Source organism: Streptomyces sp. NPDC005141 (assembly GCF_053599975.1).
In genome coordinates this window covers 55,398-166,669 of record NZ_JBSFYW010000013.1, presented here as the reverse complement: position 1 = coordinate 166,669, position 111,272 = coordinate 55,398, and the positions used below count along the sequence as shown (strand labels likewise).

Below are 111,272 nucleotides of genomic sequence, written 5' to 3'. Positions count from 1 at the left end.
GGCCGCGACGTCGTCGAGGACGAGCGTGAGTGGTGGGTCGAGGCGACCGGAGGATGACCGTTCGGCCATGCGCCGGCCACGCTCGACCACGCTTGAGGCGAGAGCCGTGAGGAGCGGCATGGCGCCGGGGTTCGCCCTGGGGTCCTCGATGGCTTCGCCGACCACATAAAGCGTGCCCCCTTCGTTGACGAAGGAATCCAAGGCGAGGCTGTCATTTCGGTTCGGAGTGCAGGACTCGCGGATGTTGACCGTGCCGAAGGACAGAAGCGCACGCGCCGTCAGCTCCTGTGCGATGTCCCGGCGTTCGGGGTGCGAGATGAGGGCGGCCTCCAGCTCGCCGGCGGCGCCGGACGCGGCCTTGGGATGCGTCCGCAGGGCCCGTACGGCGTCCTGCACCTGGGAGCCCTGGGCCCAGCGGTGGACATGGCGGAAGGTTTTGCCCTCCACGGCGGCGGCGTGCAGATAGCTGCGCATGAGCGTTTCCGCGACATCGGCCATCGCCTGGTCCGCCTTGGCGGTGGGGCGGACCGGGGCGAGGAGCGCGGCAGCCCTGGCGGCCGCCGTCTCCTTGTCCTCGCAGCCTGCCGCGGGGGACCAGTGGAGCCGGGCCGGGGTGTCGCAGAGGTGGGCCGGGTCGTAGAGGAGGACGGGACCCAGTTTGGCGCGGGCGTCCTTGGTCTCCGACCAGGTGCGGGGGTCGGAGGTGATGACGAGGGCGGGGCCCTCGGCGTCGCGTACGGCCTGGGCCGCGGTGGGGTGGCGGGTCTCGGCGGGGGCGAGGACGACGGCGCGGGTGGACGTCCACGCGGGCTTGGGTTGGGCTGCTGCGGTGGGCTGGGCTGCCGTGGTGGGCCCGGGTGCCGGTGCTTCCGTGGGAGCGGCTTCCCAGCCGCCCGTACGGTCTCCCGTACGTTCGTGCGCCCACTCGCCCGCTCGCTCGCCCTCGGCTGCCGTGTAGGCGGCTTCCAGGGGCTTCGGGGGCTTCGACTGCCTCGCGGTCGGCCGCTGTTCCGTCCTGGCCGGCGGGACCAGCGGACCGGGGGCGTCCGCGGACGCGGCGGCCTGTGCCCGTCTTCGGGCCCGTCCCGCGCGCCAGCGTGCCGCCGTCCCCATCACGAACACCGTGAGGACCAGCAGCACCATCAACTGGCCGATGAACAGGCCCCAGAAGAGGCCGTAGCCGGACAGCTGCGCGGCGGGGGTGTCGGGCCAGGCGCCGGGGATGTCGTGCGGCGCGCCGATCAGGCGCCGCATGGCCAGCGGCGTACGGGCGAAGGTGATCGCGTCCGGCCAGGCGCCGCGGGAGAACCAGCCCGCGAGGCCTGTCGCCGTCCACACCATCAGTGTCATGCCGAGGAGGAAGCCCAGCACGCCGATCAGCAGGCCGTCGGGGATACCGCCCGCTGCCTCGCGCCGGGGGTCGTGCCGGTCTTCCTGTCTCATCTCAGGCCACCGTGGACTCGGAGGAGCCGTCGAGATCGCTGAGGTGCTGTTCCATGAAGGCCGCGGCCCGTTCCTCGGCCTCCAGTTCGGCGGCGCGCATCGCGTCGCCGGAGAGGAGGAAGTCGGCGGACGACTCCGTCATCGCCCGGTCGGTGAAGACCAGCGGGCGTTCGGTCTCGGTGATGAGGTGCTTGACCACCTGGACGTTGCCGTTGACGTCCCAGACCGCGATGCCGGGGGTCAGCGTCGGGATGATCTCGACCGCCCAGCGGGGCAGGCCGAGGACCCGGCCCGTAGACCGTGCCTCGTCCGCCTTCTGAGCGTAGATGGTCCGCGTCGACGCCATCTTCAGGATCGCGGCGGCCTCCTTGGCCGCCGCTCCGTCGACGACGTCCGACAGATGGTGGACCACCGCCACGAAGGACAGGCCGAGGCGCCGCCCGAACTTCAGGAGCCGCTGGAACAGCTGGGCCACGAAGGGGCTGTTGATGATGTGCCACGCCTCTTCCACCAGGAAGATGCGCTTCTTGCGGTCGGGCCGGATCCAGGTGTGCTCCAGCCACACACCCACGATCGCCATCAGGATCGGCATGGCGATGGAGTTCCGGTCGATGTGCGACAGGTCGAAGACGATGAGGGGGGCGTCCAGGTCGATGCCCACCGTCGTCGGGCCGTCGAACATGCCCCTCAGGTCACCGTCGACCAGCCGGTCCAGGACCAGCGCGACGTCCAGGCCCCACGCCCGTACGTCGTCTATGGCGACGTTCATCGCCTCGGCCGACTCCGGTTCGGGGTGGCGCAGTTGCTCCACGATGTCGGTGAGCACCGGCTGGCGCTCGACGATCGTCTCGTTGACGTAGGCGTGCGCGACCTTCAGGGCGAAGCCGGACCGCTCGTCGAGGCCATGACCCATCGCGACCTCGATGATGGTGCGCAGCAGCGCCAGCTGGCCCGTGGTCGTGATCGACGGGTCGAGCGGGTTGAGCCGGATTCCCATGTCCAGGGCGGCCGTCGGGTCGAGCCGGATGGGGGTTATCCCCAGCTCTTGCGCGATGAGGTTCCATTCGCCGACACCGTCCTCGCCCTGGGCGTCGAGGACGACGACCTGGCGGTCGCGGAAGCGCAACTGCCGCAGGACGTACGTCTTCTCCAGGGCCGACTTGCCGTTGCCGGACTCTCCGAGGACCAGCCAGTGCGGGGCCGGGAGCTGCTGCCCGTACAGCTGGAAGGGGTCGTAGATGTAGCCCTTGCCGGAGTACACCTCGCGGCCGATGATGACGCCCGAGTCGCCGAGGCCCGGTGCGGCGGTGGGCAGGTAGACCGCTTGTGCCTGGCCCGTGGACGTGCGGACGGGCAGGCGGGTCGTCTCGACCTTGCCGAAGAGGAACGACGTGAAGGCGTCCGTCGCGGTGGACAGCGGATCCCGCATCAGTGCATCAGCCCCTACCTGCGGATTCCGGTGGCGAACGGGAGGGTGTTGACGAAGGCCCGGTGGTGCTCACGGTCGCACCACTCCAGCTTCAGGTACGACTTGCCGGCCGAGGCGCGGATGGTGCGCTTGTCGCGTGCCAGGGCCTCGGGGTTGCGGGAGGAGACGGTGATGTAACCGACGAGGTTGACGCCCGCGGCGCCGCTCGCGAGGTCCTCGCCGCGCTGGTCGAGGCGGTTGTGCGAGGCGATGTCGCGCGGGTCGACGGTCCGGTTCATCTTGGCGGCGCGGCTCGCCTCGGCCTCGTCGTTCGTCTTCTCGGTCAGCATGCGTTCGATGGCGATCTCGGTGGGTTCGAGGTCCATGGTCACGGCGACCGTGCGGATGACGTCGGGGGTGTGGACGAGGAGCGGGGCGAGGAAGTTGACGCCCACGGGGGTCATCGGCCACTCCTTCACCCAGGCCGTGGCGTGGCACCAGGGCGCGCGGGTGGAGGACTCGCGGGTCTTCGCCTGGAGGTAGGTCGGCTCCATGGCGTCCAGCTCGGCCGGCCAGGCGTTGCGCTTGGTCATCGCCTGGATGTGGTCGATCGGGTGGTCGGGGTCGTACATCGAGTGCACGAGGGAGGCCAGCCGCCCCTGACCGAGCGGCTGGCGTACGCGGATGTCGGCTTCCTGGAGCCGGGAGCAGATGTCGGTCAGCTCGCGGGCCATGACGACGGCGAGTCCGGCGTCCCGGTCGAGCTTCCGCCCGCCCTGCGGCCGCGCCGCCCGTGCCATGGCCTGCGCCTCGGAGGCCAGTTCGCGGGAGTAGTGCATGCAGGCGACGAGATAGGCCCGGTGCTGCTCACTGCTCGTGGACACCATCGACTGGAGCTGGTCGTAGGACTGCTGGAGCCATCCGGGAGCCCGCTCGTCCCCGCGTACGGCGACGTCCTTGGCGTGGGCGTCCGGGTCGGCGGGGAGGGTGCGGGCGAGCATCTGGAGGCGGGTGACGAAGCCGTCGCCGTTCGCCACGTGCTTGAGCAGCGTGCCGAAGCGGTCGACGAGGGCCTCCTGGTCCTCGCTGTCGCGCAGACCGACACCCGGGCCCTCGATCTCGATCGCGGCCGTCACGGTCCGCCGGTCGGCGTGCAGAAGCACGGCGATCTCATCGGGTCCGAACGGGGCGGCGAGCCAGGAGATCCGCCCGATACCGGGCGGCGGCCCGATCTCGACCTCGTTCCCGTCGATCCGGGTGCCGGACTCCATCACCTGGCTGCGGTACGCCGTTCCCCGGCGCAGGCTCCGCTTGTAGCTGCGGTTGATCTCGAACCACTTGTAGAACGTGCGGCGCTTGTACGGGATGTACACCGCGGCGATCGCCAGCAGCGGGAAGCCCATCAGCAGCACGATCCGCAGGGACAGGACCGGGACGAGCAGGCCGCACATCATGCCCAGGAACGCGCCCCCGATGATCAGCGCGATCTCGCCGGACTCGCGGTTCCGGCCGACGATCGCGTTCGGCCGGGCGCGGCCGATCAGATATGTACGGCGGGGCGTGATCGGATGGGACAAATGGGACTCGGTCGTCAACGCCCTTCACCTCCCGTGCGGTTGGTACTGCTATTGCGGGTGTTGCTCGCGTGCGGGGTGTTGACCGGGCTGGTACGCGGTGGGGGTGCGGCGGAGGGGACAGATCCGCCGCCTCCGTTCGGCGTACGACTGCTGTGCGCGGCCACACCGCCGGACGCGGGGTTGGAGGGGCGGGCCTGGTTGTTGCCGCCTCCTCCACCGTTGTTGTCGGCGCGCGTGCTGTGGGTCTTGATGCCCTGCGCGACCAGGGTGGCCGGCGAGCTGATCACGGCGGCGGCCTTGCCTTCGGCGCCCTGCATGATGCGGTTGTTGCGGGAGCCGGCGATCTCGTCGCCGAAGCCCGGTACGAAGCGGTAGATCATCGCGCTGGCGAAGATGGCGAGCAGGATGATGGCGAGCCCGGAGACGACGGCGGAGAACGCGTCGGGTCCGCTGTCGGTGCTGAGGGCTCCGGCGAGGCCGAGCACTATCACGATGACCGGTTTCACCAGGATCACCGCGATCATGATGCCCGCCCAGCGGCGGACGTGGCCCCACAGGTTCTTGTCGACGAGGCCCGCGTAGACGACGGTGCCGAGGAGGGCGCCGACGTAGAGCAGGGCGGCCCGGATGACCAGCTCCAGCCAGAGGACTCCGGCGGCGAGGATCGAGACCAGGGAGACGACGATCAGCATGATGGGGCCGCCGCCGATGTCGTCGCCCTTGTTCAGCGCGCCGGAGAAGGTCCCGAAGAACGCGTCCGTCTGGTTGCCGGTCGTCTTGGCCAGCACCTCCGTCACGCTGTCCGTCGCCGACACCACCGTGTAGAGGATCAGCGGCGTGAACGCCGAGGCCAGCACGGTCAGCCAGAGGAAGCCGATCGCCTCGGAGAGGGCGGTGCTGAGGGGGACACCTCGCACGGCCCGCTTCGCCACGGCCAGCAGCCACAGCAGCAGGGTCAGGATCGAGGACGCCGCGAAGACGACGGCGTACTGCTGGAGGAACTTGGGGTTCGTGAAGTCGACGTTGGCGGTGTCGTTCACGGCGGCCGAGAGTTTTTCGACGGTCCAGGAGGCGGCGTCGGCACAGCCCTTGGCCAGGGAGGAGAGGGGGTCCAGCGTGGACCCGAGCCCGGGACTGTCACTCAGGCCTGATCGGCCGGATCCCTTGTCGCTCTCGCAGTACTTTTTGGCGGGGCCGCGGACGAGATCGCAGGCGTTGCTGCTGGGAGTAGGGCTGGGGGCCGCGACGGCCTTGGTGGCCATCACGACGGCAGCCGACTGCACCGCTGCCACCGTGGCGGCGAGCGAGAGGACACGGCGCTGCTTGTTAGCGGGCATACGTGAACCCTCCGTACTCCTCGACGGCCTTGGTCATGTCGTCCGCGGTGGAGGCCTTCTGGTCCCGTCCGACGGGAACGGGCCCGTCCTTCTGGGTGAAGTCGGTGACCTTCCAGTCCCCATTGACCCACTTCAGCTGGTAGGTCGTCGTGTACCAGCTCTCCGACACCGGGTTGGTGGACCCCTCGCCCGACAGGCCGAAGAGCGATGTGTACCAGAGCTCGACTTTGGCGCTGTTCGTGCTGGAGGCCGTGAGCTTGGTGCCGACGGGGACGATGCGCGAGATGAAGGTCTGACCGGCCGGCGCGGCACCGTCCTTGTCCAGACCGATGTTCGTCAGGAACTTCTCGCTCGAGTACGCCGCGTCCAGGTCGGGCTGCCGTGCGGCTGCCACGTCGGGCACGTACACGGCGTCGACGATCGCGTGCCGCTGTTCGGTGTTGAACATGCCGGTCGAGCCCAGCGCGACCCCGTAGTTGGTCGCCGCGCTCTGCGCGCCCTCGCCGGTGTGGGGGAAGCCCGAGGGGATGCCCGCGACCTTCGAGTCCACCGGGTGGTCGCCGGAGGCCGCCGTGGGAGAGGTCTTCGCCTTGTCGCCGCTGTCACCGCCCGAGGAGGGCGAGTCGTCGCCGCGGTTCGCGAAGGCGATCGCGGCGATGAGGAGGACGACCACGCCGACGACCGTGATCAGGCTCCGCGAGGAGGATCCGCGGCGACGCGCGCCGCCGTAGACGTCGCCCGGGCGGTCGGGGAGGCGGGTGCGGGTCTGGCCGGAGCCGCCGTACCCCCCGCCCTCGCCGCGCGAGGCTTCGCCGTACCCGGGTTCGTCACCGAGACTCATGCCGCGTACGCCCCCTCAACCTCTCGCTGAACCAAGTAGTACGACGGTAGCCGTGCTGGTTCCCGCGCGGGCGCGGTGTGGTGACTCGACATCAGGGAAACGCAACCTCAGCCGGTGGGCACGACGGACGGGTGGGTCGGAGTGGAGAGAATCCGGGCGCGCCCGGCCGGGAACTGACGGCCGGCCAGGTGCGGCGCGCCCGGCCGGGCTACACGGCCATGCCGTACACGATGGTGAAGAGCGTGCCGAGGGAGCCGATGATGAAGACTCCCGTGAGCCCGGCGATGATGAGCCCCTTGCCCTGTTCGGCGCTGAAGGTGTCGCGGAGGGCGGTCGCGCCGATGCGCTGTTTGGCCGCGCCCCAGATCGCGATGCCGAGGCAGAGCAGGATGGCGACCGCCATCACCACCTCGACCATCACCTTCGCTTCGTTGCCCAGGCTGCCGAAGGGACCCCAGTCCGGGGCGATTCCGCCGATGATGGTGTTGATGTCGCCCTTGTCGGCTGCGAAAAGCATGTAAGTCACCGCCCCTAGTGGGTAGTTCTGCACCCCCTGCCACTGCGCAGAGGTCGGGCCCATTCTCGCCGACAATGACGCCGTCGTATGTCGACTTGACGTCATTGGTTGGCGGGATTCGTACGAATTCCTTGTCACCGGCGTACGCGGGACCCTCGCGGGAGGCGTACGGCGGTATACGAAGAGTCGTATGGTCACTCTGTGTATCACGCCCGGTCACGCCGGGCAATGAAGTGGAAGCGAAACCTCGCGCGTGGTTCCGTCGTTGTCCCCTTCTACGGCTCACGTGAGGGACGCTTCGAACGGACACGGCCCCGCCGTACCGCTTCTGACGGTCCGTCGTGCCGGTGTTCCCCGGGTCGTCACGCCTGCGAGAGGTGGACGCGGTACGCCGAACCGGTGATCCAAAGGCTAACGCCCTCCTGGGTGCCCCGGGGTCCGCCCCCCTGGTGATATCGACGTGTGGCTGGACCGGTTCCGCTAGGCGTGGGAAGACCTTCGGAGGAGCAACCGTGATCGACGTGACCTACCAGATCAACGCCGTGCGCCGCACCGTGGGCACGCGTGAGTACAAGGCCGGCGAGGCGCGCGTGGTGACGCTGAGTCAGGTCTACGACGCGACGGTCGCGGACGTCTGGGACGCCTGCACCGGCGCCGAGCGCATCCCCCGCTGGTTCCTGCCCGTCTCCGGTGACCTGCGCCTCGGCGGGACCTACCAGCTGGAGGGCAACGCGGGCGGCACGATCGAGCGCTGCGCGCCGCCGGAGAGCTTCGCCGCGACCTGGGAGTACGGCGGCGAGGTCAGCTGGATCGAGGTGCGGGTGACCCCGGAGGGGGACCGCACCCGTTTCGAGCTCGACCACATCGCCCACGTGGGTGACGAGCGCTGGGAGCAGTTCGGGCCCGGCGCGGTCGGCGTCGGCTGGGACCTCGGCCTGATGGGTCTGGCCGGCCACCTCGGCTCCCCGGGGGGCTCCCTGGACCCGAAGGAGAGCATGGCCTGGCTGGCCTCCGACGACGGCCTCCGCTTCATCACGCTGAGCAGCGAGAGCTGGTACGAGGCGAACGTGGCGGCGGGCGAGCCGGAGGAGGCCGCGCGGGCCTCGGCGGACCGGACCACGGCGGCGTACACGGGGGCCGAATCGGCGTGAGGCCGCCCGCCCTCACCTCATGAGCGGCCCTCGGCCGGAGCGGGGGGCCGCTCGTCCTCCAGCCCCGCCACGAAGTGGTCGAACTCGCCCGCCTGGACGCCCAGGACGAACGCGTCCCACTTCCTGCGGGTGGTGGTGACCACGTTCTCCGGGGCGCCGGTCTCCCGGATGTAGACCGAGTCGTCCTCGCCGAACGCGAGCTCGATCCAGGGGCCCGGACCCGTCGCGTCCTCCGGGGCGGCACGCACCCAGTCGAGGTTCTGGGGGATGTCAGTCACGGTCCTGTTCCTCCTTGCGCTGCTTGAGGGTGCGGAGAAGGGAGCGGAAGGCCGCGGGAGCGGCGGTGAGTATCGCTCCGCTCGGGTCGCCGGATTCCGTGAGGTGGATCGCCCCGGTGGCGCGCTCTCCGGCCACGTGGACGCAAGCCTCTCCCTCGCCGCAGTACGAGGACTTCTGCCAGGTGGCGGTGGGCATGTCGGGTCCCTTCACAGATCCTGGGCGATGGCGTGGATGAACTCGCGCGACTCGTGGGGGCCGAGAGTGATGCCCGTCATGCGCTCCAGGAGTACGCGGTACTTGTCGAGCTGGGCCTCGGCGTCGAGCAGAGCGGAGCCGTGGGACTGGTCGAGGTGCACCGTGTCGAGCTGGGAGACCGCCCCATGGGCGTACAGGATCGACTGCCCGGACCCGGGGTAGGCGCCGGCGGTGAATGGGATGACCTGGACGGTGATGTCCGCGCGCTCGCTCATGTCGAGGATGTGCCGGAGCTGCTTCCTCGCGACGCCGGGGCCGCCGAACTGCATGCGCAGGGCGGCTTCGTGGATGACGGCCCGATACGGCGTGGGGGAGTCCTTGAAGAGGACGGTCTGACGCTTGATCCGGAAGGACAGCCGGTGTTCGACGTCGGGGGGTGAGAGCTCCGGTACGACCTGGCGGAAGACCTCGCGGGCGTGGTCGTGGATCTGGAGCAGGCCGGGGATGTGGGCGGTGATCCCGGCGGTCAGGCGGGTGGCGTGGTGCTCCATCTCGGCCAGGTCGATCAGACCGCCCGGCAGGATCTCGCGGTACTCCTCCCACCAGCCCCGTTTGCGGTCGGGTGTCATGGCGGCCAGCGCCTCGACGAGCGCCTTGTCCGAGCAGTCGTAGTGGCAGGCGATGGCGCGCAGGCGGTCGGGACTCACCCCGTGACGGCCGGCCTCGATGTTGCTGACCTGGTTCTGCTTGATGCCGAGGAGCAGTGAAGCCTGTGTGGACGTCAGGCCTGCCCGCTCGCGCAGCTTGCGTAGCTCGGATCCCAGCCGGATTTGGCGCCCGGTCGGGGTGCTTCTCATAGCCAACCTCTGTCCCTCGGCACCGCCGTGTCACCCACACGCATGAAAGCTGAAGCACTTCGACTATCTAGGGCTAAGAACTTACAACTCCACGCTACGTTCCTCTCAGGCGCCCCGCCCAGAAGCACCCCGCTCGACGGAGCGGCCGCGGTCACTGGGCAACGTAGCGACACGACACCACCCAACTCCCCTCCGTGATCGGAGACTTCCATGGCAACCGTATCCCCGCCCTGGTCCTACACCCTCCAACTCCCGCACGATCCCCGTTCCCCGGGCATCGCCCGCGTCACCCTGCGTGCCGTTCTCGCCGCTCACGGGCTCACCGAACTCGCGCCCACGGCAGAGCTGTTGGCCTCCGAGCTCCTCACGAACGCCCATCTGCACGCACCCGGCCCGTCCGCTCTCCGTGTCCTCTCGGCGGAACCGGACCGGCTGCGGGTCGCCGTGTGGGACTCGGACCCGACCGTCCCGTCCGGATTCCGGGAGGGCGCGCCCGCCGACCCGGCCCCGGAGGACGGCGAGCACGACCGGGGGCTGCACCTCGTCCGGGCCTGCGCCGACGCCTGGGGCGTCGCCGTGCTGCGCGAGCTGGGGGCGTCGCGGGGCGGGAAGCTGCTGTGGGCGGAGTGCCGCCGTACCGGGCGGGCGGCGGGAGGCTGAAGCGGTGCGTGGTGCCGCCGGGCGCCGGTGGCCGGGCGGGGCGGGCCCTCACAGGTGATACTCGGACTGGTCCGAGGGTTTTGCTCACCCGCTCGGGGCAAGGTGAGAGGCGATGAAGCGCATCCGCGTCACCCGTCCCCCCGGCGCCCGGCGGCCCGTGCTGCTCGCTGCGGCGGCCGTGCTGCTGGCCGCGACGTCCGCGTCCGTGGCGGCGGCCGACGACGGCCCGGGGCCGTTCGGCGTGACCGTCCAGGCCGCCGAGAACGGCCGGACCGCCCGCGTGGGCACCCTGTTCCACGGGAGCGCCGCGAGCGGCGGCAGCGGCGGGCATTTCTGCACCGCCTCCGTCGTGCACAGCGCGGGGCGGGATCTCGTCCTCACCGCCGCCCACTGCCTGGACGGGGGAGGAGCCGTCTCCTTCGCGCCCGGCTACCGGGACGGCAGCGCGCCGCACGGGTTCTGGGACGTCGAGGGGGTCTTCCTCCCCGAGGGGTGGACGGACGGCCAGGACGAGGACAGCGACATCGCCTTCGCCGTCCTCGGCACCCGCGACGGCAAGGAGGTCGAGGACGCCGTCGGAGGCGGGAACGCCTTCGCCGCGCACCGCGCCACCGGGGCCACCGCCGTCACCGTCACCGGGTATCCCAGCTTCACCGACACTCCCATCACGTGCACCGACAAGCCCGCCGCGTACAGCCGTACGCAGCAGCGCGTCGCATGTCCCGCCTTCGCCGGCGGGACCAGCGGCAGTCCGTGGGTGAACGGGGACGGGGCGGTCGTCGGAGTGATCGGCGGCCACGAGCAGGGCGGGGCCACCGACGACGTCTCGTACAGCGCCGTGTTCGGGACCGAGGCCGCGAACCTCTACCGCGAGGCCGGCCGGGCGGGTTAGGCCTGTCCGGCGGAACACATGCCGCCGTCCTTGTGCGCGACAGCCCTGTCGCGCGGGGGCCGCCTCTACACTGACGTCGGCGGACTCCTGTGCGGTGAGGGGCGGTTGACGGTGCGTAAGGCATGGATCGCGGCGACCCTTGCCATCGGAGCGGCGCTCAGCTTCGTGATGCTGCTCGTCGTCGGCGTCTACATGGTGGCCGGGAACCTCGCCAACGGGATCGGCGGCGGATCGGTCGGACTCGCCAAGGGAGCCGTACCCGCCGCGTACCAGCCGCTCGTTCAGAAGTGGGGCAACCTCTGCGGCGCGATCAACCCCGCGCTGCTCGCCGCCCAGCTGTATCAGGAGAGCGGATTCAATCCGAACGCGAGGAGTCCGGCGAAAGCGGAAGGGATAGCGCAATTCATTCCGGGGACCTGGGCCACGCACGGAGTCGACGGCGACGGGGACGGCGACCGCGACGTATGGGACCCGAATGACGCGATTCCATCGGCCGCCTCGTACGACTGCCAGCTCGCCTCCTATGTGAAGGACGCGCCGGGGAACGCCACCGAGAACATGCTCGCCGCCTACAACGCGGGTGCCTACGCGGTCATCAAGTACGGGGGCGTGCCGCCGTACAAGGAGACCCAGAACTATGTGAAGACGATCACCACGCTCTCGAAGAGCTTCGCCGCGCCGGTCACCCGCGTGGACCCCTCGAAGCAGGCCGCCGCGGCCATCACGTACGCGCAGAAGAAGCTCGGCACCCCCTATCTGTGGGGTGGCAACGGCACCGCTGACCAGGGTGGACGCTTCGACTGCTCGGGGCTCACCAAGGCCGCTTACGAGAGTGTCGGGGTCACTCTGCCGCGCGTCGCCAACGACCAGTACAACGCTGGGCCGCACCCGAAGCGGGAGGAGTTGCTGCCTGGGGATCTGGTCTTCTTCTCGGACGACCTCGCCAACTCCCGTGCCATCCGGCACGTGGGCATCTATGTGGGCGGCGGCTACATGATCGACGCCCCCAGGCCGGGTGCCGTCATCCGCTTCGATCCGGTCGACACACCCGACTACTTCGGGGCCACCCGGGTGACGGAGGATGGCGCGAAAGCATTGCCCACATCGGTCTGAACCCACCCCTGATCTGCGACGATGTATCTCTCTTCGATAACGTCTGCGTGATCATTCCGTGGAGTGTGGAACGTAGTGGAGGGGACTGTGCGTTCCTTTTGACGTAGAGAACTGATCTACAACCACGGGGGTGGATCGAGCGGCGCGCGAAAGGGCGTGTCCGCGGGAAAGACGACGAAGGGGCCGCAGCACCATGGCTGGACTCGCCGAATCCGGTTCGAACCCCGACGTCGAGCTGCTGTACAACATCAATGGCCTGGCCAAGGACGCGCCGCACTGGTTCGACCGGATCATGGAGTTCGTCGGCGAGTGGGGTCTCCTGCTCGCGATGGTCCTGCTGGTCGTGTGGTGCTGGTGGAGCGTCCGGCGGCGGGGCGACACCGACGCGGCCTCGTCCGTGGCCGGACTCGTCTGGGCACCGCTCGCGGCCGGTATCGCGCTCCTCGTGAACGTTCCGATACGGGGTTTCGTGGAGCGCCCGCGCCCCTTCGTCGATCATCAGGGCCTCGACGTCCTCGTGAGCGGCAAGACCGACTTCTCCTTCGTCAGCGACCACGCGACGCTCACCATGGCGATGGGCGTCGGACTCTTCGTCGCCAACCGGAAGTTCGGACTCGCGGGGATAGGGCTCGCGCTGCTCGAAGGGTTCTGCCGGGTCTACATGGGAGTGCACTACCCGACGGACGTCATCGGCGGCTTCGCGCTCGGCACGGCCGTCGTCCTGCTGCTGTCTCCGCTCGCCATGGCACTGCTGACCCCGGTCATGAAGGCCGTCGAGAAGGCCCCGCGCGCCGGCCGGCTGATCCGCGCGCGGGACGCCGTACCGGCTGGGCAGGAGACTCTGATCCCGGGGGCGCGGGCCGAGCCCTCCGAGGAACGGGACCTCGCCGCGTAGCGTTCGAGCCGCCCGCCTCACGGCAGCGGGCGGCTGTGGCGCATGTGTGTGGCCCCGGAGTGTGTGGCCCCCGTGTGCGGCTACGGAGCCTGCCCGCGGCTACAGCGCCTGGGGGAACGAGAAGAAGCGGTTCGGGTCGTAACGCCGCTTCAGGGCCGTGAGGCGCGTGGCCGCGTCGCCGTAGTACGCCTTGCGCCAGTCGGTCAGTGTCGCGTCCGTGTAGTTCTGGTAGGCCGCGCCCGAGGCGTGGCGGGCCATCGCGTTGTGGGCGTCGGTCAGCCAGGACTGGGCGGTGGTGCCGGAGGTCCCCGCCTGCCAGGAGGCGATGTACTGGGCGAGCATGCGCGAGCGGCGGTGCACGAACGCCGTGGACGTGGGGGCGACGCGGTTGACGGCGCCGCCGAGCGCGGTGAGCGCGATGCTGCCCGCGCCGCCGCGGACCGCGGATATCCGGCTCAGGAGCGTCTGTATGCCGGCCGCCGATATCGAGCGGTCGAAGAAGTCCGAGCGGGCGGCGTACGTCTCGCGGCCCAGGGCGCCCTGCGGGCTGCGGCCCGGCGTCGAGCCCGGCAGGTGGCACTGGGCGTCGGCGGAGAAGGACGAGCAGCCCGCGTACACCTCCATCGAGTCCTCGTACGAGCGCCTCTTGAGGGTGACGCTGCGTGCGGGGGAGCCGATCTTGTCGGCCAGCCGGTCCACGGCGTTCTGGAGTTCGCCGTAGGTGCCGAGGGAGAAGGCGGCCACGGAGACGGTGGGCGTGCCTCCGGCCGCGCTGGACAGATGGCAGGACGACCAGATCTCGTCCGGCTGGCTCGGACCCCACTCCTGCCAGGCCTTCACCACGGCGGCGGCCTTGGCCCACGGCCAGGTCATGTACGCGGTGACCCCCTGCGGCGCCGGGTGGGTCTTGAAGCGGAGCTCGGTGACGACGCCGAAGTTGCCGTTGCCGGCGCCGCGCAGGGCCCAGAACAGGTCCTTGTTCTCGCCGGCGTTCGCGGTGAGCTGCTTGCCGTCGGCGGTGATCAGCGTCGCCTGGGTGAGGCTGTCGCAGGTCAGTCCGTACGCCCGTGACACGACGCCGTGGCCGCCACCGAGGGTCAGGCCGGAGACGCCCACGGTGGGGCAGGAACCCGCGGGGATGGTGACGCCCTTCGCGGCCAGCGCGCGGTACACGTCGATCAGCTTGGAACCGGCGCCGACGACCGCTTCGTTCGCCGACGCCCGGATCTTGTTCAGCTTCGACACGTCGATGACCAGGCGGCCGTTGCCGGAGGACCAACCGGCGTACGAGTGCCCGCCGTTGCGGATCGACACCTTCACCCCGTGGGCGCGGGCGTAGTCCATGGTGGTGCGGATGTCGTCGGCGTGCGCGACATAGGCGACGGCGGCGGGCTTCAGGTTGTCGAAGCGCGTGTTGTACAGCTGGTGGGCGGCCGGCCAGCTGCGGTCGCCCGGGCGGACCAGGGCGCCGTCCAGCTGATGGGAGAGGGCGGTCCAGTTGGCGGCCGCGCGGTTGGCGGCGGTCGCCGTGCGGATGCCGGTGCTCTCGCCGCCCGTGCTCTCGGCCGTGCCGGAGGCGCCGCCGCCGCTGTCGCTGCCGTTGCAGGCGGACGTCGTCGCCGCCGCGAGGACGGCGGTGGCTCCGCCGATGAACGTACGCCGTTGCATGTGCGCCTCCCGTGGGTTCCGTGGAACGAGACGGGCCCCCGGGCCCTGGGGTTCCACGCGCATGTCGCAGAACCGCTACAGCACCTCGCATCCCAGCACGCGCGCTCCGGACAGGGAACGGCGGGGTGGGTGCAAGCGGGGTGTGGGGACGAACGGGGAGGGCTGGGGGAGGAACGGGGAGGGAGGAGGACGCGGGACGCGGAGTCCGGGGGGCGGGGCCCGCCGGGTGTCGCGGGGCGGACGGGACGACGCGGACAGGTCCGGGGGACGGGCCCGGGGGACAGGTCCTAGACGATCATGGTCGCGGTGTGGGCCGCTCCGTCCGTACGGGCCTGGCTTCTGGCGCGGCGAGCGGGGCCCTGCCAGCCGCAGTTGCAGCGGGCCAGGCAGAAGCGGCCCTGTTCGATCGTCGTCGTGAGGTGTTCGGGGGAAGCGTCCACGTGCTTCTGCTGCTCCACACCGACAACGTTACCCAAGGCAAGTGAACGGACTCCTCCCGCGTGACGAGCGCTCCCACCCGTCGTTAAGCGGAACGACAAGAAGGCCCGGGACGGACCGGCTGGGGGTCGGCGGACGATGGTGGCGCAGCAGCAGGGGCGGGCGGTCGTGGTCGCGCTCGCCGCGGCGGGGCTCGTGGCCTGTGGCACCGGATGCTCGGGCGGCGGGGCCGTCGCCGACGACGTCCGCAGCGGCCCCGGCACCGTCGAGACACTGCGTCGGGCCGCGGGCGTGCTCGAGCGCGCGGGCAGCGCGAAGGCCAGTACGTCGATGGAGATGGCCACCGGCGGGACCCGGGTCACGATCCGCGGGCAGGGCGTGTACGACTTCAGGAAGCAGACGGGGCGGCTGAAGGTGCTGCTGCCGCAGGACCCCGCTGGGGCGGCAGAGCACCGGCCGATCACCGAACTTCTCGCCCCGGGCGCTCTGTTCATGAAGAACCGGGGTGCCGGGGTGCCCGCCGACAAATGGGTCCGCGTGGCGACGGGCGGTCTCACGGACGGGAACCTGGTCACCGGCGGTGCCACCGACCCGTACGCCGCTGCCGAACTGCTGCGCGGCGCGCGGGCGGTGACCTACGTGGGGAGGACCGAGCTGGCCGGGGTCCCGGTACGGCACTACCGCGGGACCGCCGACCTGGACATCGCCGCGCGGGACGCCTCGCGGGGGCAGCGGCCGGCGCTGCGGGCGGCGGCGAAAGGGTTCGCCACCACCGAGGTTCCGTTCGACGCCTACCTCGACGAGCAGGGGCGGCTGCGGAAGGTCCGGCACCGGTTCAGCTTCGTCAACGGGCAGCAGAAGGGAACCGTCGCGGTCGCCTCGACGATCCTGCTGTACGACTTCGGTAGTCCCGCCGACGTACGGCTGCCGGATTCCGCGGACATCTTCGCCGGGAAGATCGCGGAGTAGTGGGTTCCGGGGAAATGGGCAAGAGCATCCGGAGTCGTAGCTTCACAGGAGGGCCGGAAATGGCCCTTCCGTGCCATGCGCGGTGCGTAGGCCGCTCCCTACTCTAGGAAGTCGGTGACGGCAGGAAGAGGTGATGCACGTGGCTCCGGTCGGCGGTACGGCAGTTCAGGACCACGTGGCCCTCGCCGAGATCGAGCTGTGCGGCGAACTGATCATCGCGGCCTCGACCGCCCACGAGGACCGGCTCAGCCTCGAGAGCATCGACGAGGTGCTGAAAGTGGCCGAAGAGCGTGCCCGTGAGCGGGGTGCGGCGGACTAGTCATCCCCGGTTTCCTTCCGGGGCCGGAGCTCCGTGCTGGCGTTCCACTCGCTCGGAAGGCGTGCGTCTTGCGCGTCGCACGTGTTGCACGCGTCGCGGGCGTCCCGTGCATCCCGGTACGTCCCGTTGTGTGCCTTACGGCCGATGCGTCACCGGCGTCAGACGTGTCGTATGCGTCATATGTGTCAGACATGCCGCATGCGTCATATGTGTCGGATACATCGCATGCGTCGTATCTCTCACTTCCCCCGCGGGCCACACCATTTCCCCCGCGACTCACGTCGCTTCCCCGCGACCCGTGCGTCTCTCACGTGCGGAGCAGGCGGCCGATCGCCTTCGTCGCTTCCTCGACCTTCGCGTCGACCTCGTCGCCGCCCTTGAGGGCCGCGTCCGCGACGCAGTGGCGCAGGTGCTCCTCCAGGAGCTGGAGGGCGAAGGACTGGAGGGCCTTCGTGGAGGCGGAGACCTGGGTGAGTATGTCGATGCAGTAGACGTCCTCGTCGACCATCCGCTGGAGGCCGCGGATCTGCCCCTCGATGCGGCGCAGCCGCTTCAGGTGCTCGTCCTTCTGCTGGTGGTAGCCGTGGATGCCGCGGTCGTGGTCGGTCACGATCTCCTGCGCGTCGCCGGAGGGCGCCGTCGCGCCGGCCTCGGTGGTCGTCATCGCGTCCTCCTGCTGGATCCGGTCGGCGATCATGTCTGAAACGCCTGATACATATACCCCTGGTGGGTATATGGTATCGAACTTTGCTGGGTAGGGAGCCCTTGCCCGGCGCCGGTACCGGACCCCGTGCTGATCACTGTGCCTGATGGGCGACACTGGGGGACGGCCCATTAGCCGTGGCCGGATGATGCGCCTAGCATCAGCCTGACCGAACCGAAGCACCCCGAGGACCCCAACGTGCGCTTTCGTCTGACCCCCAGGGAGACGAGCTTCTACGACATGTTCTCCGCATCCGCGGACAACATCGTCACGGGCTCGAAACTCCTCATGGAACTGCTCGCGGCGGACGCGTCCGCCCGGGCCGAGATCGCAGAGCGTATGCGGGCCGCGGAGCACGCCGGTGACGACGCGACACACGCGATCTTCCACCAGCTGAACTCCTCCTTCATCACGCCCTTCGACCGCGAGGACATCTACAACCTCGCCTCCTCCCTCGACGACATCATGGACTTCATGGAGGAGGCCGTCGACCTGGTCGTCCTCTACAACGTCGAGGACCTGCCCAAGGGCGTCGAGCAGCAGATCGAGGTGCTGGCGCGGGCCGCGGAGCTCACCGCCGAGGCCATGCCCAACCTGCGGACCATGGACAACCTCACCGAGTACTGGATCGAGGTCAACCGTCTGGAGAACCAGGCCGACCAGATCCACCGCAAGCTGCTCGCCATGCTCTTCAACGGCAAGTACGAGGCCATCGAGGTGCTGAAGCTCAAGCAGATCGTGGACGTGCTGGAGGAAGCGGCCGACGCGTTCGAGCACGTGGCGAACACGGTGGAGACCATCGCCGTCAAGGAGTCCTGACCCGTTCATGGACACCTTCGCTTTGATCGTGACCATTGGGGTCGCGCTCGGATTCACATACACGAACGGCTTCCACGACTCGGCGAACGCCATCGCCACCTCCGTCTCCACGCGTGCCCTGACGCCGCGGGCCGCGCTCGCCATGGCCGCGGTGATGAACCTCGCCGGCGCGTTCCTCGGCAGCGGGGTCGCCAAGACCGTCAGTGAGGGGCTGATCCAGACGCCCGAGGGCTCGAAGGGGATGGGCATCCTCTTCGCGGCGCTCGTCGGCGCGATCACCTGGAACCTGATCACCTGGTACTTCGGTCTGCCGTCCTCGTCCTCGCACGCCCTGTTCGGCGGCATGGTCGGCGCGGCGCTGGCCGGTGGCACGACCGTCTACTGGAACGGCCTGCTCGACAAGGTCATCATCCCGATGTTCCTCTCGCCGGTGATCGGCCTGCTCGTCGGCTATCTCGTGATGACCGCGATCATGTGGATGTTCCGGCGGTCCAACCCGCACAAGACCAAGCGCGGCTTCCGTATCGCGCAGACGGTGTCCGCCGCCGGCATGGCGCTCGGGCACGGCCTTCAGGACGCCCAGAAGACGATGGGCATCGTGGTGATGGCGCTGGTCATCGCCGGCGAACAGGGGCCGAACGACCCGATCCCGGTCTGGGTGAAGATCGTCTGCGCGGCGATGCTGTCGCTGGGGACGTACGCGGGTGGCTGGCGCATCATGCGGACGCTCGGACGGAAGATCATCGAGCTCGATCCGCCGCAGGGATTCGCCGCCGAGACGACCGGTGCGTCGATCATGTTCGCGTCGGCCTACCTCTTCAAGGCGCCGATCTCCACGACCCATGTCATCACCTCGGCGATCATGGGTGTCGGCGCGACGAAGCGGGTGAACGCCGTGCGGTGGGGTGTCGCCAAGAACATCGTCCTCGGCTGGTTCATCACCATGCCGGCGGCGGCGGTCGTCGCGGCGGCCAGCTTCTGGGTTGTGAACCTGGCGTTCCTGTAGGAGCGGGGGTCGCTCCTGCGGTGCCCAGACTTCACGGGGCCGGTCCTTCTGGGCCGGCCCTCGGTGTTTCTCGCCCCCTCCGCCCCTGCCCTTCCCGACCCTGGGGGCTGCGCCCCCGGACCCCGCTTCGGCCCGAACGGCCTCGTCCTCAAACGCCGGACGGGCTGGGTGATGCCGAGAGTGCGCCGGACCCGGATGGGTCGGGCCTGGATGGGTCGGGCCTGGATGGGGCGGACCGGATGGGCCGGACCCGTCTGAGGTGGACTGGATGGGCCGGACCCCGATGGGCCGGACCCCGATGGGCCGGACCCGGATGGGGTGGACAGAGCGATCACGCCGAAACTGCGGCCGTCGGGTGGGGCGGGGAGCCGGACGGTCGGCGGCAGGGGGTGAATAACGAGCGGGCCCGCCCCCGGGAGCCGGGGGCGGGCCCTTCTCGTCCTCGCGGTGGCACCGCCATGCAGCACCGCGAGGGGTTTTCGGGAGGTGGTCCGGTCAGCCGAAGCGACCCGAGATGTAGTCCTCCGTGGCCTGGACGGACGGGTTGGAGAAGATGCGCTCCGTGTCGTCTATCTCGATGAGGCGGCCGGGCTGGCCGACCGCGGACAGGTTGAAGAACGCGGTGCGGTCGGAGACGCGGGCGGCCTGCTGCATGTTGTGCGTCACGATGACGATCGTGAAGCGCTCCTTCAGTTCACCGATCAGGTCCTCGATGGCGAGGGTGGAGATCGGGTCCAGGGCCGAGCAGGGCTCGTCCATGAGGAGGACCTGCGGCTCCACCGCGATCGCCCGCGCGATGCACAGACGTTGCTGCTGACCGCCGGACAGGCCGGACCCGGGCTTGTTCAGCCGGTCCTTGACCTCGTTCCAGAGGTTCGCGCCCTTGAGGGACTTCTCGACGATGTCGCCGAGTTCGGACTTCTTGTAGGAGCCGTTGAGCTTGAGGCCCGCCGCCACGTTGTCGAAGATCGACATCGTGGGGAAGGGGTTGGGACGCTGGAAGACCATGCCGATGGTGCGGCGCACGGCGACGGGGTCGATGCCGCTCCCGTACAGGTCCTCGTCGTCCAGCAGCACCTTGCCCTCGACCCGCCCGCCGGGGGTGACCTCGTGCATCCGGTTCAGGGTGCGCAGGAAGGTCGACTTGCCGCAGCCGGAGGGGCCGATGAAGGCCGTGACCGAGCGGGGCTCGACCGTCATGGAGATGTCTTCGATCGCCTTGTGGGCGCTGTAGTAGGCGGTGAGGCCGCTTACGTCGATTCGCTTGGCCATGTCAATCACTGCTTCTTTCGCGAAGGTTCGGGTCGCTGATCGGCCGCGTCAGCGGCCCGTCTTGGGTGCCTTCCAGCGTGCGATGGCGCGCGCACCCATGTTGAGGATCATGACGAAGAGGATGAGCGCCAGTGCCGCCGCCCAGGCTCGGTCGGTGGCCACGTCGGTTCCCGCGCTGTACTGCCGGTAGATGTACAGCGGGAGCGAGGCCTGCGGGCCGTCGAACGGGTTGTTGTTGATGAAGTTCGTACCCCACACCAACAGCAGCACGGGAGCGGTCTCACCGGCGATACGCGCGACGGCGAGCATCACACCCGTCGTGATACCGCCGATGGACGTCGGCAGAACCACCTTGATGATGGTGCGCCACTTCGGGATACCGAGCGCGAGGGAGGCCTCGCGCAGCTCGTTCGGGACGAGCTTGAGCATCTCCTCGGTGGAGCGGACCACCACGGGCATCATCAGGATCGACAGGGCGAGCGCGCCGGCGAAACCGGAGTAGCCCATGTCGAGGATCAGGATCCAGAGGCTGAGAATAAACAGGCCGGCGACGATCGACGGGACGCCCGTCATGACGTCGACGAAGAAGGTGACCGCCTTGGCGAGCTTGCCGCGTCCGTACTCGACGAGGTAGATCGCGGTGAGGACACCGATCGGCACGGCGATCAGGGTCGCGATGCCCACCTGCTCCAGGGTGCCGAGGAGCGCGTGGTAGATACCGCCACCGGGCTCGTTGTCGGCGATCACACCCATGGAGTGGCTCAGGAAGTACATGTCGAAGGCCTTCACGCCGCGCTTGACGGTCTCCCAGATCAGGGAGGCCAGCGGGACGACGGCGATGATGAAGCAGGCCCACACCAGGTTGGTGGCGACGCGGTCCTTGGCCTGTCGGCGGCCCTCGACGCGCGCGGCGATGACGTACGTACCGAGGACGAAGAGGATCGCGGCGATCAGGCCCCACTGGACCTTGCTGTCCAGGCCGGCGGCCAGACCGATGCCGGCGGCCAAGGCGAGGGCGCCCGCGGCGATGGCCCAGGCGGACCACTTGGGGAGGCTGCCGCCGCGCAGGCTGCTTGCGTGCTTGCCGGTGACGGGTGCGTTGCTCATGCGTTGGCCCCCGAGTACTCCTTGCGGCGGTTGATGATGAAGCGCGCCGCGCCGTTGACCAGCAGGGTGATGACGAACAGGACGAGACCCGAGGCGATCAGGGCGTCCTGGCCGAACTCGTTGGCCTCGTTGAACTTGCTCGCGATGTTCTGCGCGAAGGTGCCGCCGCCCGGGTCGAGCAGGCTGGCGTTGATCTCGAAGGTCGGGGAGAGCACGGTGGCGACGGCCATCGTCTCGCCGAGCGCGCGGCCGAGGCCGAGCATCGAGGCGGAGATCACGCCGGAGCGGCCGAAGGGCAGCACCGACATGCGGATGACCTCCCAGCGCGTGGCGCCGAGGGCCAGCGCGGCTTCCTGATGCATCTGCGGTGCCTGCCGGAAGACCTCACGGCTGACGTTGGTGATGATCGGGAGGATCATGATCGCGAGCAGGATGCCGACGGTGAGCATCGAGCGGGGCGCTCCGCCCTGCCACTCGAAGATGCCGGTCCAGCCGAAGTAGTGGTCGAGCCAGCCGAACAGGCCTGTCATGTGCGGCACGAGGACGATGGCGCCCCAGAGGCCGTACACGATGGACGGGACGGCGGCGAGCAGGTCGATCACGTACGCGATGGGTCCGCCGAGCTTGCGCGGCGCGTAGTGCGTGATGAACAGGGCGATGCCGACCGCGACCGGGACCGCGAGGGCCATGGCGATGATCGCGGAGACCACCGTGCCGAAGGCCAGCACCGCGATGCCGAAGACCGGCGGTACGACGTTGGTGTTCCACTCGAACGTGGTGAGGAAGTTTCCCTCGTTCTTGCTGAGCGCGAGGGAGGCGCGGTAGGTGAGGAAGACCGCGATGGCGGCCATGATCACCAGGAGCAGGATGCCGGAACCGCGGGAGAGCGCGAGGAAGACGCGGTCGCCGGGACGGGTGGCGCCGCGGTCCTCACGCTTCTGCAAGGCATCGGAAGGCGGTGGGATCGGGGGAGGTGCTTCGGTGTTCTGTGTCGATATGTCCATCAGGAGTCTCCGGTCTGCGGAGCCGGATCGAGTGGCGGCTCCAGGCGGCGGTGCACCGGACGGTGCGGCCCGCCTCGGCGAGGCGGGCCGCACACTCGGGTCAGCTCAGGTTCGAGAGGGTGGAACGAACCTTGGTGATGATCTCGTCGGGGATCGGCGCGTACTGGGCGGCGGTCAGCTGCTTCTGGCCGTCCTCGCTCGCGATGTAGGTGAGGAAGGACTTGGTGGCGGCCAGGGTGTCGGCCTTGTTGCCCTTCTCGCAGACGATCTCGTAGGTGACCAGCGTGAGCGGGTAGGCGCCCTCGGCGGTCGGCTTGTAGTTCAGCTCCAGGGACAGGTCGTTGCCGACGCCGGCGACCTTGGCGGTGGAGATGGCCTTGGTGGCGTTCTCGACGGTGGCCTTGACCGGGGCGGGGGCGTCCGTCTTCAGGTCGACGGTCTTGATGCCGTCGGCGGCGTAGGAGAGCTCGAAGTACGAGATCGCGCCGGAGGTCTGCTTCACCTGCTGGGCGAGGCCGGAGGAGCCCTGCGCGGACTGGCCGCCCTTGGCCTGCCAGGCCTTGCCGCCGGAGTAGCTCCAGTCGGAGGGGGCGACGGCCTTCAGGTACTTGGTGAAGTTGTCCGTGGTGCCGGACTCGTCAGAGCGGTGGAACGCCTGGATCTTGGTGCTGGGGAGCTTCGCGTCGGGGTTCAGGGCCGCGATCGCCTTGTCGTCCCACGTCTTGATCTTGCCGTCGAAGATCTTGGCGATCGTGGAGGCGTCCAGGACGAGGTTGTCGACGCCGTCGACGTTGTAGCCGAGCGCGATGGGGCCGCCGACCATGGGCAGGTCGACCGCGGGGTTGCCGTCGCAGACCTTCTTGGCGGCCGTGACCTCTTCGGGCTTGAGGGGCGAGTCCGAACCGGCGAACGCGGTCTGACCCTGGGTGAACGCCGTGACACCGGCGCCCGAGCCCGTCGGGTTGTAGTTGATCTGAACGTCCTTGCAGGCGGCCGTGTACGCCTTCACCCAGGCGTCGATCGCGTTCTTCTGCGCGGAGGATCCGGAGGCCTGCAGCTGACCCTTGGCGTCATCACACTTGATGGCGCTGTTGTTGCTGGCCGGGGCCGAGCTGCCGCCACCGCTGTTGTTGCCGGTGTCGTCAGAGCCGCACGCCGTGAGGGCCAGGGCGCCGGAGACGGCGAGAGCACCGAGGGTGAGGGCCCGCCGGTTCATGCGCTGAAGCTTCACTTCGGGAGTTCCTTCCAGGAGCCGCCGTCTGGTGGCGGCGTGCGATGTCTGTGTAATGCGGTCTGTAGCGATGCGGCGGGAACGTCCAGGACGTCCCTCGCACCGTGTAAGGCCGAAATTAGGCAGATCAGGTGAAGGCGCCGATGGCCATAAGTGAACGGGGGGTGAACCCCTGACGGCGGTGCGGTGAGGTCACGGAACGCTTACGTCGAGGACACGGCCGTGTCCCGGCTCAGGGGGCCGGGAGGGAAACTCTAGGTAATCGAACGGGTTCGCCCGTGTTGCGCACGGCACATGCTTCCGGCATCCCTCATTCGCCTCACTTTTCCCTTGAGTACCGGCGAGGGGCGTGCTCACCACGATGAGTGAGCGTGGGCGGCGTCAGGCCAGACGCAGCGCGTTCAGCAGCGCGTCCACGAGGTCGCAGTCGCGGGGCTGGGAAAGGCGGTGGCGGGCGGAGGCGGGGGAGAGCCAGAGGACGCGGTCGACCTCGTCGTTCGGGGTGAAATGACCATCGGCCGCCTCTGCCGCCCAGTAGCGGACCTCCTTGGGCCGGCCGCCGACGACGTAGTGGAGGGTGGGCAGGACCGCCCCGGGGACGGCGCCGTAGCCCGTCTCCTCCTCGACCTCGCGGAGCGCGCCTGCGAGGGAGCCCTCACCGCGTTTCAGCTTCCCCTTCGGATGCGACCAGTCGTCGTACTTGGGCCGGTGGACGAGGCAGATCTCCAGCGCGGAGTCGACCGGGGAGCGGCGCCACAGGACGCAGCCCGCCGCTTGGATCGTGTCGTCGGCCATGGGGTCTCCCTCAAGGGGTGCGTACGGCTTCCTTCTGCCAGGCCTGCTGGAAGGCGAACCGCGCCGCCTCCACCTCGTGCCGCTGGTCGGCGTGCAGCACACCGAGCGCGTACGCCGTCGCCGGCGCGATGCGCGGGGTGCGGGCCGCCGACGCCGCGGCGGACGCCGCCTCCGCCGCGTCCCGGTGCCGGTTGAGCGCCTGGCCGGCACCGAGCAGGCGTACGTCGAGGGGGCACTCCCCGTGGTGCAGGACCTCACGGGCGTAGCGGTGCAGCCGCAGCAGCAGCCGGACCTGGTGCCAGGGCGCGTCCTGCGGCTGGGGAGCGGTGTCGGCGGAGAGGCCGTGCACGAGGGCCTCCGCGTTGTAGGGGTGGCCCGCGGTGACCAGCGGCAGCGCGGTGACGGCGTCGGTCAGCCGGTCCTGGGCCGCGGCGGCCAGCGGACGCAGGTCGGCCGAGTCCGCGGACGGGGTCAGCGGGACCTCGCTGGCGAGTACGGCGACGCTGTCGGCGACGGCGTGGAAGCGGGAGGAACCGAGCGCCTGGAGGGCCGCCGAGTGGGCGCGGGTCCGCGCGAGCGTCAGCTGGCGGTCGAGGAGCGCGCCGGCCTTCGCGGCGCCGACGGTCAGACTGCCCTTGGGGGCCGCGGCCGGGGCCCGTCCGGCCTGGGCGGGCAGCGCGGCCGTGCCCGACAGCCGGTTCAGCGCGCCGAGCAGCCGCTCCAGGCGTGCGGCATAGGCGTGTTCGCGCGCCAGCGTGCCCGACAGCCAGGCCAGTTCGGGCCGCATCCCTTCCGACCAGTCCGCGTCGAGCAGCGGCCGGAAGGTGTGCAGGCTGCCGCTGATGCGGCGGGCGGAGCGGCGCAGGGAACGCGCCGCGTCGCCGGACCCCCCGGCACCGCTCGCCGCGGCACCGGTCTCCCGGTGCTGGCGCAGTGAGCGGAGGAACTCCGTGGCCTGGGCCCGCAGATAACCCGCCAGGGCGTCACCGATGGGGGCACCTCCCTCGTCGAGGGGGGCCGGGGCTGCCCTGGGGACCGTCCCGGCCGCGGAGTTGGTGGGGGGATCAAGGTGCTGCTGTGCCACGCCGGCGCCTCCGGGCGTCTATGAGCATCTCCTGGACGTTCCGCAGGGGCTGGCCATCCGCGTCGGTCGCGTGTCGGGTCCACTCGCCGTCGGGGCCGAGGTGCCAGGAAGCCGTGGTGTCGGACATGCCGGTCTCCAGCAGCCGGTTGAGGGCTGCCCGGTGAGCCGGGTCGGTGACCCTGACCAGGGCCTCGATCCGCCGGTCGAGGTTGCGGTGCATCATGTCGGCGCTGCCGATCCACACCTCGGGTTCGCCGCCGTTGCCGAAGGTGAAGACCCGGGAGTGCTCCAGGAAGCGGCCGAGGACCGAACGGACCCGTATGTTGTCGGACAGGCCCGTGACGCCGGGGCGGACGGCGCAGATTCCGCGCACCCATATGTCGACCGGCACGCCGGCCTGCGACGCGCGGTACAGCGAGTCGATGAGTGCCTCGTCCACCATCGAGTTGACCTTGATACGGACGAAGGCGGGACGCCCGGCGTTGTGGTGCTGGACTTCCTTGTTGATCCGCGCGATCAGGCCGTCGCGCAGGGACTTGGGAGCGACGAGCAGACGGCGGTAGGTCTCGCGGCGCGAGTAGCCCGAGAGCCGGTTGAAGAGGTCGGAGAGGTCGGCGCCGACCTGCGGATCGGCGGTGAGCAGCCCCAGGTCCTCGTACAGCCGGGCGGTCTTCGGGTGGTAGTTGCCGGTGCCGACGTGGGAGTAGCGGCGCAGGGTGTCGCCCTCCTGCCGGACCACGAGCGACAGCTTGCAGTGGGTCTTAAGACCGACGAGGCCGTACACCACGTGGCAGCCGGACTCCTCGAGCTTCCTGGCCCACTTGATGTTGGCCTGCTCGTCGAAGCGGGCCTTGATCTCGACCAGGACGAGGACCTGCTTGCCGGACTCGGCCGCGTCTATCAGCGCGTCCACGATCGGCGAGTCGCCGGAGGTCCGGTAGAGCGTCTGCTTGATGGCGAGCACGTCCGGGTCGGCCGCGGCCTGCTCCAGGAACGCCTGCACGGAGGTGGAGAAGGAGTCGTAAGGGTGGTGCAGCAGGACGTCGCGCTCGCGCAGCGCGGCGAAGATGTCGGGCGGGGACGCCGACTCGACCTCCGCGAGATCGCGGTGGGTGCCCGCGATGAACTTGGGGTACTTCAGCTCGGGCCGGTCCAGGGCTCCTATGCCGAAGAGGCCGGTGAGGTCCAGGGGACCCGGCAGCGGGTACACCTCGGCCTCGGAGATCTTCAGTTCGCGTACGAGGAGATCGAGGACGTACCGGTCGATGGACTCCTCGACCTCCAGGCGCACCGGCGGACCGAAGCGGCGCCGCATGAGCTCCTTCTCCAGGGCCTGGAGAAGGTTCTCGGCGTCGTCCTCCTCGACCTCAAGGTCCTCGTTCCGGGTGAGCCGGAAGGTGTGGTGCTCAAGGACCTCCATGCCCGGAAAGAGCTCTTCCAGGTGGGCCGCGATCACGTCCTCGATGGGGACGTAGCGGTTCGGGGAGGCCTCCAGGAAGCGGGAGAGCAGCGGCGGGACCTTGACGCGTGCGAAGTGGCGGTGGCCGCTGACCGGGTTCCGTACGACGACGGCGAGGTTCAGGGACAGGCCCGAGATGTACGGGAAGGGGTGCGCGGGGTCGACCGCCAGCGGGGTCAGGACCGGGAAGATCTGGTGCCGGAAGAGTGTGAAAAGGCGGGCCTGTTCCTTCTCGGTCAGTTCGCTCCAGCGGACCAGGTGGACGCCCTCCTCCGCGAGCGCGGGGGCGACGTCCTCCTGGTAGCAGGCCGCGTGCCGGGCCATGAGTTCGCGCGAGCGGGCCCAGATCATCTCCAGTACCTCGCGGGGCTGGAGGCCCGACGCGGACTTGGTGGCGACACCGGTGGCGATACGGCGCTTCAGGCCGGCCACCCGGACCATGAAGAACTCGTCCAGGTTGCTGGCGAAGATCGCCAGGAAGTTGGCGCGCTCCAGAAGGGGTGTGTTCGGGTCCTCCGCGAGTTCCAGAACGCGCTCGTTGAACGCCAGCCAGCTGCGCTCACGGTCCAGGAACCGGCCTTGCGGCAGCATGATCCCGTCCTGCACCGTGTCCTCGTACTCGTCGAGGTCGGCGTCGAGGTCGGGCTCCAGGTCGGAGACGTTGGCCGCGACGGTGTGCGGACGATGCGCGGCGATGGAGCCGACGGAGGGCTGCGGGTGCTGCACGGGTGCCTGGGCGCTTGGCTGGTTCATGGACCCATTCTTCCGTGCCGAAGGCGAGACCGGCGCGTCGGAGAGGGCGGGTGCCAGCGCGGCGATGCGGAAATTCCCGTTCCGCATGACTGGCGTACGCTCACTCCCCGTCGACGGTGAGGACTCGTTCTCCGGCGGGGGAGAAGGCTCGGGCACGGCGGGCTGCATTCCCTGAGCGTCGCAAGGTCACCTGAATCGATGGTTACGAGGACATGACGTGCGGGCTATCGGGGGGCGGCTCCCGGACGTCTGCACGCCCGGGAACCGGGTACGCACCCACCCCCGTGAGGTGCGTACCCGCCGCGGCTGCCGCGGGTCACGGAGTGCGACGGCGCAACAGGGTGAAGGCGGCGGCGGTCGCGAGCCCGGCGACGGCCAGGAGCAGACCGCTCTCCACGAGCTGGAGGGGCCAGAAATGGGACTCCGGCTGATAGGTCGTCCAGAAATCGGTCAGCCCCGTCCGCTTCACACACCTCCCGAGGGCTGCGGCGCTGTCCGTTCCGACGCAGGCCATGTTGGTGCTCAGCCGCTCGCCGTCGCCGGTGACGGCACCGTGTTCGAGGACCAGGGCGCCGTGTGGGAACTGGAGTGCGGCCCGTCCGGTGGTCGTCTCGGCAGGCCACAGGCTCATCCGGAACCTGTCCAGCACCTCGTGCAGGACGTATGCCGCGGCGAGGGCGGCCGCGGCGGCGGGCAGGGCCCTGCGCAGGGCCAGGCCCGCGAGTGCCCCGAGGGCGAGGCCCGCGAGGGCGTACGCGACGGCCACCGGCCCGGAGGAGACGAAGACGTTCGTGATGAACCAGCCGCCGGACAGGTCTCCGTTCCCGGCACGGCGGGTCCAGTTGGCGAGCAGAGACGCCATTGTGGTGCCCGCCGTCAGCAGGACCGCGGGGACGGCGAGCCTGGCGGCGAGCCAGCGCGCCGGGGTGACGGACTGGGTCCACGCCAGCTGAGCGGTGCCGTTCTCCAGCTCGCGGCCGGTCAGCACGGCACCCGCCCAGACCGCGACCGCGTACATCAGATACGTGACACAGGCGGAGACCAGGGCCAGGCCATAGGCGTAGATCCTGTCCGCCGCGGTCTCCTCGACGAATCCGCAGTCCGTCAGGAAGTCCGACGCGTAGCAGTCGCCGGCGGCCGCGCGGGCGTCGCCACCGATGGCGTGCATCCAGATCAGGGCCGCCACGACGGTGAGCAGGGCGGCGCCCCAGACGTACAGGGCCGTGCGGTGCAGGCGCAGCACGGTCCAGGTCAGGCCGGACGGGCGGTACGGGCGGTACGGGGCCGGGCCGGACGGGCGTCGGCCGGTCAGGGTGCTCATGAGGTGGACGTCCTCCTCAGCACGCCGAAGGCGACGGCGACCAGGATCGCGGTGGCGGCCAGCAGGACACCGGCCTCCAGGAGCTGGCGGGGCCAGTAGTCGGGGGAGGGGAGGTACTCGCGGGTGAAGCCGACGACATCGTGCCGGGCGAGACAGGGGCGGCTCTCATAGCAGCCCGGGTCGCGGATCTCCGCGCCGGTGGAGGTGATCGCCCGGCTGCGGACGGACAGCTCGGGCTGCTGGTAACTGCCCTGGAAGGGCCAGGAGTTGGCGCGGAACGCGATGACTGCGGACTGTGCGAGACCGGCGACGGCGAGGGCGGGCAGGGTGCGGCGCAGCACGAGACCGGCGAGAGCGCCGACGGCCAGACCGAAGAGCGGTGCGGCAACGGTGCCCGGGCCGAGGGCGAAATACAGGGCGCGCGGTCCGATGCCGGCCAGCAGGAGGTTGCTGTGGGCGGACCACAGCATCCTGTAGAGCGCGACCAGCAGGCCCGTGCCCACGGTGATGAACAGCGCGGGCACCGCCAGTTTGGCGGCGAGCCAGCGGGCCGGGGTGACGGACTGGGTCCAGGCCAGCTGGGCGGTGCCGTTCTCCAGTTCGCGGGCGATCAGCGAGCCGCCCGCGAAGACGGCGACGGCGAACGAGGCGATGTTGAGCAGGGAGGCCGGGTCGTAGAAGAGGTCGTTGTAGGTGCTTGAGAAGGGAGAGCCCAGGGTTCCGGCGGACCAGGCGTCCTGTTGCACGCCCGCGTAGCCGAACGTGTCGAGAAGACGCTGCGTGTGGCCGGCTCCGGGGCCGTACAGCCACAGCATCAGGCCGGCGGTGAGGACCACGAAGGCGGTCCAGATCCACAGCGCGGTGCGGTGCAGCCGCAGGACCGTCCAGACCAGGCCGCGCGGCCTGGGCAGAGCGCGGCGTACGGGGGACGTGAGGGTGGTGGCGCTCATCGGGTCACCGCCGCGGGGGTCGCGGTCGTGCCGGGCGTGAGCAGCGCCGGGGCCGAGGGGCAGCGCAGATGGGCGAGGAGCAGCTCCTCCAGGGACGGTGGCCCGGACTCCCAGCGATCGTCCACCGGCCCGTCGTTGCGTATCAGGGCGGTGAGACCCCGGCCGGTGGCGCGGGACTCGACGACGAGGTGCGGTGCGAGGTCGGCGGGGGTGCCGCGTCCGGTCACCACGGTGTGCGCGAGGAGCAGGTCGTCCAGGCCACCGCCGAGCCGGATGCGTCCGCCGCCCAGGAGCAGCAGGTGATCGCAGGCGTCGGCGAGTTCGGCGACGATGTGCGAGGACATCAGCACCGTGGTCCCGCGCTCGGCGGCGTCCGCCATCAGGGTGCCCAGCAGTTCGTGGCGGGCCAGCGGGTCCAGGTCGGCCATCGGCTCGTCCAGCAGCATCAGGTCGGGCCGCTTGCCCAGCGCGAGGGCGAGTGCCACACGGGTCCGCTGGCCGCCGGACAGCCTCCTGACCCTGGTCCCGGGGTCGAGCGAGCCCTGTTCCACGATCGCCGCGGCGTGCGAGGCGTCCCAGCGGGCCGGATTGAGTTCGGCGCCCAGACGCAGGGTCTCGGCGATCGTGAGCTGGGGGTGCAACGGCTTGTTCTGGGAGAGGTAGGCGATCCTCTCGCGTGCCTCGGCCGGGCCGGTGCCCAGCACGGTGAGCGTGCCGGAGGTGGGCCGCAGCAGTCCGGCCGCCGCCGCCAGCAGCGTCGACTTGCCCGCGCCGTTGGGGCCCACCAGGGCGCTGACCCGCCCGGCCGGCAGGCGGAACGAGCAGTCGTCCAGCGCTGCTGCGGAGCGCCGGCCGTAGCGCACGGTGAGACCGTGCGCCTCGACGGCGACGGTGGATCGGGTGGTGCTGGTGGAACTCACTGGTCCCCCTTCGGGAATTGTGCGTCGAGTACGGAGCTGAACAGCGCTGCCACGTCCTCGCGGTCCAGGCCCGCGGTGCGGGCGCTCCGGGCCCAGGCCTCGAGCTCTTCGCGCAGGGGCGAGTCCGCCGGGGCGGCGCCGAGCGTTCTGCGGACGAAGGTGCCGAGGCCGCGCCTGGCCTCGACCAGGCCCTCGCGTTCCAGCTCGCGGTAGGCCTTCAGGACGGTGTTCGGATTGATGGCGGTGGCTTCCACGACCTCGCGGGCCGTGGGGAGCTTGTCGCCCGGTTCGAGGAGGCCGAGGCGCAGGGCCTGCTTCGTCTGCTGGACGATCTGGACGTAGGTGGCGACGCCGCTGCGCCGGTCGATGCGGTACGCGACCACTCGGACAACCACCCTTTCACTAATTGAGTAGTGAAAGGGTGGTGCAAGGGGGTGGCCGCCGTCAAGTCCGTGACGTCCGGACGGTGTTGCGCCGACGGTGGATCCGGTCGTCCACCAGGCATGAAGGGGCGTTCCGAAATTCTTGGCCGAGGAGTGAACCGATCGGCAGGGCTCGTCCGATGAGGGGGTGTGAGGGAAATGAGAAGCGACGGAGAGCTGCTGCGGGCCATCGCAGCGGACGGGGACCGTCGCGCCTTCGAAGAGCTGTACCGGCGGTACGCGCCATGGCTGACCGCGCGGCTGCGCGGCCGGTGCGCCGACGCCGGGATCGTCGACGACGTCGTCCAGGAGACCTTCCTCGCGGTCTGGCGCGGCACCGCCCGCTACCGCGAGGAGGGCGACCCGGCCGGCTGGCTCTGGCGCATCGGCTCGAGACGGCTCGTCGACTCGATGCGCGGTGACGGCGCGCGCGGCAGGCTCCGGAATGCGCTGGCCCGGCTCCGGCACCGCGACGAGGCCTCGGCCGAGGAGCGCGTGCTGGCAGGCGTCGAGCACGGCGACCTGGCGGGCGCGCTCACCAGACTCTCGCCCGAACTCCGGGCGGTTCTCCAGGCCACGGTGATCGACGGGCTCAGCACCCGGGAAGCGGCCGTCCTGCTCGGTATTCCGCCGGGCACGGTCAAGACGCGGGCACTGCGTGCGCGCAAGCAGTTGCGGGAGGCGTTGGCATGAGCGACGACCGTCGCGGAAGCGATGGCAGCGACACGAGCGGCGGCAGCCGCACGGCCTGGCATGTGCCGGAGGAGGACCTCCGGGCCTATACGCGAGGCGACCTGGCGCCGCCCCGCCTGTGGTCCGCCGACACCCACCTCGCCGCGTGCGCGCGGTGCCGCGGGGCGCTGGCCGCGTTCAGCGACCCGGCAGCCCTCGACGCCGGGTGGGAGCGGCTCGACGCCGAGCTGGACGCCCCGCGGCCGGGCCCGGTCGAGTGGCTGCTCGTCCGGCTCGGCGTCCCCGACCACACGGCGCGGCTGCTGGCCGCCGCCCCCGTCCTGCGCCGCTCCTGGCTGGGCGCGGTCGCCGCCGTCCTGGTCATGACCGTGGCCGCGGCCAACGCGATGCAGGCCCCGAGCACACCCACCCTCTTCCTGGCCCTCGCACCGTTGCTCCCGCTCGCCGGGGTCGCGCTGTCCTACGGTCCGGCGCTCGACCCGACCTACGAGATGGCGGTCGTCTCCCCCATGCACGGCTTCCGGCTCCTGATGATCCGCACGGTCGCGGTCCTCGTCGTGGGCCTGGGGCTCAACGGCCTCGCGACCCTCGCCCTCCCCGCCTACGGCCTGCACGCCCTCGCCTGGCTGCTGCCGGCCCTCGCCCTCACCGCGACCGGCCTCGCGCTCACCTCCCGGCTCGGCCCCGTTCTCGGCCCCTCCCTGGTCGGCGGCGGCTGGATCGCCCTGCTGGCCGTGGCCCGGGCGACCACGGAGTCCGACGCCACGCTCGCCCCGTTCACCGTGGCCGGGCAGGGCGTCGCCGGGGCCGTCGCGGCACTGGCCGCCGGACTCCTCTATCTGGCGCGGGACCGGTTCGACGCGTCGCGCCTCCCGCTCACCGACTTCACCGACAGGAATGCCGCATGATCCCCACCGTCTCCGCCTCCGGGCTGACCCTCCGCTTCGGAGGGACGCTCGCCCTCGACGACGTCTCCGTCCGCCTCGGTAAGGGAGTCACCGGACTCCTCGGGCCCAACGGCGCCGGAAAGACCACCCTGTTGCGGGTGCTCGCCACCGCCGTGCCCGCCGACCGGGGTTCCTTCACCGTCCTCGGACACGACCCGGGCACCACCGCCGGACGCATGGACGTGCGGCGCTCGCTGGGCTACCTGCCGCAGACCCCAGGGTTCCACCAGGACTTCTCGGCCTTCGAGTTCGTCGACTACGTGGCGATCCTCAAGGAGCTCACGAACCGCACCGCGCGGCATCGCGAGGTGCGCCGGGTGCTGGAGGCCGTCGCCCTCTCCGACGTGCGCGGCAAGCGCATCAAGAGACTGTCCGGCGGGATGCGCCAGCGGGTCGCGCTGGCCGCCGCGCTCGTCGGAGATCCGGGATTCCTCGTCCTCGACGAGCCGACCGTCGGCCTCGACCCCGAACAGCGCATGCGCTTCCGGGAGCTGATCGCCCAGGCGGGAGAAGGCCGCACCGTCCTGCTCTCCACCCACCAGACCGAGGACGTCGCGATGCTCTGCCACCGGGTGATCGTCATGGCCGCCGGCCGCATCCGCTTCGAGGGCACCCCCGCCGAGCTGACCGTACGAGCGGCCGGCCGGGTGTGGAGCAGCACGGAGCGCGATCCGGCAGCCAGGGCCGGATGGCGTACGGGCACGGGCGCCTTCCGCAATGTCGGCGACCCGCCCGAGGGCGCCGAACTACTCGAACCAACGCTGGAGGACGGCTACTTGCTCACTCTCGACGGCCAGCCCGCGGAGGTGGCGGCATGAGCGCCACCACGGGCACGATCGCGCAGGCGGCTTCCACGGGGGTGGAGCCGCCTGCGCGGGACCGGGAATCCCGGGCGGGCGCGATCCTGGCCCTCGCCCGCTTCGAAGCACGCGAACTGCTGCTCCAGATCCCGATCCTGGTCTTCCTCGCGCTGTACGTCGGCTACACCGGCTGGACACTGTTCAACGGCCGCGAGGACATGGACGAGTTCCCGGTCCTCCATGACGTCGACCGGTCCACCCAGGGAGCCCCCATACTCCTCGGCATCGCCCTGTTCGTCGGCGTCAACCGCGCGGTGCTGCGCTCCCGCCGGCAGTCCACCGACCGGCATTTCGACGTCCTGCCCATGGAGCCGTGGCGGCGTACGGTGGCGCACGCGCTGTCCGTGCTGCCGTTCGTCGCGATCACCGCACTGGTCGTCGGCTTCCAGTTCACCTGGTCGGCGCTGAAGCCGGGTGCCGTCGGCCACGGCTCACCCGCCGAACTGGCCGTGGGCCCCTTGGTGATCCTCCTGGCCGGGGTCCTCGGCGTCCTGCTCGCCCGGCTGATCCCGGTCGGGTTCATCGCACCGCCCTTCGTGATCGGCGCCTACGCCCTCACCATCATGGCCTCCGCGTCCACGCAGGGAACGCACTGGGTGCGCTGGCTCGGACCGGTCGTCTCCGACGAGGGCGCCGACCCCTTCCCCTCCGAGCTGCTGGGCCGCCCGGCCGCCTGGCACGCGCTCTATCTGACGGGCCTCGCGGTCCTCCTGCTGTGCCTCGCCGTGCTGGTGAGCGGTGGCGGGACACGCCTGGTCCAGTCGATGGCGGTGGTCGCCCTCGCGGCGACGGCCCTCGGCGTGGTGGGACAGTCCCCCGACGAGCCGGCCTCGCTGCTCGCGGCCCGCACCAAGGCGTCCGCGACCCCGGAGAAGGTGCAGACCTGCGTCCGGCACGGACGGTCCACGTACTGCGCGTACCCGGAGTGGACCGGCCGCATCGCCGACTGGGCGGAGGCCGTCGACCGCATCCAGTCCCGCGCGGGGGGTTCGGCCGGGGGCCGTCGGCTGACCGTGCGCCAGCTGATCGACGCCCGGTACGGCCTCCAGAGCGACGCCGCGGTACCCGCGTCCACGACGCCGGGCGCCGTGACGGTCGGCACGCGCTGGGGCGGCAATCGCCTTCCCGAGTTCGCCGTCGGCGTCGCCTCGGTCCTGGTCGCGGGCGACCAGGACAGCGCCGGTGAGATGTGTGACGCCCGCGTGGTGACCACCATGTGGCTGGCGCTCAGCACACAGCCGGACCCGATGAAGGCCCTCCGCAGCGTCCGGCTCGACGACACCATCGAGGGCTCCGCCATCGCGCTGACCCCCACGGAATCCGTCTCCATGTCGGCCCAGCAGACCACGGTGGTGCGCGAGTTGCTTCAGAAGCCGCACTACGGCGTCGCCGCCAAGGTGAAGGCCCACTGGACGGAGCTGACGTCCGGGAAGTCGTCCACGGTCCGGGTGGCCGAGCTGCTCGGAGTGCCGGTCGGAGGCAAGGGGACCGCGGCGGACAAGAGGAGCGGATCGTGCGAGGAGTAGCGGGGAGCACGGGGGAGAAGGGGGAGGACGCCGGCGTCGCCTCCGGAGCGAGGGCGGTCGCCAACCGGGCCCGGGACGGCGCCGGGGCCATGTCGCCCACCTTGCCCACGGGGTCCACATCGCCCACGGGGTCCGCGGGTTCTCTGAGTCCGGCAGGTCCGGCAGGTCCCGGAGGTCCGGCCGCAGGTTCCACAGGGCCCGCAGTGCCCACAGGTTCTACGGGTTTCACGGGTTCCACCGGTTCTGTGCCGCTCGGCGGGCGGTCGCCCGCGTACGTCGTGGCTCTCGCCCTTCTCCGCCCCGTGTGGCGGGGTCTGCCCCACAGGTCCCTGGCGACGGGAGCCGCCCTCGGGCTGCTGCTGGCCGGCGCTCCGCGGATGCTCTCCGGTCCGGCCGACCCGTGGCTCTGCCTCAACCTGCTGCGGGCCGCCGCGCTCGCCTTCGGGCTGGGCCTGGCGTTCCTGCTGGACGATCCGGCCCGGCACACCACGGCGGCGGTGCCGACCAGGCGTCCGGTGCGGACTGGACTGCGGGTGGGGCTCGTCGTGCCGTTCATGGCGGCGTGGTGGACAGCCGCGCTGTTCCTCATACCCGGCGAGGGCAGGCCCCCGGTGGGCGCGATCACCCTGGAGGCATCCGCCTTCGTCGTCCTCGCGCTGGCCGGCGCGCTCCTCGCCGTGCGGCACTCGGAAGCCACCGAACCGGGCATCGCGGTGTCCGCCGGACTCGTGGGCGTGTCCTTCGCCGCCGCCCTGCTGCTCCCCGACCGCTGGGCGCTCTTCGTGGCGACGTCCGACCCGGACTGGGGCGACGCGCACCGGCGCTGGGCGGGCGTGCTGGTCGTGGCGGCGCTGACGGGGGCGTGCTCCCTGACCGAACCCCTGCGGCGGCGCCGGACAACCCTCCTTGCCCACCGCTGACTTCGGCTCCCGGAGCGGCGCCCGCGCGGCGGGCGGTCAGGACTCCGTTCGGTACATCAGGTCCGTCTCGTGGGTGACGAAGCCGAGACGCTCGTAGACGGCGACCGCCGCCTTGTTGTCGGCGTCGACGTAGAGCATCGCGGTGGGCATCCCCTGGGCGGCGAGGTGGCGCAGTCCGATCGTGGTCAGCGCCTTGCCGAGGCCGCCGCCCTGGGAGCCGGGGCGCACACCGAGGACGTACACCTCGCCCAGCCCCTCCTCGGCGTGGACCTTGGTCCAGTGGAAGCCGACGAGTTCGTCGCCACGGAAGGCGAGGAAGAAGCCGGCCGGGTCGAACCACGGCTCGGCCGTCCGGTCGTCCAGGTCGCGCTGGGTGAGGGAGCCCTGCTCGGGGTGGTGGGCGAAGGCCGCGGCGTTCACGGCGAGCCAGGCGGCGTCGTCCCGTCCCGGCACGAAGGCCCGGACGATCACGCCTCCCGGCAGCTTCTGCCTGGGCAGGTCGAGGCCCTCCAACGGGCGGCGCATCTGGCGCAGTTCGCGGAAGAGGGTGAGGCCGAGGACCTGGGCGAGATGCCGGGCGGCGGAGTGCCCGCCGTGCGCCCACACCCGCAGCCGCTTCCCGGACTCGTGGAGCATGGCCGACCCGAGCGCCCGTCCGTGCCCGTGCCCCCGGTGCGCCGGGTGGACGACCAGTTCGGCGGCCGGGGCCTCGACCGGGTCGGTGTCCTCCAGCTGCGCGTAGCCGACCAGTTCGTCGCCGAGGGTCAGCAGCAGGTGCCGGACGCCCTCACGGCTCCCGCCCTTCAGCTGAAGCCGCCCCTGCTCGGACACCGCCTGCTGACCGTCGGTCCGGGCGGCCTCCGCGAGCAGCCGGAGCACGTCCTCGGCCTGATCCGGGGTGAGGACGGAGTAGGTCTCGATGGAGCGGGAGAGGGCGAAGGGTGCCGCGTCGTCGCTGGTCATGGATACGAGGGTACGGCTCGGTGGTGGGGGGACAAGGAGTTGGGCGGGGTGGACGTGGATCGTGGCGGAGAGGGAAAAGCGGGGAGGGTGGTGACGTGCTCGTCGGTCTCCGGTGAGGCGATGGCAATCAGTCCGTAACCCCGAACCCCCTTTTGCGCTACGCGCGTTGATTCTAAAGTGCGTGCAAAAGCCACGGCTGTCACTCGGCCCGCACGGTTCGCCCAGCACGCACCCACGTGCGGGCCGGGCAGATCGATCGCACGCACCATGTGCGGACCGGCCGTCGGCACAGTCCGCACCACCTGGGGGGCCCGCACACCACGCACCGCGTGCGGGGCCGGCAGTTCGCACAGTCCGTACCACCCGCGAGTCCCGTACAGCCCGTACCGCCCGCGAGTCCCGCACCACCCGCGGTCCCGCACAGCACGCACCATCCGCGGGGCCCGACAGCCCGCACCGCACGTACCACCCGCTCGGCTCGCGCACGTCGCACCGCTTTCGTATCTCACCGTTCTCCAGGGGGAACCATGCCGCCCACGTTCCGGCACAGACGCACGCATCGCCTCCTCGCGGCAGCCGCCGGCCTCGCCACCGTCGGTGCGCTGGCCGCGGCGATGCCCGCGAGCGCGCACCAGGACAAGGCGACCCCGCTGCACCACCACGGCAGCGGCCGCTACCAGGACGTCCAGCTGCTGTCCTTCAACGACCTGCACGGCAACCTGGAGCCGCCGACCGGTTCCTCCGGCCGGGTCACGGAGCTGGCGGCGGACGGTACGACGAAGACCATCGACGCCGGTGGCGTCGAGTACCTGGCCACGCATCTGCGCAACGCCCGCAAGGACAACAAGTACTCGATCACCGCGGCCGCCGGTGACATGGTCGGCGCCTCCCCGCTGATCTCCGGCCTCTTCCACGACGAGCCCACCATCGAGGCGCTCAACGGACTCGACCTCGATGTCACTTCGGTCGGCAACCACGAGTTCGACGAGGGCGCCAAGGAGCTGGCCCGGCTCCAGAAGGGCGGCTGCCACCCGACGGACGGCTGTTACGGCGGCGGCAAGAAGTTCGGCGGCGCCGACTTCCCCTACCTCGCGGCGAACGTCAACGACGAGAAGACCAAGAAGCCGATCCTCAAGCCCTACTGGGTGTGGAAGAAGAACGGCGTCAAGGTCGGCTTCATCGGCGTCACGCTGGAGGGCACGCCGAACATCGTCTCCGCCGAGGGCGTCAAGGGCCTGAAGTTCGGCGACGAGGTCGAGACGATCAACAAGTACGCCAAGGAGCTCCAGCGCCAGGGCGTGAAGTCGATCGTCGCGCTGATCCACGAGGGCGGGGCGCCCGCGTCGACGGCGTACAACTACGACTGCGACAGCCCGGGCGCCGGTGACGGCATCTCCGGGCCGATCGTCGACATCGCCAAGAACGTCACGCCGGCCGTGGACGCGCTGGTCACCGGCCACACCCACCAGGCGTACGCGTGCACCATCCCCGACCCGGCGGGCAAGCCCCGCATGGTCACCTCGGCCTCCTCATTCGGCCGGCTCTACACGGACACCACGCTGACGTACGACCGCCGGACCGGTGACATCGCCCGTACGGCGGTGAAGTCCGCGAACCATGTGGTCACCCGTGACGTCGCGAAGGCCGCCGACATGACGTCGCTCATCACCAAGTGGAAGACGCTCTCCGCGCCGGTCGCCTCGCGTCCCATCGGCTACATCGCGGGCGAGATCGGCAACGCGGGGACCGAGTCCCCGATGGGCGACCTGATCGCCGACGCGCAGCTCGCGTACGCCAAGTCGGTCGACGCCGAGGCCGACCTCGCGGTGATGAATCCGGGCGGCATCCGTGCCGGGCTCACGTACGCGGCGAGCGGCGGTGAGGGCGACGGGGTGGTGACCTTCGGCGAGGCGTACACGGTCCAGCCCTTCGCGAACACCGTCAACCTGGTCGACCTCACCGGCGCCCAGGTGATCACGGCACTCCAGCAGCAGGTCAGCGGCGCCAACGAGGCCGCTCCGAAGATCCTCCAGATCTCCAAGGGCCTCACCTACACGCTCGACCTGACCAAGACCGGCGCGGCGCGTGTCGTCGCCGACTCGGTCAAGCTCGACGGCACGGCGATCGATCCGGCCGCCACCTACCGCGTCGCGATGAACTCCTTCCTCGCGGGCGGCGGCGACGGCTTCGCCGAGCTCGGCAAGGGCACCAACGTCCGTGTCGGCGGCGACGACCTGGCGGCCCTGGAGACCTACCTGACGGCCAACTCCTCGGTCGCGACGCCGTACCCGGTCCCGGCGGCGAACCGGATCACGGTCGTCAAGTAGCCACTTCGGCGGATCGGGCCGCGGAAGCACCGCGGCCCGAGACGCTGGAGGGGAAGCGGATCGGGCCGCGAAGGTGACGCGGAACATGACCCGCGGAACATGACCCGCGGACCGTGAAGCAGACAGTGAAGTTGATCGTGAAGTTGATCGCATACGGGCGGTAGCGGTTGCGGGCAGGGGCGGTGCGCATGGTCGGATGAGACGATGCGTACCCCCCACCGCATGACAACGCATCCTTGTCCGAACCCGTACGAAGAACTGGGCGCCCTCGATGACGGAGGGCCGTTGGAGGAGTGCCTCCACGAGGACCGGCCGGCGGACGAGCCGTGGCGAGAGCCGGCGGAAGAACCGGACGACGGCTGGTCCCCGCCCAACCACCGCCGCGGCAGCAGGCGCCGCCGCAAACGCCTCGCCGGACTTCCGTTCGCGGTGAAGGCGACCGCACTCGTCCTGTCCCTCACCGCGTTCCTCGCTCTCGCCGACCGCTGGGCGCTGCTGTACGCCGAACACCGGGCGGCGGACCGGGTCAAGGACCAGCTGCATCTGACCGCCGCGCCCGAGGTCGAGATCGGGGGCTTCCCCTTCCTCACCCAGGTCGCCGGCGGCCGGCTGGACTCCGTGAAGGTGACCGTGCCCGACGTGGCCGCCGACCGGGTCTCCCTGGCGAAGGTGTCGGCCACGGCGACGGACGTACGGCTCGACGGCGACGGCCCGACCAGCGTGCGCGGCGCCCGTATCCCCCGGCTGCAGGGTGAGGTGCTGCTCTCCTTCGACGACCTGAACCGTGAACTGGGCGCGTCGCAGGTGACGTTCACCGGACACGGCCGCGACCGGGTGCGGGCGCGAGGCACCCTGCCCGTCGCCGGGCACGATCTGTCGCTCCGGGCCGACGCGCGCATCCGGCGTGACGGCGCCCGCGGCATCTCCACCCGCATCGGCGGAATGCGCCTGGACATCGGCGACTTGGCGACGTACCGCCCCGGCGTGCGCGCCTCGGAGGGCCTCCACCTCACCCGGGCCACGGCCGACCGGCTCGGCGAGGAGACCGCGAAGGCGCGGGCCCTCCTCTCCGTGCCGTCGATCGTCCGCCGGCTCGGTGTACCCGACGCGGCGGTGCGCGCGGCGCTGCGCGACGACACGAAGCTCGCATCCCTGACGGGAGCGCCCGCCTTCGTCCACCGGGCGATGCGGCTGAACCTTCTCGACGTGGCGGTGGCCCACCCGGAGCTCCTCCGGCGGCTGGGCTTCGACCCGACCCTGCTCAAGGGCCTGACCCGTCTCACCCGCCCCGTTCTCGCCGACCGGCTCTCGCTGGGATTCCGGCTGCCGCGCCCGGCGGACGGGGCGGTACGGCTGCGGGACGTTCGGGTGGAGCGGGACGGGATACGGGTCGAGGTGTCGGGCGAGGACCTGCGACTCGGGCACTGAACGGGCGACGGTGAGTTCAATTGCCCCGACAATTATCCTGGCAATTACCTCGGTAAATTCCAGGTGAGTTCGGTCATAAAATCTGTGTGAGTGGTGGATGGGTTCCGGAACTGGTCTGAGAATTCGTTTCAGTCGTAATTCATCGAGGTCTCAGCCGATTCGTTCATTTCCGGTTTCGAGGTCCCGTAGTGTTTTCCATGTCGAAAGCGAACAGCGCGAACGGCAAAGGGAATTCACCCGCACGGAAGAAGGAGAACCCATGAGCTTCCACAAGATCGTCCCGGTCAAGAAGCAGCACAAGGACGCTCCCAAGCGGGCCGCCAAGCCGGCGCCGAAGCCCGCCGCCAAGAAGGCCGCCGCCCCGAAGCGGCGCCCGGTGGGCCGTCAGGGCCGCTAGCAGCCACCACGAGGCGGGGCCCCGGAATTATCCGGTGCCCCGCCTCGGCCATGTCCGGATCACGGCACACGATTACGTGTCATGGTCCGGACGGAAAAGGGAGTTGAATCTGCATGCGGGAAGTCAGGGAGGCGTTCGCGCGCTTCTGGCCGCTGACACGCGGAGACCGTAAATGGCTGGTGCTGATCATCGGCTGCGTGATCGTGGCGGCACTCGCCGAGACCGCCTCGATCCTGCTCTTCGCGGAACTCACCGACCACGCCTTGAAGGCGGGGTCGCTGTCCGCGTTCTGGGGACCCGCCGGGGCCTGGCTCGGCGTCGCCGTACTCGGCGCGCTCGTCGGCTTCCTAGGCAACTCACTCGCCGTATGGACCGCGGAGAGATTCGTCCTGAGGCTGCGGGCGGGCGTCTTCCGGCACGTCCAGGATCTGCCGCCGCACTTCTTCCAGAAGCACCGCCGGGGCGACCTGGTCGAGCGGCTCACCGGAGATGTCGAGGCCATCGAGCAGATGGTCGTCTCGGGTGTGGTCGGCACGGTCTCCGCGGCCTTCTCCGCCGTCTTCTACGCCGCCGCGGCCCTCTGGCTGCGCTGGGACCTCGCCCTCGTCACCTTCGTCCTCGCCCCGCTCTTCCTCGTCGCGGCCCGCCGGTTCTCCGGGCGGATCAGGACCGCGGCCCGGGAGGAACGGGCCGCCGACGGCGCGATCACCTCCGTCGTCGAGGAATCGCTCGCCAACGTGGTGCTGACACAGGCGTACAACCGGCGCGGCGCCGAGGAGAAGCGGCTCGACCGCGAGGCGCGCGCCTGGATGCGGGCGTCCGTGCGCGGGGCACGGGCGAGCGAGATGTACGAGCAGTTCGTCGAGGTCGTCGAGACGTTCTGCGTGCTCGCCGTGATCGGACTCGGTGCCTGGGAGATCTCCCAAGGGCGCATGTCGCTCGGGCAGCTGCTCGCCTTCGCGGCCTTCCTCGGGTACCTGTATCCGCCGATCCGCAATCTGGGGCAGCTCGGGCTCACCCTCACCGCCGCGACGGCGGGCGCCGAACGGCTCCAGGAGATCCTGGACGCGGAGCCGGCGGTCACGGACCCCGCCGAACCCGTCCCCGCCTGGCCCGTACGCGGCTGGGTCGCCTTCCACGGCACGTCGTTCCGCTACCCGGGCGCCGAGCGCAACTCCCTGCACGGGGTGACCTTCACCGCGGGACCCGGCGAACTGGTCCTCGTCACCGGCCCGAGCGGCGCCGGGAAATCGACGCTGTCCAAGCTGCTGACCCGCTTCTACGACCCCACGGCGGGCGTGATCAGCCTGGACGGCGTGCCGCTGACCGACGTATCCCTTCCGTTCCTGCGCGAGAGCGTGGCGCTGCTGCCCCAGGAGACCCTGATCCTGCGCGGCACGATCCGCGAGAACATCGCCTGCGGACGACCGGGAGCCGCTCCCGCCGACATCGAGCGCGCCGCCGTCGACGCCGTCGCGCACGAGTTCATCAGCGCCCTGCCCGAGGGGTACGACACCGAGATCGCACCCGGCACGGCCACGCTCTCCGGAGGCCAGCTCCAGCGCATCGCCATCGCCCGCGCCATGCTGCGCGGCGCACCCGTCCTGGTCCTCGACGAGCCCACGGCCGGGCTCGACTCGGTGGCCGCGCGCAGGGTGGTGCAGCCGTTGCGCCGGCTGATGGCGGGCCGTACGACCATCATGATCACGCACGATCTGTCGCTGGCGCCCGACGCGGACCGGATCCTGGTCGTGGACGGCGGACGCCTGGTGGAGGCCGGCACCCAAGACGAACTGATGGCACACGACGGCATGTACGCGCGCCTGGCAGCACCGACACCGACACCGACACCCGTGAAGGCCCCGACTCCCATCCCTGCTTCGACTCCTGTACCGGCCTCGACCCTGACCTGACACGGCGGACGAACGAACCCCGTGAGACGAACGAGCCCCCACCCGGAGTCGGGTGGGGGCTCGTTCGTGGGAGTGGCTGCTACGGCATCTCGGGCGGAGCCGTCGAAGCCCCCGGAAGCCGTACGGTCGCGACCGTGCCGCCGCCGTCCGCGGAATGCAGCGACACCTCGCCGCCGGACTGCTGGACCGTGCGGGCCACGATGGACAGGCCGAGGCCCGAGCCGGGGAGGGCCCGCGCGTCGGGGGAACGCCAGAAGCGGTCGAAGACGTGCGGGAGTTCGTCGGTGGGGATGCCGGGGCCGTGGTCGCGCACGGTCAGCTCGCCGTCCTTCAGCCGGACGTCGACCGTGCCGCCTCCGGGGCTGAACTTCACCGCGTTGTCGAGGATGTTCACGATCGCCCGCTCCAGTGCGGAGGGCTCCGCCCGGACGTACCAGGGCTCCAGATCGGCCGTGATCGTCAGTTCCGGTCCGCGGAGCCGGGCCCTGCGCAGGGCCGCCTCCACGGTGTCCTGGAGTGCCACGACCTCCATGCGGTCGGCCGGGTTCCCCGCGTCCGACCGCGACAACGTCTGAAGGTCGCCGATCAACGCCGCGAGCTCGGTCATCTGCGCGGTCACCGAGGCGAGCAGCGCCTTGCGGTCTGCCGGGGGGATCGGGCGGCCGATCTCCTCGCTGCGGGTGAGGAGTTCGATGTTCGTACGGAGCGAGGTGAGCGGCGTCCGCAGTTCGTGCCCGGCGTCGGCGATGAGCTGCTGCTGCAACTCGCGGGAGCTGGCGAGGGAGGCGGTCATCGAGTTGAAGGAACGGGAGAGCCGGGCGATCTCGTCGTCGCTCTCCTCGTCCACGGGGATGCGGATGGTGAGGTCCTCGGTCCGGGCGACGTGCTCGACGGCGTCGGTCAGCTCGTCGACGGGCCGGAGACCGGCGCGGGCGACCCAGAGGCCCACGGCTCCGGCGCCGACCACTCCGATGCCGGAGACGAGAAGCAGGACCAGCGCCAGGTCGTTGAGCGTGGACTGGGTGCTCTTCAGAGAGACGGCGATCATGAGACCCACGTTGGGGCTGGGCTGCCCATCGGCCCTGGTGGTGGCCAGCGGCTGAAGCATCACGCGCACCGCGTTGCCGTCCTGGTCGGTGCCGTCCCGGAAGTAGGACTTGTTGAGCTCGCCGCTCTTGATCGCGGTCCTGTCGGACTGGGTGACCTTGACCTTGCCGATGGAGTTTTCGAGGACGCAGGCTGTTCCGTTTTCCTTGACCACCTGGAGGTAGTTGTTCCGGAAGGGGGGAACAGTGTTGTCCGGTTTCGCGGTGCAGTAGTTGAGAGCGCTGAGGATCGCGGGTCCCGGGGCTCTCATGCCCCTCTGCAGATCGTTGTCGACCTGCTCGTACAGCTTCCCCTGCACGATGAACCAGCAGGTGACCGAGACCGTCGCCACCCCGAACGCCACGGCCGCGGCCACCAGAAGAGAAAGCCGGGCCCGGATGGGCAGGGACCGGAACCGGCGGAGCACCTTTCTCACTCCGCGCCACCGGACCGCAGTACGTACCCCACGCCCCGCACCGTGTGGACCAGGCGCGGCTCGCCGCCCGCTTCCGTCTTGCGGCGCAGGTACATGACGTACACGTCGAGCGAGTTCGACGACGGCTCGAAGTCGAAGCCCCAGACGGCCTTCAGGATCTGCTCGCGGGTGAGGACCTGGCGCGGGTGGGCCAGGAACATCTCCAGCAGGGTGAATTCGGTGCGGGTGAGTTCCACCGGGCGTCCCGCACGGGTGACCTCGCGCGTCGACAGGTCCATGCGCAGGTCGCCGAAGGTCAGCGCGTCGTCCTCGGGGACGGCACCCGTCGACGCCGCGTACGAGCTGCGCCGCAGCAACGCCCGGATGCGGGCGAAGAGTTCGTCGAGCTCGAAGGGCTTGACGAGGTAGTCGTCCGCCCCGGCGTCCAGCCCCGTGACGCGGTCGCCGACCGTGTCACGGGCCGTCAGCATGAGGATCGGCGTGGTCGTGCCCGCGCCGCGCATCCGGCGTGCCGCCGTGAGGCCGTCCATGCGGGGCATCTGGATGTCGAGGACGACCAGGTCGGGCTGGTAGGCCGTCGCCTTCTCCAGGGCGTCCGCACCGTCGACCGCGACCTCGGTGTCGTACCCCTCGAAGGCGAGGCTGCGCTTGAGTGCGTCGCGCACGGCCGGCTCGTCGTCGACGATCAGGATGCGCTGGGTGTCACGGTCGCCTTCGGCGGAGCTCATGGGTGTGGGTTCCTCGAGTGGGATGGGTCGCGATCGGGTGCTTTCAGCCTCGCACGTTCCTGGCTGTCCCGGAATGGATCAGCTTCGTACGGTACGGCGGTGGGCGGCGGCCCGGTGTGTGGCGGGCCGGGAGACGGCGGGAGCCAGTTCCGGGGCCCGCCGCGCGGGCGCGTGCAGCTCGCGGGCGACCGCGAGGGCGAGGCGGAGTGCGGCCGGGTCGCCGTCCCTGTCGGAGGCGGAGTGCGCGACGTGCTGGATCATCATGGCGACCTCCGGGGTCAGCTGTCGGAACCGCCGGCCCGCAGCGCGGCCAGGTCGGACTTGACGGTGTTGATCGGGATGGCGAAGCCGAGGCCGACGCTGCCCGCGCTCGACGAGGACGAAGAGGAGTCCGAAGCGGCCGAGTACATCGCGGAGTTGATACCGACGATGTTGCCGTTCATGTCGATCAGGGCGCCGCCGGAGTTGCCCGGGTTGAGCGAGGCGTCGGTCTGCAGGGCCTTGTACGTCGTCGTGGAGGAGCCGGTGTCACCGTTGAACTCCCGGCCGCCGAACTCGAACGGCCACTGGCCGCTGCCGCCGCCCTGCTGTTGCTGCTGGCCCTGGCTCTCGTCGGTGGAGACGGTCACGTCACGGTCGAGCGCGGAGACGATTCCGCTGGTGACGGTGCCGGTCAGGCCCTCGGGGGAGCCGATCGCGACGACCTGGTCACCGACCTGGACGCCGTCGGAGTCGCCGAGTGTCGCGGTCTTCAGCCCGGACGGCACGTTCTCCAGCTTGATCAGCGCGAGGTCCTTCTTGCTGTCGGTGCCGACGACCTTCGCGGTGTACGACTTGCCGCTGTTCAGCCGCACCTTGATCTCGGAGGCGCCCGAGATGACGTGGTTGTTGGTGATGATCTCGCCGCCGGTCGTGATGATCACGCCCGAGCCGGTGGACGAGCCCGCGTTCGAGGTCGCGCTGATCTCGACGATGCTCGGGCTGACCGCCTTCGCGACGCCGGAGACCGTGCCCTTCTGGCTGGTGGGCACCACGCTGGTGCTGGTGCTGCTGGAGGCGACCGTGTCGTTGCCGGTCAGCTCCTGGAAGCCGTACGCGGTGCCGCCGCCGATCGCCGCCGCGACGATCGCGACGGCGGCGAGCAGGGCGAACGGGCCCTTGGCGCGCCGCTTGGCGGTGGCGGGGGCAGCGGGCTCCTGCCCGCCGGGGACCGTGGCGAACACCGCGGTGGACCGGGCGCCGTCGGGCTCGGGGTAGCCGGCGTACGGGCCGGCGCCGTGGCCGCCGTTCCCGCCGTCACCATGACCGGAGCCCGGCCACACGGTGGTGCCCGGCTCGACGTGGACCGGCGGGACCGGGGCGTATGCCGGCGGGGCGGGCCACTCGGGGTTCACGGGGGTGGAGGGGTGCGACTGCTGCTGGGGGTACGCGGACCCGTGGTCGTCGCCCTGGGGGTACTCGCCGCTGCGGCGGAAGCTCTCGGTCATGAAATGAGACTGTCCCCCGATCATGAGAGCTCCCTGAGTGGTCCCTGAGAAGCCCGACAGAACCTCGTATGCCCGATATAAAGGAGCTTCCTGTGAGCTTCCGGTGCGTTCGCGGCCGGCTCCGGGTGGTGCTCGTCGGCTGCTCCCTGTGGTGTTCGCGGCCCGCTCCCGTCGTGCTCGTGGCCGCCTCCCGGCACGTCGGAAACAGCGGGTTGCGCCCGGGTGATGTCACGGAAGGGCGGGGGCGAACACTTGCCCGACCGCTGTGGAGGCCGTGTGTTCAGGGGCGGGTGGTGCCTACGATCTCCGGGCCGGAGGGGGGCTCCGCGGTTACGCCCGATGTCGATGCAAGCGATTGCCGTCGTCGATCGGGCCGGTGCGTCGTATGCCCTTCTCGGGCCCCTGACGAAGACAGCACACGCACCCATCCCAGGAGTCCTGAGTGATACCTGCCCTGCGCGACCGCTGGAGACGCCCCGTCACGGCGTTGCCGGCGGCCGCTCTCGCGCTGGCGCTGACCTGCGCCGGCGCCCTCGCGGCGCAGCCCGCCACCGCCGCCGACAATCCGGCCGGACTGTCCGACGCGAGCGTCGCCCGGTCCGCGGCGGCGCCCGCGCCGACCGCCTCCGACAAGGAGCTGCGCCACCGTGTCGTCGAGGCCGCCAAGACCCAGGCGACCCCCGACACCGCGCCCAAGAAGACGCCGTTCATCATCGGCGGCGGCGAGACGACGATCTCGTCCGCGCCGTGGATGGTCCAGCTCTCCTACTACGACAGCACGGCCGGGGTCGGCTACTTCTGCGGCGGCACCCTCGTCGCCCCGAACAAGGTCCTGACGGCCGCGCACTGCGTCGCCGGTCTGGACTGGGTGGACAACGGCGCCGTCGTCGCCGGTGCCACCGGCCTGCTGGACGACACCAACGGCACCGTCGCGGGCGTCCACCGCCAGTGGAACCACCCGCACTACGACGCGACGACCATCCAGAACGACATCGCGGTCCTCACCCTGGACCGCCCGCTGGAACAGCAGTGGACGAAGCTGGTGGCCGCGGGCGACAGCGCCTCGTACAAGACCGGCAACTCCGCCACCGTCTACGGCTGGGGCCTGACCTCCGGTGCCGAGGACGCCGACCTGTCGGCGAACCTGCGCAAGGTCACCCTGCCGCTGGTCGCCGACTCCACCTGCAACACCGCGATGCGGTCGGTCCTCGGCGAGGACGACTTCGTCGAAGGCTCGATGTTCTGTGCGGGCACCCCGGCGACCGGCACCGACGAAGGCACCAAGAGCCCGTGCAACGGTGACTCCGGCGGTCCGGTGATCGTCGGCGGCAAGGTCGTCGGCATCGTCTCGTGGGGTGTCTCCGGCTGCACCGCGAAGGGCGCCTACCCGGTGTTCACCAAGGTTTCCTCGTACACCTGGGCCGCCCAGCCCCGCATCGACGACACGGACCTGACCTTCGACGGCCGGGCCGACCTGCTGGAGCGCACGCCCTCCGGCGGCCTGTTCGAGCAGGACAGCAAGGGCACCTCCCTCGCCGCCCGTGCCTACCAGGGCAACGGCTGGCAGAGCGCGAGCTGGATTCTTCAGGCCGACCTGGACCGGGACTTCTTCCAGGACCTGATCGTCCGCGACAAGGGTGACGGCAAGCTGTACCGCAGCTACCTCAACCACGGCTCGGGCGAGTTCGAGTGGATGCAGATCAGCTCGGTGTGGGGCGGCTACAAGTCCTACGCCATCCCCGGCGACCTGACCGGTGACTCCCGTCCCGACCTGGTCGCGGTGGACTCCGACGGTTCGGTCTACCTCTACCCGGGCAAGGGCACCGGCCAGTTCTACGGCCGGGTCAAGATCGTCGACAAGGCGTGGAAGAACGTCAGGATCTTCGGCCACGGCGACCTGTCCGGCGACGGCCGCGCCGACCTGCTGGTCCGCAACAGCTCCGGCGTCCTGTACCTCTACCGGGGTACGCAGGTCGAGAAGACCCCGTTCGCCGCACGCGTCCAGGCTCGTACGGGCTGGAACTTCACCTCGTACGTGGCCAACGGCGACATGACCGGCGACGGTATCGCCGACGTCCTCGCCCGCGACTCGGGCGGCACGCTCTGGCTCTACCCCGGCACCAACAAGGCCTCCAGCAGCCTCTTCGGCACCCGGAAGAGCCTCGGCACCGGCTTCAACCAGTACAACCTGCTCTTCTAGTTCCTGCCGTTCCCGCCGTTCCTGTCCTTCTTGTTCTTCCTGTTTCTTTCTGTTCTTTCTTCCCTCGGGAAACAGAGATCCCCGCGTCCCGTCAGGGGCGCGGGGATCTCCGCTGTCCGGCTGTCCGTATGCGTGGTTCGTGTGGCGTCGTCGGCCGGGGGCCTACGCGCAGCCGCAGGACTGGCGTACCACCAGCCGCGAGGGGAACAGCTTCAGCCGCTCGCGCCGGGAGCCGGCCACCCGCAGCCCGTCGTCCAGGACGAGGTCCACGGCCGCGCGGGCCATCGCGGAGCGGTCCGATGCGATCGTTGTCAGAGGAGGGTCGGTCAGGGCCGCTTCCTTGACGTCGTCGAACCCGGCGACGGCCAGTTGCTCCGGCACGTCGATGCGCAGTTCGCGCGCGGCACGCAGGACACCGATCGCCTGGTCGTCCGTGGAGCAGAAGATGGCCGGCGGCCGGTGCGGCCCGGCGAGCAGTTCCAGGCCGACCTTGTAGGCGTCGTACCGGTTGTACGGGGCCTCGAAGAGGCGTCCCTCGGTCGGTTTGCCGGCCTCCTGCATGGCGCGCCGCCAGCCCTCGACGTGGTCGGAGACGGGGTCGCCGACGGCGGGCGTCTCGGCCGTACCGCCGAGACAGGCCACGTACTCGTACCCGTGCTCCAGAAGGTGCCGGGTGGCGAGCTGGGCGCCCCCTATGTCGTCGGTGACGACGGCGACGTCGTCGATCGCCTCGGGGCGCTCGTGGAGGAGCACCACGCGGGCGTCCCAGGCGTCGATCTCGGCGGCCGCGTGGTCGTTCAGCGCGTGGCTGACGAGGATCAGTCCGGAGACCCGCATGCCGAGGAAGGCGCGCAGATAGTGCACCTCGCGCTCGGCGATGTAGTCGGAGTTGCCGACCAGGACCATTTTTCCGCGCTCGGCGGCGGCCTGTTCGACGGCGTGCGCCATCTCCCCGAAGAAAGGCTGGCGTGCGTCCGGCACGATCAGGCCTATGAGCTCCGTCTTCCGCGAGGCCATGGCCTGGGCGACCCGGTCGGGCCGGTACCCCAGCTCCTTGATCGCGGCGAGAACGCGCTCGCGCGTGGCCGGGGCGACCGGCCGGGGTCCGTTGTTGATGACATAGCTGACGACGGCGGTGGAAGTACCCGCCAGTCGCGCCACATCATCCCGAGTCACCTTGGCCACGCGCGGAGTCTACGCGGATGGACCTACCTCTGGGCAGGGCGTACGGCGGCTTCCTGCGGCTCAGCCGGGACCTCCGCCGGGGCGGCGGCGTCCAGGTGCGCCGTCTCGTCCGCATCATCCGGCTTTGGCTGGGCCGCCTTGGCCTTCGCCTCGTCCGCGGCGCGGTCCACCTTTTCAGGGGTAACGAATCGATAACCGACGTTCCGGACGGTTCCGATCAGCGACTCGTGCTCCGGTCCGAGCTTCGCGCGCAGTCGTCGTACGTGGACGTCGACCGTCCGCGTACCGCCGAAGTAGTCGTAGCCCCAGACCTCCTGCAGCAGCTGGGCGCGGGTGAAGACCCGGCCCGGGTGCTGCGCGAGGTACTTCAGGAGCTCGAACTCCTTGAAGGTCAGGTCGAGGACCCGGCCTTTGAGCTTGGCGCTGTACGTCGCCTCGTCCACGGAGAGGTCGCCGTTGCGGATCTCCATCGGGGAGTCGTCGTTGACGATCGCCTGGCGGCCCATCGCGAGCCGCAGGCGTGCCTCGACCTCGGCCGGACCGGCGGTGTCGAGAAGAACGTCGTCGATGCCCCAGTCGGCGGTGACGGCCGCGAGGCCGCCCTCCGTCACGACGAGGATGAGCGGACAGCCGGGGCCCGTGGAACGCAGCAGCTGACACAGGCTGCGGACCTGCGGGAGATCACGTCGTCCGTCGATCAGGATGACGTCGGCACCAGGGGTGTCGACGAGAGCTGGGCCTTCCGCCGGAGCCACGCGCACGTTGTGCAGCAGCAGGCCGAGAGCGGGAAGCACCTCCGTCGACGGCTGAAGGGCATTGGTCAGGAGCAAGAGAGAACTCATCGCGCCTCACCCACTTGGGTCGTCCTGCCTTCGTGCACGGTTCGCTCGCCCATAACGTCTGGTTCCTCCTCGGTCCCTGCGAGGACGTTTGCGGCACTGCTCTGTACGTGCGGCTCCCGCGCCCCTGGGATCCGCTGCGCGTCCGGAGCCCCGTACACCTGCGGTTTCCCGCTTCGTATACAACGCTTCCGAAAGCACAAAAGGACCCGGGGGCTACTCTGCCCGAGTCCTCATGCCCAGCAGAATAGCCCACATGAGCTCAGGTCCGGCAGGTCAAGTGACGCGATCTTTCAATAGTCCACGCCTTGAGACAGCGTCGCGCGTCCCTTCACGGAGGTTTCTGCGCACGGTCGACGGGGTGACGATCGACGCCGCCTACGACCCCGGAACGGGGTCGTCAGGTGACCTTGCGTTCATCGTGGCGCACGGATTCACCGGCGCTCTGGACCGCCCGCACGTGCGCCGCGCGGCCGGCGTCCTGGGCCGCCGTGCGGCGGTGGTCACCTTCTCCTTCCGTGGTCACGGCGGATCGGGCGGCCGTTCCACGGTCGGCGACCGCGAGATCCACGATCTGGCGGCCGCGATCGCCTGGGCGCGTGAACTCGGGCACACCCGGATCGTCACCGTCGGCTTCTCGATGGGCGGCTCGGTGGTGCTGCGGCACGCGGCGCTGTACGGGGGGAAGGGCCCGGGGCCCGGTCGTGAGCCGGTGCCCGGCCGGGAGCACGAGGGGCGCACGGAGGCGCGGACGGACGCGGTGGTTTCGGTGAGCGCACCGGCCCGCTGGTACTACCGCGGAACGGCGCCCATGCGGCGGGTGCACTGGCTGGTAACCCGTCCGGAGGGCCGGGTCGTGAGCCGTTTCGGCCTCGGGACCCGTATCCACCACCGTGACTGGGACCCGGTGCCGGAGTCCCCGGTCGAGTGCGTTCCGCACATCGCGCCGACCCCGCTGCTCATCGTCCACGGCGACCGGGACGGCTACTTCCCCGTCGACCACCCGCGGATGCTGGCGGAGGCCTCCGGCGGCCACGCCGACCTGTGGCTGGAGCACGGCATGGCGCACGCCGAGAACGCCGCCGCGGACGACCTGCTCACCCGTATCGGTGACTGGGCTCTCGCACACGCGGGCTAGCCTGACGGGGTCCGCGCGGACACGCGCGCGGACGTGACAGACACCGGATCGCTGATTGAGGGACGAGATGGCAAAGGGCACGGTGCGTTACTGGGCCGCCGCCAAGGCCGCGGCAGGCGTCGCCGAGGAGCCGTACGAGGCGGGCACGCTCGCCGAGGCACTCGACGCGGCCCGCGAACGACACCCCGGCGAACTCGTCCGCGTCCTGCGGCGATGCTCGTTCCTCATCGACGGTGATCCCGTGGGTACCCGAGGGCATGAGACGGTACGGCTGGCCGAGGGCGGCACGGTCGAGGTGCTCCCGCCGTTCGCAGGAGGGTGAGCGAGACGATGAGCAACCAGCCGTACGAGGGTCAGTACGAGGGGTACGACCCGTATCAGCAACCGCAGCAGCAGCCTCAGCAACAACAGTCGCAGAGGCAGTCTCAGCAGCAGCCCCAGCAGCAGCCCGAGTGGCAGCAGCACACCCAGCAATGGGAGGGGCGGACCTGGGAGACGCAGGCGCAGACGCCCGTCTCCGCGGCGGACACCGCCTATCTGCCCCCGCAGGGCTACCAGACGTACGACGAGCCCCAGGGGTACGGCGGCGCCACGGGAGAGCCCCTGCCGTCCGAGACCCCGGCGCGGCCGTGGACCCCGGAGCACGAGCAGGCCGCCCACGGGGCACCCGGCACCGTCGGCCCGGCCGATCCCTCGCGCCCCGGCGGGACGCTCCCCGAGAGCGCGAGCGAGGCCGCCGCGGCCTACGGTCCCGCGACCGTCACCGGCAACGCCAGGATCACCGACGCCCAGCGAGCCCGCGCCGAGGGACGGTCGCCGATCATCGAGCCGGGGATGCAGCCGGCCGCGCTGACGGCGGTGCTCGCGCTGCTGCTCTCGGGGGCGGCGGCGATCGGGGAGTACGCCCTCGTCGTCCCGCTCGTCCTGCTCCAGGCCGTCACCGCGGCGGGATGGTTCCGGCTGAACGGGATGTGGCCCGCCCGGCAGGGCATCGCGCTGGCGTTCGCCGGTGCGCTGACCGCGGACGTCGCGCTGCTCGTCGCGGGCCGGGAGAACGCGCCGGCCGCGATCCTCGGCACCCTCGGTGTGTGGGTGCTGCTGACCCTCGTGCTGCAACTGCGCAGTCACGCCGACCCGGACACCCGGATGTACGGCCTGATGGCGACCGTCGTCTCCGCGGCGCTGTCGATCATCGCGGCCGGGCATCTGGCGGCCGAGCCGGACGCCGTGACGGTGGGCGCCGCCGCGGTCGCCGCGGCGATCCTGGCCCGCGCGCTGCCGCTGCCCACGGCGGCCTCCGCGGTCGTCGCGCTGCTGGCCGCCGCGGGCGCCGGTATCGCGGTCGGCGGGATGACGGACCTGGGCACCCAGGGAGCCTTCCTGGGCCTCGGCGCGGGTGTGTGCGCGCTGATCGGGCACCGGGTGGCGAGCTACGACTACCCGTCCCGGTTCGTCCACTTCACCGCGGGCGTGGCGCTGCCCCTGGCCGCCGCCGCCCCGGCGGTCTACCTGCTGGGGCGCGCACTGGGCTGATCGGCCGTTCCGGCCGTTCGGATCCGGTCGTCCGGCCGCGCCGAATCGTCACAGCTGATCGACAACCACCATGAAGGGCCCCCGTTCCGGGGGCCCTTCGGGGTTAGGCTCACGCTCGGCGGCCACTCGGCTGTCCGGACGGGGCCGTCAAAGGTGGGGAACACCGAGCATGCGCGCACTGCGAATAACCCTGATTCTCTTCGTCATTCTCGGCGGTCTGTTCGTGCTCGCCGACCGGGTGGCGGTCGGGTTCGCGGAGGACGAGGCGGCGGACCGGATCAGGAGCACCGAGGGCCTCGCGGCCACCCCCGACGTGTCCATCGGGGGCTTCCCCTTCCTCACCCAGGTCGTCGGCGGCGAGCTCGACGACGTGAAGATCGGCATCAAGAACTACGAGGCGTCGACGGGCGGCACGGACTCCGCCGCCGGCACGATCCGCATCCACGACCTCAACGCCGAGATGCACGGCGTCGCCTTCAGCGGTGACTACAGCTCCGCCACCGCCAACAGCGCCACGGGCACCGCGTCGATCTCGTACGCCGAGCTGCTCAAGGCCGCCAAGTCCGAGCCCGCGCAGCTCGCGCCCGGCGTCACCGCCCAGGTCATCGGCCTCTCCGACGGCGGCGACGGCAAGATCAAGGTCACCGTCTCGGCGACGGTCCTCGGCACCAAGCTGCCCCAGCCGGTCTCGGTGCTCAGCTCCGTCGCGGTCTCCGGCGACACGGTGAAGGTGCACGCGGACTCCCTGCCCAAACTGGGTGTCCAGCTCGCCGAGGGCAAGATCCGCTCGATCACCGACTTCCAGCAGAAGATCGAGGAACTGCCCGGCGGCATCAAGCTCGACAAGGTCGAGGCGGCCCCGGACGGTGTCGAGATCTCGGTGAAGGGTTCGGACGTCAGGCTGGTCGGGTAGGAGGCCGTACCGGACCGGTCGGGCGGTCGGCGCTCCCGGGCCGGCGCTCCCGGGCCGGTGCGGTCGTCGGTCCTGCCGGACCGCGCTGGCATATGGCCCTGCCGAGCCTGATCCGGCAGATGGCCGGCCCCATCGGCGGCTCCACCGGGCGGCTCCGGTGGAAGCCCTCTCGGAGGGCGGCTGTCCGAAAGGCGAGACGACCCCGTCCGCACCGCAGATGCGCCGGCGATGTGACGACCGGTGCAGGCCCCGGAATCCGTGCGGGCCGGGCCCCGACGGCGTAGGCATACCACTATGCGGACGATCGCGTCTCAACATACGACACGCCGGTGACATGCCCGCCTGTCCGTCCCTACGATCGGACCCATGAAGCGACAGGCGGATCTCACGAAGCGGCGGGCAGTAGACCTGTGCCGCGTCGCCGCCATGCTCTGTCGCACCTTCTGAGCGGAAGCGTTCCCGCCTTCCGCGAGCCGGGCCCTCGGACTTCTCTTGTCGGGGCCACCATTGCGCCGCGCAGCCCTCACCGGCATGCATGACCGCGCACCCTCTCCATCGCACCACCCCGCCGCAACTGCCCCGGAGGAGAACGAGCATGAGCCGCAGCGACGTCCTGGTAGGCGCCGACTGGGTCCAGGATCACCTGGACGACCCGAACGTGGCCGTCGTCGAGGTCGACGAGGACACGTCGGCGTACGAGAAGAACCACATCAAGAACGCCATCCGGATCGACTGGACCAAGGACCTTCAGGACCCGGTCCGCCGTGACTTCATCGACCAGGAGGGCTTCGAGAAGCTCCTCTCGTCGAAGGGCATCGGCAACGACACGCTGGTCGTCCTCTACGGCGGCAACAACAACTGGTTCGCGTCCTACGCCTACTGGTACTTCAAGCTCTACGGCCACGAGAACGTGAAGCTGCTCGACGGCGGCCGCAAGAAGTGGGAGCTCGACTCCCGCGACCTGGTCGACGGCTCGCAGATCCCCGAGCGCGCCGCCACGGCGTACAGGGCCAAGGCCCAGGACACCTCCATCCGCGCCTTCCGTGACGACGTCGTCGCCGCGATCGGTGCGCAGAACCTGGTCGACGTCCGTTCGCCCGACGAGTTCAGCGGCAAGCTGCTCGCCCCGGCGCACCTGCCGCAGGAGCAGTCGCAGCGTCCGGGCCACGTCCCGAGCGCCCGCAACATCCCGTGGTCGAAGAACGCCAACGACGACGGCACCTTCAAGTCGGACGACGAGCTCAAGGAGCTCTACGCCGCCGAGCAGGTCGACCTCGCCAAGGACACGATCGCGTACTGCCGCATCGGTGAGCGTTCCGCGCTCACCTGGTTCGTGCTGCACGAGCTCCTCGGTGTCCAGAACGTCAAGAACTACGACGGCTCCTGGACCGAGTACGGCTCCCTCGTCGGTGTGCCGATCGAGCTCGGCGCCAACAAGTAACCCTCAAGGCCTGAAGGACGGAATCGAAATATGTGTGGAGCGAAGGCCGGCGGCCCCGACGCCTCGACGATCAAGCCCGGTGAGACCACGATCCAGGGTCAGGTGACCCGCGACGGCGAGCCGGTGACGGGCTACGTCCGACTCCTGGACTCGACCGGCGAGTTCACGGCGGAGGTTCCCACCTCCGCGACGGGCCAGTTCCGCTTCTACGCGGCCGAGGGCACGTGGACCGTCCGGGCCCTGGTCCCGGGTGGCACCGCCGACCGCACGGTCGTCGCCCAGACGGGCGGCCTCGCCGAGGTCGCGATCGCCGTCTGAACGGCAGACCGCCGTCCGTGACGGCAGTCGACTGAACGGCCGAAGGGCCGCACCCCCGGGGGTTGGACGCTTACCGGATCGGGGTGCGGCCCTTCGGCTTGCCCTCGCCTCGCCCGCCCCGCCCCTCAGGGGTCCGCCGACGCTGCGCCGGACGGGTTGTCCGGGCCTACGCTGGTGGTATGTACGCGCGCAGGCGTCACCTGTACTTCGCCATGATGGGGACGTGCATCGTGCTGTTCGTTCTCGCCTGGGCGGTCGTACGCCTGTGGTCGGTTCCCGTGGCCGTCGGCATGTGCGTGGTGGCCATGCTGATTCCGCCGGTGGCCGCGATGGTGGCCAACCGGCGGGGGCCCGAGGACAGATGGTGGGACGACCCGTCCGGCGACGCCAAGTCCGACGAGTGGTGGGACGAGCTCGACGGCAAGAAACGGCGGCAGCAGTGAGCCGGCGGCAGTGGTGAAACGGCGGTAGCGGTAGGAGCGGAAAGCGTCTATGTCGCGTACGAGGTTGTCCACGGTGGTGCTCGACGCGCCCGACGCCCATGAACTGGCCGACTTCTACGGGCGGCTGCTCGGATACGAGGTGCAGGCCCAGGAGCCCGACTGGGTGCTCATCGGCCCGCCGTTCGGCGGGATCGCGCTCGCCTTCGAGACCGAGCCGCTCTACACGCCGCCGGTCTGGCCCGCGGGGCCCGGCGACCAGCGCATGATGCTCCACCTCGACATCGAGGTCGACGACCTGGCCGAGGAGACCGCCCGCGCGGTCGAGCAGGGCGCCCGGCTCGCCGACCACCAGCCCCAGGAGGACGTACGGGTGCTGTTCGACCCGGCGGGCCACCCCTTCTGCCTCTGGGTGGACACACGCACGCGGCGCAGACGCGGGCCGTAGAAGCGCGGACGCGGCCCGTAGCGGCGCGGACGCCGTCAGTAGACCAGCGCCTGCGTCCCGTCCGTCATCGCCTCCTGCACGAACACCTGCGCACCAGCGATCCGTACGCCCTCCAGGACGTCCTTCTCCGTGATGTCGCGCCGGGCCGCGCACTGGGTGCACAGGGTGATGCGTCCGGCCGCGAGGATCGAGTCGATCAGATCGGGCAGCGGCGCCGCGTGCGGCAGCTCGAACTCCGCGGCGCGGCCCGGCAGCGCGAACCACGCGGATTCGCCGGTCAGCCAGAGGGAGACCTCGACGCCACTGGCCACGGCCACCGCCGCGACGGTGAACGCCTGTGAGCAGCGCTCCGGGGCATCGGCCCCCGCCGTCACCTTGATCACGAGCTTGTTCGCCATGGCCGCCATGGTATTCCGAATCGTGATCATCACCAGGGCAACCCCGTGTGTGGGCCATGGGTCTCCTGTGCGCGCGGATACGGAATCCGTGCTTCACGTTCGTGGGGGGACGTCTTGGTAGTACCCGAAGGACCCGAAACACCGGAAAGACCGAGCGTGCCCGAGGGTGCGCCGATTGTCGATCCCGGTACGACACCTCGTGAGCCGGCGCAGTCCGCACCGGCCGAGGAATCCCCGGCACCGGCACCGGCACCGGTCAAGGCTCCCGCCCCGGTCCCGGCGCCGAGCGCGGCATCCGGGAGCCTGGTGGAGCCCGTGGAGCCCGTGGAGCCCGTGGAGCCCGTGGAGCCCGCAGAGCCCGCAGAGCCCGTGGAGCCCGCAGAGCCCGTGGAGCCCGTGACGTCCGCGGAGCCCGTGACGTCCGAGGCGACGTCCGTACCGCGTGTGCGCCGCCGCGGCCGTACGGCCCTGCTCATCGCCACGGCCGCCGTGCTCGGTCTCGTCGCCGGCACTTGCACCGGATTCCTGATCCAGGCCGACCGCGAGCCCACCAAGCTGCCCTCGCTGTCGCAGCCGGTGGTGGCCCAGGCCAAGGGCGCAGGTCCCGAGCCGCTGTCCGCCGCCCAGGACCACCGGGTGAAGACGGACGGCGACCTGCGCAAGCTGCTGATCGACCGGCCGAAGGGCACGAAGGTGCCCGACTGGGCACCTGAACGGGACGGCTGGCTGGGCCTGGCCGCCTACGCGGGCTTGCTGAAGGACGCGGACCGTGAGTTCGGCGATCTGGTCAGGGCGGAGTTCCGCCGGGCGGTCGGGGTCAGCTGGACTACGGGCAGTACGTACAACACCCAGATCCGGCTGGTGCAGTACCGCCAGGAGGAGAACCGCAGCGCCGCGGGCCAGGCGGGCGGATGGGACGTGGAAGGCGCCCGCGGCTGGGCTGTCCCCGGTGCGAGCGATGGCATGGTCTACCTCTTCGAGCCGGAGAGGAAGGCCGGCTACCTGCCGTTCTACAAGGCGCAGGCGACGGCCTCGCGCGGTGACATCGCCATGGAGATCTGGATCTACGACTCCAAGCCGATCCCGAAGTCGAAGATCATGGACCTGGCCAAGCGGCAGTTGGAGCGGCTGTGAACGAGCGACCTGTGAACCCGCAGGACACGGAACCCGTCGCGGCGCCGGCCACTCCAGAGCCGCAGGCTCCGGAATCGGCCCCCGCTGAGCCGAACACCCCTGAGCCGAACACCGCTGAACCGGTCTTGCCCGAGTCGGCCGCACCGGAGGCGGTCGCCGCCGAAACCGCGCCGGTGAAGAAGCGCGTACGCCGCGGCCGTATCGCCGCCGTGGCCGGTGCCGTGCTCCTCGCCGGGGCCGTCGTCGCGGGCGGCGCCTACACCGTGGTGACCGTGCAGGACGCCGACCGTGACGCGGGCGCGCCGTCCTGGAAGTTCCCGAGGACCGCGAGCGACGACGGCAAGGCATCGAAGCCGGCGTCGTCGCTCGCCGCGATGCTCGTGCCGTACGACCCGCACCTGAGCCGCGGTCCGGACATCGCCAGGTTCGGCACCGATGCCGCACTCAACGGGGGCGCGGCCACGGCCTTGCGCAAGGAGTCGGTCCGCGATCTGCCGCGTTCCCAGCGGCGGCAGATCGAGAAGCAGATCGACAAGCAGCACACCAAGGGCATCGCCATGCGCAGCTACCTCTACGTCGGCTCCACGGCGGGCGGTGCCGGAACCTACACCGCCGAGATCGAGCTGGCCCAGATCGAGGACAGGAAGGCCGTGCGGAACATGTCGACGTTCCAGAACGGGTTCTTCGACGCCCTCGAGATTTTCCGCTCCGGACCGAGGATCGAGGGCCACAAGAACGCCAAGTGCTTCCTGCCGCCCAAGGACAAGGAGGAGGAGCTCGACATGATGATCTGCTCCGGTTACCAGGGCGACGTGCTGGTCAGCGCCATCGCCTACGCGGCCAAGCCGCTGAACACCAAGGGGGTCGCGCAGCTCTTCCGCGAGCAGCTCGACCGCATAGAGGAGCCGGGGGAGGCGGTATGACCGAGCAGACGACACCGGTCGAGGACGCGAAGCCCGTCGAGACGACGGAACCCGTCGGGTTGACGGCACCGGTCGAGGGGACGGCACCGGCCGAGCGGACCGAGCCGCAGGCCGCCGTACCGCAGCCGCAGGCCGCAGCCCCGTACCCGGGGCCTGCGGGCCCGGTGCCGCCGTTGCCTGCGGCGCCGCCTCTGGCCGTCGAGCCCGAGCCCGCCCCGGCCAAGGTGAGGAAGGACCGCCGGATTCTGCGCGCGGTCCTGCGCTGGACCGCCGCCACCGTGGTCTTCGCCGCGGTCGGCTCGTCCGCGGCGTACGGCATCACACGGATGGAGCGCACCGACGTGCCCGGTCTGGCGACGCAGGCCGACGGGCGCTGGGACTACCCGACGATCAGCAAGCCGCCGCTGCCGTCTGGCAGTCCCGGGCCGTTCGCCGAGTCGAACACGGCCGGGGCCCACTACGCCGATCTGCGCCGGCTCCTGCTCCCCGCCCCGAAGGGCGCCGAGGCGGACGCGGCGCTGCGCGGCGAGGACGGCTGGCTGGCGAGGAAGACCTTCCTGGCGCAGTACGCCGAGAAGGCGGACCGGGAGGCCATGGACCAGCTGCTGACCGACTACGGTCTGCGGCACGTCGCCGCGCGCGGCTGGACCGTCGCCGACGGCACCCGCACGCGGGTCTATCTGCTCCAGTTCGACACAGCCACCGCCGCCTACGAGATCGTGACCGACGAGCTGGCGAACTACGACTCACCGCGGCACGCGCTGCGGGGTGCCACCCTGACCGAGCGGGACGCGCTGTTCCCGGAGCGGGCCGCGGTCGACGAGGTCGTCCGGTACCCGTACACGGAGAGCAAGCCCTACGGCGCCGAGCAGGTCCGTGAGGCGTATCTGTTGGCCGGGGACACCGTCGCCGTCGTCGTGCAGTCCCGCAAGGGTCGGGCGCTCACGGTTCCCTTCCAGCAGACGGTGGTCCTGCAGAGCCAGCTCCTCGGCTGAGGCCGGACGCCCCGACAGGGTGTACCTGAAAGAGAGTGCCGGGCCCCAGCCGCGTAAGCTGGGGCCCGGCCTTGTGTACCTCCCCAGCCTCGGCTGCGCCCGGGCGGGGACCCCGTTCCGCTCATCGAGGAGCACCCCGTGGAGATCTTCTTCGAAACCCTGCTGGTCCTGGTCTGCGTCGGCGTGCTCGCCTTCGCCGGACTGGCCGTGAAGAAGCTGTACCAGGGCCAGCGCTGACCCCCATCAAGGAACTCTTCAGCTCATGATCGAGATCCCGTCGGACCTCCACAAGGACCTGGTCCCCCTTGTCTTCCTGCTCGGCGACTGGGCCGGAGTCGGTGTCCACGACTTCCCCGGCTCCGAGAAATGCAACTTCGGGCAGGAGGTCAGCTTCACCCACGACGGGCGGGACTTCCTGGAGTACCGCTCGCACAGCTGGGTGCTCGACGCGGACGGCGAGAAGGTCCGGCCGCTGGAGTCGGAGGCCGGTTTCTGGCGCATCGACTCCGACCGCAAGGTCGAGGTCGTGATGACCCGCGACGACGGCGTCGTCGAGATCTGGTACGGCGCGCTGGCCGACAAGAAGCCGCAGATCGACCTGGTCACCGACGCCGTGGCCCGCACGGCCGCGTCCGGTCCCTACAGCGGCGGCAAGCGCCTCTACGGCTATGTGAACAGCGACCTCATGTGGGTCGGTGAGAAGCAGACCCCCGAGGTCGAGCTGCGCCCCTACATGTCCGGACACCTGAAGAAGGTCGTCACCCCGGATGACGTCGAGCGCTGGGCCAAGGCCCTGCCCGACGACATGCCGGACGACGGGATCGCCTTCTTCAAGTAGGCCGCCGTGTAGTTCATCAGGTCGGCACCGGCGGGAATGGTCCTAGACTTCCAGTGTGGTGAGCACCGACTGGAAGAGCGACCTCAGGCAGCGCGGCTACCGGCTGACGCCGCAGCGCCAGCTTGTCCTCGAAGCAGTGGACACCCTGGAGCACGCGACCCCCGACGACATCCTCGTGGAAGTGAGGAAGACGGCGTCGGGGGTCAACATTTCCACCGTCTACCGGACCCTGGAGCTCCTGGAGGAGCTCGGGCTGGTCAGCCATGCCCATCTGGGGCACGGCGCGCCGACCTACCACCTGGCCGACCGGCACCATCACATCCACCTCGTCTGCCGCGACTGCACGAACGTCATAGAGGCCGATGTCTCGGTCGCCGCCGAGTTCACCGCGAAGCTCCGGGACACCTTCGGCTTCGAGACGGACATGAAGCACTTCGCCATCTTCGGACGCTGCAAGGACTGCGCGGCCCGGAAGAAGTGATCGAAGAGGCGATCGTGGGGGAAGCGATCGTGAAGAGGCGAGGAGAGGCGATCGGATCGGATGATCATGCGGTCGTCGTCCCAGAAATAAAATCGGCGACCCCGCGGTCGTAGTGTGTATGTCCATGAAGAGCTCCCTCCTGTCCCTGCCCGGCGCCGTTCCCGCCGAAGGCGTGGACGAAGGCGTCGCCGCGCACTACGGCGACCTGTTCCGTGAGCAGCGCGCCCTTGCCGACGGCATCGGCTTCGTGGACCTTTCGCACCGCGGAGTCGTCACCGTCACCGGCGGCGACCGGCTGGCCTGGCTGCACCTGCTGCTCACCCAGCACGTCACCGACCTCCCGGCGGGCCGCGCCACCGAGGCACTGATCCTCTCCGCGAACGGCCACATCGAGCACGCGCTGTACCTCGTGGACGACGGCACGACGGTGTGGATGCACACGGAACCCGACACCCAGGACGCGCTGATCGCCTACCTGGAGTCGATGAAGTTCTTCTACAGCGTCGAAGTCGCCGACCGCACCGCCGACTTCGCGGTCGTCGAGCTCCCGGCCGGTTCGATCGCCGAGGTCCCCGAGGGGGTCGTCGTGCGCGAGACGCCGTACGGCCGTGATCTCTTCCTCCCGCGTGCGGACCTGGACGCGTACGCTGCCAAGGCCGGCCCCGCGGCCGGACTCCTCGCCCACGAGGCCCTGCGCGTCGAGCAGCACCGGCCCCGCCTCGGCTTCGAGACCGACCACCGCACCATCCCGCACGAGCTGGGCTGGATCGGCACCGCGGTGCACCTCCAGAAGGGCTGCTACCGCGGCCAGGAGACGGTCGCCCGCGTCCAGAACCTGGGCAAGCCCCCGCGCCGCCTGGTCTTCCTCCACCTCGACGGCAGCGAGGTCCATCTGCCCCCGCACGGGACCGAGCTGCGCCTCGCGGACGATGACCCCGACGGCCGCAAGATCGGCTTCATCACGACATCCGTACGCCATCACGAGCTGGGCCCGATCGCCCTGGCGCTCGTGAAGCGCAACGTGCCGCTGGACGCCCCGCTGATGGCGGACTCGACGGCGGCGGCGCAGGAGGTCGTGGTCGAGCCGTAGGGCTCACCTCTCGGGGAGGCGCACATCCTCGGGAGGGCTCACCTCTCGGGGAGGGCCCACATCCTCGCGAGGGCTCACATCTCCAGGAGGACGGTGAACGGGCCGTCGTTCGTCAGGGAGACCCGCATCCGGGCGCCGAAGCGGCCCGTGGCCACCGTGGCGCCCAGAGCGCGGAGTTGGGCGACGACCTCGTCGACGAGGGGCTCGGCCACATCGCCGGGGGCGGCGGCGTTCCAGGTGGGGCGGCGGCCTTTGCGGGCGTCGCCGTACAGCGTGAACTGGCTGATGACGAGCAGCGGCGCGTCGATGTCGGAGCAGGACCGTTCGTCGGCCAGCATCCGAACGGACCAGAGTTTGCGCGCGAGTTGGGCCGCCTTCTCCTTGGTGTCCTCGTGCGTGACCCCGACCAGGACGCACAGTCCCTCGCCGTTGATCTCGCCGACCGTCTCGCCGTCCACGACGACGCTCGCGCCGTCCACCCTCTGCACCACCGCACGCATGCGGACCATGATGCCGTGTCACGGTGACGCCGCGCTCTGCGGGCCCTTCGCGTGATTTCCAGAGGTAACCAACCCGCCATCTGGGGCTGATCGGGTCACTCGGTCACATAGCGACCATCGGGGGTGGCACCATGCGGGGTGTTGCGGCGCACCCGTTGGGTGGGCCGCGCCGGTCGAGGGGACGGTAGAGGCACATGAGCACATCGAGGACCGGGCAGCAGCCCGGGGCCGTGTCATTGACCCGCATGAGTGAACGGGTGGGGAGGATGACGGCCCGGCCGCCGGTGCAGCGCACCGACAGCAACCCGCCGGCGGCCGATCCGGCCCGGCCCGGCACCGCCGTGCTCCGGCTGCCCGAACTGCGGACGCTGCGCCGCGACGCCCAGCGGGACGAGGCCGACCTCAGTTATGTCCGGCGGCTGCTCCAGGGTCGTATCGACATCCTGCGCGCGGAGCTCGCGCGCCGCGGGGAGCGGCGGGTGCCCGGCGCGGTCTCCGGACCCCGGTCGCTCGTGGACGGCGGGAAGCCGTCCGTCGTCGAGCGGCTCTCGGAGATCCTGACGGACGCGCCGGCCCGGCACCGCTCCTCGGCCCGCCATGTGACGGTGGGCACGCCGCGCGGCGAGGAGTACCGGGCACTGGCGGCCGACATGCTCGGCGAGGTGGAGCTCTCGGATCTGGACGCCCGGACGGACGAAGAGCTGGTCGCGGGAATGGGGCGCCTCGTCCGCTATGAGCAGCAGGTCTCCCGGCAGCGCCAGCAGCTTCAGCGCACGGCCGACGATTGCAGCGCCGAGATCGCCCGCAGGTACCGTGAAGGCGAAGCACAAGTAGACGACCTGCTCATGTGACGTGGCGGCCCCGGCGATCCCGGGGCCGAGGGTGCGCCGGATCCAGTAGGCGCGCGCCCGCTCCGCGCAGGCGGGGGTGCGGTCCGGGACACGACCCGGCCGACGCCTTCCGAGCGGGTCCCCGTTCCGGAAGGCCACCGCCGATGCCCGTCGCTCCCAGCACGCCCGAAGGCTCCCCCGCTCCCGACGACTCCTCCGACATACCCGGCATACCCGTCACGCCGGGTGCGCCCGGCACACCGAGCGCACCCGGTGCACCCGGCACGACGGGCGGCACGGGCAGGACGGGAACGCCAGGTGGGGCCGGTACACCCGCCGCACCCGCTGTACCCGGCGGGCTCCCGGTCCTCGCCGAGGTCGTGCGGTCCGGCTTCGTCGAGGGCCACCACCGCGGCAGCCTGGTCGTACTCGCCGCGGACGGGACGGTCGAGCTGGTGCTCGGCGACGTGACGGCGCCGGTCTTCCCCCGCTCGTCGAACAAGCCCATGCAGGCCGCGGGTGTCCTGCGCGCGGGCCTGGACCTGGCCGGGGAGCGCCTCGCCCTCGCCGCCGCGAGCCACTCCGGGGAGATCTTCCACCGCGACCTGGTCCAGAAGATGCTCGTCGAGCACGGTCTGACCGCCGAGCGGCTCCAGTGCCCGCCGGACCTGCCGCTGGACCCCGTCGAGGCCGAGACCTACCTCGCCTCCGGTGCCGTCCGCGACCGGGTCACCATGAACTGCTCCGGCAAGCACACGGCGATGCTCGCGGTGTGCTTGCAGCGCGGCTGGCCCACCGATTCGTACCTCGATCCCGGGCACCCCCTCCAGCAGCTGATCCACTCGGTGGTCGAGGAGGCCGCCGGGGAGAGGGTCGCCGCGGTCGGCACGGACGGCTGCGGGGCGCCCCTGATGGCCATCACCCTCACCGGCCTCGCCCGCGCCTTCCGCTCCTTCGTCCTCGCGGCCCCCGGCTCCGCCGAACGCCGCGTCGCCGACGCCATGCGCACCCACCCCGAGTACGTGGCCGGCACCCGGCGCCCCGACACCTGGCTGATGCGTGAGGTTCCGGGCGCCCTCTCCAAGATGGGTGCCGAAGCCGTCCAGGCGGTCGCCCTCCCCGACGGCCGTGCCCTCGCCTTCAAGATCGACGACGGCGGGGGCCGGGCACTGGGCCCGGTCCTGGCCCGCGCGCTGGGCCTGCTGGGTGTGGACGCGCCGGTGGTGACCAGGATCGGCAGCGCGCCGCTGCTGGGCGGTGGCCGCGAGGTGGGGGAGATCCGGGCGGCGTTCTGAGAGGGATGTCGAGCAGGAGAGAGGGCGCGGAAATCCCCGCGACACTCCTTCGGCGGACACCTAGCGTGGCCCCATGACCCCGCACGACGCCATCGACACGATCGATGTACGACCGATCACCGACCCCGACATCCCCGGCTGGCTGCGTGCGCTGAAGACGGGGTTCCTGCAGTCGCCGGCCGTCTCGGAGCAGGAGGCCGAGGCCCGGGCGTCGGCGCTCATCCTGCCGAGGACGCTGGGCGCGTTCGACGGGAACCGCTGTGTGGCGACGTTCAGGTCGTTCCCGCAGGAACTGACCGTGGTCGGCGGAGCGACCGTCCCGGCGGACGCGATCTCCAGCGTCACCGTCTCGCCCACGCACCGCCGCCGGGGCCTCCTCACCCGCATGATGGAGGCCGACCTGGCGGCGGCCAAGGAGCGGGGCGATGTCGTCGCGACGCTCATCGCCGCCGAGTACCCGATCTACGGCCGGTACGGCTTCGGCGCCGTCACCACGAACGCCGAGTGGACCATCGACGTACCGCGCACCGGTCTTGACCCCCGCTGGGCGGGTCCGGCCGACGGCGGCCGTATCGACCTCGTGGACGCCGAGGACGTCCGCAAGACAGGTCCCGACCTGCACGAACGGTTCCGGCGCGAACGGCCCGGCGCGGTCGGTCGGGACGACCGCTGGTGGCAGATCAACACCGGCCTGCTGAACCTCGGCGGCGACCCCTGGAAGGAACCGTTCTACGCCGCGTACCGCTCGGCGTCCGGTGAGGTCGAGGGTCTGGTCTCCTACGAGTCGGACGACAACTGGGGTGACGCCAACCAGCCCCAGAACACGGCGGAGGTGAACTGGCTGCTCGCGGTGACGCCGGCGGCCGAGCGCGCCCTGTGGTGGTACCTCTGCTCGATCGACTGGATCGCCCGGGTCAAGACCGGCCGACGCGCCCCCGACGACCTGCTGCCGCACTTCCTGCCGGACCCGCGCGCCGCCCGCATCACCACCCAGTCGGACTGGCTCTGGGTGCGGATCCTGGACGTCGTACGGGCTCTGGAGGCACGGACGTACGGTGCTGCCGGGACGCTCGTGCTGGAGGTGCTGGACGGGAGCGGGCCGGCCGGCGGCCGCTATCGGCTCCAGGCCGCCCCGGACGGTACGGCGACCTGCGCGCCGACCACCGAGGAGGCGCAACTGACCCTGTCCGTGGCGGACCTGGCGATGCTGTGGCTCGGTGACGAGTCCGCGGTACGGCTGGTGGCGCTGGACAGGGTCCGGGAACGGCAAGAGGGCGCCGCCTCCGTTGCCGACGCCCTGCTGCGGACGTCCAGGCGACCGTGGTGCCCGGACATCTTCTGAACTGCTGCTGCCGGTCGGGTGGTTCTCCTTCCACGCGGGTGCCGAGTTCTGATCCGTAGCGATTCAGTTGTGGTTGTGGTGGTGCGGTGGTGCGGACCGACCGGGCTCCCGGCTCCCCTCCGGAGGGGAGCCCGGTCGGCCGGACTGGCGGACGGTGGCGTCCGGTCAGCCGGACTGGGCGAGCAGCATCACGAGGATCACGGCCCCGATGCCGCTGATCATGGTGTTCCTGGCCTTGAGCCCGACGGACAGCGCGACGAACGCGATGATGCCCATCGGCCCGTACTCCCACTGGATGAGTTGCTCGAATCCGATGGCGAGGGCGGCGACGGCGAGGGCGACGAGCGGCATGACGGTCCCTCCTTCGGGACGGGGAGGCGGACCCCCGCTGAGGACCGTCCGCCTGGACCACCTGGCGTGCAGGCGGCACTTCGGCGGCCAACCCTCCGGAAGTTTGACCATGTTGTGCAAGTTGGCTACCAACTCATTCTTAGTTATCTCCGTGTTGGGGCGACTAATAACCACCTATCCGGCAACTGCCCAAAGATGGCGGGAAGTTGTAGTGTTCTGGTTGTGGAGCCGGAGCATGCCGCCGTCAACGGGCGGAACAGGTCACCACGGCCGCCGAGGTCACACCGTGAGGTGGCCGACGAGCTGCGCAGCCGGATCAGGTCCGGTCAGCTGCGGGCCGGCCAGCGCATGCCGACCCAGGCCAGACTGGCCGACGAGTTCGGCGTCGAGCGCGGCGCGGTGCGCCAGGCGCTGCGCATCCTGCAGTCGGAGCACCTGCTCGTCAATGTGTCCAAGGGGAGCCCGGCGACGGTCGCGGACCATCCGGAGAGGGCTCTGACCGGGCCCGGAGCCGCACCTTTGCCCACTACGGTGGCGCTCGGCCCGCGCATAGCGGCCGCCTTCGCCGCTCCTCGTGTGGCGATAGACGCACTCTGCCTCACGTCGATCTCGCTGACCCTCGCCATGGGCGAGCCCCTGCGGCAGATTCACGCCGGGCGAATAAAACCAGCCAGGGTGGATGTCCGTGTGCTGCTTCCGAGCAGTGACATCGAACTCGCCTTCCCGGCGCCGGTCGATGCGGGCTCCGACGGCCGGCTCCAGCGCAACTGGCTGGCCAACCGCAACGCCCAGGGGCAGGTCCTGCGGCACAATCTGCTGGCGCTGCGGGCCACGCACGGCATCGACGTGCGGGTCGCCTTCCGCGCGCTGCCCTTCACCCCGCCCGTGAAGCTGTACCTGCTCAACGAGGCGGAAGCGCTCTTCGCGTACTACACGCTCACGCGGCGGGGCGAGGAGATCGACCACGAATACCTGGAGATGTACGACGCCGAGGGCACGCAGTCGATGCTGTTCCCGTTCGGCCAGGGGGCGGGACTGCGGGACACCACGTTCGTGGAACAGTCCCACCTCTGGTTCAACGCGCTGTGGGAGACGATCAGTTCGGAACTGCTGTTCACGAACTGATGGCCGGCCCCGCGACCAGCAGGGCCAGTACGACGGCCCCGACGGAGCTGCACGTGGGGCTCTTCGCCTTGATCCCGATGGTGAGCAGCAGCAGCCCGACGATGCCCGCCGGTCCGTACTGCCATTGAACGAGTTGCTCGAAGCCGACGACGAAGACGGCGGAGAGGAGGGCGATGACGGGCATGGTGGTTCCTCCTGCTTCTGCAGTGACGTGCTCGGGGTGGTAGATGCCGCAGATGGTCGAGAGGAGGCAAAAGTTCCGCCATCTTGGCCAAGTTGGCAACCAACTGTGCCTATGTTGTCCCCACTTGGTGACCGTGCATAAACAACTTTCAAACAACTCCCCGTAGATGGGGGAGAGTTGTACCGTTTGGTCGTGACTCAGGAGAACGTTGTGGTGAGTGACAGCGACAGAAGGCTTTCGCCCCAGCAGGTCGCCGACGTCCTGCGGGAGCGCATCCGATCCGGCGACCTGAAGGCGGGCGACCGCCTGCCCACCCAGGCGGAGTTGGCCGACGAGTTCGGTGTCGAGCGCGGTGCGGTCCGGATGGCGCTGCGCGCGCTCCAGGAGGACGGCCTTCTCAGCAATGTCAGCAAGGGCAGTCCGCCGCGGATCGCCGACATCGCCCCCACCAGGGACGGACCGCAGCCGACGATGGTGGGCCTCGCGCCCCGTCTCGCCGAGGCGTTCTCCGTGCCGCACGTACGGATCGACGCGGCCTGCCTCACCGCGGAGACGCTGATGGTGGCGCTCGGTGAGCCGGTCCGCCAGATCCACGACGGCAGGATCCGCCCGGAGCGCATTGACGTCCGGATCCTGCTGCCCAGCCGGGAGATCAACCTGGCGTTCCCGATCTCCGTCGACGGCCGCAGCGACGACGACCCGGTCCACAGGCGCTGGCTGGAGCAGCGCAACGCCCAGGGGCAGGTCCTGCGTCACAATCTCCAGTCCCTGCGCTCGTCCCACGGCATCGACGTCCGCGTGACCTTCCGGGCGCTCCCGTTCACGCCGCCGGTGAAGCTCTACCTGCTCAACCAGGCGGAGGCGCTGATCGCCTACTACATGATCAGCAAGCGCGAGGAGACCGTGGACAGCGCACCCCTGGAGATGTACGACACCCTCGGCTCCGCGTCCCTCCTCTTCTCCTTCGAGAAGGGAACGAGCGGGCGGGACGACGCGTTCGTCGACGAATCCCAGAGGTGGTTCGACGCTCTGTGGGAAACCATCACCACGAACCTGAAACTCACCTGACGCACGTCGCGCCCCACACTCGGTGGCCACGACGGCGCCCGGAGACCGCTTGTGAACCAGGAGAACGTGGCAGTGAACGGCAGCCGGAAGACCACACCGCAGGAGATCGCCGACACCCTTCGGGAGCGCATGCACGAGGGCGTCCTCAAGGCGGGCGAACGGCTCTCGACCCAGGCCGAGCTCGCGGAGGAGTTCCAGGTCGAGAGGGGCACCGTCCGGCTGGCTCTGCAGATACTCAAGGACGCGGGACTGCTCGACAACGTCTCCAAGGGGAGCCCGCCGCGCGTGGCCGAACTGCCGCCGGACGAGCCTCAGCGGCCCAGGGCGACCGTCCTGAGCCTGAACGACCACCTGGTGCAGGCGTTCTCGTCCCCCGACGTGACGATCGACGCGGTCTGCTTCACGGCGGAGACGCTCATGCTGGGGCTGAACCACATGCGGGGCGTCATCGAACAGGGCACGGTGTGCCCCGAGTCGATCACCATGCGCTGTCTGCTGCCGGGTCCGCAGGTCGAACTGGCCTTTCCCGTCCCGGTGCCCCGGCCTGAGCGTACGGCCGCCGTCCAGCGGGAACTGACGGCGGCCGTCCAGAAGAAGCTGAGGAGACAGATCCAGAACCAGAGGACGGTCATGGAGCGGACGTTCTACGCCTGGCGCGAGGTCAGGCGCATCCGGGCGACCGTCTCCTTCGGCTGGCTCCCGACCACGCCGATGCAGAAGTGCTACGTGCTGAACGGTGAACAGGTGCTGCTCGGCGACTATGTGACGGCGAAGTACCCGCCCAGCGACGACCCCGACGGCTACGAGATCGAGGTCTACGACGTGCGGGGATTCAACACGCCCCTGTTCGCGTTCCGGCTCGAGGACGGTCCGCGGGACGCCGCGCTCGTCGAGGAGAAGCAGAAAGCGTTCAACGCCGTCTGGGCAACGTACGCCGACTGGCCGACACTCGCTTAGTGACTGCTGAGACTGGACAGACCGATTTGGTGACGAGTGAGATCGAGAATGTTCGGGAACTGGTCGCACAGACACGGTATGTCCTCTTCGATTTCGACGGCCCGATCTGCCAGTTGTTCGCCGGCCACTCGGCGGAGGTCATCGCCCGGGATCAGGTGAAGTGGTTGAAGGAGCGGGGCCTGTACGCGGTGCTCACCGAGGACGAGCGCAGCCGTCCGGACCCGCACGGCGTGCTGAGTACGGTGGCCCGACGGCATCCCGGCAGCGATCTGGTGGCGGAGCTCGAAGAACGCCTCACGCAGCAGGAGCTGAAGGCCGTACGCAACGCGATGCCGACGGCCTACGCGGATCCGCTGATCCGCACCTGGGTGGCGGTCGGGGCGAGGCTGGCCATAGCCACCAACAACTCGGCCCGGACGGTGACGTCGTACCTGAGCGGACGGGGCCTCATGCCCTGCTTCGCTCCGTACATCTACGGCCGTACGCAGGACCTGAGCCTGCTCAAGCCGCATCCGGCGACCCTGAAGCGCGCCTTGAACGCGATGGGCGCGTCGCCGGAGGCCTCGCTGATGATCGGCGACACCCCCTCCGATCACGCGGCGGCGGCCCGGGCCGGGGTGCCCTTCCTCGGCTACGCCCGCAACCCCGCCAAGGCGAGGGTGCTGCTGGAGGCCGGGGTGCCGCCGCAGAGCATCATGGGCTCGCTGGAGCCGTTGCTGCGTGCCGTGCGCGCTCATTCCTGAGCCGTCCGGTCCTATGCCTGAACCGTCAGCATGATCAGCACCAGTGCGCCCGCGTAGGCCAGTGTCGTGTTGAACGCTCTCAGTCCAATTGTCAGCAGAAGGAAGCCCAAAAGGCCGAGTGCGCCAAAGGCCCCCCGGAGCTCCTGCTCGATGACTATGAGCGTGACGCCTACGCCGATCTCCACCCACTCCGACTCTTTCATGGTCCCCCCAGACGAGCGTCAACCTGTCGACCAATTGGACTGGTTGCTCTAGGTTGACTGTTCCCGGTTGGGTTGATCCGTTAACCACCAGTCCAATAGGTGGGTATTCTTGACGGGAAGTGGTGTCATCGGTGCGGGAAGGCGGTAGGTTCAGCCTGTGACTGCATCAGATCCTGAGACCGGTCCGGAAGGCGATGAGAGCGGCGGCCGGCCGTTCCAGCGTGTGGAGACCGCCCTGCGGCTGCGGCTGGCGGACGGGACGTACCGCAAGGGCGACATGCTGCCGTCGCAGCGGACCCTCGCCCGCGACCTCAGGGTCTCGCGGGACACCGTCCAGAACGTGCTGAAGGCGCTGGCCGAGGAAGGGTGGATCACCTCCAGGCAGGGCAGCGGCAGCAGGGTCCTGAAGGTTCCGTCGGCGTCCACCCCTCAAGGGCGGCCACAGCTCTACAACTTCATGCACGACGCGTTCTGGCAGGCCGAGGTGTCCCTGGACGTCTCCGCGCTGACGGGCGAGTCGTTCGTCGGCCTCTTCGACCTGCAAGTAGGGCGTGTGGAGGCCGAGGAGATCGCTCCGCGCCGCGTACGCGTACGGATGATGCTGCCCTCGGAGGACACGGAGCTGCTCTACCCGCGTGCCTGGGATCCGAAGGACGGCCGGGTCCACCGGCGCTGGCGGAACAGGGCGCGGATGAACGTCGCCGACATGAGCGACTTCTGCGAGCGGCTCAAGGCCAAGGGGGTCGACGCCGCCCTGGAGGTCCACAGGGTCCCGTGGACCCCGCAGTTCAAGCTCTACATCGTCAATGACGCCGACGCGCTCGTCGGCTTCTACTCCCCGGTCAGGGGGCCGATCAGGCTCGAGGACGGGATGAGCATCGTCGACGCCGTGGACGTCAAGGGCGTGGGGGCGACCCTTCATCACCATCCGCGGCCCAAGGAGGAGAACGCCCGCCAGGGCTCGTACTTCGCCGACTGCCGGGACTGGTTCGACTCCAACTGGGACCGGCTCGCCAAGCAGCCGAAGTCTGGCCGAAACGAAGCTGGTTAGGGCCTGGTTCGTCGGCTTCGGGCAGGGAGGTGTCCAGATAGTGACACGCTGTGATGAGAATCACGCCACCCGCTACCCTGTGCGCTCATGGCGCCTCACCTGCCCCCTGGAGCACACCGCGCGCTGGTGCGCGCGCTCGCGGAGGTGCAGCGACGCCGTCCCGGCGGTGCCACCGTCACCGGTCACCACAACCGCAATCACATCGCGCCGCTGGGCCGGCCACTGGCCTATTTGCTGGGTGCGGAATCCGGACAGGTGCGGGCCAAGTTCCGTATGCCGTTCGAGACGGTGGAGGTCGTGCCGCGCCACTGGCGGCGCGAAGCGGATGTGCTGCGGGTGGTGAGCGAACGGCTGGGTGAAGTCCCGCGCTGCCTGGCGGACTTCGGCACCTGGTCCGTGCACCTGTATCTCGAGGGCAGCGCACTGGCCGATGTGGTCCCGAAGGGGCCGGTCGGGGCCGCGAGGCTCGAGGCGCTGGCGGACTTCTTCGCCCGGCTGGCCCATGTGCCGCGCGAGGCCCTCCCGGACCCCCCGGACGACTGGCCTGCGGACGGCGACAGCGCCGGCTTCCTGCGCCGACTGGCCCGGTTCACCGAGCAACGGGTGCATCTGCCGAACCGGCCGCGCTTCGGAGGGCTCTTCGAGGCGGTCGGAGTGCCCCGGAACGCCATGGACCGCTTCCTGCGGTCGGTACCGGACCTCACCCGACGCCCGTTCACCCTGCTCCACACGGATGTCCACCGGGCCAACGTGGTGCTGACGCAGGTCGAGGACGAGGAACGGGTCGCCGTCATCGACTGGGAACTTGCGCTGTTCGGGGACCCGCTGCACGACCTGGCCACCCACCTCGTGCGGATGGACTACGACGAGTCGGAGCGGGAGCTCATGACCGGCATGTGGGCCGATGCGATGCGGCGGGCGGGCCATCCGGAGAAGACCGCCGGACTGGACCGCGACCTGGGCCGCTACCTGGACTTCGAGCACGCCCAGTCGGTGTTCCCCGACATCATGCGCGCGGCCCTCGCCCTGCCGGCCCGGCCGCAGGACACCCACTTCGAGGCGGCCGCCGACGGGGTGTGCCGCACGCTGCGGCGCGCCTGGCGGCCACTCGCCCTCGGGGGCGAGCCGCTGGACGAGCGCGCCGCGGCACAGGCGTTGCGGCGGTGGCACACCGAGGACCGGGCCAAGGGCGCACCCGGCAAGCGGCTCCGGGACGAACCGAAGGACTCCACCCGCGGCGGCGGGCGGCCGCCGGCCGGGGAGGCGGACGAGTCCGCGGGCCGACGGCAGTTCTCCCGTGGGCGCGGTGCCGCGCGGATGGCGTTCCGCAGGCCGGCGGACGGAGCGGCGCGCCTCGACGCGCGCGAGTCGCCGGAACGGCCGGAACTGCCGGAACTGCTGGGAGGTCTGGAACGACATGGCTGTTGACGTCGACGAGATCGAGGACGTACGCGCCTTGCTCGCGACCGCGCGCGGGGTGCTCTTCGACTTCGACGGCCCCGTGTGCCGGCTCTTTCCCGACGACTCGTCGCTGCCCGTCGCGGACGAACTCAGGGAACTCGTGGCCCGCGAGGGCGCCCGGGGCCTTCTGACGGCGGGGGAGGCGAGGGACAAGGACCCGCACGCCGTCCTCCGGGCCGTGCACCGGGGCCGCCGCGAGCACGAGGGCCTGGTCGGGGTGCTGGAGGAGCGGGTCAGTGTCCGGGAGCTGGACGCGGCCGGGCGGGCCCGGCCCACCCCGAACGCGGCACGGCTCATCCGGACGCTGTCCGGAAGGGGACTCCGGCTCGCCGTGGTCACCAACAACTCGTCCCGGGCCGCCTCCTACTACCTCGAATCCCACGGGCTGCGGGGCTGCTTCGACGTGGTCCACGGCCGGACCCGCGACGTCCATCTGATGAAGCCGCACCCCGATGTCGTCCTCCGGGCCCTGCGCAGCCTGGGGCTGCGCGCCGAGGACGCGGTGATGATCGGGGACTCCCCGGCGGACGTGGGGGCGGCGGCGCGGGCCGGAGTGCGCTTCATCGGTTACGGGCGCAACGCCCGCAAGGAATCCGGATTGCGCGATGCCGGCGCCACGGTCGTGCTCAGCTCGTATGCTCTTCTCCTTGATGAGGCGTGAGAACGCGGCACCTGACACGACTGGACGCGCCCGCCGACGCGCTGCGGAAGTCGCCGGGGCGCAGCCCCTGCACGGGCCTCTGGCGGGCCACCACCACGAGACGTACGCCTTCCCGCTTCCCCAGGGCGCGGACAGGGGGGACGGGCCGAGCCGGTGGAAGCTCAGGGAACCGAGGGCGAACGTCATCTGGTTCGACCGGCGGGCATTCGTGGGGGAAGAGGAACTGCTCGCCGCGCTGGCGGGCCGTGTCCGGGGGATCCCGGACGTCACCCACGTCGGATCCGTGCCACTCCAGCGGTACATCGAGGGCGAGACCCTGGGCTCGCGCTTCCGGCACGGGACGGGGATACCCCCCGCCATGGTCGCCCAGCTCATCGCTTTGGCGGGGGAACTGGCCTCGATACGACCGGACTCCCTCCGCGTCCGGCGGTACCCCCGCGCGGAGGGCCGCATCGCGGACGGTGACAGCCACGGCTTCATCGACCGCCTGGTGCTGTTCGCCGAGGAGAACGTGTACGGGCGCAACGAGCACAGGTTCGGGACGCTCTTCCGGGATCTCGGCATCGACGGGAACGCGTTCCGGCGGCTGCGGGAGCGCCTCGGCGGGATCTCGGAGCGTCCGTTCCAGCTGCTCCACGGGGATCTGCACCGCGAGAACCTGATCATCGATCCCCAGGACAGGCTGTGGGCCATCGACTGGGAGCTGGCCGTCTTCGGCGATCCGCTGTACGACCTCGCCACGCACCTCTATCTCATGGGCTACCCTCCGCGCCAGGCCCGGCGGGTGGCCGAACGCTGGACGGCGGCGGTGGAGGGCGTGGCGGTCGGCGCCTCGCGTTGCTGGCGGTCGGATCTGTCCCGCATCATCGCGTTCAAGCGGGCGCAGTCCGTCTTCACGGATGTCATCAGGGCCGCGCTCAGCCTGGCGGACGGCGCCGCGCTGCGGGTGACTGTGCCGCGGCTGCGCAGGGTGCTGAAGGCGGGTGCCGAGCCGCTCGGCCTGGCCACGGTGCCGACGCCGTGGGAGACGGCGGTGGCGTTGACGCGATGGCGGCGGAGCTACGCTTCACGACCATGAGCAGCGGCACCGCGGGACTGCGCGAACGCAAGAGGCAGCGGATGTACCAGGCTGTCTCAGACACCGCCATCGCCCTCTTCCTCGAGAAGGGGTTCGACGCCGTGTCCGTCGCCGAGGTCGCGGCCGCCGCCGAGATCTCCAAGCCGACGCTCTTCCGGTACTTCGCGTCCAAGGAGGACCTGGTCCTGCACCGGTTCGCGGACCACGAGACGGAGGCCGCGCGGGTCGTCGAGGAAGGACGGGCCGCCGGGAGGTCCGCGATCGACGCGCTCCGCGACCACTTCCTGGACGGGCTGCGGCGCGACGATCCCGTCACCGGACTCAACGAACATCCCGCCGTCCTCGCCTTCCAGCGGCTGCTCTACGGGACGCCGTCGCTGGTGGCGCGGCTGTACGGGTACCTGGAGCGGTCCGAGGCCGCGCTCGCCGAGGCCCTCGCCGAGCCGTTGGGCGACCCGCTCGACGCACGGCTCGCCGCCGGACAGATCACCGCCGTGCGCCGCATCCTCGCCGAGGAGAACGTGCGACGGATCACGGCGGGGGAGCACGCGGCGGATGTGCGTCGGGACGCGGTGGCGGCGGCCGAGCGGGCCTTCGCGCAGGTGGCGGCGGGGTTTCCGGGGCTTGCCTGACAGAGGCGGGCGGACGGGTATGCGGGCCCGGACCTGATCTGCCCGGGTAAAAAATGTTACTCGGTAACGTTATTCCGCTACGCTGGATGGAATGACGCCACCCGACCCCTCCCCGGGGCATGCCCCCGACCCGCCGCTCGCCCGCTTCCTCTCCCGTGAGCGCGCCTTTCACGACACCTGCCGCGCCGCCCTCGCCGCGATGGTCGACGGCGCCGAGGAGCAGGTCGTCACCGGTGAGGACGTCTCCGCCTCCGGCGCCGACGCCGAGGTGCTCGGGTATGTGCTGCGCAGCCAGGCGAAGGAGTTGCGGGAACTTCCCCAAGGGCCCTTGTTCTTCGGCCGGTTGGACTTCGAGGACTCGCGAGCGGCGGCTGGCGACCATGCCGGGCAGTGCTATCACATCGGGCGGTTGCGGATCAGGGAACACCCCGCCGCCCCGCCCCTCGTCGTCGACTGGCGCGCCCCCGTCTCGCGCGCCTTCTACCAGGCGAGCGTCCGCGCCCCCCAGGGCGTCGCCGTCCGCCGCCGCTTCGGCTGGGCCCCCGGCAGCCGGGGTGACTCCGGCGACCTCACGGGCCTGGAGGACGAGCCCATCGGGGCGGAGCGGACGGGGGCGGAACGGATCCGGTCGGAGCCGCCCGGGGCCCCCGATGCCGGAGGCCCGGGCATCGGGAGCCGGAGCGTCGACGGCGAGGGCTGCGGCAAGACTTACGGCGAGGGGTCCGGGCTCGGCGAAAGCGGGGCTGCCGGGGCCCCGGCCGGCTACGGCGGTTCGATCCTCGCCGGGGAGATCGAGCGCCCCCGTGTCGGACCCATGCGGGACATCGCCGCCACCATCCAGCCCGAACAGGACGATCTGGTACGAGGTGATCTCGCGGCCTCGGTCTGTGTGCAGGGCGCCCCGGGCACCGGCAAGACGGCCGTCGGCCTGCACCGGGCCGCCTACCTCCTCTACACGCACCCGCAGCGCATCCGCCGCGGCGGACTGCTGATCCTCGGCCCCAACCGCACGTTCCTGTCGTACATCGCGGAAGTCCTGCCCGCCCTCGGGGAGACCGGTGTACGGCAGTCGACGATCGCGGAGGAGATCGCCGGCCACCCGGTGACCGGCGAGGACGGGGAACGTGCCGCGGTCGTCAAGCACGACGCCCGGATGGCGGAGGTGCTGCGCCGGGCGCTGTACGGGCACATCGGCGTACCGGCCGACTCCCTCGCCGTGCCGGACGGAACGTACCGCTGGCGCGTCCCCGTCGGCGTGCTGCGCCGCATCGTGGACGACGTACGCGCCGAGGAGCCGCCGTACGCCGTCGGGCGGGAGCGGGTGCGGACGCGGGTCGTGCGGTACGTGCGGGAGCGGGCCGAGCTGCGGGCCGGGCCGCAGACGAACGCCTGGGCGCAGCGGATCTCGCGGGCCCGGCCGGTCGGCGCGTACGTCGACACGGTGTGGCCCCGGGTGCGTCCCGAGGAACTGCTCACCCGGCTCCTCACCGACGCCGACGCGTTGGAGCGCGCGGCAGAGGGGATCCTCGACGCCGACGAGCGGAAGGCGGTCCTGTGGGTGAAGCCACCGCGTTCGTGGAAGTCCGCGCGGTGGTCGGCCGCCGATCTCGTCCTCCTCGACGAGATCGCCGGGCTCATCGAACACCCCGAGGGATACGGCCACTTGGTGATCGACGAAGCGCAGGATCTGTCGCCGATGGAGTGCCGGGCGATCGCGCGGCGGGCCTCTTTCGGTTCGCTGACCGTGCTCGGCGACCTGGCGCAGGGCACGACCCCCTGGGCGGCCCGGGAGTGGGACGACATCCTGGTCCATCTCGGTAAACCGGATGCCGACGTCATCCCCCTGACGACCGGATTCCGGGTGCCCGAGGTCATCGTCGAACTCGCCAACCGAGTGCTGGACCGCCTCGCGGTGGGCGTTCCTCCGGCGCGATCCCTCCGCAGGGACGGCGAGTTGACGATCCGGCCGACCTCCGACCCGTCGGCCGAGACCGTCGCGGCCGTGCGGGAGGCGCTCGGACACGAGGGGTCCATCGGAGTCATCACCGCCGACACGGACGTCGTACGGGTACGGGAGGCGCTCGGCGCCGCGGGGATCAGCGCGGCCGGAGCCGATGAACCGGGCGCCCGCGTCGCGGTGTTGCCGGCGAGTCTCGCCAAGGGGCTGGAGTACGACCATGTCGTGGCCGTGGAACCGGCCGCGATCGCGGAGGCGGAGTCCCGCGGGCTGCACCGGCTCTACGTCGTGCTGACCCGGGCGGTGTCGCGCCTGGACGTGATCCACACGCGGCCCCTGCCCTGGTGATGTCTGTCCTGTGCCCGCAGCCTCGGTGATCCCTGTCCTGGTGATCCCTGTCCTGATGACCCCGGCGGTTCACCAGGACAGGGGGCGGCCGTCGCGGAAGAAGCCTCCGGTGGGGCCGTCGTCCGGAAGGGTGGCCGCCCAGACGACGCTCGCGGCGCCCTCCTCGACGGGGCGGCCGCCCGGCCCGCCCATGTCGGTCGCGACCCAGCCCGGACAGACCGCGTTCACCAGAATCCCGTCGGAACGCAGTTCGGCGGCGAACATCCTGGTCAGGGCGTTGAGAGCCACCTTCGACGCCGAGTAGGCCGGGGTTCCGCCGCCCATGCCGGTGAGGGACGCGGCCTCGCTGGAGACGTTCACGACCCGCGGGTGCTCGCTCGCGCGCAGCAGCGAGAGCAGCGCCTGGGTCAGCCGCCAGGGCCCGTACAGATTGGTCTCGGCCGCCTGGCGTACGACGTCCAGGTCGGCCGTCGTGGCGCGCTGCCAGGTGTCGTACGTGATCGCCGCGTTGTTGATCAGCACGTCGAGGGCGTCGATGTCCCGGGCCGCCGCGGCGATGTCCGCCTCGGAGGTGACGTCGAGGCGGAGCGGGCGGACACCGGGCAGTCCGATGGCGTCGGCGGCGTCGGCGGCGGCCTCCGCGGAGCGGGCCGTCAGATACGCGGTGTGGCCCGCGGCGGCCAGCAGGCGGGCGACCTCACGGCCGATACCTCGGTTGGCGCCGGTGACGAGCGCGATCACGGGGTCGCTCCGGCAGGTTCCAGGAGTGGGATCAACTGCTCTTCCTCATACGTCAGATGGGCTTCGAGTTCGCTCGTGAGGCGGTCCACCTCGGAGAGTACGCGGCCGGGGTCCGCGTCCTCGGCAGCGACGACCCGGCGCAGCTCGTCGAGGAGTTCTGCGATCCGTCCGTGCTCGTGACGCAGCCGGTCGAGGACGGGCGCCGCTTCGGGACGGAGGCCGGCGAGCATCGGGAAGATGCCCAGCTCCTCGCCGGTGTGGTGGTTGTGGAGGCCCTGGCAGAGAGTGAGGCAGTTGACGCGGAGCTGGGCGCCCAGGGACGCCGCGCCCTGCGCCGTCACCTCCTCGCGGACCAGGGCGAGTTCGCGTCGGAAGGCGCCGTGGACGGCCTTCAGGGCTTCGGCCATGGAGTCGGCGTTGATGTCCGGCGGCCCGTCCTTGGGGAGCGCGCGCAGGGCGACGACGGGGATGACGCGGTCCGTCTTCGCCTGGTACTCCGCCCACCCCGGGTCGGCCTCCACCGCACGGGCGAAGGCGCGGTCGCGCTCGGTGCGTTCGAGCACGACGGCCTCCGCCTCGTACCTGAACACGCCGTCCTCGACGGTCACCCGCGGATGCGCGACGAGGTTGCGGAACCAGTCGGGATGCCGGGGCGCGCCACCGGCCGACGCGATGACGAGCACCCGCTCGCCGCCGTCGGGGTAGTAGCCGACGGGGGTCGTGTGCGGGGTTCCCGTCCGTGTCCCGAGGGTGGTCAGCAGAATCAGCCGCGCTCCCTCGAAATAACCGCCGACGCGCCCGCCATTGGCGCGGAATTCCTCGATGACTTGCTGGTTGAAGGGGTTGGGCATTCTCTTCCTTTTCCTGTTTTCGGGCAGGGTGGATTACCGCGGGGTGAATGCGGTCCGCGGTGCTCGGGCGTTCGGTGGATTGCGTGATCGCGTGCGCAGGCCGGTGCCCCGGACGAGGGGTACGCAAAGGGAGGCGCCTACGGGCGGCGGGGTTCGCGCGAGCTCGCAGGAGGCGCACACAGGCAGCGCACGCAGGGGGCACGCAGGGGGAGGCGTACGAGGAGAGAACTCGTACGGAGAAAGAAGAAGGGGGCGGCGCTCTGGCCCGCCCCGGCCTCACTCGGAGGCCGGGCACCCAATTCGCTCACGGCACAAGGCCGACCCGGCAGTCATGAACGTCACCGTAATGCCTCTCCGCCGCGCGAGGCAATACCGATTTCCGTAAGGACGGCCGAATCGGCGACGGTGACGGTGTTCCCGTGTTTCAGGCATGGAGAGCCGCGAAAGACAAAGGCAAGGAGGTCAGCCGCTCCTTGCCACTCTCAACGTATAGCGCACCGGGGGGCTTGCGGCAAGGTCCGGGTCGTGCCGCAGAATCGTCGACCTGGGCCGGAATCCACGGAAAGCAGTGATGCGTGAAGTACGTGTGCTGTTGTCACCGTTTGCGTCGCGCGAGGACGTCGAACCGCCGGTGGGACGCGCGGAGCGGGCCGGCCCCGACGCAACATCGTCATAGGGGGGTTCTCGTGATGGACGTGATCGTGGTCGGCGGCGGGCCGACCGGCTTGATGCTGGCGAGCGAGCTGCGGCTGCACGGTGTGCACGTGGTCGTTCTGGAGAAGCTGACCGAGCCGACCAGGGAGACCCGCGGGCGCGGCCTGCACGCGCGCAGCGTCGAGGTGATGGACCAGCGGGGGCTGCTGGACCGGTTCCTCGCGGTCAGTGAGAAGTTCCAGGTGGGCGGTCTTTTCGGCGGCATCATGAAGCCGTGGCCGGACCGGTTGGACACCGCGCACCCGTACGGCCTCTCCACTCTGCAGCCGGTCACCGAGCGGCTGCTCCACGAGCGTGCCGTCGAACTCGGCGCAGAGATCCGGCGCGGCTGCGAAGTGGTCGGGCTGAGCCATGACGGGGCCGGGGTGAGCGTCGAACTGGCGGACGGCACAGGGCTGCGCTCGCGTTACCTCGTCGGGTGCGACGGCGGCCGCAGCGTGGTGCGCAGGCTGCTCGGCGTCGGATTCCCCGGCGAACCCGCCACGGTCGAGACGCTGTTGGGCGACATGGAGATGACCGAGGATCCGGCGAAGGTCGAGGCCGTCGTCGCGGAAGTCCGCAGGACCCATCTGCGGTTCGGCGCGATCGCCAACGGGGACGGGACGTATCGCGTCATCGTGCCCGCCGACGGCGTGTCCGAGGACCGGTCGACCGCCCCGACCCTCGAAGAGTTCAGACAGCGGCTCCGGGCGGTCGCGGGGACCGACTTCGGAGTGCACTCCCCGCGCCGGCTGTCCCGGTTCGGCGACGCCACCCGGCAGGCCGAGCGCTACCGGGTGGACCGGGTGATGCTGGCCGGCGACGCGGCGCACATCCACCCGCCGACCGGCGGGCAGGGGCTCAACCTCGGCGTGCAGGACGCCTTCAACCTGGGCTGGAAGCTGGCCGCCGCGGTCGACGGCTGGGCGCCGGAGGATCTCCTCGACAGCTACCACGCCGAACGGCACCCGGTGGGCGCCCGCGTGCTGGACAACGCCCGCGCGCAGATCACGCTGCTGGGGACCGACGCGGGTGTGGTCGCGCTGCGGGAGCTGCTCTCGAAGCTGATGGACTTCGAAGAGGTGAACCGGTACGTGACCGGGATGATCACGGCGGTCGACGTGCGCTACGACGTCGGCCAGGAAGGCGACGCGACCGACGAGGGCGACGCGACCGGCGGCCACGCGCTGCTGGGCCGGCGGATGCGGGACGTACGGCTGAAGCAGGGCCGCCTGTACGAGCTGATGCACGACGGACGCGGACTGCTGCTCGACCGGACCGGCAGCCTCTCGGTGGCGGGGTGGGCGGACCGGGTCGACCACGTCGTCGACGGCAGCGAGGAACTGGACGTCCCCGCGGTCCTGCTGCGACCGGACGGCCATGTCGCCTGGGCCGGCGAGGACCAGCAGGACCTGCTCGGCCGGCTGCCCCGGTGGTTCGGCGCCGCCACCGGTCGAGCGAGCGTCCGTGGCCGTCCTGTGTCAGAGGGGTCCGGGCATCATGCGGGCTCGGCACCCGTGAAGTCGTACGCGCCCCAGTCGGCGAGCGAGCGATAGCCGAGGCGCTGGTAGAGGGCGTTGCTGGTGGGGTTGGACAGGTCCGCGAACAGCACGACCTCCCTGGCGCCCGCGGCCAGGGCGGCCCGGCTCACCTCCGCCGTCACGGCACCCGCGTAGCCGCGCCCGCGCAGCCGGGCCGGGGTGTAGACGATGTCCACCTGGATCTGGCCGCCGATCAACGGGTTCATGCCCGCGACGGAGACGGGAGTGCCGTCCGGGGTCTCCCACAATGTGTAGCGCTTGTCGGCGAAGCGGGATCCGGCCCAGGAGCCCGCGTCCAGGGAGACGACCTCCCCGACCGCCCTGGCGAACTCGCCGCACCAGAACATGACTTCCTCGAGGTCCTGCTCGCCCAGGACACGGGCCCGGCCCGCCGGTGGCGGCTCCGGCGGGGTGAGCGTGCCGAGTCGGTACAGACGGAGCCGTATGTCGCGGAGTTTCGGCGTCGCGCCGGTGTGCCGCTGCCAGGCCTCGGCGAAAGCGGTGGCGGTGCCGTGGTCCGCGCCGACGGAGGGAAGGGAGTGCCCGAGGGCGGCCAGGCGGGCGGCGAGGGTGTCGGCCTGCTCGGGCGTGAGCGGGGTGAGGCCCAGACCGCGGGACGGGAGGCGGTAGCAGGCGGCGTGGACCTCTCCCGCCCGGTTCAGCGTGCCGAAGAGGGGGGCTTCGGTGCCGAACGCGTCCACCCCGCGTGTTCGCAGTCTCGCGGTCCACGTCAGCGGCATGACGTGCAGACCGGGCCGTGAGCGCAGGAAGTCCCCGGCTCGGGTGAGGAAGTCGTCGACGTCTTCGGTGAAGTGCCAGCCGTCCGTTCGCATGCTTCATGATTTCCGATGCGCTCGCCGCGGGGAACAGGCCGGTGCGCTCACCTCGAACGCGGGACAGCGTCGCGGATCCGCTCGGAGGGCCGCGCGGAGTGGCGTGACACACTTTTGCAAGCAGGTGCTTGCAATAGTTAGCGAGGGTGCGGCAAGGTGGGGGCATGGCATCGCTCAACGTCGGCAATCTTGGTGAGTATCTGCGGGAACAGCGGCGCAACGCGCAGCTGTCGCTGCGGCAGCTCGCCGACGCCGCCGGGGTGTCCAATCCGTATCTGAGCCAGATCGAGCGCGGGCTGCGCAAGCCGAGCGCGGAGGTGCTCCAGCAGGTCGCCAAGGCGCTGCGGATCTCCGCCGAGACGCTGTACGTGCGGGCCGGCATTCTCGACGCCGAGCGGGACCGGGACGAGGTGGAGACGCGTGCCGTCATCCTCGCCGATCCCACGCTGAACGAGCGGCAGAAGCAGGTGCTGCTCCAGATCTACGAGTCCTTCCGCAAGGAGAACGGATTCGAGATCGCGCCGGCGGACGAGACCGCTCACGGCACCGACGTGCCCGGGACCGACGAAGGTCACGGCACCGACGTATCCGCGGCTCAGGACATACCGGGCGCCCAGCCTTCACAGGACACCGCCGTCCGCGGCCCCCGCACGGCCGACGGCAGCGATGCCGGTCCGCAGCAGACCGCGAGTTGACCGCATGCGGATCACCGAACCCTCAGCTGAAAGCGATTACGGGAGGACCATCGTCATGGCCATCACCGACGACATCCGCAAGGCCGCCACGGACCCGACCCCGCTCTACTTCCTGGCCGGCACCGCCGACCTGGCCGTACAGCAGGCGAAGAAGGTCCCCGGCATCGTGGAGCAGATCCGTGCCGAGGCTCCGGCGCGCATCGACACCGTGAAGAACATCGACCCGAACGCCGTCCAGGAGAAGGCCACCGCCCGCGCCAAGGAGGCGCAGGAGAGCCTGCAGACCAAGGTGACGGAACTCCTCAGCACCCTCGACACCGACCTGAAGAAGCTCGGTGAGTCCGCTCAGGACTTCGCCCTGCGCGGTGTCGGCGTCGCCGCCGAGTACGCCGTGAAGGCCCGGGAGACGTACGAGAAGGTCGCCGAGCACGGCGAGCAGACCGTACGGACCTGGCGCGGCGAGGCGGCCGAGGAGATCGAGGAGCTCGCCATCGCCGTCGAGCCGAACACCGAGACGGTCGAGGTCAAGGAAGAGGAGAAGCCGGCGGCCGCCGCCGAGTCCGCTTCCTCCAAGAAGGCCCCGGCGAAGAAGGCCCCGGTCCGCAAGCCGGTCGCCAAGAAGACGACTCCGCCCGCGAAGTAGGCGAGCGGCGGCAGGACAACTCCGCCTTACGCGGACGGGCCGGGCACTCTCGGAGTTCCCGGCCCGTTCTCCGGGTACGGTGGCCGTAGAGACGACTCGACCCGGGCGGTGGGCATTGTGCTGATGACAGCATTCGGCGGCCTGATGTGGCTGATCTTCACAGCCATGCTGGTGCTTGCCGTGGTGGCGCTGGTGATGGCCGCGGTCGCCCGCGACGACGCCTATCGCGCCGCCGACAAGCAGAACAAGATGTTCTGGCTGATCATCCTCGGCATCACGGTGGCTGTGAACCTCCTGGTGCCGATGCTCTTCCTGCAGATCGCGGGCCTGATCGCCACGATCGTCTTCTTCGTCGACGTCCGCCCCGCGCTGCGCCAGGTCTCCGGCGGCGGCCGCGGCCGCCGCGGCGGAAGCAGCAGCGACGGCCCGTACGGCCCGTACAACGGCGGCAGGTAACCCTCCCCGCCCAACACAAGCCGGCCCGACCCCACCAGACAGCAAGCGGGAGGGGACCGCGCCCAATCCCCACACAACCCGCAGCCGACGACGCGCGGGAGGGGCCGTGCCCAGCGGACAGCACACCAACGGGCCGGACACCCAATCCCCGTACAACCCGCAGTCGTCCGCGCACGGGAGGGGCATCACCCAAACCCCTGTGCACCCGCAGCCGTCCGCGCACGGGAGGGCCGCACCCAAACCCCTGTGCACCCGCAGCCGTCCGCGCACGGGAGGGCCGCACCCAAGCCCTTGCGCACCCGCGCCCGTCCACGCACGGGAGGGGCATCACCCAAACCCCTGTGCACCCGCAGCCGTCCGCGCACGGGAGGGCCGCACCCAAGCCCCTGCGCACCCGCGCCCGTCCACGCACGGGAGGGGCCGTGCCAGTACATCCCAATGTCCGTCGCTTACGTTCGGATCGAGCAGCGGTTCGCACAGGTAGCCCACGTCTGATCCAGCGGCGACGGACTGGGATGTACCGGCACGGCCCCGACCCACCCACCGGACCAGCACGCGAAGCCGGCGCGAGCGCACTGCATCCCGGAAACCGCAGAGGCCACTGCATCCCGGAAACCGCAGAGGCCACTGCATCCCGGAAACCGCAGAGGCCACTGCATCCCGGAAACCGCAGCGACCCCCGCCCGCCGAGCGAACCCCGCGACGCGGAGCCGACCGCTAAGGCGTCCTGTCCAGCAGCAGCACAGCCACGTCGTCCGCCAGCTCCCCACCGTTGAGTTCGCGCACCTCGTTCACCGCCGCACGCAGCAACTCCTCGCCCTGGAGCCCCTGGGCGAGCTGACGGCGGACCATCTCCACCATGCCGTCCTGGCCCAGGCGTTCCTTGCCCACGCCCGTGTGGCCCTCGATCAGGCCGTCGGTGTAGAGCATCAGGCTCCACGCGGCACCCAGTTCCACCTGCATGCGCGGCCAGCGGGCGTTCGGGAGCAGACCGAGCGCGGGCCCGTTGTTCTCGTACGGCAGCAGTTTCGCGGGCCGGCCCGGGCGGGCGATCAGCGGCGACGGGTGACCGGCGAGGCAGAGCCCGGCACGACGGCCGTCCGGCGCGATGTCCACGGTGCACAGCGTCGCGAAGATCTCGTCGCTCTCACGCTCGTGCTCCAGGACCTGCTGCAGCGTGGACAGGAGTTCGTCGCCGCACAGGCCCGCGAACGTCAGCGCGCGCCAGGCGATACGCAGTTCCACCCCGAGCGCCGCCTCGTCGGGCCCGTGCCCGCAGACATCGCCGATCATGGCGTGCACCGTGCCGTCGGCCGTGCGCACGGTGTCGTAGAAGTCGCCGCCGAGCAGCGCCCGGGAGCGGCCCGGACGGTAGCGCGCGGCGAACCGCAGCGGGGAGCCCTCCAGGAGCGGGGTCGGCAGCAGGCCGCGCTCCAGACGGGCGTTCTCCTGGGCGCGCAGCTTGGACTCGGTGAGTCGTCGCTCGGCCTTGTCGGAACGCTTCCGCTCCACCGCGTACCGGATCGCGCGGCTCAGCAGCCGGCTGTCCAGCTCGTCGCGGAAGAGATAGTCCTGGGCACCGACGCGCACCGCCTCCGCGCCGCGTTCGGCGTCGCCGGACGCGGTGAGCGCGAGGACGGCGTGCCCGGGCGCGAGCCGCAGCACGTGCTTGAGCGTCGCCAACTCGTCGGCGCCGTCCGCCGCCCGGCCCGGCGCGGGCAGCGCGAGGTCGAGCAGGATGCAGTGGACGTCGTCGGTGAGCAGCCGCTCGGCCTCGGTGAGGTTGCGGGCGGTACGGATCCGGATCGGTTTGCCGGCCGCGTCGAGCATTTCGGGCACGCCGAGCGAACCCGCCGGGTCGTCTTCGATGACCAGGAGAGTCAGATTGGTGGTGCTCGGGACCGGGGTCGTGGCACGAGGTTCCGGTGCTGCCCCGGCGTGGCCGCCGGTGGTGTCTCCGGATGGGCCGCCGGGTGAGAACACGGCTCGAGCCTGACCACTTTCCACGGCCGGGATCGCTCTCTGCCGCGGTACGGGTACGGGCATCGTCTGGGTTCCTTCCCTCCCCCCGAGGGCGTGGTGGGCGAAGGACCTCGACCCACCGACGGGGACCATAGCGTCCGCCGGTGCCGCAACGGAATGGCGTACGGCGCGGCGTCCCGCAAAGGGCCACCGTCATATGCCGCATCCCGTAACGCATTTGGACAGGACGCGGTTCTGTCAGGGATGACGAAGGTCACGTCCCCGAGGTTGCGAGCGCGGGGCAACCGTGCGGTGCGTCACGTGCGGTGCGTCACGCGTCCCGTGGTGCCGCCCGGTGTGTACAGGCCGGGGGAGCCTCGCAATCCCTCACCTGTACCTGTACCTGTACCTGTACCTGTACCTGTACCTGTACCTGTACCTGCACCCGTACCTCTACCTGCGCACAGGCCGGGAGCGGCAGCCCCACTCGTCCTCCGGGCCCGTCCTCGACAGCCGGCCGGGCCCGGTGTGTCCGCTCCGGGCGCCTTACGCGTCCGGCCGTACGACACCCAGGATCTGCATCGAACCCGCCCCCGTGATCGTCACCGTCCGTCCGGGCCGAGGAGCGTGCACGACCGCGCCGTCTCCTATGTACATCCCGACATGGCTGGCGTCGTCGAAGTAGATGATCAGGTCGCCGGGCCGCATGTCCTTGACGTCGACGTGCTTGAGCCGCTTCCACTGCTCCTGCGAGGTGCGGGGGATGGGGTGGCCGGCGGACGCCCAGGCCTGGGACGTGAGCCCCGAGCAGTCGAACGACTTCGGACCCTCCGCGCCCCACTCGTACGGCTTGCCGATCTGGTCGGTCGCGTACTTCACGGCCTTCTTGCCCTGTTCGGACGCCTCGCTCCTGATGTCCGCGAGGACGCCGGAGCTCAGCCAGACCGACTGCGCCTGGTACGCGGCCTCTTCCTCCAGCTTCGCCAGCCGCTCCTTCTCCTTCTGCTCCAGCTGGGACTCCAGCTTCTCGGCGTCGGAGATCCGCTGCTTGATCTTCTTCTTGGCCTCGGCCTTGGCCTTGCGGTTGTCCTCCAGCTTCCGCCACTGCGCTGAGGCGTCCTTCTCGTACTGCTCCAAGTCCTGCTGGGTGCGCGTCATCTCGCCCAGCAGCCCCTTGGTGGCGTGCTCGCCCTGCCGCACGCGCCCCGCGCCGTCGAGGAACTCCTGCGGGTCGTCGCTCAGCCACAGCCGCGCCCCGGGCGGCAGCCCGCCGCCCCGGTACTGCGCGCGGGCCGCGGCGCCCGCGCGGTCCTTCAGCTTGTCCAGCTTCGCCTGGCCCTTGACGATCTCCCGGGCCAGATCGACGATCTCGGCGGACTGCTTCTCGGCCTTCTCCTCGGCCGCGTTGTACGCGTCCGTGGCGACCGCCGCGTCGTGGTAGAGCTTTTCGAGCTTCTTGCGGACCGCTTCGAGGTCCTTGTTACTCACAGGCTTCGGGGTCGCCGCGGGAGTTCTGGTCGGCGCCGGTGTCGGGCTCGCGTAGGCCATCCCTGGTGTCGCCAGCACTACGCAGGCACATGCGCAGGCCAGGGCCATGGCCGCCGTGGTCAGACTCCGCTTGCCGGATCCCATTACTCCGCCCCCAACTGATTTACCGTCAGTAACTTACGGACGCCCCGGGGATCGTGCCATGTCGACGCGCAATGCGACAGAGTCGGGCATGAACTCCCTCCCCGGGCCCGCGGGCCGGGCATGAACTCCCTTCCCCCGGACCCGCTTCGGCATGACGATCTCGTCCCCCGGCCTGTGTGACGTGCGACTCACCGAGATCGTTCCCATCGGCGCGCACCGCCGGATCCCGGCTGCCCGACCCGGCCGGTTCCGGCACCCTTCGGGTCCGCAGCCCGGACAGATCGGGTCCACTGCCCGGGCATATCGGGTTCGTGGCACCCGGACAGTCCGAGTCCGCAGCCCCGGGCCGACCGGATCCGCCGCCCCCGCCGACCGCTGCCGTGGCCGGTCAGCTGCGCGGGGCCAACGCCTCCCAGCGCACCGTCACTTCGCCCTGGCGCCAGCGGGTGGTCCCGTCCGTGACCGGCCAGTCGGCCGTCAGGTCGCGGACCGTGCGTATCCAGCGCTGCCGGGCGCCGTACGCGGCGTACGGCGCGGCTGCCGCCCAGGCGCGGTCGAAGTCGCGCAGGAAGGCGTGCACGGGCTCGCCCGGGACATTGCGGTGGATGAGGGCCTTCGGCAGCCGTTCGGCCAGGCCGGACGGGCGGTCGAGCGAGCCGAGCCGGGTGGCGAAGGTGACCGTGCGCGGGCCTTCCGGGCCGAGGGCGACCCAGACGTGCCGGCGGCCGATCTCGTCGCAGGTCCCTTCGACGAGCAGTCCGCCCCGGGAGCCGTGGCCCGCCGGGGCGAGCCGCGCGCACAGCCGCTGCCAGACCTCGGCGACCTGCTCCTCGCCGTACTGGCGCAGCACGTTCGCCGCGCGGATCAGGTGCGGCCGGCCCGGCACCGGGACCTCGAAGCCGCCGTGCCGGAAGGTGAGGCCCTCGCGTTCGTACGGGCGGGCGGCGGCGACCCGGGCCGGTTCGATCTCGATGCCGAAGACGCGGGTGCGGGGTGCGGTGGTGCGCAGGCGGGTCAGCATCTCGACCGCGGTCCACGGCGCCGCGCCGTAGCCGAGGTCGATCGCCACCGGCTCCGGCGTCCTGCGGAGTTCGGCGCCGTGCACCGCCGCGATCCAGCGGTCCATGCGGCGCAGACGGTTGGGATTCGTCGTCCCGCGCGTCGCCGTACCCACGATGGGGGTGCTCCCGCTCGAGCGAAGCCGAGAGTGGGGGAGGGACGCTGCGCGGGTTGTCATGCGTACGAGAGTAGGCCGACCCGGCGAGTGCCGGGTGAGCCTGTGGACAACCCGCGGCCGGCCCCGATACCGCTGTGGAAAACCCGGCGGACAGGGAGGCAGACGCACCTTGGGGTCGAACGGTTGAGCGACCAGCGGTAATGATTCGGCAAAGAGGAAATGGAGCGGAGGGCTCCGGCGTTCCATCTCCTGGAGGGCGCGACACGTCCTCCGAAAGGCATGCCCGCAGCGAGGAGGAACGCCACGTGAGCCAGTACGTCAGCAGGCTCGGGCGGCGCTCTCCGGCGGCACCCTCACGGCTCAGGCTGCACCGCAGGCCCCGTCGCGTCGCGATGCTCTCCGTGCACACCTCGCCCCTGCACCAGCCCGGTACGGGCGATGCGGGCGGGATGAACGTGTACATCGTGGAACTGGCCCAGCGTCTCGCCGCGATCAACATCGAGGTCGAGATCTTCACGCGGGCGACCACCGCCGCGCTCCCGCCGACCGTCGAGCTGGCCCCGGGTGTCCTCGTCCGGCACGTCGACGCGGGCCCCTACGAAGGCCTCTGCAAGGAAGACCTGCCGGCCCAGCTCTGCGCGTTCACGCACGGCGTCATGCAGGCCTGGGCAGGTCACCGCCCCGGCTACTACGACCTCGTGCACTCGCACTACTGGCTCTCCGGCCACGTCGGCTGGCTGGCCGCCGAACGCTGGGGCACGCCCCTGGTGCACGCGATGCACACCATGGCCAAGGTCAAGAACGCGGCGCTGGCCGAGGGCGACACCCCCGAGCCCGCCGCCCGCGTGATCGGCGAGACCCAGATCGTGCGCGCCGCCGACCGTCTGATCGCGAACACCGCGGAGGAGGCCGACGAACTCGTACGCCACTACGAGGCCGAGGCCGGCAAGGTCGCCGTCGTCCACCCGGGCGTCAACCTCGACCGCTTCCGTCCCGCGGACGGCCGCGCCGCCGCCCGCGCCCGGCTCGGTCTCCCGCAGGACGCCCTGATCCCTCTCTTCGCGGGCCGCATACAGCCCTTGAAGGCCCCGGACGTGCTGCTGCGCGCGGTCGCCGTGCTGCTCGACGAGCGGCCGGAGCTGCGCCGCAGGATCGTCGTCCCCGTGGTGGGCGGTCCGAGCGGCAGCGGGCTCGCCAAGCCGGAGGGGCTCCAGAAGCTGGCCGCGCGGCTGGGCATCGCCGATGTCGTGCGGTTCCGGCCGCCCGTCGGGCAGGAACAGCTGGCGGATTGGTTCCGGGCCGCGTCCGTGCTGGTCATGCCCTCGTACAGCGAGTCGTTCGGACTGGTCGCCATCGAGGCGCAGGCGGCCGGTACGCCGGTGCTCGCGGCCGAGGTCGGCGGCCTTCCGGTGGCCGTCCGTCACCAGGAGACCGGCTTCCTCGTCCCCGGCCACCATCCCGCCGACTACGCGCGCGTGCTGCGCGATTTCGCCGACGACGAGACCCTCGCGGCCCGGATGGGTGCCGCCGCGGCGCGGCACGCGGAGCAGTTCGGCTGGGACACCGCGGCCGCGGCGACCGCGGATGTGTACACGGCGGCGACGCAGGACCACCGGCGCCGGGTGCGGGCACGTCACGCCTGACACGGGTCACGTACGCTCCCCTCATGGCTGACGCAGCGTCGATCATCGAGCAGGTCCTCACCGAGGCCGAGCTGGAATGGGAGAGCCCCGCGACGGGTTCGTACGCCGTGAAGCTGCCCGGCACCCGCAAGCTCTCGACGACCGTCTCGCTGATCGTCGGCCGCCACTCGCTGTCGCTGAACGCGTTCGTGATCCGCCACCCCGACGAGAACCACGAAGCGGTCCACCGCTGGCTCCTGGAGCGCAATCTCAAGCTCTACGGCGTCGCCTACGCGGTCGACCCCCTGGGGGACGTGTACCTGGTCGGCAAGCTTCCGCTGACCGCCGTCACCCCGGAGGAGGTGGACCGTCTCCTCGGCTCCGTCCTCGAAGCCGCCGACGGCTCCTTCAACACCCTCCTGGAACTCGGTTTCGCCTCGGCGATCCGCAAGGAGTACGCCTGGCGGGTGTCCCGCGGTGAGTCGACCCGCAATCTGGACGCGTTCACGCATCTGACTCAGCGTCCGGCCCGCTGACTCTCGCCCTCCACTCGTCAGGCATTGCGCGCCCCCTTCCGCGTCGAAGGTCCTCGTGGCATGCTCGCCGCCGACGCAAATCTGAACGTCGTTCACATCCATGAAGAATCATGGGAGTCGCACGGAAGGGCGGACGGGCATGACCAGCAGGCACGGATACGCGGAGATGACCAGACGGGCCCTGCTCGGCAGCGCCACGGCCGTGGCGGCCGTCGCCGTGACCGGCACGGCCCCGGGGACGGCCGCCGCATCGCCGGGGGCCACGGCGGCAGCGCCGCCACCCGCGCGGGGGACGGCCGTCGCGTCATCCGCGGGTGCGCCGGGCGCCCTCGCCCGGTCCGGTGAAGTCCCGCGCCTCTGGCGCGAGTTCACCCGCTCCCCGTTCACCCACCCGCAGATCCCGTACGTCGGAAGGTCCGGCTCGCACCGCGGAGCGGCGCGCCTGCCCCGCCGCCCCGTCGTGACCGACATCCGTGACCACGGTGCCGTCGCCTGCGACGGCAGCACGGACTGCGCTCCCGCGATCAACCGTGCCATCGCCGCTGCCGGAAGGGCCGGCGGTGGCACGGTCACCATCCCTCCCGGGACGTTCCGCATCGACGACCTGATCCGCATCGGTCACTCGAACGTGGTCCTCCGGGGCGCCGGCAGCGGCCGTACGACCCTGTACGCGACCAAGAACCTCACCGAACTGATCGGTGCCTACGGCTCCCGCTACGGCGGCGACAAGTCGTCCTGGTCCTGGGCCGGCGGCCTCATCTGGCTCGCCCCCACAGCCCGTTGGGACTCCCTCGTCGCGGCCGTCAGGGCCAAGGCGTGGCCCTTCGAGGGCTGGACCGGCAACACACGCGACGCCTGGCAGACCCTCACGACGGTCGAGCCCGCACGCCAGGGCTCCTTGACGGTGACCGTCGGGGACGCCTCGAGGCTGCGTGCCGGCACGCTCGTCCTGCTCCGCCTCGCCGACGACGCGGGTCACACTCTCCTCGAACACATGTCGGGCGGTGGACCCGGCCCCGAGGCGTACTTCTGGGACGACAAGACCAAGCTGACCTCGTACGTCCCCTACGAGTGGCCCGTCCGCGTCGCGCGCGTGCGCGGCCGCAGGGTGACCCTCGAACGCCCCCTGCCGCTCGACGTACGCCCTGAGTGGGACCCACGGCTGACCACGCACGTCGAGGAGTTGACGGGCTCGGGGGTGGAGGGGCTGACCCTGGAGGCGGTGGAGACACCGCAGTCCCCGCACCTCCTCGACAAGGGTTACAACGGCGTCGTCCTCCAGTGCGCCTACGACTGCTGGGTGGACGACGTCACGGTCCGCCACGTCGACAACGGATTCGGTCTCGTCGCCGCCTCCGCCTGCACCCTGCGCCGTACGAGGGTCGCGGGACGCGGTGCGCACCACCCGTACTTCTGCCGCGAGGGCTCGCACGACAACCTGATCGAGGACTTCACCATCGAGGAGCGCACGGTCCCCGCGCCCGCCGGAACCCAGCTGCACGGCATCAACGTCGAGGGCCTGTCCTCGTACAACGTCTGGTCGCGCGGCGACATGCGGATGGGTACCTTCGACTCCCACCGCGGCCTGCCCTTCGCGAACGTCCGCACCGACATCACCGTCGACAACGACGGCCGGCACGGCGGCGACGCCTCCGCCGGGCCCTTGTTCGGCGCGCGCTTCACCCACTGGAACATCAGGGTCACCAACGGCCGGGCCGGGCTGATGAAGATCGACGGCCTCGCCCCCTACAGCGCCACCGTCGGCGTCAACGAGGTCACCGAGTTCGACCAGATCGACGTACCCGACTTCACCGGGGACCTGCACTCCCGTCTGGAGCTGTACGGGACGACCGACGCCGTACGGCCGCGCAATCTGTACGAGGCCCAGCGCGACTTCTAGACCGGACAGCCCACGACGGCCCGTACGCCCCGGCTCGCTCACGACCGTGCGTACCGCCCCGGAGTCACCCCCACCAACCGCCTGAAATGGCGGGTGAGGTGGGACTGGTCGTAGAAGCCGGTCGTGGTGGCCACCTCGCCCGGTGGCCGCCCGTCGAGCAGCAGGCGGCGGGCGCGGTCCACCCGGCGGGACATCAGGTACTGGTGCGGGGCGATGCCGAACGCGCCGCTGAACGCCCGGACCAGGTGAGCGGGGTGGGCGTGGACGAGCCGTGCGGCCTCGTCGAGGGCGATCCCCTCGACGAGCCGTTCGTCGAGGAGTTGGCGCAACTTGTGGGCGAGCGGCCGGTCCGGGCGCGAGGGCTGCGGGGCCGAGCCGGGGCGCAGCCTGACGCGCAGCCGCTCGGCGATCAGCGTCAGCCTGCTGTCGGCCTCCAGTTCGTCCCCGGGGTGCGCGAGAGCCGTGTGCACCTGCCCGACCCGGTGCCGCAGCACGGGATCCACCAGATCGGGCCCGTCCACCGCCGGCCCGATGAGGTCGTCGGCCAGGCGCGAGCTGTCGAGGTAGAGGACCCGCTTACGGAAGCCGTGCTCGGTGGCCGGTGCGCCGTTGTGCGGAATGTGCGGCGGCAGCAGCGACACCGTGTCGTGCGGGGTGCCGTGCTCGTGCCGGTCGAGGTCGTACCGGACGGCGCCGTCGTCGACGATCAGCAACGTCCAGGCCTCGTGCACGTGCATCGGGTACGCGTACTCGGTGTAGTGCGCGTGGAAGACCTCGACGATGCCCGGGACGCTGGGGCGCCATGCGGACACCTCGCGCTGGGGGGCCATGCAAAGAACGTACAAGACGACGGCGTACGCCGGTCGGCAGTCTCGTCGTATGAGCAGCGTGAGCAGCAACAGTCCGTCCGGTGTGAGCGGCGTGAGCCCTTCGGACGACGCACCCGTCCGCTTCGACACCAAGATCGCCGTCGTCCTGCGCGACGATCTGGAGCCCTGGCAGCGGCTCAATGTGACGGCCTTCCTCGTCAGCGGCCTGGGGACGGTGGTCCCCGAGGTCGTCGGCGAGCCGTACGAGGATGCCGACGGGGTCTCCTACCTCCCGATGTTCCGGCAGCCCGTGCTGGTCTTCGAGGGGTCGAAGGAGACATTGACCGCCGCCCACGGCCGCGCGCTGTCCCGGGCGCTGCCGCGAGCGGTCTTCACGTCTGACCTGTTCACGACGGGCAACGACCGGGACAACCGCGCGGCCGTACGGGCCGTGCCGAGCGGCGACCTGGATCTGGCGGGAATCGCGGTGTACGGGCCCCCGAACGCGGTGGACAAGGTGGTGAAGGGGGCGCGGATGCATCCCTGAGGCGTGAGGGACGCGCTGAGGGGGCCGGGGCGTCAGGGTGCCGGGTGTCCCGGGTGTCTCGTGTATCCGAGGCGGGTGAACGGCCCGCGCCACCCCAGGTGCCCGGGCCGCCGGGGTGGCGTCAGACCGGTGTCTCGCCGGGTCGCCGGGGTGGCGTCAGGCCGGAGCGGCCTCCGCCTGGGGCGCCGTACCGGCCTCCACCACGGGGCTGATCCTGGTCGCGGCCGCCGGGGTGACCTCGACCGCGGAGTCCCGTACCACCGGCACCGGCACCGGCACCGGCACTGTCCCGGAGGGCTCCCGCACCGCGGGCTCCCGTCCGGGCTCCCGTCGGGGCTCCCGCACGGACTCCTGCGTCGGAAGCCGCCGCATGAGCAGCCCGTACCCGAGCCCCGCCGCCGTACCGACCACCGCGCACAGCCCCCAGAGCCAGGCCGCGCCGAAACGGTCGATGACGACGCCGGACATCACGGGCGCGACGAGCGAGGCCAGGGCCCAGGAGAGGGTGTACATCCCCTGGTAGCGGCCCCGGCCGTGGACGGGGGAGAGGCGGACGACGAGACCGGTCTGCGTCGGCGCGTTGACGATCTCCGCGAGGGTCCATACGCAGACGGTGAGTGTGAAGACCGCCACCGACCCGGCGAAGGCGGTGAGCCCGAACCCGTACCCGGCGAGCACCGACGAGATGACGAGGAGGCGCTTGGGGTCCCGGTGTTCGATGAAACGGGTGACCGGGATCTGGAGCGCGACGATCAGTACGCCGTTGACGGCGATCGCCGTGCCGTAGTCGGCCGGGGTGAAGCCGGCCGCGCCCATGGCGACGGGCAGTCCGACGGAGCCCTGCTGGAAGACGAGGGCGACGAGGAACGACAGCCCGACGACGCTCATGAACCGTCCGTCGCGGAGCACGGTCCCGAGACCGACCGCGGGTTCCGTCTCCTTGGCGACCTGCACGGGCTTGGACTCCGGGAGCTTCGCGAAGACGACGAGCGCGCAGGCGAGAGTCATGCCGGCCTCGATGAGGAAACCCGCGAGGTAGCTGAACTCGGCGATGAAGCCGGCGCCCATGGAGGAGACGGCGAAACCGAGGTTGACGGCCCAGTAGTTGAGGGAGAAGGCGCGGACGCGGTCCTCGGGCCGGACGATGTCGGCCATCATCGCCTGCACGGCGGGCCGGGAGGCGTTGCTGGCCATGCCGACCAGGAAGGCGACCGAGGCGATGGCCACCGGGTGGTGCATGAAGCCGAGCAGCGCGACCGAGCCGGCCGTCGACACCTGCGCGCCGAGCAGCGTGGGTCGCCGGCCGAACCGGTCGGTCATCACTCCGGCGGCGAGCGAGGAGATCACGCCACCGAGGCCGTGCAGGGACGCGACCAGACCCGCGTACGAGGCGGAGTACCCGCGGTCGAGGGTCAGGTACAGGGCCATGAAGGTGGCCACGAAGGCCCCGAGCCGGTTGACGAGTGTGCTGATCCACAGCCACCAGAACTCGCGGGGGAGTCCTGAGACGGTCTCCCGGACGGCACGTCTCAGGATGGCGTGTGGCATGGATCCCCCACGGATGTAAGCGGCTCGGGCGGTGATCACAACTTACGAGTGGGCTGCCTCGGAGAGCCACTCAATTAACAGATGCCGTCAACTGAAGGGCGTCGGAGGGGCGCGGGGCGGCGGGGCGGGGGTTCCCGTGTCCGACTGATGGCCTAGGGCGCGAGGGGTCGCGGGGTTCGATTACGCTCGGAGCCATGGCCGACGCACCGTACAAGCTGATCCTCCTCCGCCACGGCGAGAGCGAATGGAACGCGAAGAACCTGTTCACCGGTTGGGTGGACGTCAACCTCAACGAGAAGGGCGAGAAGGAGGCAGTACGCGGCGGTGAGCTGCTCAAGGACGCCGGCCTGCTGCCCGACGTGGTCCACACCTCGCTCCAGAAGCGCGCGATCCGCACCGCGCAGCTGGCCCTGGAGTCCGCGGACCGGCTCTGGATCCCGGTCCACCGCAGCTGGCGCCTGAACGAGCGTCACTACGGCGCCCTTCAGGGCAAGGACAAGGCCCAGACGCTCGCCGAGTTCGGCGAGGAGCAGTTCATGCTGTGGCGCCGCTCGTACGACACCCCGCCGCCGCCGCTCGACCGCGACGCCGAGTACTCCCAGTTCGACGACCCGCGCTACGCCGCGCTGCCGCCGGAGCTGCGCCCCCAGACGGAGTGCCTCAAGGACGTCGTCGTCCGCATGCTTCCGTACTGGTTCGACGGCATCGTCCCGGACCTGCTGACCGGCCGCACGGTCCTGGTCGCGGCCCACGGCAACAGCCTCCGCGCCCTGGTCAAGCACCTCGACGGCATCTCCGACGCCGACATCGCGGGCCTGAACATCCCCACCGGCATCCCCCTCTCCTACGAGCTGGACGCCGACTTCAAGCCCCTCAACCCGGGCGGCACCTACCTCGACCCGGACGCGGCCGCAGCCGCGATCGAGGCGGTCAAGAACCAGGGCAAGAAGAAGTAAGACGACACCAGCAAGCCCTCGACCTGCTATTTCTTGGCAGGGCGGGGGCTTTTTGGTGGGGCTGGGCCGCCCCCGGGCCGTCAGGCTAGATGAGACGGATGGCCACGCGGACGGACACTACGAACGCCATGAGCAGTGCTACGGCTGGATGGATCCCAGACGACAGGCTCAGCCACGCTCCACCGCTGCCGATGATGCCGAACGGCAGTTCTCGGGGGGTGAGGTCGATACGAAGGCTGCGTCGTGGCACCATTGACTTCTCCATGTGGTTCATGATTTCTCCAGCAGTGAGTAATGAGTGTGCCGATGGAAAGGAGAGGCTACCCCTGGCCGGGTGGCCTCTCCGCCTTATCGGTGGCAAGACTTTACTTGCCGATCTCCGGAACGACAAATTCCCCAGGAGAAATCGAAAACGCGCCTCGCTGTATGGGCAGTCGGGGTGAGGGTGAGGTGCGTTGAGTGTTGTAGTGCCGCCTTCACTAGTCCCTGTAGGCGCGTCGCGACCGGGTGACTCCAGTCGGAGTGAGGTCCTGCTGCGGCAGGGTCATAGATCTGCGTTGTGGCAGCTCAACCAGCACTAACGCTGCATCTGGTTCTGCATCTAATGCTGCATCTAGCTCTGCTTCTAGTTCAGCGTCTAATGCTGCATCTAATGCTGCTTCTGGTTCTGCATCTAATGCTGCATCTAGCTCTGCTTCTAGTTCAGCGTCTAATGCTGCATCTAATGCTGCTTCTGGTTCTGCATCTAATGCTGCATCTAGCTCTGCTTCTAGTTCAGCGTCTAATGCTGCATCTAGCTCTGCACCCAGTTCCGCATCTAGTGCTGTGGTGCGCACGTTGGTTGGTGGGGTGTTCGTGCACGTTCATCAAGCGTGGTAGATGGCAGATACGGCCTTGCGCGTGCGCTCCTGGCTGGACGGCATGAGGTGCGCGTATACGCGGAGCGTCAGACCCGGGTCCGAGTGGCCCAGGTACTCGGCCAGGGCCTTGACGTTCTCCCCGGCGTCCAGGAGCACCGACGCGTAGAAGTGCCGGAGCGCGTGCATGCCGTTCTCGCGGGACTCGGCGTGCGGCTGTCCACGCTCGGGGACCGGGATCACCCCGGCGCCGGCCAGTGCCCGCTTCCACGCCTCCTCGTTGAGTGACGTGCGCCAGACATGACCCCCGCGCGGTCCGGTGAAGATCAGCCACTTGGTCACCGGAGGACCATCCGCGACCTTCCACGGCAACGTGACCTCGACCGGCGGGAACTCCTTCATGTGCGCCCGGAGAGCGTCAGCGACCGGCCCAGGGAGCGGCACGTCCCGAAGCTTGCCGCCCTTCGGCGGTGCGAACACGGCCTTGCTGCGGCTCAGCTTCAGTTGCTGGACCACGTGAAGCGTGTCCGATTCGAAGTCGATCGCGTCGACGGCGACGCCAAGAATCTCGCCTTGGCGGAGCCCGCAGCCACCACCCAGGTCGACCATCGCTCGGAAGCGCTCGGGCATGGCGGCGCGAACAGCGAAGACCCGTTCCGGCGTCCACGGCTTGACGCGCTTGGTGTCGACAGTCGGCGGCCGGACCGAGCGAGCCGCACACGGATTGCGGGGGAGATGCCCGTCATCCACGGCGGCGCTCAACGCAGCGCGCAGGTTGGAGTAGATCGTCCGGGCGTACGAGCCCCGGACGCCGTTCTCCTGAAGCTGCTGAACCCAGTCGCGTATGTGGGCGGGTTGGAAGGACCCGAGGGGGCGCGTACCCAGGTACGGGAAGGCGTGCAGCCGAAGCTGCGACTCCATCGAGGCCTGCGTGTTCGGGTCAGCGCCCTGGGTTCCCACCCAGCGTTCGGCGTACTGCTGGAAGGTGATCCGACCCGCGCGCGGGTCGATGTACTGCCCGCGCGCCATGTCCGCCTCGATGTGGGCGAGCCATTGGTCGGCAAGCCGCTTCTGCCGGTCGGGAAAGCTCTTGGCCTTCTCTGTGCCGTCCGGGCCGACGTAGCGCGCACGGTAGCGAAGTCCGGAGCCGTAACGATCGCTCTTGACCTTGCGGACCTTGCCGTCCGGACCCGTTTCGCTCTTGTACCAGCGGTCTTGGATGTGTCCGGCCATCAGGCAACAGCCCCTTGCATCAGGGACTCGACCCACACCCGGACGTCATCGGGGTCGTAGCGCAGGTGCCGGCCGACCCGGAAGCCGCGAGGACCGGTGCGCTTCCGGCGCCACTGGTAGACCGTCTCGATCGGCACACCCAGAAGCTCGGCGACATCAAGAGGAGTGAGGCACCGCGCTGGAAGGGAGCGCGGCTCGTCGGGAACCCGCGCCACGGTAAGGCGCCGCTCAGCCATGGGCGGGTTCTCCTTCTGTTCCGGGGGCGGGTTCGAGGGATACGGCGAGCCATGCTTCGGCGGCGGACAGACCGGTTCCGGCGAAGACCCAGTGCGAGACGACGAGGGTCGTCGTGTCGGTGTCGCCCGCGGTGGCTGCTGCTTGTGCACGGCGCCATTCGGCGCGGGCGGTGCGGAGGGCGCCGAGGGTGGTGGAGTAGCGGCGGGACTTGGTGGAGAAGTGGCCGCGGAAGCCGAGCATGTGGGCCCAGGCCCGGAGTCGGAGATCTTCTAACTCCTTGCGCGCGCCGAACTTCCAGGCCGTTCGGATCAGCCGGCGGGCGTGGTCGCTGATGTCGAGTTGGGCGAGTTCGGCGAGGAACTTGAGCGGGCGGTCGAGAGCTCCCGTGGCGGTTTCGCCGCCCTTGGTGGCGTACTTGGCGATGTACGAGGCGACAGCCCGCTCGGTCAGTTCCTGGCCGCCGTCGAAGTCGGCGGAACGGATTATGCGGACGTCGAGCTGACGGCCGAAGGTGAAGGTGTGCGCGCGTCCGCTGATGACAGGGCCGTCCACGCGAACGTGGGCAGCAGCGGCGCCGATGGCGTCGGTGAGCAGTTCGGCGGTGGCCCAGGCCGGAGGCGGGGTGTCGCCGCCCTCCGGGCCGTCGATGCGGATGACAGCGTGGAAGTGGACGGCGCCGCGCTTCTGGTACTCGGCGACCTTGGCGAAGGAGACGCGGGCGTACTGGCGGAACGCGCGCTGTGAGAGTCCGGCGCGCTTGGCGACCTCGCGGCGCAGGTAGGTGGAGAAGCGCCGCCAGAGCGGACCGGCGTGCGCGTTCCAGAGGACAGCCGCCTCGTAGGGCTCCATCCCGTTTGCGCAGCGGCGTTTGCAGAACCCTCGAAGATCATGGCCCCAACGTCGTGCCTTACCGAGCAGGCCCACTGACGAGCGGAATATTCCGAAGCTTGTCGAGATTTGCTCAACGGAGTGTTCGAATAAGTGCGTAGTTCCCGCTGCGTGGCGCACGAAGGCCGTTCCTCGTACCGTGTATCTCTCGTGAACGTGGGGACGGGGGCGCGATGGATCCGATTTCGGTGGGGTTGCTGGCGGCACTGGCGGGCGGCGCTGGTGGTGAGGTGGGCCGACAGGCGTGGGTGAACTTGAGCACTCTGGTGCGGCGCCCGTTCCGCCGCGATCAAGGCAACGCGCAGGCTTCGGCAGTCGGTTCGGGGGAGGCGGAGCTGACTGGGCTGGCCCAGGCACCGGCCGATCCCGGCCGCGCACAGTCGCTGAGCACCGCCTTGGCGGTTCGGGCCGCCGTGGATGCCGACTTCCACACCGGGCTGCAGCTGTGGCACGAGCAAGCGAAGCTGGTACGGACCGTTGATGGCGATGTACACAACACGATCAGCGGCGGCACATTCCAAGGACCGGCCCTGCAAGGCAGGGACTTCTCTGGCATCTCCTTCACCACACCGGCGCCGCCGTCGACAGCTCCGGGGACTGGTACAGGCGCGCCGCCGGTGCAGGAATAGCCGGTGTCGAATGAGATCAGCGGGGGATGGTTTTTTCATGCGGTGATCCAGGGCCGTGACATCACCGTGCAGTTGCCCCCACAAATCCACCCGGCTCTGTCCGGTCTGCCGCAGGCATCCACCACCTTCACCGGCCGTGCCACACAGGTTGAGGAACTGCTCCAAGGGCTGGCGCCGGGCGCGGAACGGCAACAGGCGGTACTGGTGGCAGCCGTGGCGGGACTCGCTGGCATTGGCAAGACCGAGCTCGTCGTGCAGACCGCAGTCCAAGCCTTGAAAGAGCCGGACTGGTTTCCCGGCGGAGTGCTGTTCGTCGATATGTTCGGTTACGACGTTGAGCGCCGCCTGTCCCCGGAGCGCGCCCTTGGCAGCCTGCTCCGCGCCTTGGGCATGCCTGGCGAACACATCCCTGCGGACTTGCAGGACCGCGCGCGGCTCTACCGCAGTGTGCTGGCTGCCTTTGCCGAGCAGGGGCGGCGGATCCTGGTCATCATCGACAACGCTTCCAGCGACGAGCAGGCCAAGCCTCTGCTGCCCACCGACGGCGTCACGGCCGCTCTGCTGACCTCCCGCGACACCCTTGACGTCGGCGCCCGCCTGCACGATTTGGGCATTCTCAATCAGGCCGCGTCCATCGAGCTGCTGCGTCAGGTCCTCGACCAAACCCGGCCTGGCGATAGCCGGGTCAAGGACGCACCTGAAGCCGCTGCGGCCATTACCCGGCTTTGTGCAGGACTGCCGCTGGCCTTGAGGATCGCCGCTGCCCTGCTTGCCGACTTCTCCACCCGCCCTCTGGCCTCGTTAGCCCAGGCCCTTGAAGCAGAACACTCACGGCTCAACCGGCTGCGCCGCAAGGAACGGGCGGTGCGCGCCGCCTTCGATCTGTCGTACCAGCACCTCAGCCGCGATCACGCCCGCTTGTTCCGCCTACTGCCGCTCAACGCCGGCCCGGACGTTTCTACCGACACCGCCGCTCACCTGGCCGATGCCGACTTGCCGGAGGTCGAGGAACTCCTGGAAGACCTAGCCCGCGCCCACCTGATCGAACCCGGAGACCCCTGGGGCCGCTGGCGGATGCACGACCTGGTGCGCCTGTATGCCGACCAGCACGGACGCACGCACGCCAACGATGACCAGCGCGAAGCCGCGCGAGATCGTCTCCACCTCCACTATCGCACCACCGCTCGAGCCGCTAACGTCTGCCTGACCTTGCTGCCCGGCGCTCTCTCCCCCCGCTTTCCCGATCGCGCTGCCGCGTTGGCCTGGCTGGACGGTGAACATTCCAACCTCGTCGCCACCGCCACCGCTTCCCCGCCTCTTGGTCACCCGGAAACAACCACCACGCTTGCCTTCAGCCTCTCCGAGTACCTGTCCTACCGGCGCTTTTTCGATGACTGGATTAATGTCAGCGCCACAGCGTTGGCCATCTTCCGCGACCTCGATGACCGATACGGCGAAGGCCAGGCACTGAACAACCTCGGTGGCGCCCTGCAGGAGGTGCGGCGGTTCGACGAGGCCATCGACGCCTATACCCAGGCCGCCACCATCTTCCGCGATCTCGATGACCGGCACGCCGAAGGCAGGGCACTGAACAACCTCGGCAACGCCCTGCGTGGGCTGCGGCGGTTCGACGAGGCCATCGACGCCTACACTCAAGACTTGGCCATCTGTCGCGATCTTGATGACCGGCACGGCGAAGGCCAGACACTGAACAACCTCGGTGGCGCCCTGCAGGACCTGCGGCGGTTCGACGAGGCCATCGACGCCTATACCCAGGCCGCCACCGTCTTCCGCGATCTTGATGACCGGCATGCCGAAGGCAAGGCACTGAACAACCTCGGCAACGCCCTGCAGGACCTGCGGCGGTTCGACGAGGCCATCGACGCTCACAGCCAGGCCGTCACCGTCTTCCGCAATCTCGATGACCGGCACGCCGAAGGCCAGGCACTGAACAACCTCGGCAACGCCCTGCAGGACCTGCGGCGGTTCGACGAGGCCATCGACGCCCACAGCCAGGCCGCCACCGTCTTCCGCGATCTCGATGACCGGCACAGCGGAGGCAAGGCACTGAACAACTTCGGTGGCGCTCTGCGGGAGTTGCGGCGGTTCGACGAGGCCATCGACGCCTATACGCAGGCCGTCACCATCTTCCGCGATCTCGATGACCGGCACGGCGAAGGCCAGGTACTGAACAACCTCGGCAACGCTCTGTGGGAGTTGCGGCGGTTCGACGAGGCCATCGACGCTTATACCCAGGCCGCCACCATATGCCGCGACCTCGAGGACCGGCACGCCGAAGGGCAGGCACTGAACAACCTCGGTAGTGCCCTGCAGCAGGTGCGGCGGTTCGACGAGGCCATCGACGCCTATACCCAGGCCGCCACCGTCTTCCGCGACCTCGATGACCGGCACAGCGGAGGCAAAACACTGAACAACCTCGGTGGCGCTCTGCGGGACTTGCGGCGGTTCGACGAGGCCATCGACGCTCACAGCCAGGCCGTCACCGTCTTCCGCGATCTTGATGACCGGCATGCCGAAGGCAAGGCACTGAACAACCTCGGCAACGCCCTGCGCGACTTGCGGCGGTTCGACGAGGCCATCGACGCCTATACCCAGGCCGCCACCGTCTTCCGCGACCTCGATGACCGGCACAGCGGAGGCAAAACACTGAACAACCTCGGTGGCGCTCTGCGGGACTTGCGGCGGTTCGACGAGGCCATCGACGCTCACAGCCAGGCCGTCACCGTCTTCCGCAATCTCGATGACCGGCACGCCGAAGGCCAGGCACTGAACAACCTCGGCAACGCCCTGCGCGACCTGCGGCGGTTCGACGAGGCCATCGACGCCTATACGCAGGCCGCCACCATCTTCCGCGACCTCGATGATCACCGTAAAGAAGCCCAGGCTTCATGGTCCTCGGCGGTATCGCACAATGAGCGCTCTTTGAGGTCTGGTTAGCGGAACCATCACTCAAGGCAGGCCGGACGGCCATGTCGAGACACTTGGCAGCTACTTTCACGTGTCGGCCGTTGCGGCTTGCACTGATCGACGACACCGATAGCGTGGCCGAGGCCGGTGAGGGTGCAGCGAGACATACGCGCACCCACACGGTTGGCTGACCCGCCACGTGGCTGACTGTCGTCGGCTGAGGTTCAGACGGGGCGTGTCGAAGTGCCGGCCGTCAGTCGCGCGCGGCAAAACTGGGCCGTCTCTGGGCCGTCCGAGGTTGCTCAACAGCAGCCAATGACGACCAACGACGACGGCCAGGCGCACGAGCTCACCGCCCCTGAGCTGGGAAGCGGCAGGTCATCAAGATTTCCGGCAAAACCCAGGGCAAGAAGAAGTAGCCAGACACGATCAAGCCCCCTGCCTGCGGGTTCTTTGTTGGTAGGGGGCTTGATGCTGTGTCAGGGGTGGTTACTCGTGCGTGGTCCGCACCGAGTCCAGGTCCGGTTGCGGTGCCGTCGCTCCGGGCCTTGTCGGAGCTGTTGCGCCGGGGGCGTTCCCGGTGCGCGGGGCGGAGAGTGACTGCTTCTCTGCCGGGGTGACACCGTTGTAGTACGGGTGGTACGTCACGAGTGAGCTGCCCGCGCTGATGGCGGAGCCCGCGGCGGTCAGTTCGGACGACGAGATGGATCCCGTCCCGCCGAAGGCGATGACGGACTGGAGGCTCGCGGCCTGCTGGCGCAGGTAGGTCGCGTCCGTCTCCGTCAGGGTCGTGTCGTCGGCCCACAGGACCGGGCCGTACCAGAGCATGCCGGCGCTCGCGGAGACGCCGCCCCGCCAGCTGTCCGACCAGGCCAGTCCCACTTGGAACGGCGAGGACCACCAGAACCGGGCGAGCGCGACCGAGGTGCCGTCGTGGCCGCTGCCGGTGATGGGGTAGTACGTCCAGGTGTCGGGCCAGTTGGAGAAGTAGGTGTGCGTGAGCGCGTACTTCGCCGAGGCGCCGACCGGGATGATCATGGTCTCGTCGGGGTCGAGCGTGTTGAGGTACGCCTTCACGGACGACGTCAACGCATTGCCGTCGTTGAGGACGACCGTGCCCTTGCCTTTGTAGCCGAGCGCGCCCGCCGACGCGGAGGCCGCGAGCGCCGAGTGGTAGTCCGTGCCGGTGGCGACGAAGACGTACTCCGGGGCGCTGGTCACGGCCTTGGCGACCGCCACCGACGTGGAGTAGCGGGAGGTGCCCGCCAGTCGCTTCGGGGTGAAGCCGAGCGAGCTGACCTTGCTGGCGACGGAGCTGGAGAGGATGCCGGTGCCGCCGACCAGGTAGACCGTGGCGCCTGGCTTCAGCGTGCGCTTCAGCTCCGTCTGTACGGCGGACGACAGCGAGGTCTTCGACGTCATCAGGACGGGGGCCTGCTTCTGGCCGGCGAGCGCCTGCGCGGTCAGCGCGTAGGACGGGCTGTCCTCGCTGATGAGGACGGCCGCCTTGGCGTCGACCAGGCCGGGTTCGCTCTGGCCTGGCGTGTTCCAGGTCCAGCGGGACGCGGCCAGGTTGGTGCCCGGCGAGTCGGAGCCCCAGACGCGAGCGGTGCTCTGGCCGCGCAGCGGCTGCCAGGCGACGTCGACGGTGGACGAGGTGTGGGCTGGTGCCGGCATCGTGGAGAGCGAGTTGTCGGTGAGGTCCAGGATGCGGGTCGACGAGACGTCGTCGTCACCGGTGTTGAACGCGATCTTCGTACCGGTCGGTGCCCACTCCGGAGTGGTGGCGTATGCCTGGTCGGTGAGCCGCTGCTCTCCCGTGCCGTCCACGTTCATCACGAACAGCTCGCTGACACGGTCCACTTCGCGGACGAAGGCGACGCGCGTGCCGTCGGGCGAGATCGCGGGATGCGAGCCGCTGTCCGTCAGCTTGGTGAAACCGCCGGTGTTCGCGTCGTAGAGCCAGATCGCCGAACCGGTCGCGGTCCCGCAGCTTTCGCCGGTGCGGACGAAGGCGATGAGTGCGTTGACGGACGCGCTCGGCTGGCGGTCGCAGCCGTCCTCCGTGGTGGAGAACAGCGGCTGCGCGTAGCGAGAGCCGTCGGACGGGGCGTACCGGAGCCGGCCGGCGCCCGAGTAGACGATGGTGCCGCCGCCGCCCAGGAACGTCGGATCGGCGACTCCCCCCACGGAGTCGCTCCGCTCGAGGATCTTCACCAGGGTGGAGCCGGTGTACCGGCGGGTCTCGACCCGGCCGTCGCGGACGTACGCGATCCGGCTGCCGTCGGGCGACCACGCAGGCTGCGAGGCGTCCTCGGCGATGGTGGTGTAGGTGCTGCTGCCCGGCTTCACGAGCTGCAGGCTCTGCTCGGCTCCGTTGCGGAACGCCAGCAATCCGTCCGTCGCCTGCCACTTCACCGGACCGGCGGCCGCCGCGCCCGGCGCGACGGCCATACCCGCCGCCAGGGCGACGGTGGTGCCGAGTGCCGCGAGCACGCGGCGTCTGTGAATCTTCATGTGCCCCCACAAAAGTGATCAAAGGGCTGTCGTTCGCCTCCCCGACGCGGAACGGGAACCTCACGTTCCTTCACGACAGTTGCGTCACCGTAACTGCGGAAGTGGTCGGAGGGGAACAGGGGCCTCACAGGTGATCGCGGCCGGGACGGCGGCTCCGTGGTCGATGAATGTTCCGTCCCGACCGTTCCGGGCAGGCCTGGCCGTCCGTTCCCGAGGCGAGGTCCGGCAGGGCCGTGCGGAGCCACTCGGCGAGTACGGAGAAGTCGTCCTCCTTGAGGCCTTCGGCCGGGTCGACGCGGTGAAGCAGTGCGGGGCCATGGTGCTGCGCGGCGACCCAGAGCCGATCCACGGCGCCGATCTCGTCGTCGATCCAGACGAACGGCCGCCGGTCCGCCCACTCCACGAGGGTCCGGGTCTTCCAGTGCAGGCCGCGCGGGCCGTCGTCGGGAGAGTCCTCGGGCCACTCCACCACAGGCAGCCGGGGCAGCCCGATCCGCGGGCCGACGGACTCGTTCGCCTCGTCCATCCATGTCGAGGCCCACACCAGGTCGCACCCCAGCGCCAACAGGCGCGGACCCACGGACCGGTCGAGCCGTCCGAGCAGCGGGTTCCCCTGATCAGGGAACGCTTCGGAGCCCGGGTCAGGAATCCGTTCCCGACCGGGCGGCGGACCGAACGGGATGAGGGGGCCGTCGACATCGAGGAAGAGGAGCGGACGCTTCACCTGTGTTCCCTCGCTCCCGCGGCGCTCCACACCAGTAAGAAGTACTCCGTGATCGCGCTCCCCGCCCCTCTCCGGTCCGGAGAGTACGAGCCCTCTGCCGCCGTGTCGCCTCGATTCCGCCGCCGGGACGATCCGTGGAGGTGTCGGCAGCTGTCGAAGTTCGCCGGCACCCGCACCGCCAGCGGAGCGACCGCGTACGGCGACAGCGGCACGCTGCGCCAGACCCTCCGGGCGCTGACCCCGGGGGCCCGCCTGGGACGCCGACCCGCCGGATTCACTCCAGGTCCCGCCCCCGTTGCGGCGCGGCCGAGCCGTCGAGCGCGAAAGGCCCGTCGTGACGCGCGAAGGTCCCCGTCGTGATGCGCAGAAGGGCCCCGTCGTGATGACAGGGCCCTTCTGTACATACGTATGCGATCAGCCGCACTGGCAGGGATTGCCCGACTGGCAGCCGCAGCCGCAGCCGGAGCCGCAGCCGCAGGCGCCGAACAAAGGGAGACTCTTGATCTCGGCGGGCTGTCGGGTGGCGCGGTCCTGCGTCGGGTCGGGCGTGCTGGGGGATTCGGCCATGGGTCCCTCCTTCAGACACGGAAGCGTGCGGGGCACGCTGCGCCGCACAGTTCCTGTCGCTCATCTCATGCCCACCCGGGCGGGCGCATCAACGGCGCACTGAGGCGTCCCGCGCGCCCAGGAGGCGAATCCCACGCGGGGGCGGGCCGGGAACCGAGCCCGCCGCCGCCCCCACCGGAACAAGGAGAGGAGAGGAGGGGAGCGGCGGGGCCCGCCGCTCCCCGGAGAGCTATGCCCCCTCCGCCCCCGTGACCGGCTGGATGTCCTGCTGGAGATCGTCGGCGTGCTCGCCGGTGACCAGGTAGACCACGCGCTTGGCGACCGAGACTGCGTGGTCGGCGAAGCGCTCGTAGTAGCGGCCGAGCAGGGTGACGTCGACGGCGGTCTCGATGCCGTGCTGCCACTTGTCGTCCAGCAGGTGCTGGAAGAGCGTGCGGTGCAGCAGGTCCATCTCGTCGTCGTCCTGCTCCAGCTGCATCGCCAGGTCGACGTCCTTGGTGATGATGACCTCGGCGGCCTTGGCCATCAGGCGCTGGGCGAGCTGGCCCATCTCCAGGATCGTGGCGTGCAGGTCGTGCGGGACCGCGCGGTCGGGGAAGCGCAGCCGGGCCAGCTTGGCCACGTGCTGGGCCAGGTCGCCGGAGCGCTCCAGGTCCGCCGACATGCGGAGCGAGGTGACGACGATACGGAGATCCGTCGCCACCGGCTGCTGGCGGGCCAGCAGGGCTATCGCGCGGGCCTCCAGCTCGTGCTGAAGGTCGTCGACCTTCTGGTCGGCCGCGATCACGCTCTCGGCCAGCTTCAGGTCGGAGTCGAGTATGGCCGTCGTGGCGCGCCCGATCGCCGACCCGACGAGCCGGGCCATCTCGACGAGGCCGTCGCCGATCGAGTCAAGTTCCTCGTGATACGCGTCACGCATGTGGGTGTCCCTCTCCTACGTCAGCTTCGGGGTCCGGGGTCCGGGACCTGGCTGTTCCGGCCGCCGTACGGCCGCCGGACGGGACCCGTGAACCCCACGCTCCCACGTTCGGGCCCGTACGCGTCCGTTTCCGGCACCACAAATGAACCACTACTGGCTCCTGGGTGAACTCTGGGCGACGAGTGTTCGAGGTCGCACTCGGATGGCTGTGGCCAGGAGCGACGGCATGCCTAACCTGGGTGCATGGACGTGAACGCGGCGGTCGCCGCAGCGGCAGCGATCGCCGGAGTACTTACCGGTGTCATCGCCATGCTGGCGTTCCGCTGGAGCGAGCGCGACCAGAAACGCCCGACCCGCACTTCTCTGCACACGGACGCGGTGCTTCCACCGGGTGTCGACACCGTGCTGTCCGTGCTCAGGTCCTCGGCGGTCGTACTCGACGAAGCGGACGCCGTGGTCAAGGCGAGTTCGGCGGCGTATGCCCTCGGACTGGTGCGCGGCGGCAAACTGGCCGTCGAACCGATGCTCCACATGGCGCGTGACACCCGTCGTGACGGGGAGATACGCCAGGTGGAGCTGGACCTGCCGAGAAGAGGGACGGGGAGGGGCGAGGCCCTCGCCGTCTCCGCGCGTGTGGCGCCCCTCGGATCGCGGCTCGTCCTCCTTCTCGTGGAGGACCTGACGGAGGCGCGTCGCATCGAAGCCGTACGGCGCGACTTCGTCGCGAACGTGAGTCATGAGCTCAAGACTCCCGTCGGAGCGCTCTCCCTGCTCTCCGAGGCCGTCATGGACGCCTCGGACGACCCGGAAGCCGTCGAGCGTTTCGCCGGGCGCATGCAGATAGAGGCCACCCGGCTCACCAACCTCGTCCAGGAGCTCATCGACCTGTCAAGGGTGCAGAACGACGATCCCCTCGAGGACGCCGAGCCGGTCCGTGTCGACGAGCTGGTCGCCGAGGCGATCGACCGCTGCCGCCACCAGGCCGGCACCAAGCAGATCACCATGGCCGCCGGCGGTACCGCCGACCTGAGCCTGTGGGGGAACCGGGGTCAGCTGGCCGCCGCCCTCGGCAACCTCGTCGAGAACGCCGTCAACTACTCGCCCGCCCGAACCCGCGTCGGGATAGCCGCCCGCCGGGTGACGGCGCCCGGTGGGGAACACATCGAGATCGCCGTGACCGACCAGGGCATCGGCATCTCCGAGAAGGACAAGGAGCGCGTCTTCGAGCGCTTCTACCGCGTCGACCCGGCCCGCTCCCGCGCCACCGGCGGTACGGGCCTCGGGCTGGCCATCGTCAAGCACGTGGCCGCCTCGCACGGCGGGGAGGTCACGGTGTGGAGCTCCGAGGGTCAGGGCTCCACGTTCACCCTGCGGCTGCCGGAGGCGAGTGCGGCCCGCGCACGCGTGACCGATCA

General features: G+C 70.3%; 109 protein-coding genes and 1 pseudogene (2 of these 110 cut by a window edge). 59 read left to right on the top strand and 51 right to left on the bottom strand.

Annotation, left to right across the window (positions count from 1 at the left end; all coding sequences use genetic code 11):
• From ACWD68_RS13640 to ACWD68_RS13615, 6 genes are all read right to left on the bottom strand, one after another.
• On the bottom strand, window positions 1-1,443 hold the 5' portion of the coding sequence (locus tag ACWD68_RS13640; RefSeq protein ID WP_451806596.1) for a type IV secretory system conjugative DNA transfer family protein. 129 nt of this gene lie to the left of the window's left edge; only the first 1,443 of its 1,572 coding nucleotides appear in the window; the start codon lies at window positions 1,441-1,443; its stop codon lies off the left edge, out of view.
• 1 nt (window position 1,444) lies between these two features.
• On the bottom strand, window positions 1,445-2,872 hold the full coding sequence (locus ACWD68_RS13635) for an ATP-binding protein (RefSeq protein ID WP_451806595.1): 1,428 nt from the start codon (window positions 2,870-2,872) through the stop codon (window positions 1,445-1,447).
• Window positions 2,873-2,886: 14 nt separating this feature from the next.
• The gene (locus tag ACWD68_RS13630; protein WP_451806594.1) at window positions 2,887-4,446 is read right to left on the bottom strand and encodes an SCO6880 family protein; all 1,560 of its coding nucleotides are present in this window, start codon (window positions 4,444-4,446) and stop codon (window positions 2,887-2,889) included.
• On the bottom strand, window positions 4,443-5,765 hold the full coding sequence (locus ACWD68_RS13625) for a hypothetical protein (RefSeq protein ID WP_451806593.1): 1,323 nt from the start codon (window positions 5,763-5,765) through the stop codon (window positions 4,443-4,445). Before ACWD68_RS13625 ends, ACWD68_RS13630 begins: the two co-directional genes overlap by 4 nt.
• Window positions 5,755-6,606: a hypothetical protein gene (locus ACWD68_RS13620; RefSeq protein WP_451806592.1), complete on the bottom strand. Its 852-nt coding sequence runs from the start codon at window positions 6,604-6,606 to the stop codon at window positions 5,755-5,757. Before ACWD68_RS13620 ends, ACWD68_RS13625 begins: the two co-directional genes overlap by 11 nt.
• A 208-nt stretch (window positions 6,607-6,814) precedes the next feature.
• Window positions 6,815-7,123, bottom strand: coding sequence for a hypothetical protein (locus tag ACWD68_RS13615; RefSeq protein ID WP_037622434.1), 309 nt, complete (start codon window positions 7,121-7,123; stop codon window positions 6,815-6,817).
• Window positions 7,124-7,635: 512 nt separating this feature from the next.
• Here ACWD68_RS13615 and ACWD68_RS13610 point away from each other — a divergent pair.
• Window positions 7,636-8,274: an SRPBCC family protein gene (locus tag ACWD68_RS13610; protein WP_451806591.1), complete on the top strand. Its 639-nt coding sequence runs from the start codon at window positions 7,636-7,638 to the stop codon at window positions 8,272-8,274.
• Between the two features lie 17 nt (window positions 8,275-8,291).
• Here the strand turns inward: ACWD68_RS13610 and ACWD68_RS13605 are convergent, their stop codons facing one another.
• From ACWD68_RS13605 to ACWD68_RS13595, 3 genes are read right to left on the bottom strand one after another with little or no spacing between them, the layout of a single operon-like run.
• Window positions 8,292-8,552: a DUF397 domain-containing protein gene (locus tag ACWD68_RS13605; protein WP_451806590.1), complete on the bottom strand. Its 261-nt coding sequence runs from the start codon at window positions 8,550-8,552 to the stop codon at window positions 8,292-8,294.
• The gene (locus ACWD68_RS13600; RefSeq protein WP_451806589.1) at window positions 8,545-8,748 is read right to left on the bottom strand and encodes a DUF397 domain-containing protein; all 204 of its coding nucleotides are present in this window, start codon (window positions 8,746-8,748) and stop codon (window positions 8,545-8,547) included. Before ACWD68_RS13600 ends, ACWD68_RS13605 begins: the two co-directional genes overlap by 8 nt.
• An 11-nt stretch (window positions 8,749-8,759) precedes the next feature.
• Window positions 8,760-9,605, bottom strand: a complete 846-nt coding sequence (locus ACWD68_RS13595) for a helix-turn-helix domain-containing protein (RefSeq protein WP_451806588.1) — start codon at window positions 9,603-9,605, stop codon at window positions 8,760-8,762.
• Between the two features lie 210 nt (window positions 9,606-9,815).
• Between ACWD68_RS13595 and ACWD68_RS13590 the strand changes: the two genes are divergently transcribed.
• From ACWD68_RS13590 to ACWD68_RS13575, 4 genes are all read left to right on the top strand, one after another.
• The gene (locus tag ACWD68_RS13590) at window positions 9,816-10,265 is read left to right on the top strand and encodes an ATP-binding protein (RefSeq protein ID WP_451806587.1); all 450 of its coding nucleotides are present in this window, start codon (window positions 9,816-9,818) and stop codon (window positions 10,263-10,265) included.
• A 112-nt stretch (window positions 10,266-10,377) separates the two neighbouring features.
• Window positions 10,378-11,157 carry a trypsin-like serine peptidase gene (locus ACWD68_RS13585; RefSeq protein WP_451806586.1) on the top strand — a complete coding sequence of 260 codons (780 nt, stop codon included), beginning with the start codon at window positions 10,378-10,380 and terminating at the stop codon, window positions 11,155-11,157.
• Window positions 11,158-11,262: 105 nt separating this feature from the next.
• Complete coding sequence (locus tag ACWD68_RS13580) at window positions 11,263-12,270, top strand: C40 family peptidase (RefSeq protein WP_451806585.1); 1,008 nt, start codon at window positions 11,263-11,265, stop codon at window positions 12,268-12,270.
• A gap of 193 nt (window positions 12,271-12,463) precedes the next feature.
• Entirely contained in the window at window positions 12,464-13,165 is a 702-nt protein-coding gene (locus ACWD68_RS13575; RefSeq protein WP_451806584.1) for a phosphatase PAP2 family protein, read from the top strand.
• Window positions 13,166-13,264: 99 nt separating this feature from the next.
• Here ACWD68_RS13575 and ACWD68_RS13570 read toward each other — a convergent pair whose 3' ends face one another.
• A complete protein-coding gene (locus tag ACWD68_RS13570; RefSeq protein ID WP_451806583.1) occupies window positions 13,265-14,833 on the bottom strand; it encodes an FAD-binding oxidoreductase in 1,569 nt (522 codons plus the stop codon).
• A gap of 287 nt (window positions 14,834-15,120) precedes the next feature.
• The gene (locus tag ACWD68_RS13565; protein WP_451806582.1) at window positions 15,121-15,291 is read right to left on the bottom strand and encodes a hypothetical protein; all 171 of its coding nucleotides are present in this window, start codon (window positions 15,289-15,291) and stop codon (window positions 15,121-15,123) included.
• Between the two features lie 118 nt (window positions 15,292-15,409).
• Here ACWD68_RS13565 and ACWD68_RS13560 point away from each other — a divergent pair, with 118 nt between their 5' ends.
• On the top strand, window positions 15,410-16,240 hold the full coding sequence (locus tag ACWD68_RS13560) for a hypothetical protein (RefSeq protein ID WP_451806581.1): 831 nt from the start codon (window positions 15,410-15,412) through the stop codon (window positions 16,238-16,240).
• 133 nt (window positions 16,241-16,373) lie between these two features.
• A complete protein-coding gene (locus ACWD68_RS13555; RefSeq protein ID WP_451806580.1) occupies window positions 16,374-16,559 on the top strand; it encodes a hypothetical protein in 186 nt (61 codons plus the stop codon).
• Between the two features lie 307 nt (window positions 16,560-16,866).
• Here ACWD68_RS13555 and ACWD68_RS13550 read toward each other — a convergent pair whose 3' ends face one another.
• Complete coding sequence (locus ACWD68_RS13550) at window positions 16,867-17,223, bottom strand: metal-sensitive transcriptional regulator (protein ID WP_451806604.1); 357 nt, start codon at window positions 17,221-17,223, stop codon at window positions 16,867-16,869.
• A 237-nt stretch (window positions 17,224-17,460) separates the two neighbouring features.
• Between ACWD68_RS13550 and ACWD68_RS13545 the strand changes: the two genes are divergently transcribed.
• The gene (locus ACWD68_RS13545) at window positions 17,461-18,081 is read left to right on the top strand and encodes a DUF47 domain-containing protein (protein WP_451806579.1); all 621 of its coding nucleotides are present in this window, start codon (window positions 17,461-17,463) and stop codon (window positions 18,079-18,081) included.
• Window positions 18,082-18,088: 7 nt separating this feature from the next.
• The gene (locus ACWD68_RS13540) at window positions 18,089-19,087 is read left to right on the top strand and encodes an anion permease (RefSeq protein ID WP_451806578.1); all 999 of its coding nucleotides are present in this window, start codon (window positions 18,089-18,091) and stop codon (window positions 19,085-19,087) included.
• A 495-nt stretch (window positions 19,088-19,582) separates the two neighbouring features.
• On the opposite strand, the gene pstB is transcribed toward ACWD68_RS13540, so the two are convergent.
• From pstB to ACWD68_RS13485, 11 genes are all read right to left on the bottom strand, one after another.
• On the bottom strand, window positions 19,583-20,359 hold the full coding sequence (pstB, locus tag ACWD68_RS13535; protein WP_385698035.1) for a phosphate ABC transporter ATP-binding protein PstB: 777 nt from the start codon (window positions 20,357-20,359) through the stop codon (window positions 19,583-19,585).
• Window positions 20,360-20,407: 48 nt separating this feature from the next.
• Window positions 20,408-21,466 carry a phosphate ABC transporter permease PstA gene (gene pstA / locus ACWD68_RS13530; RefSeq protein ID WP_451806577.1) on the bottom strand — a complete coding sequence of 353 codons (1,059 nt, stop codon included), beginning with the start codon at window positions 21,464-21,466 and terminating at the stop codon, window positions 20,408-20,410.
• Window positions 21,463-22,470: a phosphate ABC transporter permease subunit PstC gene (gene pstC, locus ACWD68_RS13525; RefSeq protein ID WP_451806576.1), complete on the bottom strand. Its 1,008-nt coding sequence runs from the start codon at window positions 22,468-22,470 to the stop codon at window positions 21,463-21,465. The genes pstA and pstC overlap by 4 nt, the downstream gene beginning before the upstream one ends.
• A 100-nt stretch (window positions 22,471-22,570) precedes the next feature.
• Window positions 22,571-23,701: a phosphate ABC transporter substrate-binding protein PstS gene (gene pstS / locus ACWD68_RS13520; RefSeq protein WP_451806575.1), complete on the bottom strand. Its 1,131-nt coding sequence runs from the start codon at window positions 23,699-23,701 to the stop codon at window positions 22,571-22,573.
• A gap of 381 nt (window positions 23,702-24,082) precedes the next feature.
• A complete protein-coding gene (locus tag ACWD68_RS13515; protein ID WP_451806574.1) occupies window positions 24,083-24,496 on the bottom strand; it encodes an NUDIX hydrolase in 414 nt (137 codons plus the stop codon).
• 10 nt (window positions 24,497-24,506) lie between these two features.
• On the bottom strand, window positions 24,507-25,580 hold the full coding sequence (locus ACWD68_RS13510) for a CHAD domain-containing protein (RefSeq protein ID WP_451806573.1): 1,074 nt from the start codon (window positions 25,578-25,580) through the stop codon (window positions 24,507-24,509).
• Window positions 25,561-27,792 carry an RNA degradosome polyphosphate kinase gene (locus ACWD68_RS13505; protein ID WP_451806572.1) on the bottom strand — a complete coding sequence of 744 codons (2,232 nt, stop codon included), beginning with the start codon at window positions 27,790-27,792 and terminating at the stop codon, window positions 25,561-25,563. The genes ACWD68_RS13510 and ACWD68_RS13505 overlap by 20 nt, the downstream gene beginning before the upstream one ends.
• 316 nt (window positions 27,793-28,108) lie before the next feature.
• Window positions 28,109-29,113, bottom strand: a complete 1,005-nt coding sequence (locus ACWD68_RS13500; protein WP_451806571.1) for a hypothetical protein — start codon at window positions 29,111-29,113, stop codon at window positions 28,109-28,111.
• Window positions 29,110-30,063, bottom strand: coding sequence for a hypothetical protein (locus tag ACWD68_RS13495; RefSeq protein WP_451806570.1), 954 nt, complete (start codon window positions 30,061-30,063; stop codon window positions 29,110-29,112). Before ACWD68_RS13495 ends, ACWD68_RS13500 begins: the two co-directional genes overlap by 4 nt.
• Window positions 30,060-30,983: an ABC transporter ATP-binding protein gene (locus tag ACWD68_RS13490; protein ID WP_451806569.1), complete on the bottom strand. Its 924-nt coding sequence runs from the start codon at window positions 30,981-30,983 to the stop codon at window positions 30,060-30,062. Before ACWD68_RS13490 ends, ACWD68_RS13495 begins: the two co-directional genes overlap by 4 nt.
• A complete protein-coding gene (locus tag ACWD68_RS13485; protein WP_451806603.1) occupies window positions 30,980-31,366 on the bottom strand; it encodes a GntR family transcriptional regulator in 387 nt (128 codons plus the stop codon). Before ACWD68_RS13485 ends, ACWD68_RS13490 begins: the two co-directional genes overlap by 4 nt.
• Before the next feature lie 189 nt (window positions 31,367-31,555).
• On the opposite strand from ACWD68_RS13485, the gene ACWD68_RS13480 reads away from it, so the two are divergent.
• From ACWD68_RS13480 to ACWD68_RS13460, 5 genes are all read left to right on the top strand, one after another.
• On the top strand, window positions 31,556-32,098 hold the full coding sequence (locus ACWD68_RS13480; protein WP_451806568.1) for an RNA polymerase sigma factor: 543 nt from the start codon (window positions 31,556-31,558) through the stop codon (window positions 32,096-32,098).
• Entirely contained in the window at window positions 32,095-33,006 is a 912-nt protein-coding gene (locus tag ACWD68_RS13475; RefSeq protein ID WP_451806567.1) for a zf-HC2 domain-containing protein, read from the top strand. Before ACWD68_RS13480 ends, ACWD68_RS13475 begins: the two co-directional genes overlap by 4 nt.
• Window positions 33,003-33,863 carry an ABC transporter ATP-binding protein gene (locus tag ACWD68_RS13470; protein WP_451806566.1) on the top strand — a complete coding sequence of 287 codons (861 nt, stop codon included), beginning with the start codon at window positions 33,003-33,005 and terminating at the stop codon, window positions 33,861-33,863. Before ACWD68_RS13475 ends, ACWD68_RS13470 begins: the two co-directional genes overlap by 4 nt.
• Window positions 33,860-35,431, top strand: a complete 1,572-nt coding sequence (locus tag ACWD68_RS13465) for an ABC transporter permease (protein ID WP_451806565.1) — start codon at window positions 33,860-33,862, stop codon at window positions 35,429-35,431. The genes ACWD68_RS13470 and ACWD68_RS13465 overlap by 4 nt, the downstream gene beginning before the upstream one ends.
• 203 nt (window positions 35,432-35,634) lie before the next feature.
• Window positions 35,635-36,351, top strand: a complete 717-nt coding sequence (locus ACWD68_RS13460) for an ABC transporter (RefSeq protein ID WP_451806564.1) — start codon at window positions 35,635-35,637, stop codon at window positions 36,349-36,351.
• A 36-nt stretch (window positions 36,352-36,387) separates the two neighbouring features.
• Here ACWD68_RS13460 and mshD read toward each other — a convergent pair whose 3' ends face one another.
• The gene (mshD, locus tag ACWD68_RS13455; RefSeq protein WP_451806563.1) at window positions 36,388-37,314 is read right to left on the bottom strand and encodes a mycothiol synthase; all 927 of its coding nucleotides are present in this window, start codon (window positions 37,312-37,314) and stop codon (window positions 36,388-36,390) included.
• 527 nt (window positions 37,315-37,841) lie between these two features.
• Here mshD and ACWD68_RS13450 point away from each other — a divergent pair.
• The 4 genes from ACWD68_RS13450 (at window position 37,842) to ACWD68_RS13435 (ending at window position 43,379) form a co-directional block, all read left to right on the top strand.
• Window positions 37,842-39,641 carry a bifunctional metallophosphatase/5'-nucleotidase gene (locus ACWD68_RS13450; protein ID WP_451806562.1) on the top strand — a complete coding sequence of 600 codons (1,800 nt, stop codon included), beginning with the start codon at window positions 37,842-37,844 and terminating at the stop codon, window positions 39,639-39,641.
• A gap of 204 nt (window positions 39,642-39,845) precedes the next feature.
• Window positions 39,846-41,069, top strand: coding sequence for an LmeA family phospholipid-binding protein (locus ACWD68_RS13445; protein WP_451806561.1), 1,224 nt, complete (start codon window positions 39,846-39,848; stop codon window positions 41,067-41,069).
• A gap of 259 nt (window positions 41,070-41,328) precedes the next feature.
• On the top strand, window positions 41,329-41,466 hold the full coding sequence (locus ACWD68_RS13440; protein WP_266760200.1) for a hypothetical protein: 138 nt from the start codon (window positions 41,329-41,331) through the stop codon (window positions 41,464-41,466).
• A 113-nt stretch (window positions 41,467-41,579) separates the two neighbouring features.
• A complete protein-coding gene (locus ACWD68_RS13435; protein ID WP_451806560.1) occupies window positions 41,580-43,379 on the top strand; it encodes an ABC transporter transmembrane domain-containing protein in 1,800 nt (599 codons plus the stop codon).
• Window positions 43,380-43,458: 79 nt separating this feature from the next.
• Here the strand turns inward: ACWD68_RS13435 and ACWD68_RS13430 are convergent, their stop codons facing one another.
• The 4 genes from ACWD68_RS13430 to ACWD68_RS13415 all read right to left on the bottom strand — a co-directional run bounded on the left by ACWD68_RS13430 (window position 43,459) and on the right by ACWD68_RS13415 (window position 47,116).
• Complete coding sequence (locus ACWD68_RS13430) at window positions 43,459-44,901, bottom strand: HAMP domain-containing sensor histidine kinase (RefSeq protein ID WP_451806559.1); 1,443 nt, start codon at window positions 44,899-44,901, stop codon at window positions 43,459-43,461.
• On the bottom strand, window positions 44,898-45,629 hold the full coding sequence (locus tag ACWD68_RS13425) for a response regulator transcription factor (protein ID WP_451806558.1): 732 nt from the start codon (window positions 45,627-45,629) through the stop codon (window positions 44,898-44,900). Before ACWD68_RS13425 ends, ACWD68_RS13430 begins: the two co-directional genes overlap by 4 nt.
• Before the next feature lie 78 nt (window positions 45,630-45,707).
• Window positions 45,708-45,893 (bottom strand): hypothetical protein, encoded by a 186-nt coding sequence (locus ACWD68_RS13420; RefSeq protein ID WP_451806557.1) that lies wholly within the window; start codon window positions 45,891-45,893, stop codon window positions 45,708-45,710.
• A 14-nt stretch (window positions 45,894-45,907) separates the two neighbouring features.
• Window positions 45,908-47,116 (bottom strand): S1C family serine protease, encoded by a 1,209-nt coding sequence (locus tag ACWD68_RS13415; protein WP_451806556.1) that lies wholly within the window; start codon window positions 47,114-47,116, stop codon window positions 45,908-45,910.
• 442 nt (window positions 47,117-47,558) lie between these two features.
• On the opposite strand from ACWD68_RS13415, the gene ACWD68_RS13410 reads away from it, so the two are divergent.
• Window positions 47,559-49,316: a trypsin-like serine protease gene (locus ACWD68_RS13410; RefSeq protein ID WP_451806555.1), complete on the top strand. Its 1,758-nt coding sequence runs from the start codon at window positions 47,559-47,561 to the stop codon at window positions 49,314-49,316.
• Window positions 49,317-49,478: 162 nt separating this feature from the next.
• Here the strand turns inward: ACWD68_RS13410 and ACWD68_RS13405 are convergent, their stop codons facing one another.
• Window positions 49,479-50,501, bottom strand: coding sequence for a LacI family DNA-binding transcriptional regulator (locus ACWD68_RS13405; RefSeq protein WP_451806554.1), 1,023 nt, complete (start codon window positions 50,499-50,501; stop codon window positions 49,479-49,481).
• A gap of 23 nt (window positions 50,502-50,524) precedes the next feature.
• Complete coding sequence (locus ACWD68_RS13400) at window positions 50,525-51,343, bottom strand: winged helix-turn-helix transcriptional regulator (protein WP_451806553.1); 819 nt, start codon at window positions 51,341-51,343, stop codon at window positions 50,525-50,527.
• A gap of 253 nt (window positions 51,344-51,596) precedes the next feature.
• On the opposite strand from ACWD68_RS13400, the gene ACWD68_RS13395 reads away from it, so the two are divergent.
• The 9 genes from ACWD68_RS13395 (at window position 51,597) to ACWD68_RS13355 (ending at window position 57,571) form a co-directional block, all read left to right on the top strand.
• A complete protein-coding gene (locus tag ACWD68_RS13395) occupies window positions 51,597-52,478 on the top strand; it encodes an alpha/beta hydrolase family protein (RefSeq protein WP_451806552.1) in 882 nt (293 codons plus the stop codon).
• A 67-nt stretch (window positions 52,479-52,545) separates the two neighbouring features.
• Window positions 52,546-52,800: a MoaD/ThiS family protein gene (locus tag ACWD68_RS13390; protein ID WP_081218128.1), complete on the top strand. Its 255-nt coding sequence runs from the start codon at window positions 52,546-52,548 to the stop codon at window positions 52,798-52,800.
• Between the two features lie 8 nt (window positions 52,801-52,808).
• The gene (locus ACWD68_RS13385; protein WP_451806551.1) at window positions 52,809-54,011 is read left to right on the top strand and encodes a hypothetical protein; all 1,203 of its coding nucleotides are present in this window, start codon (window positions 52,809-52,811) and stop codon (window positions 54,009-54,011) included.
• A 169-nt stretch (window positions 54,012-54,180) separates the two neighbouring features.
• Window positions 54,181-54,924, top strand: a complete 744-nt coding sequence (locus ACWD68_RS13380) for an LmeA family phospholipid-binding protein (RefSeq protein ID WP_451806550.1) — start codon at window positions 54,181-54,183, stop codon at window positions 54,922-54,924.
• 366 nt (window positions 54,925-55,290) lie between these two features.
• A complete protein-coding gene (locus ACWD68_RS13375; protein WP_350310325.1) occupies window positions 55,291-55,371 on the top strand; it encodes a putative leader peptide in 81 nt (26 codons plus the stop codon).
• A gap of 148 nt (window positions 55,372-55,519) precedes the next feature.
• Entirely contained in the window at window positions 55,520-56,365 is an 846-nt protein-coding gene (locus ACWD68_RS13370) for a sulfurtransferase (RefSeq protein WP_451806549.1), read from the top strand.
• Between the two features lie 30 nt (window positions 56,366-56,395).
• Entirely contained in the window at window positions 56,396-56,683 is a 288-nt protein-coding gene (locus ACWD68_RS13365) for a DUF1416 domain-containing protein (protein ID WP_054232391.1), read from the top strand.
• A gap of 179 nt (window positions 56,684-56,862) precedes the next feature.
• A complete protein-coding gene (locus tag ACWD68_RS13360; protein ID WP_451806548.1) occupies window positions 56,863-57,126 on the top strand; it encodes a DUF3099 domain-containing protein in 264 nt (87 codons plus the stop codon).
• A gap of 49 nt (window positions 57,127-57,175) precedes the next feature.
• The gene (locus ACWD68_RS13355; protein ID WP_451806547.1) at window positions 57,176-57,571 is read left to right on the top strand and encodes a VOC family protein; all 396 of its coding nucleotides are present in this window, start codon (window positions 57,176-57,178) and stop codon (window positions 57,569-57,571) included.
• Window positions 57,572-57,606: 35 nt separating this feature from the next.
• Here the strand turns inward: ACWD68_RS13355 and ACWD68_RS13350 are convergent, their stop codons facing one another.
• A complete protein-coding gene (locus ACWD68_RS13350) occupies window positions 57,607-57,969 on the bottom strand; it encodes a DsrE family protein (RefSeq protein WP_451806546.1) in 363 nt (120 codons plus the stop codon).
• 315 nt (window positions 57,970-58,284) lie between these two features.
• Here ACWD68_RS13350 and ACWD68_RS13345 point away from each other — a divergent pair, with 315 nt between their 5' ends.
• The 6 genes from ACWD68_RS13345 (at window position 58,285) to ygfZ (ending at window position 63,430) form a co-directional block, all read left to right on the top strand.
• Window positions 58,285-59,103: a hypothetical protein gene (locus ACWD68_RS13345; RefSeq protein ID WP_451806545.1), complete on the top strand. Its 819-nt coding sequence runs from the start codon at window positions 58,285-58,287 to the stop codon at window positions 59,101-59,103.
• Window positions 59,100-60,026, top strand: a complete 927-nt coding sequence (locus tag ACWD68_RS13340) for a hypothetical protein (RefSeq protein ID WP_451806544.1) — start codon at window positions 59,100-59,102, stop codon at window positions 60,024-60,026. The genes ACWD68_RS13345 and ACWD68_RS13340 overlap by 4 nt, the downstream gene beginning before the upstream one ends.
• A complete protein-coding gene (locus ACWD68_RS13335) occupies window positions 60,023-61,021 on the top strand; it encodes a hypothetical protein (protein WP_451806543.1) in 999 nt (332 codons plus the stop codon). Before ACWD68_RS13340 ends, ACWD68_RS13335 begins: the two co-directional genes overlap by 4 nt.
• Window positions 61,022-61,283: 262 nt before the next feature.
• Complete coding sequence (locus ACWD68_RS13330; RefSeq protein ID WP_451806542.1) at window positions 61,284-61,859, top strand: FABP family protein; 576 nt, start codon at window positions 61,284-61,286, stop codon at window positions 61,857-61,859.
• Between the two features lie 55 nt (window positions 61,860-61,914).
• A complete protein-coding gene (locus ACWD68_RS13325; protein WP_266760165.1) occupies window positions 61,915-62,340 on the top strand; it encodes a Fur family transcriptional regulator in 426 nt (141 codons plus the stop codon).
• Window positions 62,341-62,464: 124 nt separating this feature from the next.
• On the top strand, window positions 62,465-63,430 hold the full coding sequence (gene ygfZ / locus ACWD68_RS13320; protein WP_451806541.1) for a CAF17-like 4Fe-4S cluster assembly/insertion protein YgfZ: 966 nt from the start codon (window positions 62,465-62,467) through the stop codon (window positions 63,428-63,430).
• A gap of 74 nt (window positions 63,431-63,504) precedes the next feature.
• Here the strand turns inward: ygfZ and dtd are convergent, their stop codons facing one another.
• Window positions 63,505-63,930, bottom strand: coding sequence for a D-aminoacyl-tRNA deacylase (gene dtd, locus ACWD68_RS13315; protein WP_451806540.1), 426 nt, complete (start codon window positions 63,928-63,930; stop codon window positions 63,505-63,507).
• A 194-nt stretch (window positions 63,931-64,124) separates the two neighbouring features.
• Here dtd and ACWD68_RS13310 point away from each other — a divergent pair, with 194 nt between their 5' ends.
• From ACWD68_RS13310 to ACWD68_RS13300, 3 genes are all read left to right on the top strand, one after another.
• Complete coding sequence (locus ACWD68_RS13310; protein ID WP_451806539.1) at window positions 64,125-64,781, top strand: RsiG family protein; 657 nt, start codon at window positions 64,125-64,127, stop codon at window positions 64,779-64,781.
• A 143-nt stretch (window positions 64,782-64,924) separates the two neighbouring features.
• Entirely contained in the window at window positions 64,925-66,055 is a 1,131-nt protein-coding gene (locus tag ACWD68_RS13305; protein ID WP_451806538.1) for an asparaginase, read from the top strand.
• 73 nt (window positions 66,056-66,128) lie between these two features.
• Window positions 66,129-67,397 (top strand): GNAT family N-acetyltransferase, encoded by a 1,269-nt coding sequence (locus tag ACWD68_RS13300; protein ID WP_451806537.1) that lies wholly within the window; start codon window positions 66,129-66,131, stop codon window positions 67,395-67,397.
• A 165-nt stretch (window positions 67,398-67,562) separates the two neighbouring features.
• On the opposite strand, the gene ACWD68_RS13295 is transcribed toward ACWD68_RS13300, so the two are convergent.
• Window positions 67,563-67,748, bottom strand: coding sequence for a hypothetical protein (locus tag ACWD68_RS13295; RefSeq protein ID WP_266760158.1), 186 nt, complete (start codon window positions 67,746-67,748; stop codon window positions 67,563-67,565).
• A 216-nt stretch (window positions 67,749-67,964) separates the two neighbouring features.
• Between ACWD68_RS13295 and ACWD68_RS13290 the strand changes: the two genes are divergently transcribed.
• On the top strand, window positions 67,965-68,873 hold the full coding sequence (locus tag ACWD68_RS13290; protein ID WP_451806602.1) for a winged helix-turn-helix domain-containing protein: 909 nt from the start codon (window positions 67,965-67,967) through the stop codon (window positions 68,871-68,873).
• Here ACWD68_RS13290 and ACWD68_RS13285 read toward each other — a convergent pair.
• Entirely contained in the window at window positions 68,863-69,057 is a 195-nt protein-coding gene (locus tag ACWD68_RS13285) for a hypothetical protein (RefSeq protein WP_451806536.1), read from the bottom strand. The genes ACWD68_RS13290 and ACWD68_RS13285 overlap by 11 nt on opposite strands.
• A 186-nt stretch (window positions 69,058-69,243) precedes the next feature.
• On the opposite strand from ACWD68_RS13285, the gene ACWD68_RS13280 reads away from it, so the two are divergent.
• From ACWD68_RS13280 to ACWD68_RS13270, 3 genes are all read left to right on the top strand, one after another.
• Window positions 69,244-70,125: a GntR family transcriptional regulator gene (locus ACWD68_RS13280; RefSeq protein ID WP_451806535.1), complete on the top strand. Its 882-nt coding sequence runs from the start codon at window positions 69,244-69,246 to the stop codon at window positions 70,123-70,125.
• A gap of 72 nt (window positions 70,126-70,197) precedes the next feature.
• Entirely contained in the window at window positions 70,198-71,082 is an 885-nt protein-coding gene (locus ACWD68_RS13275) for a FadR/GntR family transcriptional regulator (protein ID WP_451806534.1), read from the top strand.
• Window positions 71,082-71,825: an HAD family hydrolase gene (locus ACWD68_RS13270; RefSeq protein WP_451806533.1), complete on the top strand. Its 744-nt coding sequence runs from the start codon at window positions 71,082-71,084 to the stop codon at window positions 71,823-71,825. The genes ACWD68_RS13275 and ACWD68_RS13270 overlap by 1 nt, the downstream gene beginning before the upstream one ends.
• An 11-nt stretch (window positions 71,826-71,836) precedes the next feature.
• Here ACWD68_RS13270 and ACWD68_RS13265 read toward each other — a convergent pair whose 3' ends face one another.
• Window positions 71,837-72,010 carry a hypothetical protein gene (locus ACWD68_RS13265; protein ID WP_451806532.1) on the bottom strand — a complete coding sequence of 58 codons (174 nt, stop codon included), beginning with the start codon at window positions 72,008-72,010 and terminating at the stop codon, window positions 71,837-71,839.
• Window positions 72,011-72,185: 175 nt separating this feature from the next.
• Between ACWD68_RS13265 and ACWD68_RS13260 the strand changes: the two genes are divergently transcribed.
• From ACWD68_RS13260 to ACWD68_RS13235, 6 genes are all read left to right on the top strand, one after another.
• Window positions 72,186-73,079 carry a GntR family transcriptional regulator gene (locus ACWD68_RS13260; RefSeq protein WP_451806531.1) on the top strand — a complete coding sequence of 298 codons (894 nt, stop codon included), beginning with the start codon at window positions 72,186-72,188 and terminating at the stop codon, window positions 73,077-73,079.
• 87 nt (window positions 73,080-73,166) lie between these two features.
• The gene (locus ACWD68_RS13255; protein ID WP_451806530.1) at window positions 73,167-74,507 is read left to right on the top strand and encodes a phosphotransferase family protein; all 1,341 of its coding nucleotides are present in this window, start codon (window positions 73,167-73,169) and stop codon (window positions 74,505-74,507) included.
• Window positions 74,497-75,201 carry an HAD family hydrolase gene (locus ACWD68_RS13250; protein WP_451806529.1) on the top strand — a complete coding sequence of 235 codons (705 nt, stop codon included), beginning with the start codon at window positions 74,497-74,499 and terminating at the stop codon, window positions 75,199-75,201. Before ACWD68_RS13255 ends, ACWD68_RS13250 begins: the two co-directional genes overlap by 11 nt.
• Window positions 75,191-76,279, top strand: coding sequence for a phosphotransferase (locus ACWD68_RS13245; RefSeq protein WP_451806528.1), 1,089 nt, complete (start codon window positions 75,191-75,193; stop codon window positions 76,277-76,279). Before ACWD68_RS13250 ends, ACWD68_RS13245 begins: the two co-directional genes overlap by 11 nt.
• Complete coding sequence (locus ACWD68_RS13240) at window positions 76,276-76,911, top strand: TetR/AcrR family transcriptional regulator (RefSeq protein WP_451806527.1); 636 nt, start codon at window positions 76,276-76,278, stop codon at window positions 76,909-76,911. Before ACWD68_RS13245 ends, ACWD68_RS13240 begins: the two co-directional genes overlap by 4 nt.
• Before the next feature lie 91 nt (window positions 76,912-77,002).
• Window positions 77,003-79,216: a HelD family protein gene (locus ACWD68_RS13235; protein WP_451806526.1), complete on the top strand. Its 2,214-nt coding sequence runs from the start codon at window positions 77,003-77,005 to the stop codon at window positions 79,214-79,216.
• Between the two features lie 69 nt (window positions 79,217-79,285).
• Here ACWD68_RS13235 and ACWD68_RS13230 read toward each other — a convergent pair whose 3' ends face one another.
• Together ACWD68_RS13230 and ACWD68_RS13225 are read right to left on the bottom strand one after the other, a co-directional pair.
• Window positions 79,286-79,957, bottom strand: coding sequence for an SDR family NAD(P)-dependent oxidoreductase (locus ACWD68_RS13230; RefSeq protein WP_451806525.1), 672 nt, complete (start codon window positions 79,955-79,957; stop codon window positions 79,286-79,288).
• Entirely contained in the window at window positions 79,954-80,808 is an 855-nt protein-coding gene (locus tag ACWD68_RS13225) for a nitroreductase/quinone reductase family protein (protein ID WP_451806524.1), read from the bottom strand. The genes ACWD68_RS13230 and ACWD68_RS13225 overlap by 4 nt, the downstream gene beginning before the upstream one ends.
• A 686-nt stretch (window positions 80,809-81,494) precedes the next feature.
• Between ACWD68_RS13225 and rox the strand changes: the two genes are divergently transcribed.
• Window positions 81,495-83,057, top strand: a complete 1,563-nt coding sequence (gene rox, locus ACWD68_RS13220; protein WP_451806523.1) for a rifampin monooxygenase — start codon at window positions 81,495-81,497, stop codon at window positions 83,055-83,057.
• On the opposite strand, the gene ACWD68_RS13215 is transcribed toward rox, so the two are convergent.
• Entirely contained in the window at window positions 83,000-83,875 is an 876-nt protein-coding gene (locus tag ACWD68_RS13215; RefSeq protein ID WP_451806522.1) for a GNAT family N-acetyltransferase, read from the bottom strand. The two genes, rox and ACWD68_RS13215, sit on opposite strands and share 58 nt — an antisense overlap.
• A gap of 164 nt (window positions 83,876-84,039) precedes the next feature.
• On the opposite strand from ACWD68_RS13215, the gene ACWD68_RS13210 reads away from it, so the two are divergent.
• The 3 genes from ACWD68_RS13210 (at window position 84,040) to ACWD68_RS13200 (ending at window position 85,669) form a co-directional block, all read left to right on the top strand.
• Window positions 84,040-84,570 (top strand): helix-turn-helix domain-containing protein, encoded by a 531-nt coding sequence (locus ACWD68_RS13210; protein ID WP_451806521.1) that lies wholly within the window; start codon window positions 84,040-84,042, stop codon window positions 84,568-84,570.
• A gap of 55 nt (window positions 84,571-84,625) precedes the next feature.
• Window positions 84,626-85,213 carry a hypothetical protein gene (locus tag ACWD68_RS13205; RefSeq protein WP_451806520.1) on the top strand — a complete coding sequence of 196 codons (588 nt, stop codon included), beginning with the start codon at window positions 84,626-84,628 and terminating at the stop codon, window positions 85,211-85,213.
• Between the two features lie 117 nt (window positions 85,214-85,330).
• Window positions 85,331-85,669 carry a DUF2516 family protein gene (locus ACWD68_RS13200; protein ID WP_451806519.1) on the top strand — a complete coding sequence of 113 codons (339 nt, stop codon included), beginning with the start codon at window positions 85,331-85,333 and terminating at the stop codon, window positions 85,667-85,669.
• A 717-nt stretch (window positions 85,670-86,386) separates the two neighbouring features.
• Here ACWD68_RS13200 and ACWD68_RS13195 read toward each other — a convergent pair.
• The 3 genes from ACWD68_RS13195 to ACWD68_RS13185 form a co-directional block, all read right to left on the bottom strand.
• The gene (locus ACWD68_RS13195) at window positions 86,387-87,715 is read right to left on the bottom strand and encodes a PP2C family protein-serine/threonine phosphatase (protein ID WP_451806518.1); all 1,329 of its coding nucleotides are present in this window, start codon (window positions 87,713-87,715) and stop codon (window positions 86,387-86,389) included.
• A gap of 462 nt (window positions 87,716-88,177) precedes the next feature.
• Window positions 88,178-89,263: an NlpC/P60 family protein gene (locus ACWD68_RS13190; RefSeq protein ID WP_451806517.1), complete on the bottom strand. Its 1,086-nt coding sequence runs from the start codon at window positions 89,261-89,263 to the stop codon at window positions 88,178-88,180.
• A 388-nt stretch (window positions 89,264-89,651) separates the two neighbouring features.
• On the bottom strand, window positions 89,652-90,437 hold the full coding sequence (locus ACWD68_RS13185) for a class I SAM-dependent methyltransferase (protein WP_451806516.1): 786 nt from the start codon (window positions 90,435-90,437) through the stop codon (window positions 89,652-89,654).
• Window positions 90,438-90,745: 308 nt separating this feature from the next.
• Between ACWD68_RS13185 and mshA the strand changes: the two genes are divergently transcribed.
• The 3 genes from mshA (at window position 90,746) to ACWD68_RS13170 (ending at window position 94,498) form a co-directional block, all read left to right on the top strand.
• Window positions 90,746-92,083, top strand: coding sequence for a D-inositol-3-phosphate glycosyltransferase (mshA, locus tag ACWD68_RS13180; RefSeq protein WP_451806515.1), 1,338 nt, complete (start codon window positions 90,746-90,748; stop codon window positions 92,081-92,083).
• Window positions 92,084-92,106: 23 nt separating this feature from the next.
• A complete protein-coding gene (locus tag ACWD68_RS13175) occupies window positions 92,107-92,598 on the top strand; it encodes a YbjN domain-containing protein (RefSeq protein ID WP_451806514.1) in 492 nt (163 codons plus the stop codon).
• Window positions 92,599-92,737: 139 nt separating this feature from the next.
• Entirely contained in the window at window positions 92,738-94,498 is a 1,761-nt protein-coding gene (locus tag ACWD68_RS13170) for a glycosyl hydrolase family 28-related protein (protein WP_451806513.1), read from the top strand.
• Between the two features lie 38 nt (window positions 94,499-94,536).
• Here the strand turns inward: ACWD68_RS13170 and ACWD68_RS13165 are convergent, their stop codons facing one another.
• Window positions 94,537-95,328, bottom strand: a complete 792-nt coding sequence (locus tag ACWD68_RS13165) for an AraC family transcriptional regulator (protein ID WP_451806512.1) — start codon at window positions 95,326-95,328, stop codon at window positions 94,537-94,539.
• Between the two features lie 49 nt (window positions 95,329-95,377).
• On the opposite strand from ACWD68_RS13165, the gene ACWD68_RS13160 reads away from it, so the two are divergent.
• A complete protein-coding gene (locus ACWD68_RS13160; RefSeq protein WP_451806511.1) occupies window positions 95,378-95,854 on the top strand; it encodes a DUF2000 family protein in 477 nt (158 codons plus the stop codon).
• Window positions 95,855-96,010: 156 nt separating this feature from the next.
• Here the strand turns inward: ACWD68_RS13160 and ACWD68_RS13155 are convergent, their stop codons facing one another.
• On the bottom strand, window positions 96,011-97,402 hold the full coding sequence (locus ACWD68_RS13155) for an MDR family MFS transporter (RefSeq protein ID WP_451806510.1): 1,392 nt from the start codon (window positions 97,400-97,402) through the stop codon (window positions 96,011-96,013).
• A 194-nt stretch (window positions 97,403-97,596) separates the two neighbouring features.
• Here ACWD68_RS13155 and ACWD68_RS13150 point away from each other — a divergent pair, with 194 nt between their 5' ends.
• On the top strand, window positions 97,597-98,358 hold the full coding sequence (locus tag ACWD68_RS13150) for a phosphoglyceromutase (protein WP_451806509.1): 762 nt from the start codon (window positions 97,597-97,599) through the stop codon (window positions 98,356-98,358).
• A 479-nt stretch (window positions 98,359-98,837) separates the two neighbouring features.
• Here the strand turns inward: ACWD68_RS13150 and ACWD68_RS13145 are convergent, their stop codons facing one another.
• The 4 genes and pseudogenes from ACWD68_RS13145 to ACWD68_RS13130 all read right to left on the bottom strand — a co-directional run.
• A complete protein-coding gene (locus ACWD68_RS13145) occupies window positions 98,838-99,194 on the bottom strand; it encodes a hypothetical protein (RefSeq protein WP_451806508.1) in 357 nt (118 codons plus the stop codon).
• A gap of 30 nt (window positions 99,195-99,224) precedes the next feature.
• Entirely contained in the window at window positions 99,225-100,448 is a 1,224-nt protein-coding gene (locus tag ACWD68_RS13140) for a tyrosine-type recombinase/integrase (RefSeq protein ID WP_451806507.1), read from the bottom strand.
• Window positions 100,448-100,684: a helix-turn-helix domain-containing protein gene (locus ACWD68_RS13135; protein WP_451806506.1), complete on the bottom strand. Its 237-nt coding sequence runs from the start codon at window positions 100,682-100,684 to the stop codon at window positions 100,448-100,450. Before ACWD68_RS13135 ends, ACWD68_RS13140 begins: the two co-directional genes overlap by 1 nt.
• A pseudogene (locus ACWD68_RS13130) lies at window positions 100,677-101,525 on the bottom strand (replication initiator); the annotation flags it as partial. The gene ACWD68_RS13135 and the pseudogene ACWD68_RS13130, both read right to left, overlap by 8 nt.
• A 221-nt stretch (window positions 101,526-101,746) precedes the next feature.
• Between ACWD68_RS13130 and ACWD68_RS13125 the strand changes: the two are divergent.
• A complete protein-coding gene (locus ACWD68_RS13125) occupies window positions 101,747-102,202 on the top strand; it encodes a hypothetical protein (RefSeq protein WP_451806505.1) in 456 nt (151 codons plus the stop codon).
• A gap of 3 nt (window positions 102,203-102,205) precedes the next feature.
• The gene (locus tag ACWD68_RS13120; RefSeq protein WP_451806504.1) at window positions 102,206-105,160 is read left to right on the top strand and encodes a tetratricopeptide repeat protein; all 2,955 of its coding nucleotides are present in this window, start codon (window positions 102,206-102,208) and stop codon (window positions 105,158-105,160) included.
• 459 nt (window positions 105,161-105,619) lie between these two features.
• Here the strand turns inward: ACWD68_RS13120 and ACWD68_RS13115 are convergent, their stop codons facing one another.
• The 4 genes from ACWD68_RS13115 to phoU form a co-directional block, all read right to left on the bottom strand.
• The gene (locus ACWD68_RS13115) at window positions 105,620-107,647 is read right to left on the bottom strand and encodes a cell wall-binding repeat-containing protein (protein WP_451806503.1); all 2,028 of its coding nucleotides are present in this window, start codon (window positions 107,645-107,647) and stop codon (window positions 105,620-105,622) included.
• Window positions 107,648-107,771: 124 nt separating this feature from the next.
• Entirely contained in the window at window positions 107,772-108,371 is a 600-nt protein-coding gene (locus ACWD68_RS13110) for an HAD domain-containing protein (protein WP_451806502.1), read from the bottom strand.
• Window positions 108,372-108,785: 414 nt separating this feature from the next.
• Window positions 108,786-108,938, bottom strand: coding sequence for a hypothetical protein (locus ACWD68_RS13105; protein ID WP_451806501.1), 153 nt, complete (start codon window positions 108,936-108,938; stop codon window positions 108,786-108,788).
• 229 nt (window positions 108,939-109,167) lie between these two features.
• Window positions 109,168-109,857, bottom strand: a complete 690-nt coding sequence (phoU, locus tag ACWD68_RS13100) for a phosphate signaling complex protein PhoU (RefSeq protein ID WP_451806500.1) — start codon at window positions 109,855-109,857, stop codon at window positions 109,168-109,170.
• 243 nt (window positions 109,858-110,100) lie between these two features.
• On the opposite strand from phoU, the gene ACWD68_RS13095 reads away from it, so the two are divergent.
• Window positions 110,101-111,272, top strand: partial view of a sensor histidine kinase gene (locus tag ACWD68_RS13095; protein WP_451806499.1) — the 5' portion only. It continues 106 nt past the right edge of the window; only the first 1,172 of its 1,278 coding nucleotides appear in the window; it begins with the start codon at window positions 110,101-110,103; the stop codon falls past the right edge of the window.

Bases quoted from the DNA above. Each gene is read 5' to 3' on its own strand.
- ACWD68_RS13635 (WP_451806595.1), bottom strand. From the start codon at position 2,872: ATGCGGGATCCGCTGTCCACCGCGACGGACGCCTTCACGTCGTTCCTC.
- ACWD68_RS13625 (WP_451806593.1), bottom strand. From the start codon at position 5,765: ATGCCCGCTAACAAGCAGCGCCGTGTCCTCTCGCTCGCCGCCACGGTG.
- ACWD68_RS13620 (WP_451806592.1), bottom strand. From the start codon at position 6,606: ATGAGTCTCGGTGACGAACCCGGGTACGGCGAAGCCTCGCGCGGCGAG.
- ACWD68_RS13615 (WP_037622434.1), bottom strand. From the start codon at position 7,123: ATGCTTTTCGCAGCCGACAAGGGCGACATCAACACCATCATCGGCGGA.
- ACWD68_RS13600 (WP_451806589.1), bottom strand. From the start codon at position 8,748: ATGCCCACCGCCACCTGGCAGAAGTCCTCGTACTGCGGCGAGGGAGAG.
- ACWD68_RS13595 (WP_451806588.1), bottom strand. From the start codon at position 9,605: ATGAGAAGCACCCCGACCGGGCGCCAAATCCGGCTGGGATCCGAGCTA.
- ACWD68_RS13590 (WP_451806587.1), top strand. From the start codon at position 9,816: ATGGCAACCGTATCCCCGCCCTGGTCCTACACCCTCCAACTCCCGCAC.
- ACWD68_RS13585 (WP_451806586.1), top strand. From the start codon at position 10,378: ATGAAGCGCATCCGCGTCACCCGTCCCCCCGGCGCCCGGCGGCCCGTG.
- ACWD68_RS13575 (WP_451806584.1), top strand. From the start codon at position 12,464: ATGGCTGGACTCGCCGAATCCGGTTCGAACCCCGACGTCGAGCTGCTG.
- ACWD68_RS13570 (WP_451806583.1), bottom strand. From the start codon at position 14,833: ATGCAACGGCGTACGTTCATCGGCGGAGCCACCGCCGTCCTCGCGGCG.
- ACWD68_RS13560 (WP_451806581.1), top strand. From the start codon at position 15,410: ATGGTGGCGCAGCAGCAGGGGCGGGCGGTCGTGGTCGCGCTCGCCGCG.
- ACWD68_RS13555 (WP_451806580.1), top strand. From the start codon at position 16,374: ATGCACGTGGCTCCGGTCGGCGGTACGGCAGTTCAGGACCACGTGGCC.
- ACWD68_RS13550 (WP_451806604.1), bottom strand. From the start codon at position 17,223: ATGACGACCACCGAGGCCGGCGCGACGGCGCCCTCCGGCGACGCGCAG.
- ACWD68_RS13540 (WP_451806578.1), top strand. From the start codon at position 18,089: ATGGACACCTTCGCTTTGATCGTGACCATTGGGGTCGCGCTCGGATTC.
- pstB (WP_385698035.1), bottom strand. From the start codon at position 20,359: ATGGCCAAGCGAATCGACGTAAGCGGCCTCACCGCCTACTACAGCGCC.
- pstA (WP_451806577.1), bottom strand. From the start codon at position 21,466: ATGAGCAACGCACCCGTCACCGGCAAGCACGCAAGCAGCCTGCGCGGC.
- pstC (WP_451806576.1), bottom strand. From the start codon at position 22,470: ATGGACATATCGACACAGAACACCGAAGCACCTCCCCCGATCCCACCG.
- ACWD68_RS13515 (WP_451806574.1), bottom strand. From the start codon at position 24,496: ATGGCCGACGACACGATCCAAGCGGCGGGCTGCGTCCTGTGGCGCCGC.
- ACWD68_RS13505 (WP_451806572.1), bottom strand. From the start codon at position 27,792: ATGAACCAGCCAAGCGCCCAGGCACCCGTGCAGCACCCGCAGCCCTCC.
- ACWD68_RS13500 (WP_451806571.1), bottom strand. From the start codon at position 29,113: ATGAGCACCCTGACCGGCCGACGCCCGTCCGGCCCGGCCCCGTACCGC.
- ACWD68_RS13495 (WP_451806570.1), bottom strand. From the start codon at position 30,063: ATGAGCGCCACCACCCTCACGTCCCCCGTACGCCGCGCTCTGCCCAGG.
- ACWD68_RS13475 (WP_451806567.1), top strand. From the start codon at position 32,095: ATGAGCGACGACCGTCGCGGAAGCGATGGCAGCGACACGAGCGGCGGC.
- ACWD68_RS13470 (WP_451806566.1), top strand. From the start codon at position 33,003: ATGATCCCCACCGTCTCCGCCTCCGGGCTGACCCTCCGCTTCGGAGGG.
- ACWD68_RS13465 (WP_451806565.1), top strand. From the start codon at position 33,860: ATGAGCGCCACCACGGGCACGATCGCGCAGGCGGCTTCCACGGGGGTG.
- mshD (WP_451806563.1), bottom strand. From the start codon at position 37,314: ATGACCAGCGACGACGCGGCACCCTTCGCCCTCTCCCGCTCCATCGAG.
- ACWD68_RS13450 (WP_451806562.1), top strand. From the start codon at position 37,842: ATGCCGCCCACGTTCCGGCACAGACGCACGCATCGCCTCCTCGCGGCA.
- ACWD68_RS13445 (WP_451806561.1), top strand. From the start codon at position 39,846: ATGCGTACCCCCCACCGCATGACAACGCATCCTTGTCCGAACCCGTAC.
- ACWD68_RS13440 (WP_266760200.1), top strand. From the start codon at position 41,329: ATGAGCTTCCACAAGATCGTCCCGGTCAAGAAGCAGCACAAGGACGCT.
- ACWD68_RS13435 (WP_451806560.1), top strand. From the start codon at position 41,580: ATGCGGGAAGTCAGGGAGGCGTTCGCGCGCTTCTGGCCGCTGACACGC.
- ACWD68_RS13425 (WP_451806558.1), bottom strand. From the start codon at position 45,629: ATGAGCTCCGCCGAAGGCGACCGTGACACCCAGCGCATCCTGATCGTC.
- ACWD68_RS13420 (WP_451806557.1), bottom strand. From the start codon at position 45,893: ATGATGATCCAGCACGTCGCGCACTCCGCCTCCGACAGGGACGGCGAC.
- ACWD68_RS13415 (WP_451806556.1), bottom strand. From the start codon at position 47,116: ATGACCGAGAGCTTCCGCCGCAGCGGCGAGTACCCCCAGGGCGACGAC.
- ACWD68_RS13400 (WP_451806553.1), bottom strand. From the start codon at position 51,343: ATGAGTTCTCTCTTGCTCCTGACCAATGCCCTTCAGCCGTCGACGGAG.
- ACWD68_RS13395 (WP_451806552.1), top strand. From the start codon at position 51,597: ATGAGCTCAGGTCCGGCAGGTCAAGTGACGCGATCTTTCAATAGTCCA.
- ACWD68_RS13390 (WP_081218128.1), top strand. From the start codon at position 52,546: ATGGCAAAGGGCACGGTGCGTTACTGGGCCGCCGCCAAGGCCGCGGCA.
- ACWD68_RS13385 (WP_451806551.1), top strand. From the start codon at position 52,809: ATGAGCAACCAGCCGTACGAGGGTCAGTACGAGGGGTACGACCCGTAT.
- ACWD68_RS13380 (WP_451806550.1), top strand. From the start codon at position 54,181: ATGCGCGCACTGCGAATAACCCTGATTCTCTTCGTCATTCTCGGCGGT.
- ACWD68_RS13375 (WP_350310325.1), top strand. From the start codon at position 55,291: ATGAAGCGACAGGCGGATCTCACGAAGCGGCGGGCAGTAGACCTGTGC.
- ACWD68_RS13370 (WP_451806549.1), top strand. From the start codon at position 55,520: ATGAGCCGCAGCGACGTCCTGGTAGGCGCCGACTGGGTCCAGGATCAC.
- ACWD68_RS13365 (WP_054232391.1), top strand. From the start codon at position 56,396: ATGTGTGGAGCGAAGGCCGGCGGCCCCGACGCCTCGACGATCAAGCCC.
- ACWD68_RS13360 (WP_451806548.1), top strand. From the start codon at position 56,863: ATGTACGCGCGCAGGCGTCACCTGTACTTCGCCATGATGGGGACGTGC.
- ACWD68_RS13355 (WP_451806547.1), top strand. From the start codon at position 57,176: ATGTCGCGTACGAGGTTGTCCACGGTGGTGCTCGACGCGCCCGACGCC.
- ACWD68_RS13350 (WP_451806546.1), bottom strand. From the start codon at position 57,969: ATGGCGAACAAGCTCGTGATCAAGGTGACGGCGGGGGCCGATGCCCCG.
- ACWD68_RS13335 (WP_451806543.1), top strand. From the start codon at position 60,023: ATGACCGAGCAGACGACACCGGTCGAGGACGCGAAGCCCGTCGAGACG.
- ACWD68_RS13330 (WP_451806542.1), top strand. From the start codon at position 61,284: ATGATCGAGATCCCGTCGGACCTCCACAAGGACCTGGTCCCCCTTGTC.
- ygfZ (WP_451806541.1), top strand. From the start codon at position 62,465: ATGAAGAGCTCCCTCCTGTCCCTGCCCGGCGCCGTTCCCGCCGAAGGC.
- dtd (WP_451806540.1), bottom strand. From the start codon at position 63,930: ATGCGTGCGGTGGTGCAGAGGGTGGACGGCGCGAGCGTCGTCGTGGAC.
- ACWD68_RS13310 (WP_451806539.1), top strand. From the start codon at position 64,125: ATGAGCACATCGAGGACCGGGCAGCAGCCCGGGGCCGTGTCATTGACC.
- ACWD68_RS13305 (WP_451806538.1), top strand. From the start codon at position 64,925: ATGCCCGTCGCTCCCAGCACGCCCGAAGGCTCCCCCGCTCCCGACGAC.
- ACWD68_RS13300 (WP_451806537.1), top strand. From the start codon at position 66,129: ATGACCCCGCACGACGCCATCGACACGATCGATGTACGACCGATCACC.
- ACWD68_RS13295 (WP_266760158.1), bottom strand. From the start codon at position 67,748: ATGCCGCTCGTCGCCCTCGCCGTCGCCGCCCTCGCCATCGGATTCGAG.
- ACWD68_RS13285 (WP_451806536.1), bottom strand. From the start codon at position 69,057: ATGCCCGTCATCGCCCTCCTCTCCGCCGTCTTCGTCGTCGGCTTCGAG.
- ACWD68_RS13255 (WP_451806530.1), top strand. From the start codon at position 73,167: ATGGCGCCTCACCTGCCCCCTGGAGCACACCGCGCGCTGGTGCGCGCG.
- ACWD68_RS13250 (WP_451806529.1), top strand. From the start codon at position 74,497: ATGGCTGTTGACGTCGACGAGATCGAGGACGTACGCGCCTTGCTCGCG.
- ACWD68_RS13245 (WP_451806528.1), top strand. From the start codon at position 75,191: ATGAGGCGTGAGAACGCGGCACCTGACACGACTGGACGCGCCCGCCGA.
- ACWD68_RS13240 (WP_451806527.1), top strand. From the start codon at position 76,276: ATGAGCAGCGGCACCGCGGGACTGCGCGAACGCAAGAGGCAGCGGATG.
- ACWD68_RS13235 (WP_451806526.1), top strand. From the start codon at position 77,003: ATGACGCCACCCGACCCCTCCCCGGGGCATGCCCCCGACCCGCCGCTC.
- ACWD68_RS13225 (WP_451806524.1), bottom strand. From the start codon at position 80,808: ATGCCCAACCCCTTCAACCAGCAAGTCATCGAGGAATTCCGCGCCAAT.
- ACWD68_RS13215 (WP_451806522.1), bottom strand. From the start codon at position 83,875: ATGCGAACGGACGGCTGGCACTTCACCGAAGACGTCGACGACTTCCTC.
- ACWD68_RS13210 (WP_451806521.1), top strand. From the start codon at position 84,040: ATGGCATCGCTCAACGTCGGCAATCTTGGTGAGTATCTGCGGGAACAG.
- ACWD68_RS13205 (WP_451806520.1), top strand. From the start codon at position 84,626: ATGGCCATCACCGACGACATCCGCAAGGCCGCCACGGACCCGACCCCG.
- ACWD68_RS13195 (WP_451806518.1), bottom strand. From the start codon at position 87,715: ATGCCCGTACCCGTACCGCGGCAGAGAGCGATCCCGGCCGTGGAAAGT.
- ACWD68_RS13190 (WP_451806517.1), bottom strand. From the start codon at position 89,263: ATGGGATCCGGCAAGCGGAGTCTGACCACGGCGGCCATGGCCCTGGCC.
- ACWD68_RS13175 (WP_451806514.1), top strand. From the start codon at position 92,107: ATGGCTGACGCAGCGTCGATCATCGAGCAGGTCCTCACCGAGGCCGAG.
- ACWD68_RS13170 (WP_451806513.1), top strand. From the start codon at position 92,738: ATGACCAGCAGGCACGGATACGCGGAGATGACCAGACGGGCCCTGCTC.
- ACWD68_RS13165 (WP_451806512.1), bottom strand. From the start codon at position 95,328: ATGGCCCCCCAGCGCGAGGTGTCCGCATGGCGCCCCAGCGTCCCGGGC.
- ACWD68_RS13160 (WP_451806511.1), top strand. From the start codon at position 95,378: ATGAGCAGCGTGAGCAGCAACAGTCCGTCCGGTGTGAGCGGCGTGAGC.
- ACWD68_RS13155 (WP_451806510.1), bottom strand. From the start codon at position 97,402: ATGCCACACGCCATCCTGAGACGTGCCGTCCGGGAGACCGTCTCAGGA.
- ACWD68_RS13150 (WP_451806509.1), top strand. From the start codon at position 97,597: ATGGCCGACGCACCGTACAAGCTGATCCTCCTCCGCCACGGCGAGAGC.
- ACWD68_RS13140 (WP_451806507.1), bottom strand. From the start codon at position 100,448: ATGGCCGGACACATCCAAGACCGCTGGTACAAGAGCGAAACGGGTCCG.
- ACWD68_RS13135 (WP_451806506.1), bottom strand. From the start codon at position 100,684: ATGGCTGAGCGGCGCCTTACCGTGGCGCGGGTTCCCGACGAGCCGCGC.
- ACWD68_RS13125 (WP_451806505.1), top strand. From the start codon at position 101,747: ATGGATCCGATTTCGGTGGGGTTGCTGGCGGCACTGGCGGGCGGCGCT.
- ACWD68_RS13115 (WP_451806503.1), bottom strand. From the start codon at position 107,647: ATGAAGATTCACAGACGCCGCGTGCTCGCGGCACTCGGCACCACCGTC.
- ACWD68_RS13105 (WP_451806501.1), bottom strand. From the start codon at position 108,938: ATGGCCGAATCCCCCAGCACGCCCGACCCGACGCAGGACCGCGCCACC.
- phoU (WP_451806500.1), bottom strand. From the start codon at position 109,857: ATGCGTGACGCGTATCACGAGGAACTTGACTCGATCGGCGACGGCCTC.